This is a genomic window from Croceibacterium xixiisoli (genome assembly GCF_009827305.1).
In the GTDB taxonomy this organism is placed as follows: domain Bacteria; phylum Pseudomonadota; class Alphaproteobacteria; order Sphingomonadales; family Sphingomonadaceae; genus Croceibacterium_C; species Croceibacterium_C xixiisoli.
Map to the genome: position 1 here is coordinate 1,413,777 of NZ_WTYJ01000001.1, position 115,343 is coordinate 1,529,119.

A 115,343-nucleotide genomic window follows, 5' to 3' on the forward strand; every position below is an offset into this window, starting at 1 on the left:
GCACGGCCACGGTGGCGATGGTGGGCTGCAGCGCGGCCAGCGGGGCAATGGCTTGCGCGGTCGAATAATGGTGGGTCGCGGTGCGTTTGTCGCTGACCATATCGCCGGCGATCAACACCAGATCGGGCTTCAGCGCATTGACCTGTGCGACGATGGTTTCCAGCCGGGAAGGCGGCATGTCCGGCCCGGCAACATGGATATCGGCCAGCAAGGCGATGCGGATTGGCGCTTCACCGGGGGGCAGCAGCGGCAATTGCTGCCGCTGCACGATCGGCGGCGCCATGGTGTCGTGCCAGGCTTTGGCCAGCACCGCCACCGCGATCAGGACGATCAGCATGAGGATAAGCCTGATCCGGCGGGGAAGGGGATTGGCCGATCGCATGGGTATGTTGCGATCAGTTCGGGTCGCAGGCCTGCCCGTCATTGTCCAGCTTGGCGATCAGCTGATAGGTCTGCCCGTTCCAGCGGAAATAGGGAAAGCAGAGGCCCGGTAGCCCGGCCTCGATATCGGGATAATCGTCCTGCCCCCTGCTGGCGAGGAAGCTGACATAGCCCTGATTTCTGTACAGCGTGGCCCATGATCCATCGGTCCGCTGGCTCAGCACTATCGAGCTGGTGCCTGCGTGGCCGTTGCAGAAAATCCCTTCATCGCGCACCACGGCTTCGGGGCGCCCATCGCCGTTCAGATCCTGGTACAGTGCCACCAGCCCCTGCGAACCGCCCGTGTCGTCGTCGGTGCAGCGGGTCCATCGCCCATCCGCCAATCGCTCCATGCCGGCCGCCTGGAACAGGGCGGCACGGGTTGCGGCAGGCAGGGCCTTGGCCTCCGCCGTCTGGTCGATCATTCCGTCCACCATCCGTTCGCGCACCAGCGCAGGCGATGCGGCAGGCGACGTGACGGATTGGGCGCAAAGCGGCGCGGCCAGCATTGCCATGGCAATGGCGCAGCCGCCGGCCCGGAACGGCGGATCGATAAGGCGTGGCAAAGCGTGTCTTTCCCTGTTTGGTTCGGCCCGCAATCTGCGTCGAGGCGGCGCATTGGGCAAGCGGAGAGGCAAACCGGTCACCTGTCCGCATCAACGGCCTGCCTTGATACTTGGCACCGCGTCCGCGCGCTCTATAAGGGCCGCCATCCTGCCCCAACCGAAAGATTTTCGCCCTATGTCCTTGCCCCGCGTCAAGCGCGTCCTGCTCAAACTTTCCGGCGAAGTGCTCATGGGGGATCAGCAGTTCGGGATTGATCCGGCATTCGTGGCGGAACTGGCGAAGGAAGTTAAGGCAGCCAAGGATTCGGGGCTGGAAATCTGCCTCGTCATTGGCGGCGGCAATATTTTCCGTGGCATGGCCGGCGCGGCCCAGGGCATGGACCGGGCGCAGGCCGATTACATGGGTATGCTGGCAACGGTCATGAACGCGCTGGCGATGCAGAACGCGCTGGAACAGCTGGGTGTTCACACCCGCGTACAATCGGCCGTGCAGATGGATACGGTGTGCGAACCCGTGATCCGCCGCCGCGCGGAACGCCATCTGGAAAAAGGGCGCGTGGTGATTTTTGCCGCCGGTGTCGGCAGCCCCTATTTCACCACCGACAGCGGCGCCGCGCTGCGTGCGGCGGAAATGAAATGCGATGCCCTGCTCAAGGGCACCAGCGTGGATGGCGTCTACAACGCCGATCCGAAGAAGGATCCCACAGCCGTCCGGTTCGACAAGGTCAGTTACGACCGGGTTCTGGCTGACAACCTCAAGGTCATGGATGCCGCCGCTGTGGCGCTGTGCCGCGACAACGAGATCCCGATCGTGGTATTTTCGATCCGCGAAAAGGGCAATCTTGCCAAGGTGCTCGCCGGTGAAGGCGTTCAGACAATAGTGCAGAAGGAAGCCTGATCATGGCAAAATACGACAAGGCCGATATCGAACGGCGCATGAATGGCGCAGTGGAAAGCCTGAAGGGCGATCTGTCCGGCCTGCGCACCGGCCGCGCCAATGTGGCGCTGCTCGATCCGGTGGTGGTTGAGGTCTATGGCGCGATGATGCCGCTCAACCAGGTGGCCACGGTGTCCGCTCCCGAACCGCGCATGCTCAGCGTGCAGGTGTGGGACCGTTCCAATGTGATCCCCGTGGAAAAGGGTATTGCCCACGCCAATCTGGGCCTCAATCCGATGATCGACGGTCAGACCCTGCGCCTGCCCCTGCCGGATCTTACCCAGGAACGCCGCAAGGAATTGGCAAAGCTTGCCGGGCAATATGCGGAAAAGGCCAAGGTTGCGATCCGCAATGTGCGCCGCGATGGCATGGAAGCGCTCAAGGAAGACGAAAAGAAGAAGGAAATCTCCGAAGACGATCGCAAGCGGATGGAAGAAGACGTCCAGAAGCTGACCGATCGTTTCGTGGCTGAAACGGACAGTGTCACCGAAGCCAAGGAAAAGGAAATCCTCCAGCAGTGAACGATCAGGCGTGCTCCCCGGCAGCCAATGATGTCGGGGAGAAGAAGGGGCAGCGCGCAGTCAGCGCAACCGGTTCCCGGGCCACGGCTGCAGGGGGCAGCGGCCATGGCGCGCGCCATATTGCCGTCATCATGGATGGCAATGGCCGCTGGGCGAAGAAGCGCATGCTGCCGCGCATGCTCGGCCATCAGCGCGGGGTGGAGGCGGTTCGCCGGCTGATCCGCGCGCTGGAACCGATGGGGATCGACTGCATCACCCTTTACGCCTTCTCGTCGGAAAACTGGAAACGGCCGGAAGAGGAAATCTCCGATCTGATGGGGCTGATGCGTCGCTTCATCAAGGCGGATTTGCCCGAATTCATCGCCAATGATGTGCGCCTGCGAATCATCGGCGATTACAAGGCGCTGGAACCCGATCTGGTCGAGATGATCGACGATGCGCTGGTTCGCACCGCCAAGGGGCGCCGCACGGTCGCCGTGGCGCTGAACTACGGATCGCAGCAGGAAATCGCCCGCGCCGCCGCGCTGGCCGCTGCCGCAGGGCCGATTACCGCGGAAACGATCGCCGCCCATCTCGACACCGCCGATCTGCCGCCGCTCGATCTGCTGATCCGCACCAGCGGAGAGGTGCGCCTGTCCAATTTCCTGCTGTGGCAGGCCGCCTATGCGGAAATGTGGTTCACCGATGTGTTGTGGCCGGATTTTACGCCCGAACATCTGCAGCAGGCGCTGGACAGCTTTGCAAACAGGGATCGGCGCTATGGCGGACGGTAATATTCTGGCCGGCGGGCGCTCTGTCGATCTGGTGAAGCGCACGGTCACGGCCGCCATCATGCTGGCCGTGGCCGGCTCGGCCTATTGGATCGGCCGGCCGTGGTGGGCGGCCTTCGTGCTTGTGCTGTCGCTGGGCGTGCTGTGGGAATGGGCGCAATTGGTGTTCGCCTTCGCCCGGGGGCCGCTGTCGCGCGGCGGCTGGCTGGTGATTGGCTTCGCCTACATCGCCATTGCCGGGCAGACGCTGGCGATGGGCGGCCATGACGGTGTCGCCTCCACCCAGGTGCTGCTGATGATCCTGGGCGTGGTGGCAACCGATGTGGGCGCTTATTTCGCCGGCCGTTCCATCGGCGGGCCCAAGATTGCCCCCTCGATCAGCCCGTCCAAGACCTGGGCCGGGCTTGCCGGCGGCATGTGTGCGTCGGCGGCGGTGTTCGGCGGCTATGCCGCCTCCGCGATGGTCGGCGGGATCGACGGGCTGATCCTGGCCCGCTGGCTGGCCTTCGGCGCGGTGCTGGCGGTGGTCGCCCAGGCCGGGGATTTCTTCGAAAGCTGGATGAAGCGGCGCGCGGGGGTCAAGGATTCGGGCCGGCTGCTGCCCGGCCATGGCGGCCTGTATGATCGGCTCGATGGGCTGATGGCGGTTGCCTTCGTTGCCATGGTCGTCACCTGGGCTACCGGCGGCTACGGCCTGTGACGGTTCGCAGCATCACCATATTGGGCGCGACGGGATCGATCGGCGCCTCGACACTGGATCTGATCCGGCGCGACCGTTCCAGCTGGAAAGTCGTGGCGCTGACGGCCAATTGCCAGGCTGCCGAACTGGCCCGGCTGGCGCGCGAATTCGATGCCGAGATCGCTGTGGTTGCCGATGAAACCTGTCTGCCGGAACTGCGCGATGCGCTTGCGGGCGGGGGTACGGCGTGCGCAGGCGGGGGCCAGGCGCTGTGCGACGCAGCCGCGCGGCCTGTGGATATCACCGTGGCCGCGATCGTCGGCTGCGCCGGTCTGGCCCCGGTCATGGCCGCTGTCGAGCAGGGCGGGGCCATCGCGCTGGCCAACAAGGAAGCGCTGGTGTCAGCCGGGGATGTGCTGACCGCAGCGGTCGCTCAGCATGGCGCGACACTTTTGCCCACTGATTCAGAACACAATGCCATCTTCCAGTGCTTGGCCGGCAATGATCTCGCCGACGTTCGCTCGATCACGCTGACCGCCAGCGGTGGGCCGTTTCGCTGCTGGTCGACCGAACAATTGTCGCAGGCCACCCCGGCGCAGGCCGTCGCTCATCCCAATTGGAGCATGGGCGCCAAGATCAGCGTCGATTCGGCGACCATGATGAACAAGGGCCTTGAATTTATCGAGGCATATCATCTGTTTCCGGTCGGGCTGGACAAGCTCAAGATCGTGATCCACCCGCAGAGCGTGGTGCATTCCATGGTCGAATATCGCGATGGCTCGACGCTGGCGCAGCTTGGCCCGTCAGACATGCGCGTGCCCATCGCCTCCTGCCTGGCCTGGCCGCAGCGGATGGATACCCCACTGGCGCCGCTGGATTTGCCCGCAATTGGGCAACTGAGTTTCTTCGCCCCGGACGAGGATCGCTTCCCCGCCACCCGTCTGGCGCGCGAAGCCGTGGCCCAGGGCGGCTCTGCCCCGGCCGTGCTCAATGCCGCCAATGAAGTGGCGGTGGCGGCTTTTCTGGCCGGTCAGATCGCATTCACCCGCATTGCTGCAGTGGCCGAAGAAACCCTTCAGCGCGACCTGCCTCCGCAGCCGCGCTGCCTTGACGATGTGCTGATCGTCGATGCTGAGGCGCGGAAACGCGCCGCCTCTTTGATGGAGCCTGCCTGACGTGCTGGATTCGGTGCAATGGTGGATGTACCCGCTCGGCTTTCTGTTGCTGCTCGGCCCGCTGGTGACCCTGCATGAGCTGGGCCATTATCTGGTCGGTCGCTGGTTCGGGGTAAAGGCGGTGGCCTTCTCGGTCGGTTTCGGCCGGGAAATCGTCGGCTTCACCGACCGCCGCGGGACCCGCTGGAAGCTGTCTGCCCTGCCGCTCGGCGGTTATGTCCAGTTCGCCGGCGACATGAACCCGGCCAGCGAGCCGAGCGCCGAATGGCTGGCCCTGCCGCCCGAAGAACGGGCGCAAACCTTCCCGGCCAAACCCCTGTGGCAGAAGGCCCTGATCGTCGCTGCCGGGCCGATCACGAATTTCCTGATCGCGATCGCCATCCTGGCCGCTTTCAACGTCAGCTATGGCCGGGTGCTGGTCTCGCCGGAAATCAGCGCCGTTACCGAAGGCTCGGCGGCTGAGGCGGCCGGCATCCGCGCGGGCGATACGATCGTTTCGCTCGATGGGCGGGATGTCGCGGAATTCACCGATGTGCAGCAGCATGTGCTCACCAGCCCCGGATCGCGCATCGCGCTGGGTCTGGAACGGGACGGCGTTCGCCGCGTGGTGGACATGGTGGTGCCGAGCCAGGTGATGCGCGACCGGTTCGGCAATGAATCGCGGATCGGGCGGCTGGGCATCATGGCGGCCGGTTCGGAAATCGTGCCGGTCGGGCCGATCGAATCCGTTGGCCTGGCAGTCACTCAGACGGGCGACATCATGGTCATGATGGTCCGCAATATCAAACAGATCATCACCGGTATTCGCCCTGTTTCCGAACTGGGCGGGCCGATCAAGATGGCAAAGTTTTCCGGCGAACAGCTGACTTTGGGCTGGCCGCAATTCGTCTCCCTGGTGGCGATGGTTTCAATTAACTTGGCATTCATTAACCTCCTGCCAATTCCAGTCCTCGACGGTGGGCACCTGGCTTTCTACGCGGCCGAGGCAATTCGCCGGAAGCCTGCCAGCGCACGCAGTCAGGAATGGGCATTCCGCACCGGTCTGGCATTCGTGCTGGCATTGATGCTGTTTGTGACAATCAACGATATTGCCTCTCTGCCATGGTTCGGCGGGTAGGCCGGTTTAGCGCCGTTTTGCCCTGGCAAGCGGTAACAAGGATGACTGCTGCACAGCATTCCCGGCATGTTCGCTTGATCGCCTGCTCCGCATGGGGCAAGGGCGCCGCTTGCGTCGCGTTCGCTGATCGGTCTCACGGGGCATGGCCGATGGTTCGCAGCACGGGATATGCAGTGTCGTAATGGATGGATCGGACATGAGCGCCAGGGCCAAGACTATTGTAGCCTCGCATTACGCCGTAGCCCTGATGGGCTGCACCTTTCTGGCTGGCTTGCCAGGAACGGCGCTTGCCCAGAACGCGCCGGCCGCACCTGCGCCGGCAACGCCAGCACCTGCGACACCGGCACCACCCGTTATCGCCACGCCGGAATCGGGCGATGTCATCCGCACGATCGCCGTGGCGGGTGCCCAGCGGCTCGAACCCGAAACGATCGTCAGCTATATCCAGCTTCGTCCCGGGCAGACCTATACCGCTGCCGCCGCCGACCAGGCGCTGAAGGATCTGGCCGCAACCGAACTGTTTTCCGATTATCGCATCCGCAATGACGGCGGCAATGTGGTCATCGAAATCACCGAAAATCCGGTGATCAACCGCATCGTGCTGGAAGGCAACAAGCGGTTGAAGGATGACAAGATCCTGCCGGAAATCCAGTTGGCATCCCGCCAGATCTTCACCCGTTCCAAAGTGCGGGCGGACGTGGCCCGCATCATCGAACTCTACAAGCGGCAGGGCCGCTTTGCCGCCACGGTCGAACCGCAGATGGTCCAGCTGGATCAGAACCGCGTCGACGTGGTCTTCGTCATCACCGAAGGGCCCAAGTCGCGCGTTCGCGGGATCAACATCATCGGCAACGAAGCCTTCTCCGATGGCGATCTGCGCGACGAGATGGTGACGAAGGAAACCAGCCTTCTCAAGATCCTGAGCTCCGCCACCACCTACGATCCCGATCGCCTGGCCTTCGATCAGCAGAAGCTGCGGCAGTTCTATCTGATGAACGGCTATGCCGATTTCCGCGTGGTGTCGGCCGTGGCCGAACTCACCCCGGACAAGCGTGACTTCATCATCACCTATGTGGTGGAAGAAGGCGAACGCTACAAATTCGGCAAGGTTGAGGTCGACAGCCAGCTGCGCGATTTCGACAGCAGCCTGATGACCCGCACCCTGCCGATGCAGACCGGCAATTGGTACGACGCCAAGCTGGTGGAAGACACGGTGGAAGGGCTGGCCGAAAGCGCCGGCACGTTCGGCTACGCCTTCGCCGACGTCCGCCCGCAGTTCAAGCGCAACGCCGAAGATCTGACGATGGACGTGACCTTCGTCATCAACGAAGCGCCGCGCGTTTACGTCGAACAGATCAACGTCAACGGCAACACGCTGACGCAGGACAAGGTGGTTCGCCGCGAATTCCGCCTGTCGGAAGGCGACGCCTTCAACTCGCTGCAGGTCCGCCGCTCCACCGCGCGCATCAATTCGCTGGGCTATTTCCAGCAGAATTTCGAAATCGAACAGGAACAGGGCAGCGCGCCTGACCGCGTCATCCTCAACGCCAATGTGCAGGAACAGCCGACCGGCGAACTGTCGCTTTCGGCCGGCTTCTCCAGCTTGGAAAGCTTCATTTTCCAGGGCTCGATCCGTCAGCGCAACTTCCGCGGTCGCGGGCAGACGGCGGCGCTGTCGCTCAACTATTCGCGCTATTCGCGCGCGGCATCGGTCAGCTTCACCGAACCCTATGTGTTCGACAAGAACATCTCGGCCGGTGTCGATATCTACCGCCGTGATTACAACAACGGTTATTTCAACCGCGCGACGGCAACCTATGAACAGGCCACCACGGGCTTTTCCATCCGCGCCGGTGTGCCGCTGTCGGAATACATGACCCTGATCGGTCGCTATACCTTCAACTATGATCAGATCACGATCGACGAAGACCAGTTCTTCGCCGATTTCAACGGTACCGGCCAACGCTATTGCGAACCGCTGCTGGCAGGGCGCTATCTCTGCGATGCCATCGGTACCCGCACCAGTTCGATCCTCGGCACATCGCTGATCTATGAAACGCTCGACAACCGCATCCGCCCAACGCGCGGTGAACGCGTCGTGCTGGAGGCTGACTTCGCTGGCCTCGGTGGCAGCAACCGCTATCTGAAGGGGCGGGCCGAGGCATCCAAGTTCTTCAACGTCGGCAGCGGCTTCATCTTCTCCGCCAAGGCAGAAGGCGGCTATATCCATGGCCTGTCGGGCGATGTGCTGCTGACCGACCGCTTCTTCCTGGGGGAACCGCAGATTCGCGGCTTCGACATTCGCGGTGTCGGTCCGCGTGTGCTTCGTCGCACCTACACGACAGATGCGGATGGCAATCAGGTGCTCGCACCTTATGATCGCAACAACATCCAGGACGATGCCCTGGGCGGCAATGCCTATTACCTGGGCAAGCTGGAGCTTGAAATTCCGCTGGGATCCGGTGCGCGCGAAATGGGGCTGCGGCCGTCCATCTTCCTCGACGCCGGCGCCGTATTCGGCATCCGCAGGCCGGATACCCGCGCTTACCCCGATGGTGTGCAGGCCGACCCGCTGTTCGATTCCAACAACAATGCGCTCTACGTGGATACCAATGGCGTGCAGACCACCAACCCCACCTCGGTCAATGCAGCCGGCGAAACGGTCAACAATCCCCGCGCCTTCCGCTACAATCTTCAGCCGTTTGCCGAGGAATTCTACGGCGATTCCGCCATGCCGCGCGTCTCCATCGGTGTCGGCGTAAACTGGAACTCGCCCTTCGGCCCGTTCCGCATCGACGTTGCCTACCCCCTGCTCAAGCAGGAGGGCGATGATACCAAGACCTTCTCCTTCAACGTAGGGACACAATTCTGATGAAGCTTGCTTTTGCCAAGGCCGCGCTTGCTGCCACCGCCATTGCCGTTGCGTTCCCCGCTGCGGCGCAGGTCACCTCCATTGCCATTGCCGAACCTTCCATCGCCGTTGCCGGTTCGCAGGCGCTGCAGGCTGCCTATACGCAGATCGGCACCGCCAACCAGGCCGCCCGCACGCAGCTGGAACAGGTTCAACAGCAGCGCGCCACGCTGCTCCGTCAGTTCGATACGGACGGCAATGGCGAACTGAGCGAAGCCGAACAGACCGCTGCCCAGGCCAACACTGCCGTGCTGCAGCAGATCCAGGGCCTTGATCAGCAGATCCAGCAGATCCAGCAGCCGATCACCATGCAGCGCATCTATGCGATCGAACAGATCCTGATGCAGTACAATGCATCGCTGCAGCAGGTGATCAGCCAGAAGAATCTTCAGCTGATCCTGACGCCCAGCGCCGTGATCTATGCCGTCGATGCTGCCGATGTCACGCAGGACATCACCACTGCGCTGAACGCCAAGGTGCCTACGGTAAACACCACGGTTCCGGCCAATTGGCAGCCACAGCGCGCCGCCGTGCAGATGTATCAGGAAGTGCAGGAAGTGCTGGTCGCTGCGCAGCAGCAGGCCGCCGCACAGCAGCAGGCGGGCGGCGCAGCCGCACCGGCGGCTCCGGCCCAGCAGCCGGTCCAGGGTCGCTGAGTCGAAACGAAGGGGGCAGAGCATGAGCGAGAACGAAACCGTGCGCGAATATGATATCGTGCAGATCCTCAACGCTCTGCCGCATCGTTACCCGCTGCTCCTCGTCGATCGGGTCCGTAACCTGATCGTCGGGGAGAGCATTCATGCGGTGAAGGCTGTCAGCTTCAACGAACAGTTCTTCCAGGGTCATTTCCCCGGTCGTCCGGTCATGCCGGGCGTGCTGCAGATTGAAGCGCTGGCCCAGGCTGCGGCCATTCTGGCCATCGAAACGCTCGAACTCGCCGGCAGCAACAAGCTGGTCTATTTCATGAGCATCGATGGAACCAAGTTCCGCAGCCCGGTCGAACCCGGGTGCCTGCTCGATCTCAATGTCGGCTTCATCCAGAAACGCGCCCGCGTGTGCAAGTTCTGGGGCAAGGCCAGCGTTGACGGCAAGGTGACCTGCGAAACCGAATTCACCGCCATGATTGCTGATCCCCCCGCCTGAGGCTGAGCCTTGGGGGCAGGGCTTGCAATTTCCGCGTGACCCCGATAGGGGGCGCGCTTTCCCGATACTGCCCGGCCGGTCGGAACCGGCCTCATGCAAGAAGGACTATGCCATGAAGGCCGATACGCATCCCGATTACCACATGATCACCGTCAAGATGACGGATGGCACCGAATTCCAGACCCGTTCGACCTGGGGCAAGGAAGGCGACACGATGGCACTCGACATCGATCCCACCAGCCACCCGGCCTGGACCGGCGGCACGCAGCGTCTGCAGGACGGTGGCCGCGTTGCCCAGTTCAACAAGCGTTTCGGTGGCCTCTCGCTCAAGAACAGCAAGAAGTAACCAACGCCACACGGCACAAGGAAAAAGGCGGCCCGCAACGGCCGCCTTTTTCTTTGCCTGCTGTGTGCTGCTGCCGGTCAGTCGCGCTGCCTGGAGCGATTTCTAAGCAGGTGGAATCACCTGCTGACTCGGAAATCGCGGCAAACAAAAGAAAATAGAGCGGCGATCCGATCCAATCGGATCGAAAACCGCTCTATTCGGGCGCCGACTCATACCTCAGTCGGCCAGCAATGCCCGATTTGCCGTCATTGTCGCGCGGATGATGGGCGCCGTCGGCAACCGCCAGATCGGGGAAATCCTCATACAGCCGCACGCCGGTGATGCAGGCTGCGTTGACGGCGAACTGATCGGGCGTGGCGCGCCGCTGGTGGAAACAATGGATGCCGCAACGGCTGCAGAACCAGTGTTTCGCGGTCATGCTGTGGAACTGGTAACAGCGCAGCAGATCTTCCCCCTGCGTCACCGTCAGATGATCGCTGGGCAGGCCGATCATCACCGCACCCTTCATGCTGCAGATCGAACAATTGCAGCGGATGCCGGTCTGATCCTGCGGCAGGCGGATGGTGAAATGCACCCCGCCGCAATGGCAGGCACAGGCCCTTTCCTGCAATGGCGCCATCACCATCCCCACACCCGTTCGCGATACCATTTGGTGATCACATATTTCACGCCCTTGCGCACCTTCATCCCGTGATGGAGCGTGGCGGCGTTGAGGCTGCCGTCAGGACGGTGATTGTTCCAGCAGACCAGCTTTCCTGCGGCCGGCTGGAAAGTCTTGTCGATCACCTTGAACCGGGTTGCCCCGCCGGCTTCTACATCGTTGAGATAGACCATGAAGGTCCAGGTGCGGTTGCCGGCGACAGAACAATATTTGCTGAAATCCTGGCCATTGGGTTCGAAATAATCGGTATGCGCCTTGAACTCCTGCCCCACGGCATAGCGTTGTCCCTGCATCGGTTCGCCATGGGTGGGGTCGATCCCGTTGAGCGCGAACAGCCGCGCTTCCAGATCCATCACCAGCGGATTGGTGCCGTCCAGATCGCAGGTCTCGCTGGTGCGGAAATAATTGTCGCCATTCTCGTCCGCGATCGTGGAGGGGCGCCGCCCGGCCTCGATCAGATCGATCAGGCCAAGGCACAGATCGGCGGGCAGGAAATCCGGCACATCGAACAGTTCCAGCCTGGGGGAGGGGACACGCCGCACGCCGGTGGTTTGCAGCAGAAATTCGGCAGAGGTTTCACCCGGATTCGTCATGGATCGGGTGATAGCGGGGCCGATGCCCCGCGCAAGCATGTGCAGCGCAGCGTAATAATCTTGCATAATGCACAACCATCGGCAGATTTTGCTTCCCATAATGGCGATGCTGTGCAAGAGGCCGGCGCCCGCGCTGATGCCGCTTGACCGGCCAGCGCAACCGCCTAACAGCCGCGAGAGCGGTTGAGGTTATGGCGACTGTAGCTCAGTTGGTTAGAGCGCCGGTTTGTGGTACCGGAGGTCGCGGGTTCGAACCCCGTCAGTCGCCCCATTTCTCGCAGATGCCGCATCATCTTTTCGCCATATGGAGCGGGCAATGACGGCATTCTGGACCGAAGCGGATTTTGACGCGCATGAGCATGTCGAGCTTGTGCATGATCGTCGATCCGGTCTCACCGCCATCATCGCGCTGCATTCCACCCATCTCGGCCCGGGCGCGGGCGGCACGCGCTTCTGGCATTATGCCGATCCGGCTGGCGCCATGCGCGATGCCCTGCGGCTGAGTCGCGGGATGAGCTACAAGAACGCCATGGCCGGCCTGCCCATGGGCGGCGGCAAGGCGGTCGTGCTGCTCGATGCTCAGCGAACGAAGACCCCGGACATGCTGGCCGCCTTTGGGGATGCGATCGCTGGGCTCGGCGGGCGCTATGTCACGGCGGAGGATGTCGGCGCCAGCGTTGCCGACATGGTCGCCATCTCCCAACGCACGCCGCATGTCTGCGGCCTGCCGGTGGCGGGCGGGGCGGCCGGGGGCGATCCGGGACCGTTCACGGCCCATGGCATTTTCCTGGGGATCAAGGCGGCGGTCGCCCATCGGCTGGGCACCGATGATCTGCAGGGTGTGCGCGTGGCGGTGCAGGGCTGCGGCAGTGTCGGCGGCGGCGTGGCGCGGCTGCTGGCGGCCGCAGGCGCGGTGTTGACGCTGGCCGATATCGATCACGGCCGCGCGGCCTCGCTGGCGGCCGAAACCGGCGGCACGGCCGTGCCGGTCGATTCGATTATGGCGACCGAATGCGATGTGTTCAGCCCCAATGCGTTGGGGGCGATCCTGGATGAAACGGGAATCGCGCGGCTGGCCTGCGGCATTGTCGCCGGCGGGGCCAACAACCAGCTGGCCCGCGCCGAACATGGCGCGCTGCTGGCCGACCGGAACATCCTCTACGCGCCGGATTATGTCATCAACGCCGGTGGCATCATCAATGTCAGCCTGGAATATCTGTGCCGTCAGCGCGGCACGCAATGCACGGCGGATGAGGTGAATGCGCGCATCGGCCAGATCCCCGAACGGCTCCGTACCATTTGGCGCGAAAGCGAATCCGGCGGGTTGAGCGCCGATGTGGTGGCCGACCGGATGGCGCAGCAGCTGATCGGCCGGGGCTGAGACGGGTTCATTCCGGGCAGAGTCAACTTCACCGCTTTGCACAGCTGTATGAGTCCGCCCTTGCGGGGCGGTTCAGCACCTGTCAAAGCGGCGCCCGTAAAGCGAAAAAACGAACTATGCACGGTTACGCCAATCCCGCCCGTTTCCTCAGAATTGCCCGCTGGCTGACGCCGGTGCTGCTGCTGAGCGGCCTGCTGATCACAGCGGGCACGATGGTCTATGGGCTGTTTCTGGCTCCGGCCGAACGGCTGCAGGGGGAAACCGTCCGCATCCTCTTCATCCATGTCCCCACTGTCTGGCTGGGCATGGCAGGGTGGAGCACGATCGCCATCTCAAGCCTGATGGAACTGGTGTGGCGCCATCCGCTGGCGGCGCTGGCCGCGCGCGGCGCCGCGGTGCCCGGCGCGCTGTTCACGGCCCTGGGGCTGGCGACCGGATCGATCTGGGGCCGGCCGGCCTGGGGCACATGGTGGGTGTGGGATGGTCGGCTGACGTCCTTCCTGGTGCTGCTGTTCCTCTATCTCGGCTATATCGCCCTGGCCGGCGCGGTCAGCCGCGAAGGCGGATCGAGCCGGATTCCGGCGATCTTCGGCCTGGTTGGTGCGATCAATATCCCGATCATTCATTATTCGGTGCTGTGGTGGAACAGCCTGCACCAGCCGCCCAGCATCGGCATGGGCAATTCGTCCATGTCGCCGGAATTTCTCTGGGGGCTGGGTGCTGGTGTGCTGGGTTTCAGCCTGCTGTTCGGCGCCGTGGTGCTGATGCGCATGCGCGCGCTGTTGGCAGAAATTCAGGCAGAGGCACGTCTGCGGCGCAAGGCTCTGGAGGCCTGAGACATGCGTGAAGCGCTCAATCAGTGGAATTTCGTGATCGCCGCCTATGCGGTAACGATCATCGGCACGCTGGCGATGGTCGGCTGGAGCTGGCTTTCCATGCGCAGAGCCGAACGCCAGAGAGAAAAGGCGCGTGGCAGATGAGCGGTTCAGCTTTGACCGGAGGTCTCAAGCCCAAGCACCAGCGGTTGGTGCTAGCGGTGCTGGCGCTGGTGGCGATCATTGCCGCCGGCATTCTGGCGGCCTGGGCGCTGCGCAATCAGGCCAGCTATTTCTACGTCCCCAGCGAAATGCAGGCCAACCCGCCGGAATTCGGCCGCGCCGTGCGGCTGGGCGGCATGGTGGAGGCGGGTTCGCTGTCGACCGCTGCCGATGGCGTGACCTGGAACTTCGTCGTTGGTGATGGCGAAGCACGGGTGCCGGTGGTGTTCACCGGCATCGTACCCGATCTCTTCGTCGAAGGCTCCGGCGTCGTCGCCGAAGGATCTCTGCGGCAGGACGGCACTTTCGTGGCCGACAACCTGCTGGCCAAGCATGATGAGAATTACATGCCGCGCGAACTGGAAAACATGACACCGGATCAGGTGCGCCAGACGGTGGCGGAAACCACCGAATGATCGCAGAACTGGGTCTTGCCGCGCTGTGGCTTGCCGCCGCGCTTGCCGGTTTGCAGTTGTTCGCGGCAGTCATCGGCCTGATCGGCAAGGGCGACGACGCCGAAGGTGCCGGCATCGCCGGGCTGGTGCGCCCGGCGGCGATCGTCCAGGCATTGCTCTGCGCCTTGTCGTTCGGCGCCCTGCTGCTGCTGTTCGCGCGGACCGATCTGTCGGTGCTGCTGGTGGCGACCAATTCCCATTCGATGAAGCCGATGATCTTCAAGCTGGCGGCCACCTGGGGCAACCACGAAGGGTCGATGCTGCTGTGGGTCTCGGTCATGGCGCTTTCGGGCGGGTTGATTGCGCTGGTCGAACGGCGTCTGCCGGTCCGCACGATGATCGCCACCCTGGGCGCGCAGGCCTTCGTTGGCCTGGGGTTCTATGCCTTCCTGCTGTTTTCCTCCAATCCGTTTGCGCGACTGGCAGAGCCCGTGGCCGAAGGGCAGGGGCTCAACCCGCTGCTGCAGGATATCGGCCTCGCCTTCCATCCGCCGACGCTCTATTTCGGCTATGTCGGGCTCTCGGTCGCTTTCAGCTTTGCCGTCGGCGCGCTGCTGACGCGGCAGGTCACGCCGGAATTTGCCCGGGTTATGCGCCCCTGGGTGCTCGGCGCCTGGAGCTTCCTGACGATCGGCATCACCGCCGGCAGCTATTGGGCCTATTATGAATTAGGCTGGGGCGGCTGGTGGTTCTGGGATCCGGTCGAAAACGCCTCCCTGATGCCCTGGCTCGCCGCAACCGCATTGCTCCATTCGGCCAGCGTGCTGGCCGCGCGCGACGCACTGCGCGCCTGGACGATCATGCTGGGCGTGGTCGCCTTTTCCATGAGCATGATCGGCACCTTCCTGGTCCGTTCGGGCATTCTGACCAGCGTGCATGCCTTTGCCGTTGATCCCGAGCGTGGCAGCTTCATCCTGGCGCTGCTGACGATCTATATCGGCGGGGCGCTGGTGCTGTTCGCTTTGCGCGCCAACACCGTGGCAGAGGGGGAACGCTTTTCGATCCTCAGCCGCGAAGGAGCGCTGGTGGTCAACAATGTCGCGCTCTCGGCCATTCTGGGGATTGTGCTGCTTGGCACGCTCTATCCGCTGCTGACCGAAGCCTTCGACGTGCGGGTGTCGGTCGGGCCGCCCTATTTCAACCCGGTCGGCGCAATCTTCTTCCTGCCGATGATGCTGGTGCTGGCGGTGGGCCCGATGCTGCGCTGGCGCAATGACCGGCTCGAACGCATCCGCTGGTCCGCAATCGGGTTGCTGGCCTTGCCGGTGGCGCTGGCGATCGGCCTGGGGATTTCTCTCAAGATCGATCTGCTGCCGCTGCTGGGCATGGCCCTGTCGGCGTCGGTGGCGATCGGGAGCCTGATGCCGTTGCGCGGCCGCGCCTTGCGCCGGGTGCCGTTGGCGACCTGGGGCATGGTTATTGCCCATTTCGGGGTTGCCGTGGCGCTGTTCGGCATGTCGGCCGATACCGCTTTCCAGAAGGAACGGCTGGTCGCCGCGCGCGTGGGTGAAACCGTGCAGGATGGGCCGTGGTCGATCACCCTCAAATCGGTGGAACCGGTGGCGGGGCCGAACTGGACGGCGATCCGCGCCACTCTGCTGGCCAGCTATGATGGCGGTCCGGTACAGGAAAGCCATCCGCAGGCGCGCAGTTTCTGGGCGCCGCCGCAGGATACCAGCGAATCAGCCCTGCTGACCCGTTGGAACGGGCAGCTTTATACCGTGCTGGGTGGGGAGGCTGAGGGCGATCGCTGGCAGTTGCGGCTGTGGTGGAAACCCTTCGTCACCTGGGTCTGGTATGGCGGCGTGCTGATCGCACTCGGCGGCGCGCTGGCCCTGATCGGCCGCGTGTCGGGCGACCTCAAGCGTCGCCGGGCGCAGGCCCGCAACATTGAACGCCGCAGCGCCGGTGATCCGCTGATGGAGAACCCGGCATGAAACGTCTGCGGCTGGTGTTGTGGGGCGTGGTGGCGGTCGTCGCCTGCCTATTTGGCCTGTTCGCTTTCCAGCTGAGCCGACCGAAGGACGATGTCGTCGTCAGCGCCATGATCGGCAAGCCGATGCCGCAATTCGATCTCAAGCCTTCGGTCGCTGATCGCCCGGGTCTTTCCACCCGCGATCTGATGGATGGCAAGCCCAAGCTCGTGAATGTCTTCGCCAGCTGGTGCGTGCCCTGCGCGGCCGAAGCGGAACAGCTGGCCGCGCTGGAACAGAATGGCGCCGTCATCGTCGGGATCGCCATTCGCGATCGGCCGCAGGATGTGGCCGCATTCCTGCAGGCCTATGGCAATCCCTTCACCCGGATCGGGGCCGACGACATCAGCGAAGTGCAGCTCTCGATCGGGTCGTCTGGCGTACCGGAAACCTTCGTCGTCGATGGCAAAGGCATCATCCGCTATCAGCATATCGGCGACATCCGGGCCGAGAATATCCCGCAGCTGCTGCAGGAACTGCGGAAGGCGGAATCGTGATGCGCACCTTTCTGGCCCTGCTGCTGACGCTGCTTGCCGTGCCCGTGGTGGCGCAGGACATGCTGCCGCCGGCGCCCTATGCCTATCAGCAGCTGGATGATCCGGCGCTCGAAACGCAGGCGCAGAACCTGATGCTGACGCTGCGCTGTCTCAAGTGCCAGAGCCAGTCCATCGCCGATAGCGATGCCCCCATGGCCGGCGACATGCGCCATCAGGTCCGCACGCGGATCGCTGCCGGCGAAAATCCAGAGGCCATCCGCGCATGGATGGTCGAACGTTATGGCGCCTATGTCAGCTACAAGCCTGAAGTCAGCGCCAGCACCTGGCCGCTGTTCGTGATTCCCCTGGTGCTGATCGCGCTGGTGTTGTTCGTGCTGAGCCAGCGGCTGCGGAGGCGTGCATGATCTGGCTGCTGGTTATCGCTCTGGCGCTGGCGGCTTTTGCCGTTGCCTTCGTGCTGATGCGCGGCGCGCGCAGCCGCTGGCCGGTGTTCGGCGCGGCCCTGTCGATCGGGCTCGCCGGCTATGCGCTGCATGCCAGTCCGGATCTGTCCGGTGCGCCGGCCACGGGCCGCAAGCCAGAACCCGAATTCGCCTTTGCCTTGGTGGATGCCCGGCGGGAAATGATGGCCGATGGCATGCGCTCGCACAACAAATGGGTGTTGACCGCCGATGCCTTTGCCCGGCGTGGCCAGTTTGAAACGGCTGCCGGCATGCTGGGCAATGCGCTGGAAGAAAAACCCGATGATGCAGAGGCGATGCTGGCGCTGGCCAATGTGCTGGTCGAACATGCCGATGGCGCGCTGACCAAACCGGCTTTGCTCGCTTACCGGCGCGCTGCACGGCTCGATCCCAAGGGGCTGGCACCGGGATATTTCCTGGGGCTGGCCTTGATTCGGCAGGGGCAATTGGTCGAGGCACGGCAGATGTGGATCGATACGCTGGCCACGGCGCCGGCCGACGCTGCCGGGCGGGAAGCCATGGCCGAACGGCTCGGCCGGCTCGACGCCTTGCTGTTGCAGCAGATTCAGATGTCGCAACCGGCTGAAACCCCGGCGCAAGCTCAGCCGACGCCGTGATGCGGCGCATCAGATTGCAGTCCCTGTCGGGCGCTGCTAGTTGGCGCGCTCCGCGGCCTTGAGTCGCACTTGGGGCTGAACTCGCAATGAGCGCAGTTAATGGTAACCAGACGCCCTCTGCCAAGGTTAAACTGGCAGTAGGCGCGATTGGTATTGTGTTCGGCGATATCGGCACCAGCCCGCTCTACGCCTTTCGTGAAACATTCTACGGTCCGCACCAGCTGACCATTGATGACGCCCATATTCTGGGCGTCGTCAGCCTGATCTTCTGGTCGATGACGCTGGTCGTCTCGATCCAGTATGTCTCGCTGATCCTGCGCGCCGACAACAAGGGCGAGGGCGGAACGCTTGCGCTCGTGGCCATGATCGGCCGCCATATCGACAAATCGAACTATGGCTGGATCACGGTGCTGCTGGGCGTCTTCGCCACCGCCCTGTTCTATGGCGACAGCATGATCACGCCGGCCGTGTCCGTGCTGTCGGCGGTCGAAGGGCTGGTGGTGGTGGAACGCCGGCTGGCGCCGCTGGTCATCCCGATCGCGCTGGTGCTGCTGATCGGCCTGTTCATGATCCAGAAACGCGGCACCAATCGCATCGGCAAGCTGTTCGCGCCGGTCATGCTGACCTATTTCACCACGCTGGCGGTGCTCGGGATCATCCATATCATCCAGACACCGGGCATCCTGGCGGCACTCAACCCCTGGTACGCGATCAACTTCTTCGTGCTGGACAAGTGGCTGGCCTTCCTCGCGCTGGGTTCGGTCGTGCTGGCGGTGACCGGCTCGGAAGCGCTCTATGCCGACATGGGCCATTTCGGACGCGGGCCGATGCGCCTCTCCTGGTTCGCGTTTGTCATGCCCTGTCTGCTGCTCAACTATTTCGGCCAGGGCGCGATGATCATCGGGCTCGGCGATGCCGCCGCAGCAGAGGCGATCAAGAACCCGTTCTTCTTCCTGGCCCCGGAAGCGTTCCGTCTACCCTTGGTGCTGCTGGCCACGGCGGCCACGGTCATCGCCAGCCAGGCGGTGATTTCAGGCGCCTTTTCGATCACCCATCAGGCGATCCAACTGGGCTTCATTCCCCGCCTGTCGATCCTCCACACCAATCAGCAGCATCATGGCCAGATCTATATCCCGCTGGTCAATTGGGCGCTGCTGGTGGCGGTGATCCTGCTGGTGCTGTTCTTCAAGAATTCGTCCAACCTCGCCTCTGCTTATGGTATCGCGGTGACCGGGGCGATGCTGATCGACACCTGCCTGATGGCGGTGCTGTTCATGGCCGTGTGGAAGTGGAAATGGTGGCTCGCAGTGCCCGCCATCTCGGTGTTCTTCATCGTCGATGGCGCTTATTTCGCCGCCAATGCCGCCAAGATACCCGATGGTGGCTGGTTCCCGCTGCTGATCGGCGCGATTGCCTTCACCCTGCTGACCACCTGGGCACGCGGACGCCGCCTGATGCGCATGCGCATGCGGGAGGCGGAACTGCCGCTGGATATCTTCGCCAAATCGGCCCGCAACAGCACGGCGCGGGTGCCGGGCACGGCGATCTTCATGAACTCGGGTTCCTCGGGTACGCCCTCGGCGCTGCTGCACAACATCAAGCACAACAAGGTGCTGCATGATCGGGTGGTGGTGCTGACGGTCAAGATCGCCGACGTGCCCTATGTGGAGGAAGAAAACCGCGTCGTCGTCACATCGCTGGACGATGGTTTCTATCGCGTGGTGCTGAACTATGGCTTCATGCAGGAAACCGACGTGCCCGCCGCGCTCAAGACCATCGAGATGTGCGGCGGCCCGTTCGAAATGATGAAGACCAGCTTCTTCCTGTCACGCCAGACGCTGCTGACGGCGGAAAAGCCGGGCATGGCGATCTGGCGGGAAAAGCTGTTCGCCTGGATGATGCGCAATGCCGCAACGCCGATGGATTTCTTCCGCCTGCCGACCAATCGCGTGGTGGAACTGGGCAGCCAAGTGGAAATCTGATCCAGCCGTACACGGGCAACAAAAAGGGGGCGGAGCCAATGGCGCCGCCCCCTTTTTTGTGGTCCTGCCTCATTCGGTCGGCGGGTTCTCGATCACTTCCTTCTTGTCGCCGACATCCAGCCCGTGGCGCATCAGCATCGGCAATTGGGTGAAGGTGAACAGGAAGCTCAGCGGCAGGAACAGCCACAGCTTGGCGGCCAGCCAGTCTTCGAAGCTGAGCGCGTACATCAGCCCGGTGTTGAGCACGGCCAGGAACAGGAAGAACAGGCCCCAGTTGCGCGACAGCTTGAGCCAGCCTTCATCGCTCAGCCCCTCGAACGCGGCCTCCAGCAGGACCTTGAGCAGCGCCTTGCCCCGGGCAAAGCCGGCCAGCAGGGCCACGCCGAAACCGACATAGATCAGCGTCGGCTTCCACTGGATGAAGCGTTCATCCTGGAAATAGATGGTCAGCGCGCCGAAGCCGACGATCAGCACGGTCGACAGCCACAGCATCGGCGAAATCTTGCCCAGCCGCAGCTTGGATACGGCCAGCGCGATCAGCGATGCGACGATGAAGGCCCCGGTGCTGCGCACGACGGCGAAGATTTCGCCGGCCGCATCATCGCCGTCGGGCTTGTAATATCGATAGACGAGGAAGAACACGAGCAGCGGCCCGTAATCGACCGCCAGATTGACCCAGCCGGATTTCGGCTTCTTCTGTTCGGTTTCGCTCATCACGCCACTCCGGCAATGACCCGCGCGACCAGATCGGGGTCGAACGGGCGCAGATCGTCGATTTTCTCACCCACGCCGATGGCATGGATCGGCAGGCCATATTGTTCCGCCGCCGCCACCAGCACCCCGCCGCGCGCCGTGCCGTCCAGCTTGGTCATGATCAGGCCGGTAACGCCAGCCACTTCCTTGAACACTTCGATCTGGGACAGGGCATTCTGGCCATTGGTGGCATCCAGCACCAGCACCACATCATGCGGCGCTTCCGGATTCAATCGGCCCAGCACGCGGCGGATCTTCGCCAGCTCGTCCATCAGTTCGCGCTTGTTCTGCAACCGGCCGGCGGTGTCGACCACCAGCGCATCGATCCCGGTCTCCGTGGCGGTCTTCACCGCGTCGAACACGATGCTGGCAGGATCTCCCCCTTCCGGCCCGCGCGTGATCGGCACGCCCAGCCGCTCGGCCCAGACGGCCAGCTGGCCAATGGCGGCGGCGCGGAACGTATCGCCCGCGGCCAGCATCACCCCGTAATCATCTTCCTGAAACAGATGCGCCAGCTTGGCGATGGTGGTCGTCTTGCCGCTGCCGTTGACGCCGATCACCAGGATCACCTGCGGGCGCGGGAAGGCGGTCACTTCCAGGGGCTTTGCCACCGGGCGCAGGATCGCGGCGATTTCCTCTGCCACCGCTTCCTTCAGCTCCCGCTCGGTCAGGGTCAGGCCGAACCGCTTTTCGGCCAGCTTGGCGCGGATGCGGCTGGCCGCTGCCGGGCCCAGATCGGACAGGATCAGCGCATCTTCCACCCCGTCAAGCGTCGCATCATCCAGCTTCGCCGTGCCGACGACGCCGGTCAGATTGTCTGACAGGCGCTCGGAAGTTTTGCGGAAGCCGCCGAACAGCCGTTCGGTCCAGCTCGCATCGGTCATAACAGCAGGCCTTCTTGCAAAGAGGTGGGGGTAATGGTCATCAGCGTGCCGGGCACCGTGCCATCGGGCACGGCCACGCGGGCGAAATTGCCGGAATATCCGGTGCCGTCCTTCTCGCTCAGCACATCCAGCGGCGTTCCGATCAGGCTCTGCAGCCAGCGGTCGCGACGCCGCGCGGTCTCTTCGCGCAGTTCGGCCGCACGGGTGCGGATAACGGCCTTGTCCAGCTGCGGCATGCGCGCTGCCGGCGTCTTGGGGCGCGGCGAATAGGGGAAGATATGGCCATGCACCACATCCAGATCGCGGATGATCGTACGATTGGCCTCATGCATCTCGGCGGTCTCGGTCGGGAAGCCGGCGATCAGATCTGCACCGATGGCAATATCCGGCCGGCGGCGGCGCAGTCCTTTCACCAGTTGCACGGCGTCAGCCCGGCTGTGGCGGCGCTTCATCCGTTTGAGGATTAGATCATGCCCATGCTGCAGCGACAGATGCAGATGCGGCACCATGCGCGGTTCACTGGCCAGCAGCTCGAACAGCTGCGCATCGATCTCCACCCCGTCGAGCGATGACATCCGCAACCGGGTTAGTTGCGGGAAGCCGTCCAGGATCGCCTGCACCAGCACGCCCAGGCCCGGCGCATTGGGCAGGTCATGCCCCCAGCTGGTCACATCGACTCCGGTCAGCACCACTTCGGACGCACCCTGCGCCAGATGCCGCTCCACTTCGGCCAGCACCTGCGGCACGTTCAGCGACAGGCTCGGCCCGCGACCTTGCGGAATCACGCAGAAGGTGCAGGCGTGATCGCAACCGTTCTGAACCGCGACAAACGCACGCGTGCGCGCAGGCAGGGCGTGCTGATGCGCAGGCAGGGCGCGCTCCGGCGCGTTCCAGGCGCGCGGATCCAGCTTGCTTGTGTTGGGGATCAACCCGTCCACTTCCGGCATCGCCGCCAGCGCATCCCGCTCGATATCGGCCGCGCAACCGGTCACCAGCAGCCGCGCATCGGGCCGCCCACGCCGCGCCCGGCGGATCGCCTGCCGCGTCTGCCGCACCGCCTCCGCCGTAACCGCGCAGGAATTGATCACCACCACATCACTCTCGGCGGCAAGCAGGGCGCGGATCTGTTCGCTTTCGGCGATATTCAGCCGACAGCCGAGTGAGACCACATCCACCCCGCGCTCTGCGCTCATGCGTAGAGATCCCATTCGAATGTGCCCCGGAAACTCTCCGTCGCGGGGCCGGCCATGGTGATGCGCTTGTCATCGCCCCAGCCGATCGACAGATCCCCCCCGGGCAGCCGCACCGTCACCCGGCGATCGGTCAGCCCACGGCGCATCGCTGCGATCGCCGTTGCGCAGGCGCCGGTGCCGCAGGCGCGCGTCAGCCCCGCACCGCGTTCCCACACCCGCAGGCGAATTGTCTGGCGATTCTCGATGGTTGCGACGTTCACATTGATCCGTTCGGGGAACAGCGGATCATTCTCGATCAGCGGACCCAGCCGTTCCAGCTCCACCGCATCGGTATCCGGCACGAAGAAAATGACATGCGGATTGCCAACATTGACGGCCACCGGCGCTTCCAGCTCTTCCCAGCCGACCGGCAGGGACAGCGTATCCATCGCATAGGCCAGCGGGATCCGGTCCCATTCCAGATTGGGCTGGCCCATATCCACGGCAATACCGGCGTCTGACGGCTCGGTGGTCAGCACCCCGGCCACGGTCTCGATCCGTGCAGGTTGCCCATGCAGCAGGCCGATGGCGCGGGTGGCATTGCCGCAGGCTTCCACTTCGCTGCCGTCAGCATTGAAAATCCGCATACGAAAATCCGCCGCGTCAGACCCTGCCGGCTCCAGCAAGATCAGCTGATCGCACCCGATCCCCGTGCGCCGGTCCGCCAGCGCCGCACCAAATCGCGCTGAAACCGGCGGCAGGGCCCGTTCCCGCGCGTCGAGCACGATGAAATCATTGCCCAGCCCATGCATCTTGGTGAAGTCGGTACGCATGCTAGCCACCTAGGGGTCAAGCGCCCGCTCCGCAATGGGCGGGCCATGGTTGCGGGCGTTGCCTGTTCCAATCCCGGCCTCTAATTGTGGCGGGAGACAAGGGAGACCTGCAAATGGCTGGCCGGCTGTGGCTGATGAAAACCGAACCTGAGGCCTTTTCCTGGGATGATCTGGTGCGTGACGGCGAAACGCTGTGGGATGGCGTGCGCAATCACCGCGCCGCCAACAACATGCGCGCCATGGAACTGGGCGACCGAGTGTTCTTCTATCATTCCGTCATCGGGAAAGAGATTGTCGGCATCGCCGAAGTCAGCGCCGTGGGGCTGACCGATCCGAATGATCCGGAAGGCAAATGGACCGCCGTAAAGCTGAAGCCGGTGCGCAAGCTGAAGCGCCCGGTCACGCTGGCGCAGATCAAGGCGGTACCGGAACTGGCAGAGATGGAACTGGTGCGGCTTTCGCGCCTGTCCGTGGCCGAACTGACCCAAGCGGAATGGGATCGCGTCTGCAAAATGGCCGGAGAATAGGCGGGAACCGGCCTCATCCTTTGCCGTTAATCACCCGAAAGCCAGGCAATACAGCCGGTTCCTTAGCTGGAGAAGCACGATGGGTGAACTGAAGGACAAAGCCAAAGGTCTTGCCAATGAAGCAATCGGCAAGGTGAAGCAGCAGTCGGGCAATCCCGAAACCCGCGCCGATGGTGCCGCTCAGGAAGTCAAGGGCAAGGCCCAGCAGGTCGCAGGCAGCGTCAAGGGCGCGCTCGGCGATCGAGTGTGACCGTTTCCATCGGGTGCACATGTTCCCGATGTTGAAGTGAAGGGGCGGTCCGCAAGGGCCGCCCTTTTCGCATCCGCTCAGTGGCTGGCTGGGCGGTTGCGCAAACCGCTGATCGTGGCACCTGCCGCGCTCAATTGTTCGACCTCGATCACGCAATGCAGCAGCCGCACGCCCTTGCAGCTGAGCGCTTCGGTCAGTCCGCGTTGGAAATTGGCGGTGGTGTCGCAACGCACGGCCCAGGCGCCGTAACTCTGCGCCAATTGCACGAAATCGGGATTGTGGAGATCGGTTGCTGACACCCGCCCGGGGAAGCTGCGTTCCTGGTGCATGCGGATGGTGCCATAGCTGGCATTGTCGATCAGGATCACGATCAGATCAGCGCCCGATTGCATGGCGCTGGCCAGTTCCTGCGCATTCATCAGAAAATCGCCATCCCCGGCGACGGCCACGATCTGCCGTTCGGGGAAGCGCAGTGCTGCGGCGATCGCTGCTGGCAGGCCGTAGCCCATCGCGCCAGCGGTGGGGGCCAGTTGCGATGGAAAACCGGCATAGGGCCAGTATCGGTGCCACCAGCCGGAAAAATTGCCGGCGCCATTGCAGATCACCGCTTCGGGATCGAGCATCTGCCGCGCCAGGCCCAGGCATTCGGCCAGATCGAGCCGGTAACTGCCTGGCACGGGGGTCGACCATTCCAGCCATTCGCGATGGGCATCGGCGCCGGCGTCGAAAGGGATGATATCGCCTTCATCCCACAAGGCCGCGCTTTCGGAAAACTCGGCCGGATCGGCGCAGAGCGCCAGATTGGGCGCATAGACCCGGCCAAGCTCTTCCGGGTCGGGATGCACATGCACCAGCAATTGCCCCGGATGGTCCGGGGTGATCAGCGTATAACCATCGGTCGTCGCCTCCCCCAGCCGCGCGCCGACGACAAGCAGCAGATCGGCATCCTTGATCCGCTGGGCCAGGCGCGGGCTGGGGCCGTAGCCCAGATTGCCGGCATAGACTGGTGAGGCTGGCGATATTGCATCCTGCCGGCGGAAGGCTGTCGCGACCGGCAGGCCGATCCGTTCGGCAAATTGTGTGAACCACGCGCGGGCCCGGGCATTCCAGCCGGCCCCGCCGATGATGGCAACCGGCGCGGCGGCATCGCCGATCATCTCGATCAGCGTGGCCATGGCATCGGGGCAGGGCGCCTGCGCCGGGCGGGTGACGAAGGCACGCGGCGCGGCGGAACCGGCCGCATCATGCAGCATGTCTTCGGGCAGGGCGATCACCACCGGGCCCGGCCGGCCAGAGATGGCCGTGGCATAGGCGCGGGCGATATATTCGGGGATGCGCACCGCGTCGTCGATCCGCGCGGCCCATTTGCACAACGGGCCAAAGAAGGCCGCGAAATCGACCTCCTGAAAACCTTCCCGGTCACGCATGCCGCGACCGACATCGCCGACGAACAGGATCATCGGCTGCGAATCCTGCATCGCCACATGCACGCCGATGCTGGCATTGGTGGCGCCGGGCCCCCGGGTGACGAAACAGATGCCCGGCCTTCCGGTCATGGCCCCATCAGCGCAGGCCATGAAGGCGGCGCCGCCTTCCTGCCGGCAGGTGACCAGGTCGATATCCGGGCAGTCATGCAGCGCATCCAGCACCGGCAGGAAACTCTCCCCCGGCACGGTGAAAATCCGGTCGCATTCCTGTTCCAACAGGCAGTCGACCAGCAGGCGAGCGGCGTTCCGTTCGGTCATGCCGGGCAGGCTAAACCCTTCGGACGAAGGTCACAACCTGTCCCCTTCCAGCCCGCCTCACGTCCAATCCGTCCCGCCATCGGACAGTGAATTCGGGGCATCTGGAAAATGGTTACCAATTGGTTAACGGTCATGGCCATGCGCCGCTCACTCGTCCTCACCAACGAATCCGCCCGCCACCCCTTTCGGGCGTCTTTGCCGCAGCATGCGCTGGACGAACGGGAAGATGATGAGGTGGAACAGCGTGTGCCCTGGCGTATGCGGCTGGGTCTTACCGGGGAAGATATGCGCGGCTTCGCCAGCACCTATTGCGCCAGCCTGATCGCCGTCAGCGTGTTCATCGCCTGACGGAGAATGGCAGCGTCGCAGCGCCGCCATTCTCTCGTTCATTCTGCCGAGGCGGTGTGCGAACCCGGTGTTTCGGCCTTGTACAGCAACCAGCCGAGCCAGGCAGCGACCACGCACATGACGGCGCTCAGCAGCAATTGTTCGACCACCCGCACACCGATGGCGCTCAGCGCGCCGGCGATCAGCGACCCCAGCACCATGGCCCCGGAATTGACGATGTTGTTGGCCGCCACCGTGCGGGCCGCCTGTGACGGGGGGCATTTGGTGGTCAGAAAGGCGTACAGCGGCACCACGAACATGCCGCCCGAAATCGCGATCATCAGCAGGGTGAACAGCACCACCGGCGCCAGCGGTTCGGCGATGAAGGCGCCGACATCGAGCAATTGCGTGGTCGTGATGCTTTCGCCCCAGGCGCGGCAGACGAAATAGAATGCGCCGACAAACAGGCCCATCACCACCACCGAGACCGGGGAGTAGCGGGCCGATACCTCGCCCTTGAGCAGCGCGTTGATGGCCACGGAACCGATGGCCACCCCCACGGAGAAGATCACCAGGAACAGGCTGGCCACTTCCTTGCTGGCAATGAGGAAGTTCTTCACCAGCGGCGTGAACTGAACGAACAGCACCGTGCCGATTGCCCAGAAGAAGCTGATGGCCAGGATCGCCAGGAACACTTCGCGCCGATGCATGGTGTTTCTGACCAGCGCGACGGAGGAACGCAGCACATTGTAATCAATGGGCGTATCCTTTTCCAGCGGCGGAGCGGAGGGGACGGAGCGGCTGGTCAGATATCCAGCCACGGCGATGATGAACACCAGCGCGCCAGCCACTTCCACTTCGACGAAACCGGCCAGGATCGTGCCTGCCAGAATGGCGACATAGGTGCCTGCTTCGACCAGTCCGGTGCCGGACAGAACCTCTTCCCGCTTCAGATGCTGGGGCAGAATGGCGTATTTGATCGGACCGAAGAAAGTCGAGTGGATGCCCATGGCGAACAGCGCCAGCAACATCAGCGGGATCGCCATGGCTTCGGTCAGCATGTCCAGCCAGGCCATGGCCAGGCCGATACCGCCCACCATCATGATAAAGATTTCCGCCAGTTTCACCCGTCGGATGATCATCGCCTTGTCACGCATATCCGCCAACTGACCGGCGAAAGCTGACAGCAAAAAGAATGGGATAATGAACACGGCAGAGGCCAGCGCGCTGAATTTTCCCTCAGCTTCCGGCGAGTTGTACACATTGTACACCACGAACAGGACCATCGCGTTCTTGTACAGGTTATCATTGAACGCGTTGAACAGCTGAGTGGCAAACAGCGGCAGAAAGCGCCGCTGTTTCAGCAGATAGGTCGATGTAATCATGACGGAAGGATCATAGGGAAAACGGGCGCCTCTTGCCGAATGCGGGGGAGACATAGCCACACAGTCGTTAAGAACAAGCGGAAAGCGTGCAATTTCCCGCGCCCGTAAAGCGTCTCCACCTGCCTGTCGTTGTCCGTTTGTGACGAGGATGTGTCTTCAGGGGGCGGCGTAAGTCGGGTTCATCGCCTGCCAGCCATCCGGCCCTGCGTTGCCTTCCGGTACTGCGACGACATTGCCATAACCATCGGTGTAGCCAGTCGAACCGTGCGGCACGCGCGTTTGCACGCCGCCGCCATCCATGGTCGTGCCTTCATAAATGCTGTCGATGAAACGGCCGTGGCCCCTATCGATGCTTGCCTGCCCAGCCTCCCAGTTGCGGTTCATGGCAGCATAGGATTCCTGTCGCGCATTGTGCGCCGCCTGCCCGGCGGCACCCTGCGCCCGCAGATTGGCCATCCTGTTGGCGGCGTTCTGGTTCATCTGCGCGCGCCAGGCATCCATCTGCGCCATGCTTGCCTCCCCCGCCTGCATCACGGCGGCACTTTCGGAATAGGCAGTGAAGATTTGCTGCGCCAGACTGTCATAGGCATTGCAGGCCTGGCTGTCGCCCGAACGACAACCCTGATCCATTTGCGTCAGTTGCTGCTGATAACCGGGCATCTGCGGCAGGACCTGACAGGCCAGCTGATTGCCGCTCTGGCATTGTTGCTGCCGAATCTGCGTCAGGCCGGCCAGCGCCTGCTGGGCATCACCCTGTGATCGCGCGCCGGAAGGCGGGGCGCCGGCCTGCTGGCCGTTGGGCCGGTCGGGATCGCCATAGCCGGCCGGCATGGCCCCCGGCTGCATCGATGCCATATCCGCATCATCGGCTGAAAATTCTTCGGCATCGGCCAATGCAGCCAGCGTCAGGACTGACATCAGCGCCGCACCGCCCAGGCTGATCCCCAGCAGCAGCTTCTTGTCCATGGTCCCGCTTTTCATGATCGTTCCTTCATGCCTGCCCGCAAACCTGCGGAGCCTCAACCAGGGAAAGCGTACAGTGCGGGCAAAACTGATCAGATGGTTCGGGCGGGGCGCGAATTTATCCGCCCGAGGTGTTGATCCGCCCCACTGCAGGCGGAAAAGCGGTTCCCTCTGCCGCACCCGATGTTCTAGAACAGGCTTCGATGTGGACTCTCCCGAATATTCTGACGCTGTCGCGTATCGTCGCCCTGCCGATCCTGGCTGCGCTGTTGTGGTGGCCGGGCTGGCATTTCGGCTATGGCATGGCCTTCGCGCTTTATTGCGTCATGGGCATCACCGACTATTTCGATGGCATGCTGGCACGTTCGAGCGGCGCGGTGTCGCGGCTGGGCATCTTCCTTGATCCGATCGCAGACAAGATCATGGTGGCCACGGTCATCGTGATCCTGACGGCCAAGGGCGCGCTGACCGGTCCCTTCGTCGGGGATCTGCATGTGATAGCCGGGCTGATCATCCTGCTGCGCGAAATCGCCGTGTCGGGCCTGCGCGAATTTCTGGGCGGCCTGCAGGTTTCTGTGCCAGTCAGCAAGCTGGCGAAATGGAAAACCACCGCGCAGCTGGTTTCGCTCGGTTCGCTGATCCTGGGCGGCGCTCTGCCGGGCTGGGTGCTGCCGATCGGGGCGACCGATTTCAACGTACCCCACAATGTCGGCCTGATCTCACTGTGGACCGCAGCGGTGCTGACCTTGATTACAGGGTGGGATTACCTGCGCGTTGGCTTAAAACACATGGATTGATGCCCAGGGACAAGGGCGCAAGACCGAGAGGGAGATGATATGAGGATTTTGTTTGCAGCCGCCATGGCGGCGCTGATGTGTTCGACGGCGGTGCCCGCAGCGGCGCAGCTGAATGATCCCGTGGTGGCGCATCCGGATCCGGAATCGCTGTTCACCAGCCCCGATCCCAAACTGCACCGCAACAAGCAGGCCGCGCTCAACATCATAAAGGTGCTGCTCGAAGCCAATCAGTGGGATCGCGCGAGCGAGTTTCTGACCGACCGCTACATTCAGCACAATCCGCTGGCGGCATCAGGTCTGGACGCAGTGATCCATTATTTCACCCAGGTGGCCAAGGCCAAGCCGACCCCCGTGCTCGAACGGACGCAGCGCCCAATCGTCGCCGTGCAAGCAGAGGGGGATTTCGTCACCGTGCTGTTCGTTCAGACCCTGCCGGTGCCGGGCAAGCCCGACCAGACCTACACCACCACCTGGTTCGACACCTGGCGCTTTGTCGATGGCAAGGCGGATGAGCATTGGGATCCCGCCACGCTGCCGCAGCCCCGGCCGCAGGCAGCCGCTGCTGATACAGCAACAAGCCAGCTGGCGGATCGCGCGGCGATCGACCGGCTGATGTGGGATTATGTCCGTGCCGCCGATACGACCGATGCGGATCGCTATGCGAGCGTCTTCACCGAAGACGGGTCGTTCAACAGCATCAAGGGCCGCGAAGCGCTCCACAAGTTCATCGCCGATCTGGACGCCGATCAGGACAAGCGTCGCGCCGATGGCACGCTGACCGGCGACATGCGCCATTTCATGACCAATCAGAATGTCGAATTCGTGTCCCCGGATCATGCCCGCGTCCGCTATTACTGGCAGACGGTGTTCGGTGGCGCCGATCGCGCCAATCCGCCGCGAATGGCGGCGGCTGGCACCGGCGTGGACGATGTCGTGCGCGTGGGCGGCCGCTGGCTGATCCAGAGCCGCAATGTGGCCCCGACCAACGAGTAATTGATTGCGCTCTACATGGGGCAGGCGGATCGTCTGCCCCATGTGGATCGTCGCACCTCAGGTTGCGATTTCTTCTTCGACCACGGTGAGATCGATCATCTCGGCATTATAGCCATAACCGATCTCGATCCAGATCAGCCGGTCTTCGGCGTGGATCAGGAACTGTCGAAAACGATAGGGCGCCGGATCGTAAAGATCGCGAACGAAAGCCGGGGCATTCTCATCAATCATCTTGCGCCCGGCTTCGGGCATGCTGCCGTCGAACACGCGGTGGCCGCCCATGCTGGTGATCTGCTGTTCGATCCCGCGCAGGAACAGCAGTTCGTTCCATTCCCCGCCATCGGCAAAGATATCCGCATGCCAATAGGCGCCCGTGGCGACATGCAGTTCGCCTTTGGGGAAGACATATTTTTCCGCCAGGCTCAGCCGCTTTGCTCCCCCGTCGCGGAAGCCAGCGGGAATGGAGACATGGGGGAACTCTCCGATATCCTGCTCCGCGGGGGCAAAGGCCTGTGCGTCAAAGGCCGGAGTATTCGGATCTTGTGCGTGGACAAGCCCGACCGGCGCCACAGCCCCGGCAAACAGCATGCAGATAAAGGCGAGGCGACAGGTCGTGGGGAAGCGGCGCATCATCATCCAGTCCTTGTGATTGGCGGATGCTCTGGTGCTGTGCAGCTGCGACAAAACGATGACAACGCACGGATTCCCTTAATTTCACATGCTATTGAACGAATCAAATTACTATCATAACATTCGTTACTAAGGTCGGGCTTCACACGACACCGGCCGGCAATGGGTTTGGGGAGGCTTGATCCGGCACGATTTCCGGACAGGATTCGTGTTGCCTGATCACGCGTGGCCCCCAAATTTGGGGAGGGAGAACATGCGGCGGACTACACTGGGGAATGTTTCGGTTTCACGCACCGCCTGCGCCATCGCGCTGATCAATGCTCTGGCCTTTGCAACGCCTGCCTTTGCCCAATCGGCAGAGACAGAACCTGTCCAGCAACAGATCATCGTCACCGGATCGCGCATCGCCTCCGCCGCGCTGGACAGTCCCAATCCGGTCACCGTGGTGGGCGCGGAACAGATCCAGAGTCTGGGCCAGACCAATGTCGCCCAGGTGCTGCAGACCATTCCGCAGAACTCTGCCTTCGTGACCGATGACAATGTCGGGCTCGGCAATTTCAACGTCGGGGCGCAGCTGGCGAACCTGCGCGGGCTCAATCCCTTCTTCGGAACGCGCACCCTGACGCTGGTGGACAGCAAGCGCTTCGTTCCCTCCACCAATGGCGGGGCGGTCGATCTCAACCTGATCCCCTCCGTGCTCGTCGAACGGGTGGAGGTGGTTACCGGCGGGGCGTCGGCCATCTATGGCACTGACGCGATCGCCGGTGTGGTCAATGTCATCCTGAACAAGAAGATGCAGGGCCTGCGCGCGCAGCTGGATTATGGGGTCACGGAAGAAGGGGATGGGGAAGAATTCCACGGCGCGCTGGCGGCGGGCACGTCCTTTGCCGGCGGCGCGGGCAATATCGTGGTCGGCGGGGAATATTCGCAGAGCTTCGGCATCGGGATATGCTCGCAGGTGCGCGACTGGTGCAAATCCTCCTACGGCCAATTCACCAACACCGGCTTCGGCAGCAATGGCCAGCCCAACTTCATCATCGGGCCTAATGCGCTTGGCGCGGGCGCCTCGCAGACAGGCGTGTTTGCCCAGTTCCTCAATGCCCCGGGCGTGGCAAACATGCAGTTCAACGCCGCTGGCAACGCGCTGGTGCCGTTCGATCCGGGCGAATATGTGTCCACGCCCGATATTTCCTATTTCAACCGCCAGGGCGGCGATGGCGGCCCGGTCGGCCCCTATGATGCCACGCGCATGCGCCCGCCGGTCGAGCGTTTCGCCCTTTACGGCCATCTGGAATTCGAGGTTTCCCCTGCCTTTATCCCCTATATCGACATCTCTTACGGCGGACGCTCGTCCTCCAATGTGCAGGGATCGCAGGGTGCCAGCCTGGCGGTAATTTCGGCGGACAATGCCTTCCTCACCCCGGACACCCAGCAATTGTTGGCGGACAATGGCGGCATTGCCTTCTTCAACCGCAACACCAACAATATCGTCGATCAGGTGAATGCCACCAAGAACACCACCTTCCGCGTGGTCGCTGGGGCGGACGGCACCTTTGCCCCGCGCTGGAACTACGGGATCTATTATACCTACGGCCGCAATGATCAGAGCCAGCGGCTTTATGGCAACCAGGTCACCAGCTTCTTCGGCTGGGCGCTGGACGCGGTGATCGATCCGGAAACCAATCAGGCGGTCTGCCGCCAGGTGCTGCTCGGCAACCCAGCCGCCGCCGGGTGCCAGCCGCTCAACCTGTTCGGCAGCAACAATGCCAGCCAAGCCGCGATCGACTACGCCTATCGCACGCTGCCCGAAGAATTTCGCTTCGAACAGCAGGTGGTCGCTGCCAGCGTAACGGGCGATCTGTTTGACGGGATCGGGGCCGGGCCGGTCGGCGTGGCGCTGGGCGCGGAGTATCGCCACGAAAGCGGCGATGTCTCCCATCTCGGCCTACCCTATTACAACGACTTCCTGCTGACCTATGGTAATGATTTTTCTGGTAAATCCGACATCTATGAAATTTATGGCGAAGTCAGCGTGCCCCTGCTGCAGGACAGTGCGTTGGGCCGTTCGCTGGAAGTGGATGCCGCCGTGCGCCATAGCTGGAACACTAGCACATCGGGCGTCACCAATATCTCCCGCACGACGGAAGCGACGACCTATAAATTTTCGCTGCTCTATGATCCGATCGACGAGATCCGCCTGCGGGCCAGCCATTCGCGCGATATCCGTTCGCCCGGCTTCCGCGAACTCTATTATGGCCAGGTGTTGGGCGCGGGGAATCCCTTCGCTTCGGTCAACAATCCGTTCAACGGCGGCGCGCCCGATGCCGCGACGCTGGATTTTGGCGGTTCGGTGCTGCTGACCCCGGAAACGGCGGATACCTGGACGGCGGGAATTGTGCTGACACCATTCCCGCGGTTCCGGGCATCGGTGGATTGGTATCAGATCAAGATCAGGGACGCGATCGGCGCGATCGGCCAGCAGGTGATCGTCGACAGCTGCTTTGCCGAACAGCTGCTGTGCGATCGCATAGAGGCCAATGATGATTACACCGACATCACCTATATCGACAACAATCTGACCAATCTCAATGGCTTTACCTCTCGCGGGCTGGATGTGGAGCTGGCCTATTCGCTGCCGCTGGGCGGGGATAGCGTGATCGATCTGCGCACGCTGTTCAGCTATATCTACAATCTGAAGGTCGATGCCGGCGGGCGGGTGATCGACTATGCCGGGCAGAGCGGGCCGGTGGCATCCTTCGGCGATTTCAATACCACGCCGAAACTCACCGCGCAGGCCTTCCTCACTTATCGCAACGATGCTTTCACCGCGGTGCTCAGCGGTCGCTATGTGGGCAAGGGCCGCTACAACGCGACCTACATCGGCCCCGATGAGGAGGGGTATTCCCCGACCGCAATCAATTCGATCTCCGACAATTCGGTGGATGATCGCTTCTACACCGGGCTGGCGCTGACCTATCGCTTCGATCTGGACGACGGCACATCCAGCTTTGAACTGTTCGGCACGGTGAGCAATCTGCTCAATGTGTCCCCGCCGGTGGCGCCGGGCGGGAATGGCTACCCCACCAATCCGGTCTATTTCGACACCGCTGGCCGATCGTATCGCATGGGCGTGCGGGTGAAGATCTGATCCTGTTCAAGCAACAACGGTATAACATGGGGGAGGGGGTCACCGCAGGGTGGCCCCCTTTTTATGCGGTCCGGCTGGCTGGAAAACGCCCGACCTTAATCCTGCGGTACGCGCAATTCCTGGGCCAGCATGCGGAATTCATCCGAACGGGGGGAATTCTTGCGCCACACCAGCGCGATTTCACGGGTGGCATTCAGCGCCTTGAGCGGACGGGCGACGACCTGGGTATCGTTCAATATCCCGGCGTCCAGCGCCATTTGCGGCAGCATGGTGACGCCCAGCCCATTATCGACCATCTGCACCAGCGTATGCAGTGATGTGCCGATCATGGTGGCGGATGCGCGCAGTTCGGGGCGGTTGCAGGCCGCCAGCGCGTGTTCGCGCAGGCAATGGCCGTCTTCCAACAGCAACAGCCGGCCTTCATCAATCATCGAAGGCGGGATCATGTCCGGCGGATCGCGTGGTTCATCTTCCGGGAAGGCAACGAACAGCCGGTCATCAGCGATATGTTCGCTGTCCACCTCTCCGGTAGCGAAGGGCAGGGCCAGCAGCACGCAATCGGCGCGGCCATGGTGCAGCGATTCGATCGCGGCGCTGCTGGTTTCTTCCCGCAGAAACAGCTTCAGCGCCGGGCGCTCCCGCCGCAGCCGGGGCAGCATGCGTGGCAGCAGGAAGGGGGCGATAGTCGGGATGACGCTCATGCGCAATTCGCCGGCCAGGGGCTGCCCGGCGGCCTGCACCAGATCGGACAGTTCTTCCGCCTCGCGCAGCAGCCGGTGGGCCTTCGCCACCACGGCATTGCCCAGCGGGGTGAAACGCACCACCCGGCGGCTGCGTTCGACCAGCATCACGCCCAGCAGCGATTCGAGTTCCCGCAACCCGGCAGACAGTGTCGATTGCGAAACAAAGCACGCCTCCGCAGCACGGCCGAAATGGCCATGTTCATGCAGCGACACCAGATATTGCAGCTGCTTGATGGTGGGGAGATAGGTGCTCAACCGCTGTGGCTCATTCTTCCCCGGGTTTGCCGGTGCTGTCGCCAATGCTGTCGTCGGCGTCGTCCTCTGCGTCAAATCGGGGGAAATCATCCCCGTCATCGGCTTCGGGTAAGACCGCATCGCTGGGTGTCACCACTGCCGCCGGATCGATCCGGGTCATCTTCAGCCGGCCGTTCTCGACCGCGAAGCCCATCTTGCCTTCCACCAGCTCCAGCGCATCGCGACCGAAGGTTTCGAACCGCCAGCCTTCCAGCATCGGCAGCTTGCGCACACCGGCTGCCAGCATTTCCAGTTCTTCGGAGCGGGTCAGCAACCGTGCCGCCACATCGATTTCGCGCGACCGGATCTTTAGCAGCAGCTTCAGCAGATCGGCCACCAGCGCGCCTTCCTTACCCAAAGGCGCACCGCGCTTGGGCTTGTCGGGCATTTCATCGTCGGGCAGTTCGGTCGCATCGCGCAGCACGCGCATCAGCCGCTTGCCGATGTCATTGTCGCGCCAAGCCTGGCTCAGCCCGCGCACCTTGGCCAGATCTTCCTGCTTCTTGGGCGGGTGGCTGGCTAGATCAGCCAGGGTTTCATCCCGCATGATCCGCCCGCGCGGAATATCCTTCGATTGCGCTTCGCCTTCGCGCCAGGCGGCAATGGCCTTCAACCGGCCGAGCACCAGGGCATTGCGGCTGGGCGGGCGGATCTTGCGCCAGGCCAGATCGACATCATTGGCGTAATTGGCCGGATCGGCCAGCCGTTCCATCTCTGCATTCAGCCACACGCCGCGCCCGGTCTTGATCAGCCGCTTGAGGATGCGGGGGAAGATCGTTGCCAGATAGGTGACGTCGCCGATGGCATATTCGATCTGTCGGTCGGTCAGCGGGCGGCGGCTCCAGTCCGTGAAGCGCGCGCCCTTGTCGATCGTCTTGCCCAGCCAGCTTTCGACCAGATTGGCATAGCCGATCTGTTCGCTCTGGCTGATGGCCATCATGGCGATCTGGGTGTCGAAGATCGGGTGCGGGGTCTTTCCGGTCAGATTGTAGATGATTTCCACATCCTGCCCGCCGGCATGGAAGACCTTCAGCACGTCCTCATTCTCGGTCAGCAGATCCAGCAGCGGGGTCATGTCCAGCCCGGGCGCCAGCGGATCGATCGCGGCCGCTTCTTCCGCATTGCCGATCTGCACCAGGCACAGCAGCGGATAATAGGTGTTTTCCCGCATGAATTCCGTGTCCACGCAGACGAAATCGCTGCGGGCCATGCGATCACACAGATCGGCCAGTTCATCGGTGGTGGTAATGAGCGGGTGTATTTTCATCGTCGCTTTTCTATAGGGCACCGCAGTGAATGCCGGTCGGCTTGACAAGCGGATGCCCATCCCCTGTTAGCGCCAGCTTTCTAGCGCCATAGCCATGATTACGGAAAGAGTCAGGATGCACGCCTATCGTACCCACAATTGTGCCGCCCTCAGCGCTGAAAATGTCGGGGATACGGTCCGGCTTTCGGGCTGGGTGCATCGCAAGCGCGATCACGGCGGCGTCCTGTTCGTCGATCTGCGCGACCATTACGGCATCACCCAGATCGTGGCGGACAGCGATTCTCCCGCTCTGGCCGTGTTCGAAGGGCTGCGCGCGGAAAGCGTCGTCACCATCGATGGGGAAGTGAAGGCGCGCGCCGAAGGTACCGCCAACCCCAATCTGCCGACCGGTGCGATCGAGGTCTTCGCTCGCAGCGCACTGGTGCAGAGCCGCGCCGACGAACTGCCGCTGCCGGTGGCCGGGGAGCAGGAATATCCGGAAGATATCCGTCTCAAGTACCGCTTCCTCGATCTGCGCCGCGAAACGCTGCACGCCAATATCGTCAAGCGGACGAAGATCATTGCCGACATGCGCCAGCGCATGGGCGAACTCGGGTTTACCGAATATTCGACCCCGATCCTGACGGCGTCCAGCCCGGAAGGCGCGCGCGACTTCCTGGTGCCCAGCCGCATCCATCCCGGCAAGTTCTACGCCCTGCCGCAGGCGCCGCAGCAGTATAAGCAGCTGCTGATGGTGGCCGGCTTCGATCGCTATTTCCAGATCGCCCCCTGCTTCCGCGACGAAGATCCGCGTGCGGATCGTCTGCCGGGCGAATTCTACCAGCTCGACCTGGAAATGAGCTTCGTCACGCAGGAAGAGGTGTGGGAAACCATGGAGCCGGTGATCGCCGGCACCTTCGAAGCCTTCGCCGAAGGGCGCCGGGTGACCCCGTCGGGACAGTTCCCGCGCATCACCTATGCCGATTCGATCCTGAAATACGGCACGGACAAGCCCGATCTGCGCAACCCGTTGATCATCAGCGATGTGACCGCGCATTTCGAACAGTCCGGCTTCGGCATCTTCGAAAAGATCGTCGCTGGTGGCGGGCGCGTGCGGGTGATCCCGGCGCCGAACACGGCGGACAAGAGCCGCAAGTTCTTCGACGAAATGAACGGCTGGGCGCAGGGCGAAGGTTACACCGGCCTCGGCTATGTCACCCGCAAGGGCGGCGAATTCGGTGGCCCGATCGCCAAGAATCACGGCGCTGACCGGATGGCCGAACTCTATGCCGAACTCGGCCTTGGTGACGATGACGGGCTGTTCTTTGCCGCCGGCAAGGAATCGGTCGCAGCCAAGCTGGCCGGCGCTGCCCGTATCCGTGTGGGTGAACAGCTTGGCCTGATCGAGCAGGATTGCTTCGAATTCGCCTGGATCGTCGACTTCCCGTTCTACGAATATGACGAGGATGAAAAGCGCGTCGATTTCAGCCACAACCCCTTCTCGATGCCGCAGGGCGGGCTGGAGGCGTTGGAAACGCGCGATCCGCTGGAAATCAACGCCTATCAATATGATCTGGTCTGCAACGGCTATGAACTGGCTTCGGGCTCGATCCGCAACCACATGCCCGATGCGATGGTGAAGGCCTTCGAAATCGTCGGCCTGAGCAAGCAGGACGTGGAAGATCGCTTCGGCGGCCTTTACCGCGCCTTCCACTATGGCGCTCCGCCGCATGGCGGCATGGCGGCCGGGATCGACCGCATCGTGATGCTGCTGTGCGGCGCGGTCAATCTGCGTGAAATTACGCTGTTCCCGATGAACCAGCGCGCCGAAGACCTGCTGATGGGCGCGCCAAGCCTGGCAGAAAACAAGCAATTGCGCGAACTGAACATCCGCGTGACCGAACAGCCTTCCACAACGGCAGCAGCAGCGGTGCCGGTCGCGCCATCGGCTGGCTGATCATCTGCGATCAACTGATCTGCCTTTTCATGAAACGGCCGCAACGCAGGTTGCGGCCGTTTTTGTATCAGGGGGTTGCTACGAGTGTATAAAATGTTTGATAGGGCAACAGTTCAATAATGTAACGAATGAGAAAGTTGCCGATGGTACTGGCGGTAAGACAGGTTCACCCCCGTTTCTTCGGGGAGATCACCGGCGCGGATCTGATCGGTGAACCCGATGAAAACCTGCGCAATTTTGTCGAACAAGCGATGGCCGAACATGCGGTGTGCGTGGTTCGTCACAGCCCGATCAGCGATGAACAGCATCTGCGCTTTGCCCGGCTGTTCGGCCCGCTGGAACTGCCGCCCGGCTATGCAGAGCGCAAGGCGGCCAGCGTGCGCCCGCGGATTGCGCCCGAAATGTTCTTCGCCGGCAATATCGACGATGACAATCAGATCATCCCGCCAAAGCCGCCTTCGCAGGATATCGGGGCAGGCGCGCAGCGCTTCCACGCCGACAGTTCGTTTAACCCGCAACCGAGCAAATGGTCGATGCTGCGCGGGGTTGAATGTCCGCCGTCGGAAGTGGGCGGCGACACGCTGTTCGCCGATATGCGCGCCGCCTTCGACGATCTCCCGCCCGAGATGCAGCAGCGGCTGGAAGGACTGACCGGCATTCATGATTTCTGGAAGGGGCGCGAATATGCCGGCCTGACGGTCAGTGATTCCATGCGCACGCGTTTCCGCATGCCGCCGATGGAGCATCCGCTGGTCCGCACCATGGCCAACGGACGGAAAAGCCTGTTCGTGGGCGGCCATTGCACCGGGGTGAAGGGGATGAGCGAAGAAGAAGGCCATGAACTGGTCGAATGGCTTTATCGTCACACCACCTCTGACCAATATGTCCACCGCCATCAATGGGTCGAAGGCGACATCGTGATCTGGGAAAATCGCTGCGCCTTGCATGCTGCGACTCCGCTAAATACCAGCGAATATCGGCGTGACATGCGTCGCGCGACGGTGAATGAATCCGGTCGGGAAATGGATGCGTATCATGCTGCCGGCATCACCGGTGCCTCGCTGACGGATTGATCAGCATGGGCGCATTTTGTGACCATGATGCGATAGTGCGCCGGTTGGTATCGTTGCGCCGCCTCTTGCCACCGCGCAAACCTGTCATTAGGGGCGGGATGAGAGTTGAACGCCCCATTCTGAAAGGCATAGTTTCATGAGCGATACCGCCGAGCGCGTGAAAAAGATCGTCGTCGAGCACCTCGGGGTCGAGGAAGACAAGGTCACCCCCGACGCAAGCTTCATTGATGATCTGGGCGCCGACAGCCTCGACATCGTCGAGCTGGTCATGGCCTTCGAAGAAGAATTCGGGGTGGAAATCCCTGACGACGCCGCCGAAAAGATCAACACTGTCGGTGACGCCAACAAGTACATCGAAGAGCACAAGGGCTAAGGCCCCGCTTACCCCGCCGCCAAGGTCCCGCCAAAAGCGGACGGGGATGGAAGGCTCAGCCTGAACGGGCTGGGCCTTTCGTGGTTTCGGAGAGAGAAATTTATGCGCCGCGTAGTCGTAACCGGTCTGGGTCTCGTAACCCCGCTTGGCTCTGATGTGGAAACAGTCTGGGCAAATCTCATCGCTGGCGAAAGCGGCGCGACCGCAATCACGAAATTCGATGCCTCGGATCAGAAATGCCGCATTGCCTGTGAAGTGAAGCCCAAGGATCACCCCTGGGGCTTCGACGCGGACAAGCGCGTCGATCACAAGATTCAGCGGCAGGTCGATCCCTTCATCGTGTTCGGCATCGATGCCGCCGGCCAGGCGCTGGAAGATGCCGGGCTCACCGATATGGACGAAGCCACGCGGTTCCGCGCCGGCTGTTCGATCGGCGCGGGCATTGGCGGTCTGCCGGGCATAGAGGAACAGTCGATCGTGCTGCATGAACGCGGCCCGGGTCGCGTTTCCCCGCACTTTGTGCATGGCCGCCTGATCAATCTCATTTCCGGCCAGGTTTCGATCAAATATGGCCTGATGGGCCCGAACCATGCAGTGGTGACCGCCTGTTCGACCGGCGCCCATTCGATCGGTGACGCCGCCCGCATGATCCGCGATGATGACGCGGACATAATGCTGGCAGGCGGCGCAGAAAGCACGATCTGCCCGATCGGCATCGCCGGTTTTGCCCAGGCGCGCGCGCTGTCCACCAATTTCAACGATGAACCGACCCGTGGCAGCCGCCCCTATGACGTGGACCGCGATGGTTTCGTCATGGGCGAAGGCGCCGGCGTGGTGGTGCTGGAAGAATATGAGCACGCGAAGGCACGCGGTGCGAAGATCTATGCTGAAGTGATCGGCTATGGCCTGTCGGGCGATGCCTATCACGTCACGGCGCCGCATCCCGAAGGTTCGGGCGCCTATCGTTCCATGGAAATGGCCCTGCGCAAGGCCGGGCTGACCCCGGCAGACATCGATTATGTCAACGCGCACGGCACCTCCACCCCGATGGGTGACGAATTGGAACTGGGCGCGGTGCGTCGGCTGTTTGGCGATGCAATAGGCAATATTTCAATGAGCTCGACCAAATCCGCCACCGGCCATCTGCTGGGCGGCGCCGGGGCGATAGAAAGCATCTTCTGCATTCTGGCCATGCGCGACCAGATCGTGCCGCCGACGCTCAACCTCGACAATCCGTCGGAAGGTTGCGCCGGTGTCGATCTCGTCCCGCATGTCGCCAAGAAGCGCCAGGTGCGCGCGGTGCTGAACAACAGCTTCGGTTTTGGCGGCACCAATGCCAGCCTGGTGATGCGGCAGGTCGATTGACATGGCGCGGCGCGGCTGCCTTGTCGCGGCGCTTCTTATCGTGCTCGCCGCCCTGCTGGGCGGCGGGTACTTTCTTTATGGCTGGTATGGCGCCAGCGGCCAGGTGAAGGGCGAAAGCACCTTCATCGTGCGCAGCGGTTCCTCGCTCGCCAGCGTGGCGAAGCAACTGGAACAGGAAGGCCACATCGGCTCTGCCAGTGGTTTTTTGCTGCGCGCGAAGATCCTGGCCAGCAGCGATCCGATCAAGGCGGGGGAATTCCTGCTGCCGGCCGGGGCCAGCCCGGCGGCGATCCTGGACATGTTCCAGCATGGGGAGGTGGTGCGTCGCTTCATTACCATTCCCGAAGGCACGCCGTCGATCATCGTTCATGAAAAACTGATGGCCGAACCATTGCTGACCGGGTCGGTGCCGGTGCCGGCTGAAGGCACCGTGCTGCCCGACACCTATGATTTCGAGCGTGGAGAGCGGCGCAGCGCGGTGCTGGCGCGGATGGAAGCGGCGATGAACCGCACCGTGGCCGAGCTCTGGCCCAAGCGTGCGCCGGGTATTGCCGTCGACACCCCGCAAGAAGCGGTCACGCTGGCCTCAATCGTGGAAAAGGAGACCGGCAAGCCATCCGAGCGGCGGCAGGTCGCCGGGCTCTACAGCAACCGTATCCGGCAGGGGATGCTGCTGCAGGCCGATCCCACGATCATCTACCCCATCACCCGTGGCAAACCGCTGGGCCGGCGCATCCTGCAGTCGGAAATCTCTGCACTAAACGATTACAATACCTACACTCGTCTCGGCCTGCCCAAGGGACCGATAACCAATCCCGGGCGCGAATCGATTGCAGCGGTGTTGAACCCGGAAAAAACCACCGCGATCTATATGGTGGCCGATGGCAGCGGCGGTCATGCCTTCGCGACTACGCTGGCCGAACACAATGCCAATGTGGAAAAATGGTTTGCCCTGCGACGCCAGCGCGGAGAGATGTGAGCGGGAATAAACCCCTGATAGTTACGGCGCAGTTGCCGGCTGATCTGCAAAGATGGGCCACGCGGCTGCGGCAGCTTCACTATCCGCCGGAACGCAACTGGCTGGATGCTCATGTTACGCTGTTTCATGCTCTTCCCCCGGGATCGGAGGGGGAACTGCGCACCAGGCTGTCCCGCTTGGCCGCCATCACCCCGCCGCCACCGGCCAGCCTGACGGGAATCATGGATTTGGGGCAGGGCACGGCGTTGCGGCTTGATTCTCCCGCTATGCTGGATCTGCGCGATGACATCGCCGATTTCTGCCATGGCCTGCTGACGGCCCAGGATCAGGCCCGTCCCAGGCTGCATGTCACCATTCAGAACAAGGTTTCAAAACACACCGCAAGGGCGCTGCAAAGTGAACTTAATCAATCATTTGAGCTGATCGATTTTCGTTTTTCCGGGCTGGCGCTGCATGCTTATGATGGGGGTCCGTGGAACTTGTTGCAGGAATGGCGCTTTCGCGGTTGACCGATCGCAAACCCCATCCTAAACGCGCCGCCTTGCCAGAGTGCACAGCGCCCCTGAAACGGAGCCCTGACGATCTGGCCCGCATGTAAGCATGCATGTGGCGGAGTAGCTCAGCCGGTTAGAGCAGCGGAATCATAATCCGCGTGTCGGGGGTTCGAGTCCCTCCTCCGCTACCACTTTCGAGACATTTGCATTTAGCCAGCTGGTGCGGATTACAGCACTCTGTAAGCTGCGCTGGCGTTCGGCGCCTCATGGTAAAATCAGCTGCCGCCACTGACGATCTGAGCGCGCAGATGCAGCCGTCTGCCGCATCGCCGAGTGGCAGGAAGCGAATGATCATGTCAGCCTGTCTTTCCGTTTCAGTTGCTGGCTTGAGAGGGAAGTAGCGTTTTCGATCTGCGCCATTGCTGACATTGTCAGCGCTGAAGCCCGCATTGATCGCATTCATCCTTGCCAAGGCCAGCCTGCGCCATCAGCGTGATATCATGCTGATATGGAGACGACGTGGCCGATCATCCTGCTGAAACCGTTCCTGATGGCCGCACTGCGCTGGGGCGCAAGCGCAGGGCCGACACCCGCGTGCGCATTCTGGCGGCGGCGTTCGAGATTTTCGGAGACGAGAACGGGTTGTTTGCCCGGATCGAGGATGTGGCGGATATGGCCGGAGTCACCCGGGCGACGTTCTACAACCATTTCACCGGCATGGCCGAATTGCGGGAAGCGCTGACGCAGGGTGTCACGCATGATTTCCTGCTCTCGGTGACCCGCACGGTGGACCGCCTGCCGGATGCGCGCGAGCGATGCACGGCGGCGACGCGGTTCTATCTGCATCGGGCGCAGGAGGATGCGCGCTGGGGCTGGTCGATGGTCAATATCAGCGCCAGCGGGTTGATCTTCGGCGCGGAGACTTATCGGGCCGCAGAAGCGACCGTTCGCGAAGGGATTGAATGCGGCGCCTTGCCGATCCTGTCGCCTGAACTGGGGCGCGATATCCTGCTCGGGTCCGCGCTGGCGGCGGTGAATTCGATCCTGCGCGGGGAAGCGCCGAAGGATTATCCCGAAGCTGTCGCCGGCTACATTCTGTTTGCCTTGGGGGTGCCGTTCGAGGCAGCCAAAACCATAGCACATTTGCCCCTGCCGCCCTTGATCATGGACCCGATCTGAGCGGGCCAGTCCAATGTCATTTTACAAATTGGCAAGTTAAATCAGTACTATGGAGATGATGCTCCGGCTTTCGTGCGCATACCTCATTTGAATTTGACAAAACGTAAAACTCAAAATAATCTGTATTATACAAAGTGTAAAAAACACTGATGATACGGGAGAGATGGCATGGAACCCTTTCGGGGTGGACGTGTGCTTGCGGCCATGGCTGGCGTGGCCATGCTGGGCGCGGGTGGCATGACGGCGTTGTCGGCGGCGGCGCAGCAGACGGCGGAGCCGGTGCGGGAGCCGCAATTCATCTATGAGCGCACCTGCGGCTATTGCCACGGCCACAATGTCGGGCCGGTGATCCGGGGGCGAAAACTGCCGGCGGCAGTGATCAGCAGCTTCGTGCGCAGCGGCAACGGCGCGATGCCGGCCTTCAAGCCGACCGAAATCAGCGACGCTGAACTGTCCGGCCTGGCCCGCTGGATCAGCGAGTCTGCGGCCGATCCGAAGGAGCACGGGCAATGATCGGCGGTATTTCCAGGCGCGATATCCTGCGCAGCGGGGCGATCGGTTCGGCGGTGATCGGCGCGGCGGCGCTCAGTCCGCTGGCGCGGGCGCGGATGATGCCGGCCGAGATGGACCGCGATGTCTTTGCCGCGGCGGTGCAGGAATTGCGGGCCATCGTGGGGGAAAACTGGGTCTTTGCCGATGAGGCGAGCACCGTCAGCTATCGCAAGAGCTTCATTCCCGATCTGCGCGGCGAGCACATCCCTTCGGGCGCGGTGGCGCCGCGTACGGTGGAGGAGGTGCAGGCGATCCTGAAGGTGGCGAACCGCTACAAACTGCCACTGTGGCCGGTCTCCACCGGCAAGAACATGGGCTATGGCATGGCGACGCCGGCCTCATCGGGGCAGATGATCCTGGATCTCAAGCGGATGAACCGCATCCTGGATTTCGACGCCGAGCTGGGCACGATCCTGGTGGAACCGGGCGTCACCTATCAGGATATCCATGATTACATAGAGAAAAACAATCTGCCGTTCTGGCTGGATGTACCCACTGTCGGCCCGATCGTGTCCATGGTCGGCAACACGCTGGAACGCGGGGTGGGCTATACGCCCCATGGCGATCACTTTTTCATGCAGTGCGGGATGGAGGTGGTGCTGGCCGATGGATCGGTGCTGCGCACCGGCATGGGATCGGTCGAAAACGGCAATACCTGGCAGGCGTTCAAATGGGGGTACGGACCCTATCTGGATGGGATTTTTACCCAGTCGAACTTCGGCGTGGTGACCAAGATGGGCATGTGGCTGATGCCGCGCCCGCCGGCCTACAGGCCCTTCGTCGCCCGTTCTGCCGAGGTGGAGGACATCGCGAAGATCACCGACACCGTGCGCCCGTTCCGGATGAACAGTCTGATTCCAAACGGTGTTTTGATGATGGGTGCGCTGTATCAGCTGGCCATGTTCCGCCGTCGGGATGATTTTCTTGGCCAGGGTTTCGATGGCAAGGGGGCGATCCCGCAGGAGCTGATCAAGGCGGAGGCGAAGAAGAACGACCTCGGCATGTGGAACACCTATTTTGCGCTCTACGGCACGGACGAGACGATCGCCGCGACCGAGCCGATCCTGCGTTCCGCCTTCGAGGCGGCCGGAGCCGAGGTGCTGACCGAGCGGGAGATGAATGGCAACCCGTGGTTCGAGCATCACAAGACGCTGATGCGTGGGGGGATGACGCTGGAGGAAATCGGCCTGGTGCGCTGGTGGGGCCCGGCGGGCGGGGCGGTCGCCTTTGCGCCGGTGGCGCCGGCCAAGGGCAGTGAGACACGCGGGCAGACGGCGCTGGCCACTGAAATCATGAACAAATATGGTTTCGACTACGCCCCGGCCTATGCCGTGGGCGGGCGCGAATTGCACCACATCATCTTCCTGATGTTCGACAAGGGCGACGATGAAAACGCCGGCCGGGCCGAGCTGTGCATGAAGGAAATGATCACCCGTTTCGGAGAGCGGGGGTGGGCTGCCTATCGATCGAGCGTGTCGACCATGAACCTGGTGGCCGACCAGTATGGCGCCACGAACCGGGAGGTGAACGCCCGGCTGAAACAGGCACTGGACCCCAATCACATCATCGCCCCGGGCAAGCAGGGGATTGCCTGATGAGCGCTTTTCAGACCACGCCGCACCACGCCCTGCCTGCGCAGGAACGCGCCCTGCCTGCGCATGGCCTGCGCATTTGGGCGTCATGACCGCGCCGGCAGCCAGCGGCATCGACCTTTATGCCGATGCCGTGCTGGCCGATCCGTTTCCGACCTACAGAGCCCTGCGCGACATGGGTTCGGCTGTCCGGCTGGAGCAGGTTGACGCCTGCTTCATCGGTCGGTTCCGGGATGTGCGGGCGGCGCTGAATGATTGGAACAGCTTTTCCTCTGCCAGCGGGATCGGGCTGAACCCGGTGATCAATGATGCGTGGCAGGAGGCGCTGATCTGTCAGGACCCGCCGGTGCATACCGAACGGCGAAGGGTGATCACGGAAGTGTTGAGCCCGGTGGCGCTGAAGCCGCTGGCGGAGACGATCGGCCGGCGGGCCGAAGGGCTGGCCGACCGGATTGCCGAGATGGGCCATTTCGATGCGGTGACGGATTTTGCCCATGACCTGCCGATCGGGGTGGTGATGGATCTGATTGGCTGGCCGGAGGATGTGCGGCCGCGGTTGTTGCAACTGGCGGAAGGCAGCTGGAACGCCGCCGGGCCGGAGAATGCCCGCATGCGGGAGGGGTTGACCCAGCTGGGCGAGATGATGGCGCTGATCGCTGAGATTTATGACCATGACCGGGTGCTGCCGGGCGGGTTTGCCGCGCAGATGATCGGCCATGCCCATGCCGGCCATATCAGCCGCGAGACCGCGATCGGCATGCTGGCGGGATATATCGTGGCCGCGTTCGAAACCACGATCAGCGCCATGGCATCGGGCATCTGGCTGTTCGCGCAAAATCCGGCGCAGTGGCAGAAGCTGAAGGACAATCCGCAGCTGGCGATGCAGGCCGCCAATGAGATCGTGCGGGTGGAATCGCCATTGCAGAATTTCGCCCGCTTCTGCGCCCGCGATGTGGCGATGAGCGATGGCGTGATCATTCCGGGCGGCAGCCGGGTGATCGTGTCCTACGCCAGCGCCAATCGGGACGAGCGCCAGTTTGCCGATCCCGATGACTTCATCATCGACCGGAAGGAGAAGCAAAACCTGGGATTTGGCCATGGCCCGCACGGCTGCGCAGGGCAGGGGCTGGCGCGGATGGAGCTGACGGCTGTGTTCACCGCGCTGGCCGCCCGGATCGACCGGTTCGAGCTGACCGGAGAGCCGCAACGGGCGATCAACAATGTCTCTCGCGGATTTCGCAGCCTGCCCGCCCAGGCGGTGCCGGGCTGAAAAGAACAGGCATAACCTTGCCGGATAACGGTTTGTCTCTGTTGCGGGGCGGATCAGCCGTATGGTTTACTTATATTCAACCATCAGATCTTAGGGCAACCGAGATGCGGTCGATTTCGACGGCGTTGCGGGGAACACCGGGTGAGCGGATCTGATGGCAAGACATGCCCGGCCTGCGCCGAAGAGGTGAAGCTGGCGGCCAAGATCTGCCGTTTCTGCCGCTATGACTTCGAAACAGGGGCCGCCGATGGCGCGGCCAATGATAGTGGTGCGCCGGCTGCTCCATCAGTTGCTCCGGCCGATTCAACCCCGGTCGCTTCGACTGTTGCACAAGAACCGGCAACCGGGCGCAAACGCCATTCTACGCTGGCGCTGACCATTGCCATCTATGCGCTGCTGACCGGGTTGGGCATGGCGCTGGGCATCTTCGTGTTCGACCGCATGGCCGAACATCCCGAGCCGGTGGAAGAGACCGCCGCCGTGGTTGAGGAACAACCAGTGGTTGCGCAGGGAGCGCAGGCAGCGAAGGATGAAGCGATCCGCCAGTTCGAAAAGGCCATCGACACCTTTTATTCCGGCACGAATTCCGACGTGCAGACGCTGGCCGCCGAACCTGCCGCGCGGATCAGCGTGAACCTGGCGATGGAAATGTTCGGCCAGCCGGGCGGCGGGCTGGTGTTCCGCAATATGGAGCGACAGGAACGCGAAACGCTGGCGGTCTGGGCGGCGACCGCCCGTTCCGCCGGCACCGATGGCAAGGATCTGGTGGTCGGGGCGACAATGGATGGATCGCCCACGATCCGATCGGTGTGGAGCGGTGAGGCGCAGCAGAATGATCGCGTGATGCCGGCGATCCTGCTGGAGGCGGATCTGCCGCTGGTGAATGCCGTGGCCGGGCGCCGACAGACGGCCTGCCTGCGCCGGCTGTCGGTAATCGACCAGGAGTTCGGCATGGAGCGCGCGGTGAGCTATCTGCCCTGTGGACAGAGCGATCTGGCCATCGCGAAGGCGATGAAGTCAGCCGGCGTGATCGATATTCCGCCCGAATATGGCACCGCCATCCAGGCGGCCGATGGGCATTCCGCTGCCCCGAGCAGCATGGACGGGAATGCGGACCAGAATGTCGATTTCAGCGATATCACCAGCACGCCGGCACCCGCTGCACGATCTGTGACACGGCCCACCACTCGGCCTGCTGCTCCGGCGCTGCGCAATCGCAGCCAGCAGCCGACCGGGGTGATCGCGATGACCGATGCGGATGATGCCGGCCATGCCGCCGAAGCCGCAGCGACGGCCGCCCGGGCGGCCGCGCAGGTGCCGACCAAGGCGACGCGAGGCCATTCGGGGGCGGATGCGGCCACGGAAATGTAAGCTGCGACATGCCGACGTGCGGACGCACACAGGCCGGCGGCAGAAACCATCCGCATATCGCAAGCCATTGTGCTACACCGCATCTCCCCCTTGCCTGTGGACAGGGTTGCGATAGCGGCGGGGTTGATCTGAAACTGCCTGCGACGAGTCGGTCCCCTTCGTGAAATCCATTATTCCCAAGGCCATTGCGGATCAGTCCTGGCCGGCGATCATCACCCTGTTCCTGCTGGCGCTGGTCGGCGGCACGGCGCTGTTTTCCGTGGCCGGTGGATCGTTCACGCCCTGGGCGGCGACGCATGCCATGCGTTTCGTGCTGTTCATGGGCATGGCGATGGGCCTGTCCTACATCCCCGTGTCGTTGTTCCGGATCGGCATCATCCCGGCCGCACTGGGCAGTATCGCGCTGCTGGTTCTGGTGCTGGCGGTCGGCTTTGTCGGGGGCGGGGCGCGCAGCTGGCTCAATCTCGGCTTCATGCAATTGCAGCCTTCGGAACTGGTCAAGATCGCGCTGGTGGGGCTGCTGGCCCGCTATTTCGAGGTGCTGACGCCGAGCGAAACCTCCAAGGTGCGCGCACTGTGGCCGCCGCTGCTGATCACCAGCGTCCCCTTCCTGCTGATTGCCGCGCAGCCGGATCTGGGCACGGCCATGCTGCTGATGCTGACATCGGTAATCGTGTGCTTCCTGGCCGGGATGCCGCTGAAATGGTTCCTCGGCGCCGGGCTGGCCGGGGCGATTACCGTTCCGCTGGCCTACAACTTCCTGCTGCTGCCGCATCAGCAGTTGCGCCTGACGATCTTTCTCAATCCCGAAGAGGATCCGCTGGGCGGTGGTTACCATATCTCCCAATCCTCGATCGCGATCGGATCGGGTGGCATCATGGGCAAGGGCTATCTGAACGGCAGCCAGAGCCATCTGCATTATCTGCCCGAAACCCATACCGACTTCATCTTTCCGGCAATTGCAGAGGAATGGGGGCTGGCCGGCGGGCTGGTGATCATGCTGCTGTTCGGTGTGTTGTTGCGCTGGGGCATGAATGTGTCGCGCAATGCGGCCACGCGGTTCGAACAGCTGGTAGGCGCCGGGCTGACCTGCAGCCTGTTCCTCTATATCGCGATCAATCTGATGATGGTGATGGGCATGGCGCCGGTGGTGGGAATTCCGCTGCCGCTGGTGTCCTATGGCGGATCGGCCATGCTGTCCGCCATGCTCTCTGTCGGCGTGCTGATGAGCATCGATCGGGAAAACCGCAAATCGACCCGGCCTTTCCGGCGATTGTGATCGCAGGCAAGGGCCGGGCAGTCGGCATGGGCGGGGATCAGCCCTTCGCCTTCCTGCGCCGGGTCTCCCAGCCTTTTTTCGCGGCGGCGGAACGCTTGGCGTGGCTCTGGCTCGAACCGGATTTCTCCCCGCCTTTGCGCGCAGATTCATGATTGTCCGGTTTACCGCGACCCGAACCGGATTTGTTGCCGCCGCCGGATTCCTTGTTCACCGTGGCCCAGGCACGGCGTTCGGCTTCCTTGTGCCCTACGCCGCGATCCTCATAACCTTCTTCGATATGTTCGGCCTTGCGCTTTTGCTTGTCCGTATAGCTGGATTTGTCACCGCGCGGCATGATGCTGTCCTTCCGATCACATCCGTCCGGCTTCCCCAACGCGCGAGGGAGCATTCGGTTGTTCGTCCGGTCACATTTATGCTTCCCCATGCCCTGTTAAGATGATGTCTTTACAGCGTTCAGGCGGGAACGGTTGCCGGGCTGGTGCGTAAGGAAGAGTCAGGATTTTGGCTGAGGGAAATTCGATTGTGTCGGCTGAGGGGGTGCCCGCGGGGGCGGTGATGGGCGCCAGAGGGGAAATGGCGCGACGGATCGCAGAATTCGATTGGTCGGCAACCTCGCTGGGCCCGATGGATGCCTGGCCGCAAAGTCTGCGGACCATCATTGCCTTCATGACGAATTGCCCCGTCCCGTTGGTCATGCTGTGGGGCCCGGATGGCTATATGGTCTACAACGACGCCTATGCCATTTTTGCAGGGGACGCGCATCCGCGCCTGCTGGGCAGCAAGGTGCGCGAAGGCTGGCCCGAAGTGGCCGATTTCAACGATCATGTGATGCGCACGGGGCTGGCCGGCAAGACGCTGGCCTATCGCAATCATGTGCTCAGCCTCAACCGCACCGGCGTGTTCGAGGATGTCTGGCTCAATCTCGATTATTCGCCGGTGTTCGATGATGCGGGCCAGCCGGCCGGGGTGATCGCGGTGGTGGTGGAAATTACCGAGGCGGTGATGGCGGAACGCGCGCTGCGCGAAAGCGAGCGCCGGCTGCGTTTTCTCGATGATCTGGGCCGCACGGCCAGTACCATTGTCGATGCCGATGACATCCTGGCCATCACCACCCGCATGACGGGGGAGGAGATGGGCGTATCGATCTGCGCCTATGCCGATATGGACGAGGATCAGAACGGCTTCACCATCCGGGGCGACTGGGCGGCACCGGGCGCGCAGTCGATCGTGGGCCATTACGATCTGACCGATTTCGGCGAACTGGCCGTGAGCCGGCTGTCTGCCGGTCAGCCGCTGGTGGTCAAGGATATCGAGCGTGAATTGACGGCCGGGGCTGCCGCGACCTTTGTCGCCATCGGGGTGAGGGCGACCATCTGCATGCCGTTGGTCAAGGATGGCCGGCTGACCGCGCTGATGGCGGTTCATCATGCCCAGCCGCATGACTGGACCGATCAGGAACTGGCGCTGATCCGCGCCGTGACCGACCGCAGCTGGGCCCATGTCGAACGCGTTGGGGTGGAGGCGGAACTGCGCCGCGCGGCGGAGGAATTGCGCGAGCTGAACGAAACACTGGAAAGCCGCGTCAATGAAAGATCCGACGCGCTGTTGCGCAGCCAAATGCAGTTCCGGCTGCTGGTGCAGGGCGTTACCGATTACGCGATCTACATGCTCGATCCCGAAGGCCATGTGTCGAGCTGGAACGCCGGAGCGGAACGGATCAAGGGCTATGCGCCCGAAGAGATCATCGGGCGGCATTTTTCCACCTTCTATCGGCCGGCGGACCGGGACAATGGCGATCCGGCGCGGGCGCTGGAGGCGGCGCGCAAGGATGGCAGCTTCACCGCAGAAGGCTGGCGCATCCGCAAGGATGGCAGCGAATTCCGCGCCAGCGTGGTGATCGACACCATTCTGGACGAACAGGGCGATCTGATCGGTTTCACCAAGATCACCCGCGACGTGACCGAGCGCGAGGCGGCCCAGCGCGAGCTGGAAACCGCGCGCGAGGCCCTGTTCCAGTCACAGAAGCTGGAGGCGATCGGCCAGCTGACCGGCGGTGTGGCGCATGATTTCAACAATTTGCTGATGGCGATCAGCAGCAGCCTGGCGCTGTTGCGCAAGCGTATGCCCGATGATGATGCGCAGGCGGTGCGGCTGATCGAGAATTCCATGGCGGCGGCCGATCGCGGTGCCGCGCTGACCCAGCGGATGCTCGCCTTTGCCCGGCGGCAGGAATTGAAACCCGAACGGGTAGATGTCGCCTGGCTGGTGCGCGGGATGATCGAACTGATGCAGCGATCACTGGGGCCAAGCTGGGAAATCTCCACCCGTTTCCCGCCCGATCTGGCCGCGGTGTTCGCCGATCCCAACCAGCTGGAAATGGCGCTGCTCAATCTGGCGGTGAATGCGCGCGATGCCATGCCCGGCGGCGGCGATCTGCGGATCGAAGCCAGCCCGCGCAAGATCACCCGGGGGGAAGTGAAGGACCTGCCCGCCGGCGCCTATATCCGCTTGAGCGTGATCGATAATGGATCCGGCATGGATGCCGAAACGCTGGCGCGGGCGACCGAGCCGTTCTTCACCACCAAGGGGGTGGGCAAGGGGACCGGGCTGGGCCTGTCCATGATCGACGGTTTCGCCCGGCAGATGGGCGGCGTGCTGCAGCTGGAAAGCGTGGTGGGGACGGGCACATCGGCCCATCTGTGGCTGCCGCTGGCGCAGGAAAGCGCCGCCGCACCCGACCGCGCCCCGACCGCGGTCCCTCAGCCGGCGCGGGGCAACCGCCCGCTGACCGTGCTGGCGGTGGATGATGATGCGATCATCCTGATGAACACGGCGGCGATCATCGAAGACATGGGCCACCGCGTGTTCGAAGCCTCATCCGGGGCTGAGGCGCTGGAGATTTTCACCAGCCATCCAGATATCGATCTGGTGGTGACCGATCACGCCATGCCGGGCATGAAAGGCACCGAGCTGATCGCGGCGCTGGTGGAACAGCGGCCGGACGTGCCGATCATCCTGGCGACCGGCTATGGCGAAATCTTCGACAATCTGCCCCCGCGTGCGTTGCGGCTGGGCAAGCCGTTCAGCCAGGATGAGCTGGAAACGGCGGTGAGGAAGGTCTGCGCGACTTCGGTGTGATTTGTCCGGCCGGGGAAGCGCATTGGAGGAGCGGGCTTGCTGGCGAACCCAGGAGTTGATTTCATGTAACCTTCAGGTTACATAAGTAACCCTAGGGTTACCAGAGCGGCGATCCGATTGCATCAGATCGCCGCTCTATTTCCTTTTGTTTGCCGCAATTTCCGAGTCAGCCGGTGATTCCGCCTGCTTGGAAATTGCCAGAAGGAGTGGATCTATGCAGTCAGTCGTTGCCGAACAGGCGGAGCGCTTGTCGAAGCGGAGGGCGATCGCTGCCATTGTTCTGGGTACGGTTCTGGCAGCAACTCAGGCCCAGCGCATGGATGCGAGCGGCGCCGGGCCGATCGCCTGGATGATCACCGGGCTGGTCATCGCGATATTCCTGCTGTGGGCGAGCGGCCTGTTTCGCCACACATTCCTGCGTGGAATTCTGAATGATGAAGGCAGCGATGTCAGCAGGCGCCGTTCCTTGATGATTGGCTTCTGGAATATGCTGGCGACAGCCGTGGTTTGTTATATTCTGACCTATGTAAAGGATTACGGTCCGCGTGATGCGATCCAGATCATCATGACGGTCGGCATCAGTTCTGCTCTGATAAGCTTTGGCGTTGCCGAACGGGTTGCCTCACATCAATGACCGAGAGATTGCTGAACAGAATTCGAGAGGAGCGAGAGCGGATGGGCCTGACCCAAGCCGCTCTCGCACAAAAAGTCGGTGTGTCTCGCAAGACGATCAATACCATAGAGAACCTGGTCTTTTCACCGTCGGCCATCCTGGCGTTGAAAATTGCTCATCATCTCGACATTCGTTTTGATGATTTGTTCTGGATCAGTTGCCAGGACTAATGCTTGCAAATGTGGTCTGGGAGCGCGGACGCTTGTGCTCATCCGAGGGTGAGAGTGCCGCAGTTCAGCAAAACTCTCAAAGCGTTTGTTCCCTGTTTGTTTGCGTGATATCATCTGGCTCGGCAGAGCGGATGATCGATGGCGATACAGATTATGTCGTGGGTTCCGACGTTAACTGTCGATAGCGGGAGGTGGCAGGATGGTGGGCGGCGGATCATTTGTACAAACAGGTCTTGCGTTGGTGATCCTCGCTGCAGCGGCGCCGGCGGTTCCTGCGTCTCCCAGCCTGCTCGGCGTGGGCCTGGACGACCATGTTCCCGCTTTCAGCCCATCCGGCACGGTCGAACCGGTCTCATCCGTGGAAATGCTGCGAGTGAATAATGCCGATGGTAGCCGATCCACGCTGATCCGGGTTGGCGGCCGGGAAATCATGCATCCGCACCCCTATGTCACCGTCATGGCGCAGGCGGGAGATGGGGTTCTGCTCGAAGTCGCGGATGCGGGGAATTCCTGCAATGCGCGGGGCTTTGTTTTTCTGGCGATATCCGGTGAAGACTTGCGGTTCTCGGATCAGTTTGGCGAATGTGCGACATTTGTACGTGCGGAAACCACGGGCAACACCATGATAGCCACCCTGCGGGCAATGCAGGGCGGCGCCGGATATCTTGCCTACTCCTATAATGGCTCGCGCGTCACCCTGCGGCGGATCGGACTGCTTCCTTCGGCCGTCCCTTTCGGCAACGCTGACGGCTGGATCGGCGGGGACTTGTTTGATTATCTGACCGCTGCCGAAAATCACGTTATGCTCAAGCGAATGATGGGGCTGGAAAATCTGGAAGACGCACGCTTTTCTGCTGCGATTGCCAGTGATTTTCGGATCGATGGCGACTGGGTTGTGGCAAGTGGATGTCGTGCTCATTCCTGCCCCGGCAGCAAGGTCGCAGTCGCGATCAACCGGCGGACCGGCCGGCCGGTGATCGCGCTGCTTGGCGACAAGGGGCGGCAGATTTGGGGAAAAGAGAGTGAGGAATATTTTGCTGAATTCAGTTTCAATTGAATTTTTTCCGTGCTTATATGAATATACTTTATCTCAATTTTCTGTTTCTCCATTCTTGTAAAATTCTTCTTTTTTCTTCGTCTTTAAGGGTTGGGTCCATGTTGAACGTTTCTGGAATAACCCACGGTCCCGATGCCTTAGCCAAACTTGGACGCCCCAGAGACCATAAGCGCTCTGCCGATGTGTGCGATATCCCTTCTCGTTGCGAAGCATCTAGGAATATTCTATAATATATTATTTCATCCAATCTCTGAAGATTTTCTATAATATAGTTTTTAGTTTCCGTGGGGAGTTGTTCAAACCAGTCATCTCTATGGTTCCGTAATATTCGATTAACATTCCCGGAGCCATGGTTAAAGTCTGCCCACATTTTTGCAAGATCGCCATTGTGCCTATTTCGGAATGCCAAAAGCAGTTCGGATCCGACCCTATTCATCTCTGAAGGATTGTTGATCTGGTTGGTAGGGGTGGCCCCATATCCAGGATTTCTTGCGGTTTCAGGTAAAACTTGCATGGCGAAGCGAGCGCCGCTTCGTTCATTTATGTTTCGATTGCCATTTTCCTTGTAATCTCGATTCTCACTTTCTGTATGACGAGTTGCGAGTATTAGATCTTGATCTGTCGGTATAATTATTGAACTGTTTCTGTAATCTGTTTGGGAAATTCTCATTAATATCGAGCTAATAGTTCTTGATTCATTTTCGGAAATCGAATCTTGCTGAGCTACGGGGATTTTGAAAGGGTCAGGCAGAGCTTGGGTTCGGTTCATTTCCTCGTTGGATTGTTGTAGTCGATTGGTGTTTTGATTAAGGTAACTATATAAACCATGGCCGGTGAGATATGATTTAAAGTTTGCATCTAATATTGTGCCAGATTTTGGAGTTTTTTTGTTTGTTGGATGGATTGGGTTCTCTTCCATCCGCGCTCGGTTTTCGTCACGAAGCTGATCCAACGCAGCGAGGGCCGGTGGCGAGAGTTGGGCGCGGATACTCTCCGGCACCTCGCCATCCTGTACATAGAGCGCACGGTCGAAATCGACCTGTTCGGCCCAGCGTTCGAAGGCCTTGCGTCCGGCCTCATGCTTGTCGCTCAGCGCGGCCTGCGCGACGCTGTGGTGCTTGCGGGCCTGGGCCAGGGCGTTCTGCCGCTGGGCTTCGCTCAGATCGGGGCGGGCCTTGATGTGGCGGATCGTGCCGGCCAGATCGAAAGCGGTGTCGGTATCGCCAGCTTCGATGGCGCCGGCAGCGATCGCCTCATCCACCACACGGGCACTTTCCGCCAGTTCGCGCGGGCCGCGCAGGGTCGCTTCGGTCAGGGCGATATCGCGTGCGGCCATCTCGTCGCGGTTGGCCTCGAAATAGGCGCCGGCCAGATCGATATCGCCACCATCGTCCAGCACCGCACGCACCATGCGCGTGTGCATGTCCGACAGGGTCCGGGCGTTCTCCTCGCCAAAGCGGGCCTCGTCCCATTCCTCGGCTTCGGCCAGCCGGGCATTGGCCTCGATCACCTGGCGCCGGGCCTGCGCCATGGCGGCGGGATCGGCATGGGCGGCAAGGGCGCCTTCGATGGCCAGATCACGTTCGCCCCGGGCGGCTTCCCCGCCCATCTGCCGCAGGCCCCGGCGCGAATGGGCGGCGACCAGATCCAGCGCCTGCGCCAGCGGCCCGGCGCTGAGATTTTCGAGCATGGTTCGCATGCGCGGATTACTGGCCTGATCGAGCGCGGCGCTTTCCAGCGCCAGAATGCGGGCCTTGGCCTCCGCCCCCGCATCGGCGGCGGCCTTGCCGCTCAGCCCGGCGAAGTCGCGCGTCAGGCTGCCGATGTCTCGCTGCAGCCCCAGCGCCAGATCGCGGGCATAGGCATCGTCACGGCGCAGTTCCTCATCCTGACGGGCGCCATGATCCTGCAGCGCCTGCGCCAGCCGGGGCAGGCCGGCGGCGATCCCGCCAGCGATGCCGAAACTGTTGTCGGTGGGTCGCAGACGGGCGGGGGTGGTTTCGACCGGACCGGCCTGATGCGGTTGATATTGCGGAACGCGCGGCATGGAGGGGCATCCTCTTCCAGAGAAGGGCGGCCCGATGCGCGTGCCGCCATGCGGCTGTGGTGGAGGGTTTTGCCGCGGGTTGAATCGCGGGGGGGGGCTGTCAGGGTTCTATCCGGATTGTTCTGTCAGGCGTGTAGCTGGGTCAGGCCTGGTCGCAGCGCGGTGGGTCGGACCTGCCCTTGCCATTCTCCGACAACCGGCGTTCCAATATTCCAAATCCCGTCATGCCGGACTTGATCCGGCATCCATCCTTCGCCCCGCATGGAGGTTGCAATCCCAGGTGTGGCAGGGGCACGCAGGAACGCCTCCCCAGCGAGCCCCCGCCAGACCCGAGGCGGTGGCTGCATGGATGCCGGATCAAGTCCGGCATGACGAGGAGTGAAATCGTTGCCGTTCTTCGAGGGGGCGGGTGTAAGCGGAAAGGGCTTACCCCCAGATCACCGCGCCTGCGATGATCATGCATCCGATCAGCACCGCACCGGACATCTTCAGACTGGCTGCCCTGATCGCGGCGGTCGTGTCCGCAGCAGGTGCCGGCTCCTGTTCCAGGCGGCGCACGGCGGCGCGGATCAGGCGGGGGGCGTCGTCGCCCACGCGGCCCAGTTCCCAGGCCAGCGATTGCAGCAGCGGTTGCCAATACGCCGGGTCGAGCCGGGCGGCAATCAGGCGGCGGCTGGATCGGCGCATGGCTTCGGACAGGTCGAAACCGGGCACGATGCCGTTCATCACGCCGTCGACTGTGATGAGCGCCTTGAACACCAGCAGCAGATCGGGCGGCATGGTCATGCCTTCTTCCCGCATCAGCTGCATGAAATCCGCCACCATCGCACTCAGCACCAGGGTGCCCTGGCCATGGCGGGCGATCAAACGGTCGGCGGAGGCCTGCACCTGCGCCTTGGGCACGCCGCTGCCGGCCGACCATTGCATCAACGTATCGGTCAGCAGGGCGGGATCGCGCCGGGTCAGCGACTGGATGAAGGCGATGAATTCTTCCTGCCGACGCGGCGAGACATGGCCGATCATCCCCAGATCCAGCAGCGCCACGCCATTGCCGGGCAGACACAACAGATTGCCGGGGTGCGGATCGGCGTGGAACCGGCCGTTGATCAGCACCATTTCCAGCATGGCATCGGCGCTGACTGCGGCGATTTCTGCCGGATCGATGCCGGCGGCGTGCAGGACAGCGGGGTCACGCGGGGGGATGCCGGCGATGAATCCCATCACCAGCAGGGTTTCCGAACTCAGCGCCCAATGGATTTCCGGCACGACCACGCGCGGTTGCAGGGCGAAATCATCGCGGAGCCGGTCCGCGTTGCGGCCTTCGCCGGTGAAATCCAGTTCTTCCAGCACGGCGCTGGCCAATTGCCGCAGCAGCGCCTGCGGGGCAAAGCGGCGCGCCTCCGCACTGGCGCGCTCAATCAGGCCGGCCAGCTGCGCGATCAGCCGCAGATCCGCCTCCATCTGCGGGCGGATGCCGGGGCGGCGGATTTTCAGCACCACATCCTGCCCGCCATGCAGCGTGGCGCGATGGACCTGGGCCATCGATGCGGCGGCCAGCGGCTGCGGATCGAAATGGGCAAAGGCATCCTCTACGCTTTGCCCCAGCGCCTGTTCCACCTGCGGGCGCAGCATGTCGAAGGGAAGGGTGGGGGCGCTGCTCTGCAGATGTTCGAGTTCGGCAATCCATTCGGGCGGCAGGAGATCGCTGCGCGTGGCCAGGATCTGGCCCAGTTTTACAAAGGTCGGGCCCAGTTCCTCCAGCGCCAGCCGCGTGCGGTGGGGCAGGCTGCGGGGATCGTCATCCTGATCATCGGCACGCGGTTGCAGCCCGACGCGCGCCAGCAGCAGGCCCAGGCCGAACCGGGTGGCGATGGCCAGGATTTCCCGGAAACGGGCCTGATCCCGCTTTGCAATCACCAGCCTGTCGATCATCATTCCCGCCGCAACCATGCCTGATGGTCATGCAACGCGCCTGCCGGCCTTTGGGATCCAATTGACCTTTGGCCGTATCGGCGGCACCTGTGCTGCACTTGCGAAGAGGTTGGGTTTGCGAATCGTCGTCCTGGATGACAGCCGCGCACGGGCGACGGTTTTGGAAGAAGGGCTGCGCGATGCCGGCTATGACGACATCCATGTCGTCGTGCCGACTGGTCCCTTCGTGGCGCAGCTGGAACGCATGGGCCCCGATGTGGTGTTGATGGATCTGGGCAATCCCAGCCGCGACACGCTGGAAGAAATGCTGACCGTCAGCCGCGCTCTGGCCAAGCCGATCGCGATGTTCGTCGACCAGTCGGATGACAGCATGATCGGTGCGGCGATCGATGCGGGGGTTTCCGCCTATGTCGTGGACGGGTTGCGGCGCGAACGGGTGAAGCCGATCATCGAGCTGGCCATCCGTCGGTTCAACGCCTTTTCCCGGATGCAGGCGGAACGCGACGAGGCCGTGCTGCAGCTGGCCGAGCGCAAGCTGATCGATCGGGCCAAGGCGATCTTGATGAACCAGCGCGGCCTGTCCGAACAGGATGCCTATGCCCTGATGCGATCGGGCGCGATGAACCAGGGCAAGAAGATCGTCGAGATCGCGCAGGCGCTGATAACGGCCAGCGAATTGCTGGGAGGGGGATCATGACCACCACGCTGCGTATCGCCTTCCTCCAGCTGACCGATGCCGCGGTGCTGGTGGCCGCGCAGGAACGCGGCTTTGCCGAGGCAGAGGGCATCACGCTCGATCTGGTGCGGACCACCAATTGGGCAACGCTGCGCGATCAGCTGGTCTATGGCCAGGTGCAGGCCGCGCATATGCTGGCGCCGCTGGCGGTGGCGGTGACGCTGGGGCTGAACCAGGGGCAGGCAAACCTCGCCACCCCCTACAAGCTGAGCGTCAATGGCAATATGCTGGTGATGGCCAGCGCCTTTGCCGAGGCGATGGACCCGGATGTGACCCGGCGGCTGGCCGATCCGCTGGGGGCGGCGCATGATTTTGCCGGGGCCATCGGGCTGTGGCGGCGCAAGCCGGTGATCGGCATCGTGCACCGTTTTTCCAGCCATGCGCTGATGCTGCGTTACTGGCTGGCCAGCGCCGGGGTCGATCCGGATCGCGATGTCGATCTGCGGGTGCTGCCGCCCTCGCTGACGCTGGAGAAACTGCGGGCGGGCGAGGTGGACGGTTTCATCGCCGGCGAGCCCTGGGGAAGCGCGGCCGTCGATGCCGGGCTGGCCGAAGCGGTCGCGGTGGGGGAACGCATCTGGCAGCGCGGCGTGGAAAAGGTGCTGACTTTCCGCGAAGACTGGATGGATGCGCATCCCGATATCGTCGATGCCTTCCTGCGCGCGACGGCCCGCGCGGCGGCCTGGTGCGACGATCCGGCCAATCATGAGGAACTGGCCCGGCTGCTCTCTGTGCAGCAATATGTCGGCCATCCGCCCGAACGCATCCGCCGGGCCCTGTCGGGCCAGATCATCGCGCGGGCCGGGCTGGCGCCGATCGACAACCCCGATTTCATGCTGTTCGCGCGCGAAGCGACCGCCTTCCCGTGGCGGAGCCAGGCGCTGTGGATCTACACCCAGCTCGTGCGCTGGGGGATGATCACCCATACGCCGGACAATGCCGCGCGGGCGGGCGGGGTGTTCCGCCCCGATGTGTTCCGCCGCGCGCTGCAGGGCAGTGACGTGCCGATGCCGGGGGCGAGCATGAAGCTGGAAGGCGCGCTGGCTGCGCCGCTGCCGGTCGGTTCGCGCCAGGGCGGGCTGACGCTGGGACCGGACCGGTTTTTCGATGGGCAGGTGTTCGATCCTGACCGGATGGAGGAGTTCCTGGCGGGGTTGCGCCGCTAGGCTGCGATCCTCTGTCGGCCGCCACCCCGGAGAGCCGTATCACGACGCGGGCAGCGGTATCCGTACCGGCAAATCCCCCTGCATCGGCGCCGGCTGATCGAATGGAATGCCGAACAATTGATGCGTGAGCATCAGCAGAGCGATCGTGGCCGGGGCCAAGGCCAGCGTCATCTTGCGCTCCAGTTCCTCAAGGCTGGCATCGGGTGAGACGGTCCGCAGCCGGTCCATGATGGCAGAGGCGGTGATCGCCACCCCGCATTGGTCCAGCGCATTCTGCAGCTGCGCATATCCGGCATCGGCCTTCCCGCGCTCTGCCGCAGTGATGGTCAGGCCGCGCAAGCGATGTGCCGCGCATTGCGACACGCCCATGGCCATCTGATCCGCCCCGATCGCCATCACATCTTCAATGTCCGCCGCCATCTGCGCCATCTCAGCCTCGGCGGGCTGCGCGGCCAGCGGCGCGGCGATTGCCAGCGCGCCGCCTGCCGCCACCATGGCCCATACACTGTTCCTGAAACCCATCTTGCCCCCACTGCCCGCAACCGTGCGGCATTCTGCTGTGGTCAGCTATGGGGAGGCAAGCGGCAGTTTTGCTTGAGCGGGATCAAACTGTGTCGATTTCAGCTATCAGCCGGCTCCGTACTCACTCGGCGCAAACACCCTCATCCACCAATTGCTGGCGGAACCGCCGGCCTTGCTCGCGGATCCAGGCATCGGCGCTGGCGCGGCCATCGCTACGGAACCGGCGGCCATATTCGGTTTCCAGCGCCCGACGCTCTCCGGCGGGCAGGGCATCGGCCGAACAGCCGCTCGCGTCGCGCTGCTGCCGGCGGGGCGGATCGCCCATCCGCATGCGGTTCTGATGATCCTGCACCCTCACCGATTGCTGATGCTGCAGATGGCGATCCAGCACATTCATATCCTGGGCCACGGCGGGGCCCGGGATCAGCATAAGCCCGGTGGCCAGCGCGCTGCCGGTCATGGCGATTTTCAGGCGATCAATCACGGCTCTCTCCTGCCTTGGTATTGGCGACCTGTCACACAACGCCATGCGGGTCCTGTCGCTCCCGTGAACCTGCGCCGACGCACGACGGGGGGAGCTTGCGGCGGGCAGACGGCGTGCTCGGCGCCGGCCTCTCGCATTGCCGCTGGCCGAATCCGCTGATACGTCCCCGGCATGATCCGCCATATTTTGCCCACGCTGTCACTCCTGACCCTGTCGCTTGCTTCGCCTGTTCAGGCGCAGGCCGAACTCACCGGCAAAGCCGCGATCGATCACGCGGTGGGCAACACCATGGTGACCCGGCTGGTCGATGAAACGGTCGGCGCGCAGGAGGGCAGGCTGCTGCTGCGCCCCGATGGCACGGCAGTATGGGTCAATATCGAGCCCGGCGCGCAGGCCGTTACCATCCGCTGGCAGGTCGACGATCAGGGGCAATTGTGCATGTCCGGCTTTCCCGCAGATACGGTGGAGGATTCCTGCGCGGGGATCAGCATCACGGGAGACAAGGTGGTGATGCATGACGGGGATTCCGATTCAGCAGGCATTCTGGACATTACGCTGGTGCCCGGCAATCCCGGCAATCTGTGAGCCGTTACTCGTCAAAGCAGCTGAGCGAGGCGCACGGATTGATGCCATGCGCCAGGCCGAGCGTTTCACAATTCACTTGAGCCCACCTGCGAATCGCCATATGCTGCAACGCGAAAGGGCAAGGTTGTCCTTCGATATATAGCCGAGCTGATCCACTGGCGGATCGGGTAGGCACTGATGATGGCAAAGCCGCCATCCAGACCGCAGGGTTCAACGCCCTGCAGTCCGGATGGCGGCTTTTTTGTTTTTCTGGCGGAGACGCGACGATGGAACTTCAAGGCGGCGGCGGTCCTGAGTTGGACCTTGCGGAAGACCTCACCCTGGCGGCCGATGACCGGCGGGAGCATCTGGTGGTGGTCGGCAATGGCATGGCCGGCTGCCGCGCGGTGGAGGAACTGCTGGCGCGGGATGGGGCGCGGTATCGGGTCACGATCTTCGGTGCCGAACCGCATGTGAACTACAACCGCATCATGCTGTCGCCCGTGCTGGCGGGTGAGAAGGCATTTGACGACATCATCATCAACGATCGGGCCTGGTATGCCGACAATGGCATCGATCTGATCGTCGATGATCCGGTGATGGCGATCGACCGCGCGGCGAAGATCGTGACATCAAAGGCCGGGCGGGTCGTCGGCTATGACCGGCTGCTGATCGCCACCGGATCGGACCCCTTCATCATTCCGGTGCCGGGCAAGGATCTGCCGGGCGTGATCAGTTTCCGTGACATGAAGGATGTCGATGCGATGCTGGCCGCGGCGGAGGCGGGCAAGGCGGATGGCGGCGGCCATGCGGTGGTGATCGGCGGTGGGCTGCTCGGGCTGGAGGCCGCCCATGGGCTGACGCTGCGGGGCATGAAGGTTACCGTCATCCATCTGATGCCGACGCTGATGGAACGGCAGTTGGACGAAGCAGCCGGCTGGTTGCTGAAGACCGCGCTGGAAGGGCGCGGGCAGACCATTCTGACCGGGGCCGATACAGCTGAAATCTATGGGGAGGGCAAGGTCGAGGGCGTCCGTTTGAAGGATGGCCGCGATATCCCCGCCAGCCTGGTGGTGATGGCGGTCGGCATTCGCCCCTCCGTGGCGCTGGCGCGGGAGGCCGGGCTGGATGTCGGGCGCGGGATCAAGGTGGATGACCACATGGTCACCAGCGATCCGCATGTGCTGGCGGTCGGCGAATGCGTCGAACATGATGGCAATGTCTATGGCCTGGTCGCGCCGCTGTGGGACATGTGCCGCAGCCTGGCCGACGGGCTGACCGATCGGCACAGCGGCTATCGCGGATCGGTTACCTCCACCAAGCTGAAGGTTGCCGGGCTGGATGTGTTTTCCGCCGGCGATTTTTCCGGTGGCGATGGGTGCGAGGATATCGTGCTGCGCGATGCGGCGCGCGGGGTGTACAAGCGGGTGGTGGTAAAGGAGGGGCGCATTATCGGCGCCGTCCTTTATGGCGATACCGGCGACGGCGGGTGGTATTTCGACCTGCTGAAGCGCGAAGAAGATGTCAGCGACATCCGCGATTTCCTGATCTTCGGTCAGTCCTACGCCTCCGGAGGGGGGCAGGCGGACCCTAAGGCGGCCGTTGCGGCGCTCTCGGACGATGCCGAGATCTGCGGCTGCAACGGCGTCAGCAAGGGTCAGGTTGTCGCCTCCATCCAGGGCGGGGCCTGCACGCTGGATGCGCTGCGGGCCGGCTGCAAGGCATCGGCAAGCTGCGGGTCCTGCACCGGGCTGGTGGAAACCCTGCTCGCCATCACCCTGGGCGATGAATATTCGGGCGAACGCGCCACCCGCACCATGTGCAAATGCACGAGCTTCGGCCATGACGATGTCCGGCGGGAAATCGTGGCCCAGGGGATGAAATCCATCCCGGAGGTGATGCACCGGCTGCACTGGTCCACCCCCGATGGCTGTGCCAGCTGCCGCCCCGCGCTCAACTATTACCTGCTGTGCTCCTGGCCGGGCGAATATCAGGATGATCAGCGCAGCCGCTTCGTCAATGAAAGGCTGCACGCCAACATCCAGAAGGACGGCACATATTCGGTGGTACCGCGCATGTGGGGCGGGCTGACCAACCCGCGCGAATTGCGCGCGATCGCCGATGTGGTCGAAAAATACGATGCCCCCATGGTCAAGGTAACCGGCGGCCAGCGGCTGGATATCTTCGGCATCAAGAAGGAAGACCTGCCCGCCGTTTGGGCCGATCTGAATGCGGCCGGCATGGTATCTGGCCATGCCTACGGCAAATCGCTGCGCACGGTGAAGACCTGCGTGGGATCGGAATGGTGCCGCTTCGGCACGCAGGATTCCACCGGGTTGGGGGTGAAGGCCGAACGGATGAGCTGGGGGTCATGGATGCCCCACAAGTTCAAGATCGCGGTATCGGGATGCCCGCGCAATTGTGCGGAAGCGACGATCAAGGACTTCGGCATCGTCTGCGTCGATTCCGGCTATGAACTGCATGTTGGCGGCAATGGCGGCATCCATGTCCGCGTCACCGATCTGTTGTGCAAAGTCGCGACCGAGCGCGAAGCGCTCGATTACTGCGGCGCCTTCATCCAGCTCTATCGTGAAGAGGCGCGTTATCTGGAACGCACCGCGCCATGGATTGACCGGGTCGGCGTCGATTACGTCAAGCAGCGCGTGGTTGAGGATCAGGTGGGGCGCGAAGCCCTGCTGCGTCGGTTCCTCTATTCCCAGAGCTTCAGCCAGGATGATCCCTGGGCCGAACGCGTCGCCGGCGCCCATGCAGAACTGCACCAGCATATTGCCGAAGTCCGGCCGATGGAGATTGCGTGATGATTGGTAACTGGCTGGACATCGGACCTGTCGATCAGATCACCCCGGGCAATGCGCGCACCCTGCCGGTGATGGGTGGGGAAGAGATTGCGATCTTCCGCACGCTGGGTGGGGAATTCCACGCGCTGGTGAACAAATGCCCGCACAAGCATGGTCCGCTTTCCCAGGGGATCGTCCATGGCGGGGTGGTCACCTGCCCGCTGCACAATTGGAACATCTCCCTGAAAACCGGGGAGGCGCTGGGCGAGGACAAGGGATGCGTGCCGGTCATTCCGCTGAAGGTGGATGCCGGGCGGATCTTCCTGTTGCGTTCAGCGGTGATGGGGCAAATGGCTGCGTGACGGATGACGACGCCTTGCCGGCCTTTCTAGGCCCCATCCGCACCACCTGCGCCTATTGCGGGGTGGGCTGCGGGATCACCGCCACGCCCACCGGCGGACGTTCGGTCATGATTGCCGGTGACGCGGATCATCCCGCCAATCGCGGGCGGCTGTGTTCCAAGGGCACCCATCTGGGGGAAACCGTGGATCTCACCGGGCGGCTGCTGCATCCGATGATCGGGCAGAAGCGAGCGAACTGGGGCCGGGCGCTCAATCTGGTGGCGCGGCGGTTCCGCGAAACCATCGAGCGGCATGGGCCGGACAGCGTGGCCTTCTATGTGTCCGGGCAATTGCTGACCGAAGATTATTATATCGCCAACAAGCTGATGAAGGGCTTCATCGGTTCGGCCAATATCGACACCAATTCGCGCCTCTGCATGTCCAGCGCGGTGGCCGGGCACAATCGCGCCTTTGGCGAAGATATCGTGCCGGCCAGCTATGACGATCTCGATGTGGCCGATCTGATCGTGCTGGTCGGATCGAACACCGCCTGGTGCCATCCGATCGTGTACCAGCGGATCCAGGCGGCCCGGGCCAAGCGCGGGACGCGGCTGGTGGTGATCGATCCGCGCCGCACGGAAAGCTGCGAAGGCGCCGATATCCATCTGCCGATCCGCCCGGGCAGCGATGTTGCGCTGATGAAGGGGCTGCTCGCCTGGTGTGACGAGGCCGGGGTGACCGATCCCGATTTTTTGGCCCGGCATGTGCAGGCGCCCGATGGGTTCTGGGACGATGCGCGCAGCGGCCATGATCTGTGGAGCACGGCGCGCGCCTGCGATGTGCCGCCGGCTTTGCTGCAACAGTTTTTCGAACTGTTTGCCCGTACCCCGCGCACGATGACCCTGTTCAGCCAGGGCATCAACCAGTCGATCCGGGGCACGGATCAGGTCAATTCCATCATCAATGTCCATCTGGCCACCGGCCGCATCGGCCAGCCGGGCGCGGCGCCCTTTTCCATCACCGGCCAGCCCAATGCCATGGGCGGGCGCGAGGTTGGCGGACTGGCATCGACGCTGGCCGCGCATATGGATTTTGCGCCCGAGAATGTCGCGCGCGTTCGCCGGTTCTGGGGCGCGCCTTTTACCGCGACGAAGCCGGGGCTGAAGGCGGTCGATCTGTTTCGCTCCATCGCCGAAGGGCGGGTGAAGGCGCTGTGGGTCATGGCCACCAATCCTGCCGTGTCGCTGCCCGATGCGGCGCGCGTGCGCGAAGCGCTGGCCGCCTGTCCGTTTGTGGTGGTGTCCGATGTCATCGCGAATACCGATACCAGCGCCCATGCGCATGTCCGCCTGCCGGCCGCCGCCTGGGGCGAGAAGGACGGCACGGTCACCAATTCGGATCGCACCATCAGCCGGCAGCGCCCGTTCATGGCCTTGCCGGGCGACGCCAGGCCGGACTGGTGGATTATGGCTGAAGTCGCCGCGCGGATGGGCTGGCGGTCCGATTTTTCCTATCGCCATCCAGCCGAAATCTGGCGCGAACATGCGCGGCTGACGGCCTATCAGAATGATGGCCAGCGGCTGTTGAACCTGCATGACTATGCCAGCATCGGCAATGAAGCCTATGATAACATGCAGCCTTTCCGCTGGGGCGATCGGCCCTTTGCCGATGGGCGGTTTTCCACCCCCGATGGCCGGGCGCGGCTGGTGCAGGTCGATCAGATGGAGCTGCAGGCGCCGCTGAAGGACTGGCCGTTGACGCTCAACACCGGGCGATACCGCGATCACTGGCACACCATGACTCGGACAGGCCTGTCGCCCAAGCTCGCGCGCCATCGCGAAGAACCGCTGGTGGAGGTGCATCCGCAGGATGCCGCCGCACTGGGGCTGGCGCAGGGCGATCTGGCGCGTGTGGCCACCGCGCAAGGGGACAGCCTGTTCCGCGTGCGGCTGGAAGAAGGGCAGCGGGTGGGGGAGATCTTCACCCCGATCCACTGGACCGATCAGCTTTCGACCGGCGGACGCACCGGATTGCTGCCGCGTCCGCTGGTCGATCCGCATTCGGGCCAGCCGGGTTTCAAATCGACACCGGCCCGGCTGCAGAAAATCGCCACCGAATGGAAAGGCTTCCTGATCCTGCGCGGCGAACATCCGGCCCAGCCGCGCTGCCTGTGGGCCACGCGCGTCGCGGTGCCTGGCGGCGCGCTGTATGAAGTGGCCGGCAATGGCGACCCGGCGCGGCTGGAGGAATGTCTGCCGGCCGGTGACCGGGTCGAGGCGGTGGATCTGACGCGCGGCACCCGCCGGGTGGCGATCATCCGCGACGGGCGGCTGGCGGCAGTGTTGATCGTGACGCGCAGCGGCATCCTGCCATCGCGCGACTGGCTGATCGGGCAGTTGCAGGCGCAGCATGTCGGCGCCAGCGTGCTGGCCGCGCGCGGACCGGGCCGGCAGCAGGACAAGGGCGCCACCATCTGCGTCTGTTTCGATATCGGCCTCAACCAGATCATTGCCGCGATCCGCGATCAGGATCTGATCAGCGTTCCCGCCATTGGCGAGGCGCTGGGGGCAGGGACCAATTGCGGGTCCTGCCGCCCGGCAATCGCCAGCATTCTTGCCCAGACCACGCAGGAGCTTGTCCATGCTGCAGAATGAACTGATCGCCGCCGGGGAAGTCTGGCTGGTGGGGGCGGGGCCGGGCGATCCCGACCTGCTGACGCGCAAGGCCGAACGGCTGATGGCCGCCGCCGATGTGGTGTTTTACGATGCGCTGGTCAGCCATGGCATTCTGGCGCTGATCCCCGAAGGAACCGAGCGTGTCAGCGTGGGCAAGCGATCCGGCCGCCACAGCAAGGCGCAGGAAAGTATCAATGATCTGCTGTTGGCCGCTGCGCGCGCCGGCCGGCGGGTGGTGCGGCTGAAGGGCGGCGATCCGTCGATCTTCGGCCGTTCGGCGGAAGAGATGGAGCATCTGGCCAAAGCTGGCATCGCCACACGGATTTGCCCCGGCATCACCACCGCCAGCGCGGCGGCGGCCAGCGGTCATGCCTCGCTCACCCTGCGCGGGGTGGCGCGCGGGCTGACGCTGGTCACCGCCCATCTCAAGGCGGGCGAGCCGTTGCAGCTGGATTGGGAAGCGCTGGCCAGCCCGGGCAGCACGCTGGGCATTTACATGGGCCGCGCCGCCGCCGGGGAAATCAGCCGATCGCTGATCGCCGCCGGGCGCCATCCCGATACGCCGGTGATGGTCGCGGTGAATGTGTCCCTGCCGACCGAGCGGCTGATCCGGGGCAAATTGTCGGCGCTGTCGTTCCTGACCGCTGCCATCAGCGATGATGATCCCACGCTGCTGCTGATCGGGGAAGCGACAGCCGGGGTGCCCGAAGCCAGCGGGCGGCTGCAGTCGGCAGTCATATCGGATTTGATATCTGTAACAGGCGAATAATCCGAAAAATCCTGCTCACACCATTGCAAGTAGCGGCAATGCGCCCGAAGATCCGGCAGATATTTTTCTGACGGAGCCCCAGATGACCAGCGCGCGTATTTCCGATCCCAGCCTGCTGTCCAAAGTGATGGCTGCCGATGCCGCCGCGTCGCTGATCACCCCTGGCACGACCGTGGGGATGAGCGGCTTCACCGGTTCCGGCTATCCCAAGGCGGTGCCGATGGCGCTGGCAGCGCAGATCGAGGATGCGCATGCGGCAGGGGATGATTTCCGCATCCGCGTCTGGTCCGGCGCCTCCACCGGGCCCGAGCTTGATGGCGCGCTGGCGAAGGCGAAGGGCATCGAATTCCGCCTGCCCTACAATTCCGACCCCATCGCCCGCGAACAGATCAACAATGGCGAGATGAAGTATTTCGACATGCATCTGAGCCAGGTGGCACCGATGGCCTGGCAGGGATTTCTCGGTCCGCTGGACACGGCGCTGATCGAGGTCAGCGCCATTCTACCGGGTGGGGAACTGGTGCCGTCTTCCTCCGTCGGCAACAACAAGACCTGGCTCGACCGGGCGGACAAGATCATCCTGGAGGTCAACCACTGGCAGCATGAAGCGCTGCGCGGGATGCACGATATCTATTACGGCACGGCCCTGCCGCCGGCGCGGGTGCCGATCCCGCTGGTCCGCCCGGATGATCGTATCGGCCAGACGACGCTGCGCTGCGATCCGGCGAAGATCGTCGCGATCGTGGAAACCCATGCGCCGGACCGCAATCTGCCGTTCAAGCCGGCCGATGACAGCGCGCTGCGCATCGCTGGCCATCTGCTGGAATTCTTCGGGCACGAGGTGGCGAAGGGGCGGCTGCCGGCACAATTGCTGCCGCTGCAATCGGGTGTGGGCAATATCGCCAACGCCGTGCTGACCGGGCTGGAGGACAGCCCGTTCGAACAGCTGACCGCCTATACCGAAGTGCTGCAGGATGGCATGCTGGACCTGCTGAAGGCGGACAAGCTCCGCATGGCATCGGCCACGGCATTTTCCCTGAGCCCCGAGGCGGCGGAAGAGCTGAACCGCGATATGGAACTGTATCGCCAGCGGATCATCCTGCGTCCGCAGGAAATCAGCAATCACCCCGAACTGGTGCGCCGGCTGGGCTGCATCGCCATGAACGGCATGATCGAGGCGGATATCTATGGCGCGGTCAATTCCACCCATGTGATGGGATCGCGCATCCAGAACGGCATCGGCGGATCGGGCGATTTTGCCCGCAATGCCTATATCTCCATCTTCATGGCGCCCTCGACCGCGAAGAACGGCGCGATTTCCACCATTGTGCCGCAGGCCAGCCATGTTGATCACATCAATCAGGATGTGCAGGTGATCGTGACCGAACAGGGCCTGGCCGACCTGCGTGGGCTGGCCCCGCGCGAACGGGCGCAGCTGATCATCAACAATTGCGCCCATCCGGATTTCCGCCCGATGCTGCAGGATTATTATGACCGGGCCAGTCGCGATTCCTATGGCAAGCATTCGCCTTCGCTGCTGACGGAGGCGCTTTCCTGGCACCAGCGCTTCGTCCAAACCGGCAGCATGCGGAGGTAATTTGCGCTTCGCTTGCAATGATCCCCTCAGCACCGCACAAGCCGGGGCTGAGGAGGAGGGCGCGTGAAACATTTACCCTGGATAGTGCTGGCACTGATCGGCTTCGTCTGCCTGACCGTTCTGGCAACGGTGCGTGGTGAACAGATCAATGCGCTGTGGATCGTGGTGGCGGCGGTCAGCACCTTCCTGGTCGCCTATCGCTATTACGCGCTCTTCATTTCCACACGGGTGATGCGGCTCGATCCGCTACGCGCTACCCCGGCGCATTATCGCGGCGACGGGCTCGACTATGTGCCGACCGACCGGCGCGTGCTGTTCGGCCATCATTTCGCGGCAATTGCGGGGGCCGGGCCGCTGGTCGGGCCGGTGCTGGCGGCGCAGATGGGTTATCTGCCCGGCACGCTGTGGATCATCGGCGGCGTGGTCCTGGCCGGCGCGGTGCAGGATTTCATGGTCCTGTTCATTTCCATGCGCCGCGACGGCAAGTCTCTCGGCGAACTCGTCCGCACGGAAATGGGCCCGCTGGCGGGCACGATCGCCCTGGCCGGCGCCTTTATGATCATGGTCATCATCCTGGCGGTGCTGGCGCTGATCGTGGTGCGCGCGCTGGCGGAAAGCCCCTGGGGCATGTTCACCGTAGCCGCCACCGTGCCGCTGGCGCTGTTCATGGGGGTCTATACCCGCTGGATCAGGCCGGGCCGCATCGGGGAGGTGTCGTTGCTCGGCTTTGTCGGGCTGATCTTCGCGATATTCTTCGGCCAGACCGTGGCCGCTTCGCCCGTCTGGGGCCCGATCTTCACCTTCACGCCGCAGGCGCTGTGCTGGATCCTGATCGGCTATGGCGCGGTCGCCTCCGTTCTGCCGGTGTGGCTGCTGCTGGCGCCGCGCGATTATCTGTCCACCTTCCTCAAGATCGGGGCCATCGCCGCGCTCGCCATCGGCATCGTCATCATGGCGCCGCCGCTGCAGATGCCGGCGCTGACCCAGTTCATCGACGGCGGCGGGCCGGTCTGGTCGGGATCGCTGTTCCCGTTCCTCTTCATTACCATCGCCTGCGGGGCGGTGTCCGGCTTTCACGCGCTGATTTCCAGCGGCACCACGCCTAAGCTGATCGCCAGCGAAACCGATGCACCGATGATCGGCTATGGCGCGATGCTGATGGAAGCCTTCGTCGCTATCATGGCCATGGTCGGTGCCTCGATCCTGGATCCCGGAATTTACTTCGCCATGAACAGCCCGGTGGCGATCACCGGCGGCGACCCCGTAAGCGCGGCAGCCGCCGTGACGGCGATGGGCTTCCCGGTTTCGGCTGATACGCTGGTGCAGACGGCCAGGGATGTGGGCGAAGCCAGCGTGGTATCGCGCACCGGTGGCGCCCCGACGCTGGCGGTGGCGATGGCGGAAATCTTCAGCCATGTGCTGGGCGGCCCGGCGATGAAAGCGTTCTGGTATCACTTTGCCATTCTGTTCGAGGCGCTGTTCATCCTGACCGCCGTGGACGCCGGCACCCGAGCCGGGCGGTTCATGCTGCAGGATCTGATCGGCCTGGCCATTCCATCCTTCCGCGAAAACAACACGCTGATGCCTGGGCTGGTGGCGACGGGGCTCTGCGTCGCGGCCTGGGGCTTCTTCCTCTATCAGGGGGTCAATGATCCGCTGGGCGGGGTGAACACGCTGTGGCCGGTGTTCGGCATTTCCAATCAGATGCTCGCCGCCGTGGCGCTGATGCTGGCGACGGTGGTGCTGTTCCGCATGAAGCAGCAGCGTTACGCCTGGGTCACGGTGGTCCCGACCGTATGGTTGCTGATCTGCACGCTGACGGCCGGTACGCTGAAGCTGTTTTCCAGCGATCCGGCGGTCGGTTTCCTGGCCCATGCGCGGAAATTCGCCGATGCCGCCGCGCGCGATGAAGTGCTGGCCCCGGCCAAATCCATGGCGGAGATGAATGCGATCATCTTCAACGACCGGATCGACGCGGCGCTGTGCGGGCTGTTCCTGGCGGTGGTGGTGTCGCTGATGGTCTTCACCGTGCGCACTTGCATCGCCGCGCTGCGCGATCCCGAGCCGAGCATTCGCGAAGCCCCGGCGCGGGAAATGCAGGCCTATATGGAGCCGGCCGAATGAGCCGCCTGCTCGAGCTCTTGCGCGAATGTGCGCGACTGATGGTCGGGCAACCGTCTTACGAGGCCTATTGCCGGCATATGGCGCGCCATCACCCCGATGCGGAAGTGATGGATCGCACGGCGTTCTTCCGCAACCGGGAACAGGCCCGCTATGGCGGGGCGGGCGGGGGCAAGTGCTGCTGAGCGGGTTTCACGGCTGGTAAGGATTTGCCGGCTAAGGCAGGCTGGTCTCCATCTGCCGATCCGAAGGGATGCGCCCCGTGTTCAATATCGATCGCTGCAAGCCGCTGGTCGTCTTCGCTCTGCCGCTGCTCGCCTGCGTGGCCAGCCCGACCAATCTGTCCGGCGCGGTCGATGGGCGCGTGGTCCGCATGGTGCAGCCCCGGCTGGAGGCGGAACCGGTGCTGGGGCCCGATGCCGATACGGCAGTGACGGCGGGCCCCCAGGCCGCGACGCTGAACAGCGATTACCCGTTCTACATGCCGATGCAGCAACTGCGCCGCCCGGCCATGGTGCTGACGGTCAAGTGCGAGGCATCGCAGGCGGCGGGCAAGGAAGTCTATGGCGGGCGCGATGGCGCGGCCTATTACGGCCGGGCCGAGGGCGGGATAGAGATCGTCTATGATGCGCAGGATCGGGCGGGCCGGCCTTGCGTCTATCCCTTCGCCCCGGCCATGCCCCAGACGGCGGGCAATCTGGACGGCACGCAATATATCATCCGGTCTTCCATCCCAGGCCAGCGGGCGGTGTTCCGCACCAGCGACCAATGGGCGACGATCAATCTGCGGATGTTCGAACTGGGCCGCCAGCGCGTGCATTTCGAAATGCGCGACATCGAGATCGATTTTCCCGGCGCGGTGCAGGCGCGCGGTGCGCTGCATTTGGAAGTGGTTGGTTCGGTGGCGCCGGGGCTGTTCACCGCCGTGGTGCGCCGGTCCAAGATCTTCGGCGGCAAGAATGGCATCTTCGTGCCTGGCGGGCAGACGATGCTCTATATCGAAGACAGCGATATTGCTGGCAATGTCGGTGGCAATGTCGACCAGGAACACAGCACCTATATCAACGGCACGCTGGTATCGCATTTTCGCAATTCGGTGTGGCGCGGGCAACTGGCATGGAAGAACATCGCCAGCGGGCACCAGTTGAAGGACAAGGCCTATCTGCGGATCTATGAGGATCTGATCGTGTCCAACCAGCCGAGCGGAGAAACCGCATCGGCGATGCCGCTGGTCGATATTTCCGCCTTCGGTTTCACTTGGTCCAACAATCTGCAATTGCGTCGGTTCGAACCGGCGCAGGCACCGCGGGATTCGCTGGTCGATCTGCGGACCGAGATTTTGTATGGTCAGCCAGACCTTTACCCGTGGGATGTAATGGTCAATCGCGGCTGGCAGATGCCGGCCGATCCACTGACGGCGCTGGATCAGGTCTATCTGTCGGTGTTTATGAACACCCAGGTCGAAAGTTTCCGCGATGAGCCTTATGTCTTTGCGCTGCGGCCTCAGGGAACCAATCTGGTTGCGGGGAGCAACACGGTGGAAGGCAATGAGCGCACCACCAGGGCGCAGCAGCGGCTGGTTTCGATCGCCTTCAACACCAGCGGCCATGTGCGCCAGGCCTATTCCCGCGAAGGCTGGACCTACTCCAATCCGCAACTGCCGCCAGGCGCCATGTGGATCAAGGATCGCGATGCTTTCATCCGTCACGCGCTGGGTCTGATCGGCCGCTGAGCTGGTTGCCGGTTTCGAGGTTGACCTGCTCGCGTCGGCAGGCCCTACGCCAGCAATAATTCATAACATTAATGTATTTGGCAAACCCGGCCCGTTTCGCACATGCAGCACACTGAGCAAGCATGCGGGTTCCCGGCATGGCAGGCTCGTCCCCGATGTGGGCGATGCCGCCGGTCGTGAACCGGAACCGACATAGAGGAAGAACCGTGGCCTCCAGTTCAAATATATTCTCCAGCTGGCGAGCGGATTTGCCAGCCTCGATCGTGGTGGCGCTCGTCGCGCTGCCGCTGTGCCTTGGCGTGGCGCTGGCATCCGGTGCACCGCTGTTTTCCGGCCTGATCGCCGGTTGTGTCGGCGGCATTGTCGTCGGCTTCCTGTCCAAATCACCGCTGTCGGTGGCGGGTCCGGCGGCCGGCCTGACCGTGATCGTCTTCGCGGCGATCGAGCAACTGCCCAGCTTCGAAGCCTTCCTGCTGGCGACCTTTCTTGCCGGCGTGATCCAGATCGCCTTCTTCTTCACCCGATCGGGCGTGCTGGCTGAATTCGTGCCATCTTCGGTGGTCACGGGCATGCTTGCGGCGATCGGTCTGATTCTGATCCTGAAGCAGATCCCCCACGCGATCGGCTATGATGGCGATTACGAAGGCGATTTCCGCTTCCTGCAGGCAGACGGGCTGAACACGCTGACCGCGATCGGGCACACGATTGCCAACAGCGTGCTGTGGGGTGCCGTGATCATTGGCCTCGGCAGCCTGGCATTCCTGTTCTGGTGGGACAAGGTGAAGCCGACCGAAGGTCCGCTGCGCTTCGTTCCCGGGCCGCTGGTGGTCGTGGTGCTGGGCGTGATCGTCAACTGGCTGTTCGGCCTGGTTGCGCCGTCGCTGCAGCTGACCCAGACCCATCTGGTGCAGGTGCCGATCAGCGGATCGCTGACCGAATTCGTCGGCCTGTTCTCCACCCCGGATTTCAGCCAGATTTCCAACAGCGCCGTCTGGACAATCGCCATCACCCTGGCGATCGTTGCCAGCCTAGAATCGCTGCTGAGCGTGAAGGCCGTGGACGAAATCGATCCGCAACGCCGCACCACCCCCAAGAACTGGGAAATGCTGGCCCAGGGTGGCGGCAATATGGTGTCCGGCCTGATCGGCGGTCTGCCGGTTACCTCGGTGATCGTGCGCTCTTCGGCTAACGTGGAAGCCCGCGCCGAAAGCAAGCTGTCGACCATCCTGCATGGTACCTGGCTGCTGCTGAGCGTGCTGCTGATCCCGGTGATCCTCAACCTGATCCCGCTGTCGGCTCTGGCCGCCGTGCTGATCGCCACCGGTTACAAGCTGACCAAGCCGGAACTCTACACCAAGCGGTGGAAGCAGGGTTACACCCAGTTCGTACCCTTCGTGGTAACGGTTGGCGCGATCCTGTTCACCGATCTGCTGGTCGGCATCGTCATCGGTCTGGTCGTCGGCTTCGTGTTCGTCATCGCGCGGAATTTCCGCACCGCGATCACCTATGCCTGCGATGTGGATGGCGACTGCCTGATCCGTGCGCGCCGCAATCTGTACTTCATTCACAAGTACGAACTGCAGCAGAAGCTGGACCAGGTGCCTGACAATGCGCATCTGCTGATCGATCTGTCGTCGACCAGCTATGTCGATCTCGACAACATCGATGTCATCAACGCCTTCATCAAGGGCGCCCCCTTCCGCAATATCTCGGTCCTGGTGCGTGGCGATGTCGCCGAACGCACGGCGCCGCTGATCAATGCCCCAACCGAACAGGTGGTTTACGCATGAGGGAATCCAAGCAACTGCTGCTCGCCAACAAGGCCTGGGCTGCCGAACTGACGGATGAGAACAAGGATTTCTTCCGTCGCCAGATCGCCGGGCAGCGCCCGAAGTTCCTCTGGATCGGCTGTTCGGACAGCCGCGTGGCGCCTGAGCAGATGACCCAGGCCGCCCCGGGCGCGCTGTTCCTGCACCGGAACATCGCCAATCTGGTCAATCCGGGCGATCTCAACCTGATGTCGGTGCTGCAATTTGCGGTCGACGTGCTGGAAGTGTCGAACATCGTCGTGTGCGGTCACCACAGCTGCGGCGGTATTCGCGCCGCGCTGACCGGTGGCACCACCGGCGCAGTGGATGATTGGCTGGATGGGGCACGCCAGGTGCTGCACAACCATGCCGACGAAATCCATTCGCAGCCCAATGAGGAAGCCCAGGTCAACCGGCTGGTGGAAATCAACGTCTGCGATCAGCTGGTGAAGCTGGCCGGCACCGAAACCGTGCAGAAGGCCTTTGCCGCGGAAAAGAACCTGACCCTGCACGGCTGGGTCTATGACATTCGCGATGGCCTGCTCAAGCCGCTGCAGAAGATCAACCGCACCACCGATCTCAGCCAGATCGACCGGCCCGAGCGCGTGCTGCTGTCGACCGCTGAACTGGAAGCGGAAGTAATCTGACCTGACCGGCTGACGAGTTGGAGAGGGTGACGGGCCGGGGCGGAAAACCGCTTCCGGCCCGTCGCATATCTAGCCGTACCAGCGGCAGAAATCATTGCCGGTCGCCTGATCCAGCATCTCCCGGCAGGCGCCATGGTGCAGATTGTTGCTGGCGATCAGCCCGAATTGCGGATCGGGCATCTGATCCATCGGCACCAACGCGATCGGACAGGCCACGGGCAGCAATTGCGATCCCGATCCCGCCTGCAGCGTGGTCAGCAGGCCGAACATCCGCCTTTCCCGCGTGCCGCGACCCAGCATGATCATCCGGTACTGGCCTTCCTCGCTCGTCACCAGATAGGTGTGGCCGGAAAGATTGGGCATGGAGACATAGCCGGCCTGGGTGAAGGCGCTGTCGGCCCGGTCGTGTTCGGTGAAGCGTAGATGGCCGGCATCATCGTCCCACAGGATCAGGGTGCGATAGGCATAGATCGCCTCGGGATCGCTGAAGGCCGGGCGCAGCGTCAGATATTCGCCCTCGATCCAGCGGACTGCCGGGCGGCTGTAGGAACCCATGTGTTCGGGCGCCAGCGCCGCCTCTGCCGGTGGGGCGGTTTCAGCATGGCGCAGCGGCGTGCCCAGCACATCTTCGATCCGCACCAGCGTGGCGAGGGTGAAGGGGCGGCTGCCGGACAGCGCCTTTTCCAAAGTGGACAGGCTGATCCGCGCCATATCGGCCAGCGCCTGACGCGAAATGCGGCGCCGGGCCAGCTCTTCACGCAGGCGGGCGGCGATGGCTTCGTGCTCGGTGCCGGTCGGTTCTGTGGTGCTGTTCATGCTCTCTCCCCGGACAATTCCGCACATTTGCGTACATTCTGTCAAGCTGCGTGCCGGAAACCGCCGCTTTCCGCCGCGCTTGGCCGGGGATGGCGGCAAGTGGCGGGCATGTCGCGTGGCTGTCCGGCATGGTGCATGTCTAGTCAGCAGGCTCCCGAACCGAAGGAGCCTGATCATGTTGCCGACCCCCAACCGCCGCCGCATCTCTGCCAACGCCGCCGCCCGCGAACATCGTCGCCGGCTCGGCATCGGCACCATGGCGCTGATGGCCGTGGTGATGAGCTGCCTGGTATCGACCCAGCTGCGCGCGCAGGATGGCGCCGATCCCGCTGCCGGCGGCGCGCTGATGCTGCAGGGCAAGGAAGGGGCGGCCATGCCCGCCGTGCGGCTGGGCACCGATATGGACGTGACCGTGACCGGGCAGATTCTGCGCGTGCGCGTGACCCAGGCCTTCCGCAACACCAGCAATGAATGGATGGAGGCAACCTATCTTTATCCGCTGCCCGATGATGGCGCGGTCGATACGCTCAACATGGTGGTCGGCCAGCGGGTGATCGTCGGCAAGATCGCGGAGCGGGAAGAGGCGCGCCAGATTTATGATCAAGCACGATCCGAAGGGCGTAAGGCTGGGCTGGTGGAATCGAGCCGGCCCAATCTGTTCCGCAATTCGGTCGCCAATATCGGCCCGGGTGAAACCGTGCTGGTCTCCATAGAATATCAGGCGCCGGTGCGGCAGCTGGCCGGCGAATTCGCCCTGCGCCTGCCGCTGGTGGTCGGCCCGCGCTATGTGCCGCCGCATACGCTGACCGATGGCGCGGCGCGGGCCGATGCGGCGCAGGTCACGGCACCGCTGGCGAGCCCGGCGCTCGGCAATTCGCTGAACCCGGTGTCGATCACCGTGCATCTGGCGCCGGGCTTCGTGCCGGCCAACATCATCAGCCCCTATCACCGGATTTCGGTCGCCGATGCGGGGGCGCAGGCGCGCACCATCACGCTGGCCGCAGGGGAGGAACCGGCGGATCGCGATTTCGAACTGCGCTGGCGTTCGGCCAGTGCCGACCCGACGCTGGGCCTGTTTCGCCAGACCCTCGGCGGGCAGGATTATGTGATGGCTGCGATCACCCCGCAGGCAGAGGTTGAAGCTGGCAAGCTGCCCCCGCGCGAGATGATTTTCGTGATCGACAACAGCGGATCGATGAGCGGCGGATCGATGGAGGCGGCCAAAGAGAGCCTGCTGCATGCGCTGACCACGCTGCGTCCGGAAGACCGGTTCAACATCATCCGTTTCGACGATACGCTGACCGCGCTGTTCGATCATGCGACTCTGGCCAGCGCGGAACAGGTCGCGCTCGCGCGGCGCTTTACCGAAGATTTGAAGGCCACGGGTGGCACCGAAATGCTGCCGGCCCTGCGCACGGCGCTGACGGACGACCGGCCGACCGACAAGGCGCTGCGGCAGGTGATTTTCCTGACCGATGGCGATCTGTCGAACGAGAAGGAGATGATGGCAGAGATTGCGGCCAATGGCGGGCGCAGCAGCGTGTTCATGATCGGCATCGGATCGGCGCCGAACAACTTCCTGATGCGCCGCATGGCGGAGGCAGGGCGTGGCACATACACCAATATCGGCACCGGTGACGAAGTGATGGCCAAGATGACCGCGCTGCTCGAACGGCTGAAGGCGCCGGCCATGCGCGACATCAGCGTGAGGGTGGAGGGGACTTCGCTCGAACTCGCGCCCCGGGTTCTGCCTACGCTTTATGCCGGGGAACCGCTGGTGCTGCTGGGGCCGGGTGACGGGCTGGAAGGGCGGCTGGTCGTCAGCGGCACGATCGGCGATCGGCGCTGGAGCCAGACGGTCGAGTTGAAAGACGCGGCGGACAGTCCATCCGTGGCGCGGCTCTGGGCCAATCGCCGGGTCGCCGATGTCGAGGCGCAGCGCTGGTCGCAGGAGATTTCGGAGGATGAAGCCGATGGCGCCGTTCGCGAACTGGGGTTGGGTTTCCACATCGTCACCAGCCAGACCAGCCTGGTCGCGGTGGATGAAACACCCAGCCGCCCGCAAGGCGCGCGGCTGACGCAGGAAGAATTGCCACTGCTGCTGCCGAGCGGGTGGAATTTCGATGCGCTGTTTGGTGGTGATGCCGCGCAAACGGTGAACCGCGCAGCTCCGCCCGAACAGATGCAGGAACTTGATCTGCCGCAGACCGGCACAGGTTTTGTCGGAACGATCTTGCGCGGGCTGGCGCTGCTGCTGGCCGGGATTGCCGGGCTGCTGACCTGGCGTCGTCGCGGCACCCGTGTCGAAGGGGAAGCAGCATGATCCGGATCGCAGGATATTTCGGAGGAGGTCGCGCCATCGGGCGCGGCCTTTTCCTGCTCGCTTGCCTCGGCGGCTGCGCCGCCGGGCTGGGCATGATCGCGCAGGGTGCGGCGGTGCCGGTCACCGCGCATGTGGCGCAGCAGGGATTGGAACAGCAGTTCGAACAGCAACGCGCTGTCTTCAACCGGGCAGCGAAGCCGGTGCTGTCAGCACCGGCCGGAACTAGCAACCGCGCGGCAGCCGTGTCCGCCCCGGCGCTGAATGTCCGCCAGACGTCGGTTCCGGTCACCCTGCCGGCGCAGGGGCCGATTGCGCGACTCACGGTGGAGCGGCTGGGGATCAGCGAGATCATTCTGGGTGCAGCGGCCGATATGGAGGGCCAATTGCGGCGTGCGCCGGTGTTGATTAGCCGCAGCAGCGGGACACAGCCGGTCTCCGTCATGGCGGCGCATCGTGACACGCACTTCCTGTTCATCCGGGATTTGCAGCCGGATGATGTGGTCCGGATCGAATGGGTGACCGGCCAGGAAGAGCAATATCGCATCACCGGATTTGCAACGCTGCGCTGGGATGAATTCGCCTATCCCCTTGATCCGGATCGACCTTTGCTGGCGCTCAGCACCTGCTATCCGTTTGGCGGCACCGAATATGGCGGGCCCTGGCGCCGGGTGGCTTGGGCGGAAAAGATCTCCCAGCCGATACTTTCGTGAATATGGGTTATTCGATTCTGATATTAGGCAAAGCCCCGAACCCGTCGCTATCGCGAGGCAATCGCAATAATGTAGCAAAACGTCGCGATTTGTCGTAGGGGACACAACATGAGGTTTGATGTGACGGGGGCGCAGGGGGCGTCATCCTGTTGTGCAGTCTGGTTTGCAAGCTGTGTGATGCCGCCGGGTTGATCGCGGCCGACCGGGGAGCCGGTCAGGCGTGCGTAAGGCTACGCCGCCAGCAGTTTTCGCTGCCGCCAATCGCCTGACGCGATGGCCGGCGGTGACCAGCCAGCAAGAGAAAAATACCCCTGCCGCGCGGGATACCGCCTGGTGGGCTGGAGCTTTGTTATGCGTGTAAACAGCAATTCTTCCCGTGCCTTGATGCTTTGCGGTGCCATGATTCTCGCGCCCGCCATTGCCCATGCCGAAGTCGCCGCAACCAGCGAAGCGGCAAGCGCCGTGGAAGATGATACAAACAGGGAAGGCAGCACGATCATCGTCACCGCCGCTGCCACCGGCGTGGATATTCGCGATGCCCCCGCATCGGTCAGCGTCATCACCCGTGAAGAGATCGAACGTCAGCCGGTGCAGAGCCTGGGCGAACTGCTCGGCCGTTTGCCGGGTGTAACCGGCGGCATCAGCCCGACCGGCGCCATGTCCAAGATCACCATTCGCGGCCTGTCGGACAATTACACCCTGATGCTGGTCAATGGCCGCCGCATCGGCAATTCACGCGACATCGCCTATCGCCCCGATCTGGGCCGGCAGAACCTCAACTGGATTTCGCCCGACATGATCGAGCGGATCGAGGTCGTGCGTGGCCCGATGTCGTCGATCTATGGTTCGGACGCCATGGGCGGGGTGATCAACATCATCACCCGGAAGATCGCCCCCAATTGGCGCGGCTCGGCCAATGCCAGCTATACGCTGCAGGAGCAGGCCGATCGGGGCGATTCCTACCAGGTCGGCGGCAATGTCACCGGCCCGATCACCGACAGCATCGGCCTGACGCTGGGCGGCACCTATGCCCGCACCGATCCGGATGAGGTGATCCTGGCCGGCAACAATGGCGCAGCCGGTGTCTCCAGCACCAATCTGACCGGCGGGCTGAACTGGCGCCCGGCAGAGGGGCATGATGTTTCTGCCGAAGTCACCTATGGCCTGGAAGACCCGATCGCACCGACGACCCGGGCGGCCAATGGCAATGCGCAGAGCGCATTTGGTTCGAATACGGAGCGGCTCGGCCTGCGGCTGGGTCATGAAGGGGATTGGGGTTTCGCCAGTTCGCGGCTCGACATCTATCACAATTCCTATGTGAACACCGATCAGGCCGATTCAGGCGGCACGGCGGAATTCAAGGAATTCATCATCGATGGCCTCATCAATTTCGAGGCCAATCTGCTGGTCGCGCACAAGCTGGCCGTGGGTGGGCAGTATCGCGAAGAAGAGCTGACCAACACCGACACCATCGGCACCATTCCGATCGATTATGATGGCAATGTCGTCGATGGCGCCACATTGACCGGGCACACGGCGGCACTGTTCATTGAGGACCAGATCGGACTGGTCAAGGAACTGCATCTGACTTTGGGCGGTCGTCTGGACAGCCATCATCGCTATGGCGAAAACTTCAGCCCTCGTGCCTATCTGGTCTGGCATCCGATCGAGCAGGTGACACTGCGTGGCGGCATTTCGCGCGGCTTCCGCGCCCCGTCGCTGAAGGAAAACAGCGCCGGTGCCGCCACCCAATCGGGCGGCAATGGCTGCAGGTCGCTCGTCGGCCTGGGCTACACCACCGGTGGTTGCTACATGGCGGGCAATCCTGATCTCGATCCGGAAGAAAGCACCAATTACGAAGTGGGTGCCCAGTGGGATTCCGATCTGCTCCAGCTCGGAGCAACCTATTTCTACACCGACTTCAAGAACAAGATCGAATACGCTCCGCTCGGCTTCTTCGAAGGGCGCTGGTGGACGCAGATGCGCAATGTCCAGCGTGCCCGCACACAAGGGTTGGAACTGACCGGTCAGCTGCGTCCGGCCGAAACCATCACCGTTCGCGCCAACGCCACATGGATGATGGAAGCCAAGAACCTTGATACGGGCGCCAACCTGATCACAGCCCCGGAATGGTCGGTGTTCGGATCGATCGACTGGCAGCCGACCGAGCGGCTCGGTCTGTTCTTCTCCGGTCAGTATACGGGCAAGCAATTGGGTGGCGGAACCACGCTGACCAATGCCAACACCATCTTCGATCTGAACGCAGCCTATGATGTGACTGATTTTCTGACCCTGCGCGCGGGCGTGATGAATGTGTTCGCCGAACAGATCACCGGCACCGGGGGCTCTGGTTACTATTCGCCAGGCCGCCGCTTCTTCGCGGGGGTGACCACCCGATTCTGAGTTGAGCCGAGATCCGGTTGCCTGACGTTGTTCCGTCCGCAACCGGTTGACGCAACTGACCCGGGGCGCTCCGACCTGCGTCCCGGGTCTTTCTTGTCTGAAGACAGGAAGTTTCGGACATCGCGCCGGAACGGCGCGCGTCAGCCCAGCAGCAGCGTGCTCAGACAGACCAGAATGGCAATGCCGACTGCGCTGGCAGCGACGGGAACCCAGCGGCCGGTGCTGCGGGCAAGTGCTTCGTAAGCGCGCAATTGCGCCTGATAGGCAGGATTGCTGGTGAGGGCCGTGAATTCGACGAAACTCACCTCTCTCAACAAATCATCCAACTCGCCGAATTCATCGGGGGTCAGCGCATCGGATCGGCTCAACAGGGCGCGCGCGCGTTCGCTGGCGCGTTCATGGGATCGGGGGGAAAGGGTGATCCCGGTCGGCGTGCTGGCCATGGTCTTGCATCCTCCCGTCACCCCGGCGCATGATCGCGCGGCCCGATCCCATTATGGAGTCGTTCATCTGACAATTCTGCACAGATGTGCTATCAACTCAACTCAAATAATAGAGATTGGCTGTTTGTCAGGTCAGTGCAGCTTGAGCTGCGGTCTGACGATCTGGTTGACTCTGCCGACCAGCAGCAGCGCCATGCCCCTGGCCCAGCCGTGGATGGCAATCAGATGCATGCGGTAGAGCGATGTATAGACAAACCGCGCCAGCCGCCCTTCGATCGCCATGCGTCCACCGACCAGATTGCCCATCAGGCTGCCAACCGTGGAAAACCGGCTCAGGGACACCAGCGATCCGTGGTCCTGATATATAAATGGTTTCAAAGTTTTGCTGCGCATAATTAGGCCCAGGTTGCGGAACACTGCGCTGGCCATCTGATGCGCGGCCTGGGCACGGGGCGGGACCGGACGTTCCAGCCCTGATCGGGTATGGGAACAGCAATCGCCCATGGCGAAGATCCGCAAGTCGCGGGTAGTCTGCAGTGTGTTGCTGACGATCAGCTGGTTGTTGGCATTGGTTTCGAGGCCCAGCCGGGCCAGCATCGGCGCCGCCTTTACCCCGGCGGCCCAGACCAGCAGATCTGCCTCGATCCGTTCGCCATCTTCGCAGATGATCGCGTGCGGCACCGCCTCTTTCACGCGAGTATCGGCGCGCACATCCACCCCCAGCGCGCGCAATTCACCCTCTGCTGCAGCGGCCAGCCGGGCGGGGAGGGCGGGCAGGATGCGCGGCCCCGCTTCGACCAGGCTGACTTTCAGCCGGCTTTCATCGAACACCTCCAGCCCGAAGTGCCGCAGCGCCCCGGCTGAATTGAACAGTTCTGCCGCGAGTTCCACCCCGGTCGCGCCGCCGCCGACGATCGCCACCCGGACATGCTCGTCGGCATGCCGGTCCAGGCTCATCGCCCGCGACACGCGCAGGCAGTGGTTGAGCAGCAGGTTGCGGAACCGGTCGGCCCCCGCCCGATCATCCAGGAACAGGCAGTTTTCCTTAACTCCCGGGGTGCCGAAATCATTGGTGACCGATCCGATCGCCAGCACCAGATAATCGTAACGGATGCGATGCCGGCCGATCAGCTCGGTCCCGTCATCATCCAGCAGCGGGGCCAGCACCACCTCCCGGTTTGACCGATCAACCCCCTCCAGCGTGCCGAGGAAAAAACGATAGCCCCAGCGGTGGCAATGGCTCCGATATCCGACCTCGTCCAGATTGGCGTCCAGCGCGCCGGCCGCCACCTCATGCAGCAAGGGTTTCCAGATATGCGTTCGGTTGCGTTCGATCAGGATGATGTCGTGGTGCTTGCGGCCATATTTCGCGCCAAGCCTGCGCACGAGTTCCAACCCACCGGCGCCGCCGCCTACTACGACGATCTGGATCTTGCGGGTCTTTAACGGGGTATCTGTGCCCATCGCCGAATTCCTCGCCATCATCTCCCGCCAACTTCGCCTGTTTTCAGGCTGCGCGGCCGCCGGTCAGGCGCGCCGAAGTCGGCTTGGCAACTCTATCAAACAATTGGAAAATTCCCGCAGTAATTTATGGTCGATCGCATTCTGAAACAGAATTGTTCCGGGCTGCCTACTCCTGTGCCAACTGCTTGCCAGGGCCCAAGGCGCGTGGCAGAATTCCGGCATGACGGATATTTCGACAACCGGGGTGTTTGTTTGTCTGGCGGCGTCCGCGCTGCTCGCCAGGTTCCTGCGGCACGGCAGCTTCGCATTGCGGTTGCTGCCCTTGCTCCCGATTGTGCCCGCCATTGTCTTCGGTTTCAACAAGGTCGAGGCGCCGATGCCGGCATGGCTGAATGCTACGATCGGCATCATCGCCCTGCTGGTCATCGGGGTAGATGGGGCGCTTCGTTTCAAAGGCTCTCACCCTGCAAGGGGGTGAACGATGCGGGCAACACAGCAGTTCTGGTAACGGAGAGTTCGGTTGCCCCGCTCAAGCGAACGGGTCCGCCATATCGATCTCGATGCTCGGCCGGCTCTGGCGCACGCGGCTGCCCGGGGCGACCGAATGGGTCAGCCAGACATTGCCGCCGATCACCGATCCGCGGCCGATGGTGATCCGGCCCAGGATGGTGGCGCCGGAATAGATCGTCACGTGATCCTCGATGATCGGGTGGCGCGGCTCATCCTTGACGATGTTGCCGTCATCATCGGTGCTGAAGCTGCGCGCGCCCAGCGTGACCGCCTGGTAGATCCGCACATTGTTGCCGATGATCGCGGTCTGGCCGATCACCACGCCGGTGCCGTGATCGATGAAGAAGCTTTCGCCGATATGGGCGCCGGGGTGGATGTCGATCCCGGTGCGCGAATGGGCCACCTCGGCGATGATCCGCGCCACAAGCGGTGCACCCAGCAGATAGAGCGTATGGGCAATCCGGTGATGGATCACTGCCGTGACGCAGGGGTAGCACAGCAACACCTCATCCACGCTGCGCGCCGCCGGATCGCCCGAATAAGCCGCCTCGATATCGGTATCGATCAGTCGGCGAATTTCCGGCAGGCTGCTGGCGAGCCCGGCCATGATGCGGCGCGTTTCCGTGTCGATATCCGTCGTAGCGCCATCTGCCTGGCAGCGTTGGTTATAGGCCATTTCCATGCGAATCTGGCAGCTGAGCAGCGGCAGCGCCGTTTCCAGCGAGGCGATGACGAAGGCATCTTCATTGTCCGGCGTGATTTCCGCCGGGCCCAGGCGCAGCGGAAACAGCGCCGAACTCAGCGAATCCAGCACCCGCACGATCGCGTGGCGAGAGGGGAAGCCGTGCTGGCCATATTCGATATGGCGGTCCTGCCCGTCACGCCATTGCTGCCGCGCCTGGCGCAGCTGGTTGGCAATCTCCACCACATCGGCATTGGCCGGGCAGCTGGGGGCAATCTCGTCTGCGGGGTGGGGAAAGGCCATGGTCTGCAACTGCCGGGTAAGGGGCCGGGTGGGGCAGGGCCGACGCCTGATTGCCGTCACCACGGGAGAACCGTGTTTTGCCAATGATATCCTGACGTTGACGTCCCGGATAGCTGCTGCTGCAGAGCCGGGGAATTCCGGCCCGAAGCGGGCACCGCTCCTAGCGCGGCGCATTCCGGCGTCAACAGGATTTTGCTTTTACCAAAGCCCTGCGTGGCAAGCATTTCTATATTCTCTATTAAAACGGTTGAGAAATGGCTGCGCCTCCTGCATGGGCGTTGATCATGACGGCATCAGGCAAATTCGGCAGTTTGGATTCCACAGGCAATCAGGGTGAACTGCCCGTGGCCATCATTGGCGCTGGGTTCAGCGGCACATTGCTGGCGATCAATCTGCTGCGCCACGGGGTGAAGGTGGTGCTGATCGAGAGGGATGGCGCCAATCTGGCCAAGGGGCTGGCCTTTGGCACCCGCCAGCCCGAACATCTGCTGAATGTGCGCGCCGTGAACATGAGCGCTCTGCCCGACGATGCCAGCCATTTCCTACGCTGGATGGGCTTTTCCGGCAGCGATCTGGAAAACCGCTTCGTTCCCCGGCTGGCCTATGGTCATTATCTGCGCGAATTGCTGATCGAAACGCTGGCTGCAGCCCCAGGTCGGGCTGATGTGCTGACGGCAGAGGTGGTGGCCGCGCATTTCGATGAGGATCGGGCCAGGCTGACCCTGTCCGATGGCGATGAAGTACCCTGCCGTGCAGTGGTGCTGGCACTGGGCAATTTTCCGCCCGATCCGCATCCGGTGCTGGCCGGATTGTCGGAACCAACCTGGTTTGCCGATCCCTGGACACCCGGCGTGCTGGATGATCTCGATACGCTGGATCACATCTTGCTGGTGGGTACGGGGCTGACCGCGATCGATATTGCGGTGTCGCTTGATCGGGCTGGTTTTCAGGGACGGATCACCGCCCTGTCCCGTCGGGGCCTGCGTCCGCGCAGCCATGCGGAAACCGGCCCGACAGTGGCGCCGGTGTCGCGCCCACAAGCTGATGGTACCGTCTTGCTTCGTCAGATCCGGCAACGCGCCGCGCAGATCGGCTGGCGCGGGGCGATCGACGAACTGCGCCCGCATACGCAGCACATCTGGCGCCGCCATGACGCGGCCGCGCAGGCGAGTTTCCTGCGGCATTGCCGGCCTTTCTGGGATGTGCACCGCCACCGGCTTGCCCCGCAGGTGGCGGACCGCGTGGCGGCGATGGAAAAACAGGGCCGGTTGCGGGTTCTGGCCGGCAATCTGCTGTCGGCAGAGCCGGCTGGCCATGTCGTGCGGATCGGCTGGCGGCCGCGCGGCAGCGACGACATTTCGCGCATGGCGGTGGACCGGATCATCGGTTGCACCGGGCCTTCTGGCGATCTGGCCCGAAGCCCGGACGCGCTGTTGCAGGGTCTGCTGGCGACAGGTGCCATCCGCCCGGACGTGCATCGGCTGGGGCTCGACGTCGATCATGTCGGCCGGGTGAAGCGGGCCGATGGCACCGGGCATGACCGGCTGTTCGCGGTGGGGCCGATCACCAAGGGGGAGGCGTGGGAAATGATCGCCGTCCCCGATATCCGCCGCCAGGTCTGGAGCCTCGCCCGTCAACTCGCCAATGCGCATTGGGTCGGGGGCGAGGGTCTCTAATTCAGGAACAGGATCGCCCCGCACACCGCCAGCCCGACGATGATATTGGTCGGCACGCCAATGCGGACGAAATCGGCGAAGCTGTATTCCCCCGCGCGATAGACCAGCGCGTTGGTCTGGTAACCGATCGGCGTGGCGAAGCAGGCCGATGCGCCGATCATCACCGCAATCACCAAGGGGCGCGGATCGATGCCCAGATCCAGCGCCAGCTGGATCACCACCGGCGTCACGATGGCGGCAACCGCATTGTTGCTGAGCAATTCAGACAGCAACAGGGTGATGAAATAGACCAGGAACACCAGCATGGCTGGCGATGCACTGGTCAGCAGCGGGGTGAGCCAGGATACCATCAGCTGCACGCTGCCCGCCTGTTCCAGTCCGGTGCCCACGGCCAGCATCGCGATGATCAGGATCAGCACATCGCCGTCGATCGATCCCCAGGCCTCTTCCGCATCGATGCAGCGTGTGGCCAGGATCACGCCGATGGCGATGATCGCGGCCATGGCGATCGGCATGATGTTCAGCGCCGCCAGCGTCACCGTGGCCGCCAGCGCACCCACTGCGATCGGCGCCTTCTTGCGCCGCAGCGCGCGGGTGGCCGTGACGCCGACCCCGAGCAAATGCGGATTGTCGCGCAACTGGTCGATCTCTCTGCGTTCGCCCGACACCAGCAGGCTGTCAGCTGCGCGCATGCGGGTGCCCGCCAAATCCGGCCCGGCCAGATGATTGTGTCGCGACACGCCCAGCACCCGCACCCGCAGCCGATGAACAAACGGAATATCGGCCAGTCTCTGCCCGATCGAGGGGTGGGAGGGGGCGATCATGGTTTCCACCACATCGCCCGCGCTGGCGGGTGGGGCAGAGGATCCGGCCATGCCGATATCGAAATCGCGCCCGGTCCGCAGGGTCATCAGTTCGACGGCGCTGGCGCGCACCACCAGCCGGTCGCCCGGACGCAGATGGCGTTCGTCCAGCCCGTGGCGCAGCACATCACTGCCGCGCTTGAGGCCGAGCAGCTTCACATTGCGCTTGAACAGCGGCAGGGTGGTCGGCGTTTTTCCGATCAGCGAACTGTCTGCCCGCACCGCGAGTTCGCTCAGAAAATCAGGAATCTGCGATGATGAGCCATCGCCCTTGATCGGGTCTTTCGGCAGCAATCGCACCAGCAACAGCATGGCGACGATGCCGGCGATAACCCCGGCGAAGCCATAGGGCGTGATCTCGAAAATGCCGAATGGCGCGAGACCCGCATCGCGCGCGATCCCGTCAACGATCAGATTGGTGGAGGTGCCGATCAGCGACAGACAGCCCCCCAGCACGGCCAGCACCGACATCGGCATGAGCAGACGTTTGGCCGGAATGCCGGTAACCTCCGCGAGGCGTATCATGATCGGGATCATGATGATGACGACCGGCGTGTTGTTGAGGAAGGGCGAAGCCACCAGCATGCCGGCGAAGACTTCGACCAGGGTCAGCCGCGGGTGGCGTTCGGCCCGCGCGACGATGACATTGATGATCGCCTCGATCGCGCCGGTGCGCACCAAGGCGCCGGACAGCACCAGCATCGCCCCCACGGTAATCGGCGCGCTGTTGGAAAAGGCGGCGGCAAGGCCGGACGAATCGAGCAGGCCGGTGACGAGAAAGGCGCAGGCGCCAAACAGGGAGACCACGGCCACGGGATAGCGTTCACGCAGGAAGGCCACGAACATGGCGGCCAATATCAGAAGCCCGATAATGGCACTGTGTGCGTCGATGAAACGCTCTATGGTGGTCCACATGGCGACCGGTGAAGCACTTACCGGCCATACCGCGCAAGGGGCAGCGCGAATTCAATAGAGGTTGTGCTTGTAATCCTGATCCAGCCCGCGCCGCATCAGCCCGGGGACGGAGAGCAGCCCGCGCGCCAGTGAAGCCTGCAATCCGCGTTCCTTGCTCAGCTTCACATGGTCGGTGAAGATCTTGGCCGGTTCGATGCCGGGCGCGCGCTCACCCGCAGGCCACAGCGGCGCCCGCTGCAGCGCCTGGCTGGTGTAAAGGCGGATGTCCGTGTCGCGCAATTGTGTCACCAGCGCCGGAATCTTGCCGGCGACCATGAAGGCTTCGCGCAGCGCCGGATCGGTCACCATCCGGGCATTGCCGCTGATTGAGGCCACCTGCGGCGATCCGGGAATGATCAGCAGCAGTGCCGCGCGCGGCTGGGTCAGCATGTTGCGGAAACTGTCCGCCCGGCGGTTGCCCGGCCGTTCGGCGAAGCGCGCCTCCCCTTCGGCGATTTTCAGCAGCGTGCCGGCCGGGTCGCCCTTGGGGCTGACATCGGCATGGCCGCGTTCATTGATGGTCGCCAGCGCCAGGAAACGCACGCTCTCGGCAAATTCCGCCGGGGCAGTTGGCGTTGGTGTGGTGACGGGCTGCGCCTTCCAGAATTCGGACCGGATCAGCGCCTTGGCGCAGTGGAGGAAGCATTCCTCCACTGTTATCCGCACCATTCCGGCTTCGACCGTTGCGACCCGACCGTTCACGCGCAGCGTTTCGCCCCAGCCGGGCGAGAGGAACAGTCCGCCAAACCCGCAGCCCGGCACCGCCAGTTCCGCATCGTCCAGCGCATGGAGCGGGATCGACAACTGGCCCGGCGTCGGCGCGGTCACGAAACCGCATCGGCCGCCGGCCAAGGTTATCCCGATGCTGGCCGGCGCATCATGCTGGGCGCTGGCACCAAATCCGGCGATCAGGAGCGTGGAGGAGGCGATCCAGATGTGTGCCCATCGATCGAGGTGATCGATCACCTTCAGATCGAGGGCGCCAGGTGCCTTGCCGATGCAGGATTCCAGCGCCTGGATGTCGGCGATCTGCTGGTCTGCGATCATGGCACGGCCTGATTTGCCGGAGCGGGCTTGCGCGAATAGGCCCACCAGCCGATCGTCACCCCGATGGCGAACAGCGACAGGTCGACGATCCAGGCGATCGGATCGCTGCCGGGTAGTGCAAAGGCATGGAATAGGGCGGTCGCGATCAGCAGCACAGCCGACAGCCATTGGAAGCCGCGCCCGATCTGCGCCGCGCTGGCAGGCAGGGCAGCCGAACAGAGCGAGACCACGGTGATGGCGCCCCATAAACCGATCAGCACGCTGACGGGCGTTTCCGCACCGCCGACAACACCTGCCAGCGCGGCGGCGGCCAGGGCGGCGGGCTGGCCCCAGACGGTGCCGGCCCAAAGCTTTTCCCAGCCCGGCGCGGCATTGCGCTTGTCACGGCGGCGGGCCAGCCAGATCGTCACCCCGCTTGATGCCAGATAGGTCAGCCCCAGGCCGAGCAGCGCATAGGCGATCTTGATGATGCCGCCGCCGAACCAGCCGAAATGCAATTTGCCGAGCGAGGCCAGAATGGCTTCACCCAGATTGTTGTCGGCCGAACGGGCATCGTAATACAGCGTGCCATCGCGGCGGAAGGCGAAGGAATCGGTGTTGCCGAGCCGGCCATTGTCCTGTTCCACCTGGAACAGCGCCGCGCCGCCCATCTCTCCGGGATGTTCCAGCTGCACCAGGGTGATCCGGCCATCGGGGGCGATGGTTTGCAATTGGGCGAACATCGGGACCAGATCGATCGTCGGCGCCGGGCGCGGATCGTCGATCGGTTCGGCGGGCAGGAACAGTTCATAGACCTTGCCCACATCACCCTGAAACAAGGCCATGCCCAGCACGCCGACGATCAGCGTCGTCAGCCCCAGCAGGGCGCCGCTCAGCGAAACCAGCACATGGAACGGCAGCGCCCAGACGCCCAGCCGGTTGTGCAGATCCGCTTCCTGCAAGCGGCGCGATCCACCGATCCGCAGATGGAAGGCATCGCGGAAGATGCGCGGATGGGCCAGAATGCCGGAAATCAGCGAGGACAGCAGCGCCACGCCGGTCAACCCGACCAGGAACACGCCCCAGGTCTGTGGCAGATGCAGATTGATATGCAGCCGGGTGATGAACAGCGTCCAGGGCGATTGGCCGCTTTCGACCAGATTGCCCTGCGCATTGGCGATCCATCCGCGATAGCCATCTTCCCCTTCGACATGGGCGGACAGAAACGGCAGCGCCGGGGTGGGCATCTGGATATAGCCATGCTCGGCAGGCGCGCCATTGCGCGCAATCGCACTGGCCAGAGCCTGTTGCACGGCGTTGGGGGAGGGCGTGGCCTGCTGCGGTGCGGCCGGATGTTCCCAGCGTTCGAATTCCTGCGCGAACACGGCCACGGTGCCGGTCAGGCAGACGAGATAGATGGCCGCGGCAAAGGCAAGGCCAAGGGCGCTGTGCCCCTTCAGCACGGCGCGAACGAAATCGGCCGGTACCCGTGACAGCAGGGGCTTGCGGGCCGGTTTCTTCACCGGTTTGGGCGTCGTGCTGGCCATCAACCGAAACCCTTCAGAATGGCGAGGCCAAAGCCGGCGAGAGCGGTGCCGCCCAGAACGGCTGTGGCGCGGATGATGCGGTTGTCGGCCAGGGTCCAGGCCATGGCGCCGCCCCAGACGACGGGCACGATCAAGCCGCCGATCAGCAGCCGGGTCTGCGGTTCTCCCGGCACCCAGACGGCATAGCAGATGCCCACGGCCATGGCGGCGATCATCCCGATCGGCCCGGCCAGCGACCAGCGCAATATGCTGCGCCAGCGCGTGGTCGGGCGGTCGAGCGGTTCGGGTGCCAGGCTGTCGTCACCCCCGGACTTGCCTTCGCGGCGGGCTCGGGCAGTCTTGATCGTCACCCCGCTCGCCACCACCGCCAGCCCGGCCACGGAGGCGAGCGTGACGGCAATGAAGGGCCCACGCGCTGGCCCGAGCCACCAGGCGGGCAGGGCGATGGTGGCGATCAGCACCAGCCATCCGCCCCAGCGCCATCCGCCGCCTTCGTCCCCGCGCGCGCGCCAGGCGCGGCGCAGCATCCAGGCGGCGAGGGCGCCCCCGCCGATGATCGGCGGGGCGGCAAGCAGCGGTGCGATCACCATTTCAGTTCGACTGAGGCGCCGATGACGCGCGGATTGCCCAGCACCGCCTGGTTTGCGCCGGTGTAGGTGTACTGGATGTATTTCTCGTCGAACAGATTGCTGGCGAAGATTGCCGCACCCCAGTGATCGGCATCATAGGACAGCCGCACATTGACGAGCGTACGCGCGCCCAGCCGGGCATCTTCCTGCGGAATGCTGGTGTCGCCGAACACGGCGGTGCGATGGCTGGCGTTCACATTCAGCGTCAGCCTGTCGACCAGTTCGGCGTTGAAGCCGCCCGACAGCGTCCAGTGCGGGGCATAGGGGAATTCCAGGCCCGACAGATTGGTGAAGCTGCCCAGCGTCACCTCGAATTCGTCGAACTGGGTGCGCGTATGGCCGACGGCGGCATACACATCGAACCGGTCCGACGCGCGATAGGCCGTTTCCAGTTCAAAGCCATAAAGGTGGGATTTGCCGGCGTTGACGGTGTGGGAATCGAAGACATTCAGCCCGAAATTCACCAGCGCCTGCTGATTGGTCCAGTCGACATAGAAGGCATTGGCATTCACCGTCAGCGCGCCGCCCAGCCAGGCTGATCGCAGCGACAATTCATAGTTCCAGGTAAATTCCGGATCATAGGCGAAGGTCTGTGACCGGGCGATATTGGTGCTCGACCCGCCGGATCGATAGCCACGCTGCACGGTAAAGGCGGTTTTCAGATCCGGGGTCCAGGCCATTTCCACGCCGATCTTGGGCAGGAATGCTTCGAATGTCTGGTTGATCGCCGCCGAAGCGCCGCTGGCGTCGGCCACGATGGCCGCGACGCCGGCATTGATGCCCATGATCGCATAATACAGCGCTTGGCCCTCGGGCGCGAAGGCGGCCGGATCGGGATAGGTGCCGGCGAAGGTCGTGATCTGTTCCAGCCCGAGGCGGTTGGTTTCCCGGTCATAGCGGAACCCAGCCAGCACAGAGAGCTGATCGGTCAGGGCCAGCCGCCCGTCACCGAACAGGGCGATGGTTTCCACCTTGCCCTGCGCATCCGATGCATAATTGACCGGGATTTCCGGCAGCGCCGCGTAATAGAGATTGGCTATGTAGCTGGCTGTCCCGGCATCGAGGCCATTGTTCTGCAGCAGGCCGGTGATGGTCGACACCGGCGTTGGCACATCGACCAGGCTGATCGTGCGGTTTTCCTGATCGCGCTTGTAATAGAAGGCACCGATCAGGCCGGTCAGCCGATCGCTTTCATAATTCAGCCGCAGTTCCTGCGACCATGTGCGGAAGTGATTGAACTGCTCATAGGCGCCGTCAGATGCCGCCGTCGTGTCATTGTCGTAGCGATTGTGTTCGCGCACATCGTTGAAAGTGGTGAGCGTGTTGAGCGAAAATCCGTTGCCGATGTCGTAGCGCAGGTCGAGCGTGGCGAGATCGGTGTTGGAATCGCTGTCATTCGGGTCGTTGGAATGGTTCAGCCGGTTCGCGAAGAAATCGGGCTGATCTGTATCGACATAGCTGAACTGATAGCCGCCATAGCGATCGAAATTGGTATAGCCGATCCGCGCCTCGAACCCCGGCAGGGCGGAGGGCGTCCATTTCAGCTTGGCCCGGATATTGGTCGATTCCGTCGGGTTTTCGTTCGTGTTGCGCGTGGGGTTCCAGATGAACCCGTCGGATTGGCGCCAGTCGACGGATACGCGGAAGGCCAGTTCATCCTTGATGATCGGGCCGCCCATGGCAGCCGACAATTGCACTTCATCGATGTCGGAATACATCGCGCGCGCCCGGGCGTCCCAATCATTGCCGGGTTCGGTTGTGTGGATCAGCACCGCACCGGCGAGCGAGTTCAGCCCCTGCAGCGTCGATTGCGGACCACGCAGGATTTCCACCTGCGACACATCCCACATATCGGTGGGCGCCGCCTGCAGCAGGTTGGCGGGCAGGGCTGCTCCATCCACGAACACTGTCGCGAGCGCCGCATCGCCGCCACCGCTGATGCCGCGATTGGCCACGCCGCGAATAGTAAAACCGGCCGTGCCATAGGTTTCGCTGACATTGGCTGTCCGCATATAGACGTCCTGCAGAGTCTGGATATTTTCGGTCTCGATCCGTCGTGGCGTGATCACCACCACCGATGCCGTCGTATCCTGCAATGATCGCTGGCTCTTTTCCCCAGCACGATGATCTGATTGTCTTCGACCTTCGGGGCGGTGGCCTGATCTGCCTGCTGATCGTCCTGAACTGTCTGTGCCTGGGCCTGGGCTGCCTGGGCCCAGACCATCGCTGCTGCTGCACTCGCCGTTGTGAGCAAAATCCTGCGCATATTATCCCCCTGAAACGCTGGGCGGCGCCGGTATATTTGCGAGTATTGCGAGTCAATAGCAATATCTTGTTACATTGCGGCCGCTGTTCCACTTCCGAACAGGGCGCGCACGGCCAAAGCTGCCGTTTTGTGACCACAGTCGGTCGGAATCATGTCCACGCGCGGGATCATCTTGCCGTCTGTGTCGGTTGGATTATGTGGGGCGCGCGTCGGCGGTTGCTTTGGAAACGAAGCGTACGCCATCATCACGGTGGTCCTCGTTGGCACGAGGGCGCCAGACACTTATCGAGCGGAGTTATCATGTCGACAGTCCTGGTTATCGGTGCGGGCGGCGTCAGTTCGGTCGCAGTGCACAAGATGGCGATGAACGCCGGCATCTTCACGGACATCCATCTCGCCAGCCGGACCAAGGCCAAGTGCGATGCCATTGCCGCCAGCGTCAAGGAACGCACCGGCGTTGACGTGAAGACCTATGAAATCGACGCGGAAGAAGTCCCCGCGATGGTCAAGCTGATCGACAAGGTGCAGCCTTCGCTGGTGGTCAATCTGGCGCTGCCGTATCAGGATCTGCCGATCATGGACGCCTGCCTGGAAGCCGGCGTCGATTATCTCGATACCGCCAATTACGAACCCAAGGATCAGGCCAAGTTCGAATACAGCTGGCAGTGGGCCTATCATGACCGCTTCAAGGAAGCCGGCATCATGGCGCTGCTGGGCAGCGGGTTCGACCCGGGCGTTACCAGCGTCTTCACCATGTGGCTGAAGAAGCACAAGCTGAAGACCATCCGCACGCTGGACATTCTCGATTGCAATGGCGGCGATCACGGCCAGGCCTTCGCCACCAATTTCAACCCGGAAATCAATATCCGCGAAGTCACCGCGCCGGCGCGGCACTGGGAAAATGGCGAATTCGTCGAAACCCCGGCCATGGCGAAGAAGGTGCAGTTCGATTTCGAGGCCGTTGGCCCGAAGAACATGTACATGATGTATCACGAGGAACTGGAAAGCCTGGCCAAGTTCGTGCCCGAACTGGAACGCGCGCGCTTCTGGATGACTTTCGGTGATGAATATATCAAGCATCTGACCGTGCTGCAGAATGTCGGCATGACCGGGATCGAGCCGGTCCGTTTCCAGGGCAAGGACATCATCCCGCTGCAGTTCCTGGCCGCCGTGCTGCCCAAGCCCGAAACGCTGGGCCCCACGACCACCGGCAAGACCAATATCGGCTGCATCGCCACCGGCGAAGCGCTTGATGGTTCAGGTGAAAAGACGTTCTACATCAAGAATATCTGCGACCACGAAGACGCCTTTGCCGAAACCGGCAACCAGGCCGTCAGCTACACCACAGGCGTTCCGGCCATGATCGGCAGCGCCATGGTGGTGCAGGGTCTGTGGAAGGGGCAGGGCGTGTTCAATATCGAAGAACTCGATCCCGATCCCTTCATGGACATGCTCAACGCCCATGGTCTGCCCTGGACCGTGGAAGAGCTGGCCGCACCGGTCGACTTCTGAGTGCAGCCTGATGGCCCGACCGTGATCGAGGCGGTTGAAGGCAATATCGTCACGCTGGCCGGCTCCGGAGATTCCGGGGCCGGCTTCGATGCGATCGTCAATGCCGCCAATTCCTCTTTGTTGGGCGGGGGCGGCGTCGATGGGGCGATCCACCGTGCGGCCGGCCCGGATCTGGTGCATGAATGCCGCCTGTTGGGTGGCTGCAAAACGGGGCAGGCCAAGGCAACCCGTGGCCATCGCCTGCCGGTCCGCCACATCATCCATACCGTCGGGCCGGTCTGGCGCGGCGGTGATGCGGGGGAGGCTGAACAACTCGCCGATTGTTACCGCAATGCGCTGGCCTGCGCGCAGCAGCTGGGCGTGCGGACGATCGCTATTCCCGCCATATCCACCGGCATCTTCGGCTATCCGACCGATCAGGCGGCACGCGTGGCCGTGGCGACCGTTGCCGATGTCGTCCGCCGCAACCCGGATGCTTTCGACCTTATCGCTCTGGTGTGCTTCGGCGCCGGGGCGTTTGATATCTACCGCCAAGCAATCGAGGAAATCGACTGATGGAAACCCGCGCCGGTGATCCGGGGGCCTTCGCCCATTTCGACCTGACCCGTGTCGATAGCCCCGCCTTCGTCGTGGATGCAGCCAGGCTGCGCGACAATCTGCGCGTGCTGGCCGATGTGCGCGATCAGGCCGGCATCAAGCTGCTGTCGGCGCTGAAAGCCTTCAGCATGTGGTCGGTCGCGCCGATCATCGGCGAATATCTCGATGGCGTCTGCACCTCCGGCCTGTGGGAAGCGCGACTGGCCTCGGAACATTACGACGGCGAAATCGCCACCTATTGCGCCGCCTACAAGCCTGAAGATCTGGACGAGATCTGCCGCCTGTCGGACCATGTGATCTTCAATTCTCCGGCCCAGATCGAACGCGCCTCTCTGATCCTGGAGGCGGCCCGGCTGCGCGGAGAAAGCTTCGACATCGGGCTGCGGATCAATCCGCTCAATCCCGAAGGCGAAGTGCCGCGCTATGATCCCAGCGCGCCGGGTTCGCGGCTCGGCTTCCCGATCGACCAGCTGACCGAAGATCATCTGGCGATGGTTGACGGGATCCATTTCCACAATCTGTGCGAACAGGATCTCGAACCGCTGAAACGCACCTGGGACAAGCTGTTCGACTATCTCGAACCCTTCTTCGGGCAGATCAAATGGCTCAATTTCGGGGGCGGCCATCACATTACCCGCGCGGATTACCAGCGGGAAGAACTGATCGAATTCCTCAAGGATGTGAAGGACGATACCGGGGCGGAAATCTATCTGGAACCGGGTGAGGCCGTGGCGCTGGATGCCGGCATTCTGGTCGGCACGGTGCTGGATACGCATTGGAACGGCATGCCGGTGGCCATCACCGATGTGTCGGCGACCTGCCACATGCCCGATGTGATAGAGGCACCCTATCGCCCTGCGATGCTAGGGGAAGAGGATGCAGGGGTGGGTGAACCGGTCCGGCTGGGGGGACCTTCCTGTCTGGCGGGCGATGTGATCGGCGATTACCGCCTGCCGGTGCCTTGCCAGCCCGGCGCGCGTTTCGCCTTTCTGGATCAGGCGCATTATTCGATGGTGAAGACCACTACCTTCAACGGCGTGCCGCTGCCATCGATCTGGCTGTGGGATTCCGAAACCGATCAGCTCGAACTGATCCGGCGTTTTTCCTACGAAGATTTCCGCAACCGGCTGTCTTGATGCACGGTTCGTCAGGTGGGGGGAATCACGCTGTCTCGATTCCCCCACCGATTATCCCGATGATTCGTGACAATGCGTGTCATAATATAACGAAATCAGCAATTTATGGCGTCACTCAACCGTCATAAAAATTTCATTTGCGATTAAGGTCTTTGGCCCTATATCCCCCTTCCGCAGCCCCAAGGGGACTTCCTAACCGCAAGGCTGCCTCGTTCAAACTTACCGTTTGGGGGTCCCTTGAGTTGCACACTTTTCTTGATGCACGGTCTGTAGTTCGTCACCTCTCGCCTGACGAACCGGTAATTCTCAACCGCCCGCACGCAGCGGCGCGCGCTGCCCGCTTCTTTTCGGAGAAGTTCCCGGGCAAGGCGATGTACGCTGTGAAGGCCAATCCTTCGCCTGAACTCCTGCAAATCCTGTGGGATAATGGCGTGACGCATTTTGACGTCGCTTCGATCACCGAAGTGCGCCTGGTGCGTGGTCTGCTGCCCGATGCGACCCTTTGCTTCATGCACCCGGTCAAGCCGCAGGCAGCCGTGGCAGAGGCCTATCACCAGCATGGCGTGCGCGCCTTCAGCCTCGACACGATCGAGGAACTGGAAAAGATCGTCGAAGCCACCAGCACTGCTGATGGCGAGGCGGCGCAGGATCTGGATCTGCTGGTGCGCATGCGCGTGTCGTCCGAATTTTCGGAACTGTCGTTGGCAAGCAAGTTCGGCGTGGATCTGGCCGATGCGGCCCCGCTGCTGCAGGCCACCCGTCAGCATTGCGACGCGCTGGGCATCTGCTTCCACGTCGGCAGCCAGGCGATGACGCCGTTTGCCTATGTGCAGGCCTTGGAACGCGTGCGTGCGGCGATTGTCGAAGCGGCGGTGACCGTGGACATCATCGACGTTGGTGGTGGTTTCCCCAGCTCGTACCCGGGCATGGAGCCGCCGCCGCTCGAAGATTACTTCGCGCTGATCCACCGCCATTTCGAAGCCCTGCCGATTTCCTATTCGGCAGAGCTGTGGGCGGAACCGGGCCGCGCGCTGTGCGCCGAATATTCGAGCCTGATCGTGAAGGTGGAAAAGCGTCGCGGTGATGAGCTGTACATCAACGATGGGGCCTATGGCGCTCTCTATGATGCGGCTCATGTCGAATGGCGTTTCCCGGTCCGTTCGCTCGGTGATGACCGTACGCCGCAGACCACGGAATTTTCGTTCTATGGTCCGACCTGCGACGATGCCGATTTCATGAAGGGGCCGTTCACCCTGCCGGCCGACATGGCCGCTGGCGGCTATATCGAAATCGGCATGCTGGGTGCTTACGGCACCGCAATGAAGACCCGCTTCAACGGCTTTGGTCATGGCGAAGCCGTGGTGGTGGAGGACGAGCCGATGGCCAGTCTCTATCGCGGCGACCGCGCCGACCCGCGCAAGAGCGACAATGTTGTAAGCCTGCGCTGATACCAAGGCTTCAGGACTGACATTCATGATCCGCCCCGGCCTGCGCCGGGGCGGATTTTTTTTTGTGGCGGCTCTGAGGATGATCGCGGGCGGGGCGCTTGACAGCGCTTGACGACGGGCAAGAGAATCAATTATCAGGATGAACAGTTCATTTAATAAACGATAAATGGCCGCGGCCCACGATCGCGGATGAGGAGGAATACATGTCGTCCGTAAACCGCTGGCTCGCGGCCAGTCTGGTCGTTCTCGCGGGCGTTGCCCTGCAGGCCCCGCTCGCGGCGCAGGAAGACCTCACGGTGCTGCCGGCCATCCCCAATGATTATGCGCCAAAGAAAACGGACTGGGGGGAACCCGATTTCCGTGGCCGCTGGCCGATCGATCATCTCAACGGATTGCCGCTGCAGCGTACGCCCGAACAGGGCAACCGCGCCTTTCTGACCGAACAAGAGCTGGCCGAACGGCAGGCGCGCATCGATCAGCTGGCCGGACGCTATGCGGCTGAGGATTCGCAGGACAAGATCGGCCAGGGGCACTGGGTGGAAATGGGTGTCGGCAGCCGGCGCACCTCTCTGCTGGTGACCCCTGCCAACGGCCGGCTCCCCGAAATGACGGAAGAGGGCAAGCGCCTCTCCGCGCAGATGCGGTCGAGCTGGCGCAATGGCCAGGATTTCGACTGGGTGACCGATTTCGACAGCTGGGACCGCTGCATCACGCGCGGCCTGCCCGCTTCGATGATGCCGATGATGTACAACAACGGCCTGCGCATTTTCCAATCACCCGGACTGGTGGCGATCCAGATGGAAATGATCCACGAAACCCGCATCATTCCCACCGATGGCCGGGCCGCGATCCCCGTGCAGATCCGCAACTGGCTGGGCGAAAGCCGGGGCCATTGGGAAGATGCCAACACGCTGGTGGTGGAAACGATCAATTTCCGTCCCGGCGCCTCAGCCACCAATATCGTGACCTCAGGCTCCCCGCCGTCGAACGATTCTCCGATCAGCGAACAGGCGAAACTGATCGAGCGGTTTCACATGACCGGCCCAGACACGATCACCTATGAAAGCCATTACGAAGATCCGACCATCTTCACCGCCCCTTGGGGCGCGCGCCTCGAATGGCAGCGCAATGATGAGTATGAATTCTTCGAATATGCCTGCCACGAAGGCAATGTGCAGCTGCGCAACTACATCACCGCTTCGCGCGCCGAACGCGCAGGCAAGACGCCTGAGGCGCAATAACGCCTCAATCCAGACACGAAATCCATGAGGGAGGGCCTGGGGCTTGCCGGCATATGCGCCGGCAGCCTCAGGCTTTCGTGCTTCAGGGTTCGGGGCATGCAGGCGGGCCGCTGTCCCGCCTGATCATAGCATCACAAGCGGGCTCAGGCGGCCTGCTTCAGTTGCAGTTCCAGCCGGTCCCAGATTTCCAGCAGCGCTTCGGTCAGCTCTGCCATCATCGCTTCGGTATGGGCGGGGCCGGGGGTGAAGCGCAGCCGTTCCGTGCCGCGCGGCACGGTCGGGAAATTGATCGGCTGCACATAGACGCCGTATTCGGCCAGCAGGATGTCGCTGATCTTCTTGGCGCGCACCGGATCGCCCACCATCAGCGGCACGATGTGGGTGGTGGTGTCCATCACCGGCAGGCCGGCATCGCGGAATTTCTGCTTCAGCATGGCAGCGGCGGCCTGCTGCGCATCGCGTTCTGCGCTGGAAGATTTCAGATGCTTCACGCTCGCCAGCACGCCCGCGACCAGCACGGGGGACAGGGAGGTGGTGAAGATGAAGCCCGGCGCATAGCTGCGGATCACATCAATGATCTTGGAATCGGCGGTGATATATCCGCCCATCACGCCGAACGCCTTGCCCAGCGTCCCTTCGATGATGTCGATCCGGTGCGCGGCTTCGTCGCGTTCCGAAATGCCGCCGCCACGCGCGCCATACATGCCCACGGCATGCACTTCGTCGATATAGGTCAGGGCATTGTACTTGTCGGCCAGGTCGCAGATCGCATGGATCGGGGCGACATCGCCATCCATGGAATAGACGCTTTCGAAAGCGATCAGCTTGGGCACATTGGGGTCTTCGGCGGCCAGCAGTTCTTCCAGATGGGCCACGTCATTGTGCCGCCAGATGCGCTTTTCCGCGCCAGAATTGCGGATGCCGGCGATCATGCTGGCATGGTTCAGCTCGTCGGAAAAGATCACGCAATTGGGCAGGATCTTGGCCAGCGTGGACAGAGTCGCATCGTTGGAAACATAGCCGCTGGTGAACAGCAGCGCGCCCTGCTTGCCGTGCAGATCGGCCAACTCGTTTTCCAGCTCGATGTGGAAATGGGTGTTGCCGCCGATATTGCGCGTGCCGCCCGAACCGGCCCCCACGTCATGCAGCGCGCCTTCCATGGCGGCGATGACGGCGGGATGCTGGCCCATCGCCAGGTAATCGTTCGAACACCACACTGTGATCGGCTTGGGCCCATTGTGGCCGTGGAAACAGCGCGCGTTGGGGTAGGCACCCTTGTTACGCAGAATGTCGATAAACACGCGATACCGGCCTTCCGAATGGAGCCGGTCAATTGCCTGGTCGAAGATCTGATCGTAGTTCAGCGGACTTGTCCATGCAGCACCGCGAATATGCGCGGCTTGATGAGTCCCGCGCGACTTAGGCGATGATCCTTCAGGTTTAAAGCACTCAGTTTGCGAGGGATTCGCAACTAAAACAGTTCTATCCGATTGAGACCAAATTGCCGCAGTGCGGGTTGCAGTGCAACAATATCGTCGGCGCCGCCGGTAAACAGCGCCAGGTCGGTATTTTCCCGTCGGAATGGCTGATCTTTGGTCAGAAACGCGATGCGCCGGGCAATACCTTGCGCCCCGTGGACGAAGCGCACATCGGGCCCCATCGCGGTCTGCAGCTCGGCCTCCACCAGCGGGAAATGGGTACAGGCCAGCACCACCGTATCGATTGCATCCCCATCCGGCTGATCGCGCAACCCGGCGGCAGCGCGCGCAAACACCTGCGGATCGACATCCTCTCCGCGCAGCCGGGCTTCGGCGGCAGAAACCAGTTCCGGCGCAGCAAAGCGGATCAACCGCTTGTCCGCCGCAAATTCCGCCTCCAGCCGGTCGACATAGGCCTGGCGAATGGTGGCCGCCGTGCCGAGCAGCCCGATGGTGCCGCTGCGGGTGACGGCGGCGGCGGGCTTGATCGCGGGCACGGTGCCGACGATCGGAATGCGCAGCACATCGCGCACCATGCCCAGCGCAATGGTGGAGGCTGTGTTGCAGGCAATGGTGGCCAGGCGCGGCCGAAACCGTTCGGACAGGCGGCCGAGCAATCCGGCCACCCGCGCGGCGATTTCCGCCTCGGTCTTCTGGCCATAGGGAAGGCCGGCTGTGTCGGCGGCATAGATCACCGGCGCATCGGGCAGCAGAGCGCGCAGCGCGGCCAGCACGGTCAGCCCGCCGACCCCGGAATCGAACAACAGGATGGGCGCCGATGGATCGGGATTGCGATCAAAATCTGCGCCGGACAAATTCATTATCGTTCTCAGCCCGAACTTGTGGAAAGCCTGTATATCTTTACAGCGCGGCCTAACGACAAGCGCGGCTTTGAGCAATGGAGCGGGGTGGAAATGGAATGGGTGAAGGCCTTTGCGCTCGGCTATCTGCTCGGCTCGATCCCCTTCGGCCTGCTGCTCTCGCTGGCGGCCGGGCAGGGCGATATCCGCAAGATCGGATCGGGCAATATCGGCGCCACCAATGTGCTGCGCACCGGCAACAAGGGGCTGGCCGCGGCCACGCTGCTGCTCGATCTGGGCAAGGGGCTGCTGCCCGTGCTGCTGGCCTGGCGATGGTTTCCTGACTACGTGCCGATCACGGCCTTCGCAGCGGTCATCGGCCATTGCTTCCCCGTCTGGCTGCGGTTCAAGGGCGGCAAGGGCGTGGCGACCAATGCCGGCGTCAGCTTCGGCCTCGCCTGGCCGATCGGGCTTGCCTATGCCTTGGTCTGGCTGGGCCTGCTCGGCGTGGTGCGGATCAGCTCGCTCGCGGGCATGAGCGCGGTCATCGCCTCCGCCATCGCGGCGGCGCTGCTGGGCTATATGCAGTTCGTGCCGGTGCTGGCGGGCATTGCCGTGCTGGTGATCTGGCTTCACCGCGCCAATGTGAAGCGGCTGCTCAACGGCACCGAACCACGCATTGGATCGCGCAAATGACGAAGTCCGGGCAGGTGCTTTCGCAGGATGAAGCCTTCGCCCGGATCCGTCTGATCAGATCGCCCAATATAGGCCCGGTCAGCTATCGCCAGTTGCTCAACCGTTTCGGCACCGCGCGCGCCGCGCTGGCGGCTTTGCCCGATCTCGCGGCTCAGGGCGGCAAGCGACGCTACAGCCTGGCCCCTGCCGACCGGATAGAGCGTGAAGTGGGCGCCGTGCGGGCCGCCGGCGCGCGCTATCTGTTTCAGGATTCGTCTGATTATCCTGCCCTGCTGGCACAGCTCGATTCCGCCCCGCCGGTGCTGACCTGTCGCGGCAATCTCGCGCTGGCCTCGCAGCCCTGCGTGGCGATCGTGGGCGCGCGCAACGCTTCCGCCGCTGCGGTGCGGCTGGCGCGCGATTTCGCTGCCGGCTTGGCCGAACAGGGCTATACCGTCGTTTCCGGGCTGGCGCGCGGGATCGATGGCGCGGCCCATGCCGCCGCCCTGTCCTCCACCATCGGCGTCATCGCCAGCGGCATCGACATCGCCTATCCGCCGCAACACTCCGATCTGCAGGAACGGATCGCGCGGGAAGCCTTGCTGCTGGCCGAACAGCCGCCGGGCACCGAGCCGCGCGGCAGCCATTTTCCCAGCCGCAACCGCATCATCGCCGGGCTCTCGCTCGGCACGCTGGTGGTGGAGGCCGCCCCGCGCAGCGGATCGCTGATCACCGCGCGGCTGGCCGGGGAAGCCGGGCGGGAAGTGATGGCCATCCCCGGCAGCCCGCTCGAACCGCGCAGCCGCGGGTGCAATCAACTGATCCGCGAAGGCGCGGTACTGGTACAGGATGTGGACGATGTGGTGGAACTGCTGTCCGGCTTTGACGGCACGCCCCGGATCGTCCTGCGCCCGGCCGAACGGCGAAGCACAACGTCGGATCTGTTCGCCCCGGCACCCACCGAGGCACCCATTGAAGAAGGCGACGACAGCAGAGATATTCTCTCCCTTCTGACCCAGGCGCCGATCAGCGTGGATGAACTGGTTCGCCAGAGCGGGGCGGGTGCCGGCGCGGTGCAGATGGCGTTGCTGGAACTGGAAATCGCGGGCCGATTGGTCCGCCATGCCGGCGGGCGGGTAAGTTTACAGGCGTAAAATTTGGTTCTTTTTGGAACCTTTTGTCACCAAATGGATTGCAACGCCCTGATATCGATTCACACTAGCATATGTGATCACAAAGGGAGGACGGGGTAATGGCTACCAATCCAAGACCGGAAGTCACGGTCGGAACACTGATTTCCGGCGCCGTGGATATTACAAAGCAGAATCTGGGCATCGTTCTGCCGGCTGTCGGCGGTCTGGCCGTGCTGGCCACCATCGGGCAATATCTGACCATCAATGGCTCGCTGGCACTGGGCGGGTTGGTGCAGCTTGGGGTGCTGATCGCAGCCGTCATCGTCGGTTATATCGTGCTCGAAACCATGCTGAAGCAGGCCGGGCTGATGGCTTACAGCGGTCCGCGCCGGTTCCTGCCCTTCCTCGGCCTGTCGATCGTCGTTGGCGTGGGGGTGATCCTCGGCATGATCCTGCTGATCGTGCCGGGCGTCTATCTTGCGGTGCGCTGGTCGCTGGCCCAGCCGCGGCTGGTCGGGCGCGGCGACGGCGTGTTCGACGCGATCAAGGCTAGCTGGAAACTGACCGACGGTTATGCCATGCGGATTTTCCTCTGCATCCTGGCCCTGGGTCTGGTCGTGGTGGTCATCGCGATCATCGCCGGCCTGCTTGGCCCCACCAACATCATCGGCATCCTGATCGGCCAGCTGGCCAATTACGCGCTGACCATGGTCATGCTCGGCCTGTCCGTCACCCTGCTGGGTGAGATCGACCCACTGGGCCGCAAGCTTTCCGAAGTTTTCGAATAAGGCTGGGCTTTCACATAAGCTCGGGCTTTTCGAACAGACGATGTGATAAATTGCGGGTGCCCGCTTGACGAAGTGGCCGTGTGATCTCCACCCTCACACGCGTACACACGTAAGGGCACCCGCACCGAACATGCAGCTTGTCATTGTTGAATCGCCGGCCAAGGCGAAGACTATCGAGAAATACCTGGGCAAGGACTATCGCGTCCTGGCGTCCTATGGCCACATCCGCGACCTGCCGCCCAAGGATGGCAGCGTACGGCCGGACGAAGCCTTCGCGATGGACTGGGAAGTCTATGCCGACAAGCGGAACAAGGATCAGGTCAAGGCGATCGTCGATGCCGCCAAGACGGCAGACCGTCTGATCCTGGCCACCGACCCTGATCGCGAAGGGGAAGCGATCAGCTGGCATGTTCGGGAACTGCTGAAGAACCGCAAGGCTCTGCCCAAGGATGTGGAGCGGGTTACCTTCAACGCCATCACCAAACAGGCGGTGACCGATGCGATGAAGGCGCCGCGCGCGCTCGATACCGATCTGATCGACGCCTATCTGGCGCGCCGCGCGCTGGATTATCTGTTCGGTTTCACCCTCTCCCCCGTACTGTGGCGCAAGCTGCCGGGCGCGAAGAGCGCGGGCCGCGTGCAATCGGTCGCGCTGCGGCTGATCGTCGAACGCGAACGCGAAATCGAATCCTTCCGCGCCCAGGAATATTGGTCCGTCGTCGCCAAGCTGGTGCAGGATGGCACAGCCTTTGATGCGCGGCTGGTTACATTCGATGGCAAGAAGCTGGACAAGCTGGCTCTGGGGGACAAGGGCGCCGCCGATACAGCCAAGGCTGCGGTGGAAGCATCACGCTTCACCGTAGAAGAGGTCGAAACCAAGCCGCTCAAGCGCAATCCCGCCCCGCCATTCACCACTTCCACCCTGCAGCAGGAAGCCGCGCGCAAGCTGGGCTTTTCCGCCAGCCACACCATGCGCTGCGCACAGAACCTCTACGAAGCGGGCGCGATCACCTATATGCGTACCGATGGCGTGCAGATGGATGGCAGCGCCATCAGCGCCTGCCGCAAGGCCATTACCGAACGCTTCGACGGGCATTTCCTGCCGGAAAAGCCGCGCCATTACACCACCAAGGCCAAGAATGCGCAGGAAGCGCATGAAGCGATCCGGCCGACCGATTTCACCCGCGATCACGCCGGTTCGGGGGATGAGGCGCGGCTGTATGATCTGATCTTCAAGCGAGCCATGGCCAGCCAGATGGCCGCCGCCAGCCTGGAACGCACCACGGTGACCCTGCGCGATCCGACCGGGCGGCATGAATTGCGCGCCACCGGCCAGGTGGTCAAATTCTCTGGCTTCCTTGCTGTCTATGAAGAAGGCCGCGACCAGAAGGATGATGACGAGGCGGAGGGCCTGCTGCCGCTGATCCGCAAGGGTGATTCCCCGCACAAGCAGGGGGTGGATGCGACCCAGCACTTCACCCAGCCGCCGCCGCGCTTTGCCGAGGCCAGCCTGGTCAAGCGGATGGAGGAACTGGGTATCGGGCGCCCGTCCACCTATGCCTCCACCATTCAGACGCTGCGCGATCGCGGCTATGTCCGGATGGAGAAAAACCGTTTCTTTGCCGAGGATTCGGGCCGATTGCTGACCGCCTTCCTCGAACGGTTCTTCGAACGCTATGTCGCGTTCGATTTCACCGCCGGCATGGAAGACGAGTTGGACGATGTCTCGGGCGGGCGCGCCGAGTGGAAGGCTTTGCTCGAAGCGTTCTGGCGCGATTTCAAGCCCAAGAGCGACGAGGTGATGGAACGCCAGCCTTCGGAAGTGACCGAGGCGCTGGACGAATTCCTCGATGCCTATCTCTTCCCGGCCAATGCCGATGGCACCGATCCGCGCCTGTGCCCCAAATGCGGGAAGGGGCGGCTGGCGCTGCGGGGCGGGCGGTTCGGGGCCTTCATCGGCTGTTCGGCCTATCCCGAATGCACCTTCCGCCGGAAATTCGGCCAACCGGGTGACGATGGCGCGGGTGACGATGTTTCCATGGGCATCGATCCGGCCACCGGGTTGGAGGTGGAACGCAAGGTCGGCCGGTTCGGGCCCTATATCCAGCTGGGTGAGGGCAAGGATGCCAAGCGGGCATCGATCCCCAAGGATCTGCCCGAATTCGATCTGGAATGGGCGCTCAAGCTGCTGAGCCTGCCACGCGAGGTCGGCACCCATCCAGAAAGCGGCGCCATGATCACCGCCAGCATCGGCCGCTATGGCCCCTATCTGGCGCATGACGGCAAATATGCGAAGCTGTCCTCCACCCGCGACGTCTTCGAAACCGGGATGAATGCGGCGGTGACGCTGCTGGCCGATGCCGCCAATCGCAAGGGCGGCGGCGCGCGGGCCAAGGCGGAACCGATCAAGACGCTGGGCGCGCACCCGACCAGCGGCGGCGAAATGCGCGTGCTGCCGGGCCGGTTCGGGCCCTATGTTACCGATGGCACCACCAATGCGACGATCCCCAAGGATATCGAACCGGCCGATCTGACCGAACAGCAGGCGATCGAACTGATCGACGCCCGCGTGGCCAAGGGCCCATCGACCAAGAAAAAGGCTGCGCGCAAGCCGGCCGCGAAGAAGGCGCCCGCAAAGAAAGCCGCCGCAGCCAAGGCCGATGGCGACAAGCCTGCCGCGAAGAAGCCAGCGGCCAAAAAACCGGCGGCGAAGAAAACCGCCGCCAAAAAGCCGGCTGCGGCGAAGAAAACCGCAGAAACCGCGGATTGAGGCCGCTCGCATGATGGATTTCCCGAAGGCTGGACACGCTCCAACCTTCGGGACCGTCCTGCCGATCCCTTGATCTTCCCTGCGCGCAGGGGCACATGGCGAGCCGTGTTGCAGGAGCGAGCAGACGGGCCGTCCGTGGTGGATGGGCCAATCGTGACCAAGCCGTCGCCACAGGAAAGCGCCGTCGCCGATCCCGATGGTCTGCCCCTGCCGCGTCGCTGGTGGGCGATCATGGCCGTCAGTTTCGGCACCGCCGTGCTGGTGATCGACGGGCAGATCGCCAATGTCGCCCTGCCGACCATCGCCCGCGATCTGGGCGTTTCCAATGGTGTCATCACCAGCGTGGTGACCGTTTACCAGCTGGTGCTGGTCATGGTGCTGCTGCCCTTTTCCAGCCTGGGTGACCGGGTCGGCCATCGCCGGCTCTATCAATATGGCCAGCTGCTGTTTCTGGTGGCATCGGCCCTGTGTCTGTTCGCCAGCACTTTCTGGTTCCTGATGGCCCTGCGCGCACTGCAGGCGCTGGGGGCGGGAATGGCGCTCAGCGTGTCGGCGGCCATGGTCCGCCAGATCTACCCCGCGAACAAGCTGGGCACCGGCATGGGCGTCAACAGCGTCATCGTCGCTTCATCAGGCGCCATTGCGCCGACGCTGGGCGGCTATATCGTCAGCCATCTGGACTGGCAGTGGGTCTTCGTCGCCCCGGTTCCCTTCGCGCTGCTGTCGCTGCTGCTCGGGCGCGCCTTGCCCGAACCGGTGCGGCGCGATGTGCCGGCCCAATGGATCAGCGGCGGCTGGAGCGCGCTGAGCATGCTGCTGCTGATCGGCGGCGCGCAGCTGGCCACGCATGAGAATTTCCCGATCGGCGCGGCGCTGATGGTGGCGGGCGTGATTTCCATCACTTTGCTGGTGCGGCGCGAAAAGGGGCGGGAAGCCCCGGTGGTGCCGGTCGACCTGCTGGCCAGGCCGGTGCTGGGCCTGTCGGCGCTGGCCGCGATCGCCTGCTTCACGGCGTCTGGCGCACTGATGCTCTCGCTGCCCTTCCGGCTCGAATCGCTCGGTTTCCGGCCCGATCAGGCCGGCCTGCTGCTGCTGCCGTTCCCGCTGACCATGCTGGTGGTCGCGCCGCTGTCCGGCTGGCTGTCGGACAGGATCGCCGCGACCAAGCTGGGCGTCACCGGCATGATGATCGCCATCGCCGGGCTGGTGCTGCTGGCAACCATGCCCGCGCAACCGGCCGAACTCGGCATTGCCTGGCGCCTGAGCCTGACGGCAGTCGGTTTCGGCCTGTTCTTCGCCCCCAATTCCCGCCTGCTGATCGGCCGCGCCCCGCGCGAACGGGCGGCGGCGGCGGGCGGCCTGCTCTCGACCTCGCGCCTTCTGGGGCAGACGGTGGCGGCGGTCGTGGTCGGTATCCTGCTCGCCGGCGGGCTGGGCACGGGCAATACCCCGCTGATCATCTCCTGCGCCTTGGCCGTGGTCGCCGCTCTGTGCAGCCTGGCACGCTTCCGTTCGATGAAGCAGGATCAGGCGGCATTGGCGCAGGATTGATCCTCCTCGGCCCGCCGCAATTCAGTCCTCATCATGACTGGCAGGCGAACGGCTTTACTCCCCACCGCGGCCGGCGAATGGCGGTCCGAACAGGGGCGGGGGCCGACTATATGGCGATTGCGGGTTTGCTGGCAGCCAGCGTGATTGTGTTGCCCGCGCTGGATGACAGCACGGCGATGCGGCGGATCATGGAACGCTATCCGCAAGAGGCAGCCAGTAGCGGCGTTTCGGGGCCATCGATGTCGAATATGTCGTAACGCCATAAGGCCGGGTGCAGGAATGCACCGTTCGGCAGGTGTCCGGTTACAGCGGTTTTGGCGCCGTCGTCTGCCATGCGATCAACCTGGTCGTCGGCGCCGACGGGCACCTCCAGCAATGCCAGGCAGTCAGCAGCCAGGCTCCGTCAGCCTTGACGCAGGTGGCCTGCGGCATGGTGGGGGGCTGGAACAGGATGGTCGAGGATGGTGCCGGTCAACCCGCGCCCCATGTCACGCGACTGCATGATCGCTTTCGCGAGGAAGAACCTGCCGTTTTCGATTGATACTATCAAGCTGTTATAACGTATCATTGATTCCCGGACGGCAGACGGGTAGGGCGCGCCCATGCCTTCAGATCAGATCGCCAACGCGACCACCGCCGGGGCGGTCAAATCCCGCATCCTGTCTATCGACGCCCTGCGCGGGCTGGTGATCCTGCTGATGCTGGTCGATCACACGCGCGAATTCTTCTATCTCCACGCGCAGGTCAGCGATCCGATGGATGTATCGACCACGGCACCCGCGCTGTTCTTTTCCCGCCTTGCCGCGCATCTTTGCGCGCCGGTGTTCGTGGCTCTGACCGGGCTGGCCGCCTGGCTCTATGCCGCGCCACGGGGCGGAGCGGGGGCGGCCTCTTCTTTCCTGGTCCGGCGCGGGCTTTTCCTGATCATGCTGGAATGGACCGTGGTGAACTTCGCCTGGAATTTCGATCTCTTGCCGCCGATGATCTTCCTGCAGGTCATCTGGGTCATCGGTCTGTCAATGCTGGCGCTGGCGGCGCTGGTGCATCTGCCGCGCAAGCTGCTGATCGCGGTCGGCTTGGTGATCGTGCTCGGGCACAATCTGCTCGATCCCGTGCATGTCGCTCCCGGCGATCCCGGCCATGTCCTGTGGGCGGTGCTGCATGATCGCGGCGTGATCGATCTGCCCTTCGGCGGGCAGGCGCGAACATCCTATCCGCTGTTGCCCTGGATCGGCGTGATCGCGCTGGGCTATGCCGTGGGTCCGTGGTTTGCGAAGGGCGCGGATGCCGCAGGGCGCCACCGGGCGCTGGTGGTCACCGGACTGGGCGCGTTGACCCTGTTCCTGCTGCTTCGGACCATCAACCTCTATGGCGAACCGACCCCCTGGGTTGCAGGCGAAACCGGGCTGCAGACGCTGATGAGCTTCCTCAATGTCACCAAATATCCGCCATCAGCCGATTTCCTGTTGCTGACGCTGGGATGCGGCGCGCTGTTGCTGCGCGGGCTGGAGGGATTGCCCGGGCGGTTGCCCGCGCTGCTTTCCGTTTTCGGATCGGCGCCGCTGTTCTTCTACATCCTCCACCTCTATTTGCTGCACGCGCTCAACCGGCTTTGGGGACTGGCCACTGGCGCGACCGAACTGGTCAGCCTGCCCAATGTCGCGGCCATCTGGCTGATGGCCGCGCTGGTTGCCATCCCCTGCTGGTTCGCCTGTCGCCGCTTTGCCGCAGCCAAGCACACCAGCAGCGCCTGGTGGATGAAATATCTGTGAGGCTCCAAATTACCGATTTTCCGCTCAGACCATCTTTAAAATCGCGCTACCTTTCCCGATCATGAAAAAGAACATCATGATCGATTGCGAAGCTTCGGGCCCATGTCCGCAGTTCGGCAGCCTGATCAGCTTTGGTGCGGTGGTGATTGAACCATCGCTGGATCGCCAATACCGCTCCCCGTGCATCCGCCCCGATTGCGATGCTTTCGATCCTGCTGCCTATGCCGCCATCGGCATGAGCCGGGCAGATCACCTCGGCAATGTGCAGTGCAACCTTGCCGATGCCATTGCCAGTTTTGCCGGCTGGGTCGCAAATTTGGACGCAGACCGGGTGGTCTTCTGGTCGGACAACCCTGCCTTTGACTGGCAGTGGATCAACCATGGCTTTGCCACAGCCGGGATAGCCAATCCCTTCGGTCATTCGGCCCGCCGGTTGGGCGATCTCTATGCCGGACTGGAACGCAAGCCGGCCAATACGCAAGGGTGGAAGAAATACCGACAGACCCCGCATGATCACGATCCGCTCAACGATGCGCTCGGCAATGCCGAAGCCATGCTGGCGATATTGGGCAAACATGGAATGGCAGGCTGGACGGAATAGTTTATTCCTGCACATTCAGGCCTGAGAGAACGGGCCAGCGGGGAGAATGCATGTCCGCCAATATCGCAGAACTCGAACGCCGCCGCGCCGCTGCCAGGCTGGGGGGCGGGCAGGCGCGGATCGATGCGCAGCATGCCAAGGGCAAGCTGACCGCGCGGGAGCGGATCGATGTGCTGCTCGATGACGGGTCGTTCGAAGGCTATGACATGTTCGTCGAACACAATTGCACCGATTTCGGCATGGCGGAAAAAACCATTCCGGGGGATGGGGTGGTCACCGGCAGCGGCACGATCAACGGGCGGCTGGTGTTCGTCTTCAGCCAGGATTTCACCGTTTTCGGCGGCAGCCTGTCCGAACGCCATGCGCAGAAAATCTGCAAGATCATGGATATGGCCATGAAGGTCGGCGCCCCCGTCATCGGCCTGAACGACAGCGGCGGCGCCCGCATTCAGGAAGGGGTCGCCAGCCTGGCCGGCTATGCCGAGGTGTTCCAGCGCAATGTGCTGGCCAGCGGCGTGGTGCCGCAACTCAGCCTGATCATGGGGCCTTGCGCGGGCGGGGCGGTCTATTCCCCGGCGATGACCGACTTCATATTCATGGTGAAGGATTCCTCCTACATGTTCGTCACCGGGCCCGAAGTGGTCCGGACCGTCACCAACGAAATCGTCACCCAGGAGGAACTGGGCGGGGCGGTCACCCACACCACGCGCACGGGTGTCGCCGATCTGGCGCTGGACAATGATGTGGAGGCGCTGCTGGCGGCGCGTGAGTTCATCAGCTTCCTGCCGGCCAGTAACCGCGCCGATGCGCCCGAACTGCCCTGCGATGATCCGTGGGATCGGGCCGAACCCAGCCTTGATACGCTGATACCGGCCAGTGCCAACCAGCCCTATGACATGCACGAACTGGTGCGCAAGGTGTTGGACGAAGGCGATTTCTTCGAAATCCAGCCGGCCCATGGCGGCAATATTCTCTGTGGCTTCGGCCGGGTGGAGGGGCGCACGGTGGGCGTGGTCGCCAATCAGCCGATGGTGCTGGCCGGGGTGCTGGATATCAACGCCAGCCGCAAGGCAGCGCGCTTCGTGCGTTTCTGCGACGCCTTCGGCATTCCGATCCTGACCTTTGTCGATGTGCCGGGCTTCCTGCCGGGCACGGCGCAGGAACATGGCGGCATCATCAAGCATGGTGCCAAGCTGCTGTTCGCCTATGCCGAAGCCACCGTGCCCAAGATCACCGTGATCACGCGCAAGGCCTATGGCGGCGCCTATGACGTGATGGCCTCAAAACATCTGCGCGGGGATTTCAACTACGCCTGGCCCACCGCGGAAATCGCTGTGATGGGGGCCAAGGGCGCGGTGGAGATCATCTTTCGCGGGCTGTCGCCCGAAGCGATCGCCGAAAAGACCCGCGAGTATGAAGACCGCTTCGCCAATCCCTTCATCGCGGCCCAGCGCGGCTACATCGATGAGGTGATCATGCCCCATGCCACCCGCCGGCGGATCGCGCTCGGTCTGCGCATGCTACGCGGCAAGGCACTGGAAAACCCCTGGAAAAAGCACGACAATCTGCCGCTGTAGCAGCAGCTATCCCCGCGCTGACCGCATCTGCGGGGGTTGGGGCGGTATTGTGTACAACTGGTCCAGCGGGATTCCCGTCTCAGGCTGACAGGCAGGCTGGCCCAGTTGCGTCACGGTCAGTTGCGGCAGGCCACACAGTTCCGCAGCCTCAATGACCGAAGGCAGCGGATCATCCGCCCGCAATTCACCAACCACCAGCGGCAGAGCAATGGATGTGTCGCGCTGCGCCAGCCCCAGAATGGCTTCTGCCCTGACA

105 protein-coding genes and 2 tRNA genes (2 of these 107 cut by a window edge) are annotated in these 115,343 nt (G+C 63.1%); 76 read left to right on the forward strand and 31 right to left on the reverse strand.

Annotation, left to right across the window (positions count from 1 at the left end):
• Together GRI97_RS06780 and GRI97_RS06785 are read right to left on the reverse strand one after the other, a co-directional pair.
• Positions 1–337: the 5' portion of a metallophosphoesterase gene (locus GRI97_RS06780; RefSeq protein WP_235917630.1), read on the reverse strand. The gene continues 470 nt to the left of window position 1, outside the view; 337 of the gene's 807 nt are visible here — the first part of the coding sequence; its start codon is at positions 335–337; the stop codon falls past the left edge of the window.
• Between the two features lie 58 nt (positions 338–395).
• A complete protein-coding gene (locus tag GRI97_RS06785; RefSeq protein ID WP_161390299.1) occupies positions 396–986 on the reverse strand; it encodes a hypothetical protein in 591 nt (196 codons plus the stop codon).
• A 175-nt stretch (positions 987–1,161) separates the two neighbouring features.
• Here GRI97_RS06785 and pyrH point away from each other — a divergent pair, with 175 nt between their 5' ends.
• From pyrH to rpmE, 10 genes are all read left to right on the forward strand, one after another.
• Entirely contained in the window at positions 1,162–1,884 is a 723-nt protein-coding gene (pyrH, locus tag GRI97_RS06790; RefSeq protein WP_161390300.1) for a UMP kinase, read from the forward strand.
• A gap of 2 nt (positions 1,885–1,886) precedes the next feature.
• A complete protein-coding gene (gene frr, locus GRI97_RS06795) occupies positions 1,887–2,444 on the forward strand; it encodes a ribosome recycling factor (RefSeq protein WP_161390301.1) in 558 nt (185 codons plus the stop codon).
• Between the two features lie 131 nt (positions 2,445–2,575).
• Entirely contained in the window at positions 2,576–3,217 is a 642-nt protein-coding gene (gene uppS, locus GRI97_RS06800; protein ID WP_161390859.1) for a polyprenyl diphosphate synthase, read from the forward strand.
• Positions 3,204–3,914: a phosphatidate cytidylyltransferase gene (locus GRI97_RS06805; protein ID WP_161390302.1), complete on the forward strand. Its 711-nt coding sequence runs from the start codon at positions 3,204–3,206 to the stop codon at positions 3,912–3,914. The genes uppS and GRI97_RS06805 overlap by 14 nt, the downstream gene beginning before the upstream one ends.
• Positions 3,911–5,068: a 1-deoxy-D-xylulose-5-phosphate reductoisomerase gene (dxr, locus tag GRI97_RS06810; protein WP_161390303.1), complete on the forward strand. Its 1,158-nt coding sequence runs from the start codon at positions 3,911–3,913 to the stop codon at positions 5,066–5,068. Before GRI97_RS06805 ends, dxr begins: the two co-directional genes overlap by 4 nt.
• Before the next feature lies 1 nt (position 5,069).
• Entirely contained in the window at positions 5,070–6,185 is a 1,116-nt protein-coding gene (rseP, locus tag GRI97_RS06815) for an RIP metalloprotease RseP (protein WP_328598509.1), read from the forward strand.
• Between the two features lie 196 nt (positions 6,186–6,381).
• Positions 6,382–9,057 carry an outer membrane protein assembly factor BamA gene (gene bamA / locus GRI97_RS06820; protein ID WP_161390304.1) on the forward strand — a complete coding sequence of 892 codons (2,676 nt, stop codon included), beginning with the start codon at positions 6,382–6,384 and terminating at the stop codon, positions 9,055–9,057.
• Positions 9,057–9,752 (forward strand): OmpH family outer membrane protein, encoded by a 696-nt coding sequence (locus GRI97_RS06825; RefSeq protein ID WP_161390305.1) that lies wholly within the window; start codon positions 9,057–9,059, stop codon positions 9,750–9,752. Before bamA ends, GRI97_RS06825 begins: the two co-directional genes overlap by 1 nt.
• A gap of 22 nt (positions 9,753–9,774) precedes the next feature.
• Positions 9,775–10,239 (forward strand): 3-hydroxyacyl-ACP dehydratase FabZ, encoded by a 465-nt coding sequence (gene fabZ, locus GRI97_RS06830; RefSeq protein WP_161390306.1) that lies wholly within the window; start codon positions 9,775–9,777, stop codon positions 10,237–10,239.
• A 112-nt stretch (positions 10,240–10,351) separates the two neighbouring features.
• A complete protein-coding gene (rpmE, locus tag GRI97_RS06835; RefSeq protein WP_161390307.1) occupies positions 10,352–10,585 on the forward strand; it encodes a 50S ribosomal protein L31 in 234 nt (77 codons plus the stop codon).
• Between the two features lie 193 nt (positions 10,586–10,778).
• Here the strand turns inward: rpmE and GRI97_RS06840 are convergent, their stop codons facing one another.
• Together GRI97_RS06840 and GRI97_RS06845 are read right to left on the reverse strand one after the other, a co-directional pair.
• Positions 10,779–11,204 (reverse strand): GFA family protein, encoded by a 426-nt coding sequence (locus GRI97_RS06840; RefSeq protein WP_161390308.1) that lies wholly within the window; start codon positions 11,202–11,204, stop codon positions 10,779–10,781.
• The gene (locus GRI97_RS06845; protein WP_161390309.1) at positions 11,204–11,839 is read right to left on the reverse strand and encodes a prolyl hydroxylase family protein; all 636 of its coding nucleotides are present in this window, start codon (positions 11,837–11,839) and stop codon (positions 11,204–11,206) included. The genes GRI97_RS06840 and GRI97_RS06845 overlap by 1 nt, the downstream gene beginning before the upstream one ends.
• A gap of 194 nt (positions 11,840–12,033) precedes the next feature.
• Here GRI97_RS06845 and GRI97_RS06850 point away from each other — a divergent pair.
• The 10 genes from GRI97_RS06850 (at position 12,034) to GRI97_RS06890 (ending at position 20,242) form a co-directional block, all read left to right on the forward strand.
• Positions 12,034–12,110 (forward strand) — tRNA-His (locus GRI97_RS06850).
• Between the two features lie 45 nt (positions 12,111–12,155).
• Positions 12,156–13,220, forward strand: coding sequence for a Leu/Phe/Val dehydrogenase (locus GRI97_RS06855; protein WP_161390310.1), 1,065 nt, complete (start codon positions 12,156–12,158; stop codon positions 13,218–13,220).
• Between the two features lie 116 nt (positions 13,221–13,336).
• A complete protein-coding gene (ccmC, locus tag GRI97_RS06860) occupies positions 13,337–14,056 on the forward strand; it encodes a heme ABC transporter permease CcmC (RefSeq protein WP_161390311.1) in 720 nt (239 codons plus the stop codon).
• Between the two features lie 3 nt (positions 14,057–14,059).
• Entirely contained in the window at positions 14,060–14,200 is a 141-nt protein-coding gene (locus GRI97_RS18370) for a hypothetical protein (protein ID WP_202392598.1), read from the forward strand.
• A complete protein-coding gene (gene ccmE, locus GRI97_RS06865; RefSeq protein ID WP_161390312.1) occupies positions 14,197–14,673 on the forward strand; it encodes a cytochrome c maturation protein CcmE in 477 nt (158 codons plus the stop codon). Before GRI97_RS18370 ends, ccmE begins: the two co-directional genes overlap by 4 nt.
• Positions 14,670–16,649, forward strand: a complete 1,980-nt coding sequence (locus GRI97_RS06870) for a heme lyase CcmF/NrfE family subunit (protein ID WP_161390313.1) — start codon at positions 14,670–14,672, stop codon at positions 16,647–16,649. Before ccmE ends, GRI97_RS06870 begins: the two co-directional genes overlap by 4 nt.
• Positions 16,646–17,182: a redoxin family protein gene (locus tag GRI97_RS06875; RefSeq protein ID WP_161390314.1), complete on the forward strand. Its 537-nt coding sequence runs from the start codon at positions 16,646–16,648 to the stop codon at positions 17,180–17,182. Before GRI97_RS06870 ends, GRI97_RS06875 begins: the two co-directional genes overlap by 4 nt.
• Positions 17,182–17,586 (forward strand): cytochrome c-type biogenesis protein, encoded by a 405-nt coding sequence (locus GRI97_RS06880; protein ID WP_161390315.1) that lies wholly within the window; start codon positions 17,182–17,184, stop codon positions 17,584–17,586. The genes GRI97_RS06875 and GRI97_RS06880 overlap by 1 nt, the downstream gene beginning before the upstream one ends.
• Entirely contained in the window at positions 17,583–18,260 is a 678-nt protein-coding gene (locus GRI97_RS06885; RefSeq protein WP_161390316.1) for a tetratricopeptide repeat protein, read from the forward strand. Before GRI97_RS06880 ends, GRI97_RS06885 begins: the two co-directional genes overlap by 4 nt.
• An 86-nt stretch (positions 18,261–18,346) precedes the next feature.
• Positions 18,347–20,242 carry a potassium transporter Kup gene (locus GRI97_RS06890; protein WP_161390317.1) on the forward strand — a complete coding sequence of 632 codons (1,896 nt, stop codon included), beginning with the start codon at positions 18,347–18,349 and terminating at the stop codon, positions 20,240–20,242.
• Between the two features lie 69 nt (positions 20,243–20,311).
• Here GRI97_RS06890 and GRI97_RS06895 read toward each other — a convergent pair whose 3' ends face one another.
• From GRI97_RS06895 to dapF, 4 genes are read right to left on the reverse strand one after another with little or no spacing between them, the layout of a single operon-like run.
• Positions 20,312–20,956, reverse strand: a complete 645-nt coding sequence (locus tag GRI97_RS06895; RefSeq protein WP_161390318.1) for an inner membrane-spanning protein YciB — start codon at positions 20,954–20,956, stop codon at positions 20,312–20,314.
• Entirely contained in the window at positions 20,956–21,879 is a 924-nt protein-coding gene (gene ftsY, locus GRI97_RS06900; protein WP_161390319.1) for a signal recognition particle-docking protein FtsY, read from the reverse strand. The genes GRI97_RS06895 and ftsY overlap by 1 nt, the downstream gene beginning before the upstream one ends.
• The gene (locus GRI97_RS06905) at positions 21,876–23,072 is read right to left on the reverse strand and encodes a MiaB/RimO family radical SAM methylthiotransferase (RefSeq protein ID WP_161390320.1); all 1,197 of its coding nucleotides are present in this window, start codon (positions 23,070–23,072) and stop codon (positions 21,876–21,878) included. The genes ftsY and GRI97_RS06905 overlap by 4 nt, the downstream gene beginning before the upstream one ends.
• A complete protein-coding gene (dapF, locus tag GRI97_RS06910; RefSeq protein WP_161390321.1) occupies positions 23,069–23,884 on the reverse strand; it encodes a diaminopimelate epimerase in 816 nt (271 codons plus the stop codon). The genes GRI97_RS06905 and dapF overlap by 4 nt, the downstream gene beginning before the upstream one ends.
• 113 nt (positions 23,885–23,997) lie before the next feature.
• On the opposite strand from dapF, the gene GRI97_RS06915 reads away from it, so the two are divergent.
• Both GRI97_RS06915 and GRI97_RS06920 read left to right on the forward strand, forming a co-directional pair.
• Positions 23,998–24,411, forward strand: a complete 414-nt coding sequence (locus GRI97_RS06915; protein WP_161390322.1) for an EVE domain-containing protein — start codon at positions 23,998–24,000, stop codon at positions 24,409–24,411.
• Positions 24,412–24,490: 79 nt separating this feature from the next.
• A complete protein-coding gene (locus GRI97_RS06920) occupies positions 24,491–24,661 on the forward strand; it encodes a CsbD family protein (protein WP_161390323.1) in 171 nt (56 codons plus the stop codon).
• A 77-nt stretch (positions 24,662–24,738) separates the two neighbouring features.
• Here the strand turns inward: GRI97_RS06920 and GRI97_RS06925 are convergent, their stop codons facing one another.
• Positions 24,739–26,406, reverse strand: a complete 1,668-nt coding sequence (locus tag GRI97_RS06925) for a thiamine pyrophosphate-binding protein (protein ID WP_161390324.1) — start codon at positions 26,404–26,406, stop codon at positions 24,739–24,741.
• A 138-nt stretch (positions 26,407–26,544) separates the two neighbouring features.
• Here GRI97_RS06925 and GRI97_RS06930 point away from each other — a divergent pair, with 138 nt between their 5' ends.
• Complete coding sequence (locus GRI97_RS06930) at positions 26,545–26,754, forward strand: hypothetical protein (RefSeq protein ID WP_161390325.1); 210 nt, start codon at positions 26,545–26,547, stop codon at positions 26,752–26,754.
• Positions 26,755–26,792: 38 nt separating this feature from the next.
• Here the strand turns inward: GRI97_RS06930 and GRI97_RS06935 are convergent, their stop codons facing one another.
• A complete protein-coding gene (locus GRI97_RS06935; RefSeq protein WP_161390326.1) occupies positions 26,793–28,118 on the reverse strand; it encodes an MFS transporter in 1,326 nt (441 codons plus the stop codon).
• Positions 28,119–28,274: 156 nt separating this feature from the next.
• Positions 28,275–29,099, reverse strand: a complete 825-nt coding sequence (locus tag GRI97_RS06940; RefSeq protein WP_161390327.1) for a hypothetical protein — start codon at positions 29,097–29,099, stop codon at positions 28,275–28,277.
• A gap of 185 nt (positions 29,100–29,284) precedes the next feature.
• Here GRI97_RS06940 and pgsA point away from each other — a divergent pair, with 185 nt between their 5' ends.
• Positions 29,285–29,878, forward strand: a complete 594-nt coding sequence (gene pgsA, locus GRI97_RS06945; protein WP_161390328.1) for a CDP-diacylglycerol--glycerol-3-phosphate 3-phosphatidyltransferase — start codon at positions 29,285–29,287, stop codon at positions 29,876–29,878.
• Between the two features lie 39 nt (positions 29,879–29,917).
• On the forward strand, positions 29,918–30,871 hold the full coding sequence (locus GRI97_RS06950) for a nuclear transport factor 2 family protein (protein WP_161390329.1): 954 nt from the start codon (positions 29,918–29,920) through the stop codon (positions 30,869–30,871).
• Positions 30,872–30,928: 57 nt separating this feature from the next.
• Here the strand turns inward: GRI97_RS06950 and GRI97_RS06955 are convergent, their stop codons facing one another.
• Positions 30,929–31,504: a hypothetical protein gene (locus GRI97_RS06955; protein ID WP_161390330.1), complete on the reverse strand. Its 576-nt coding sequence runs from the start codon at positions 31,502–31,504 to the stop codon at positions 30,929–30,931.
• A 250-nt stretch (positions 31,505–31,754) separates the two neighbouring features.
• Between GRI97_RS06955 and GRI97_RS06960 the strand changes: the two genes are divergently transcribed.
• Positions 31,755–34,649: a TonB-dependent receptor domain-containing protein gene (locus tag GRI97_RS06960; protein ID WP_161390331.1), complete on the forward strand. Its 2,895-nt coding sequence runs from the start codon at positions 31,755–31,757 to the stop codon at positions 34,647–34,649.
• 95 nt (positions 34,650–34,744) lie between these two features.
• Here GRI97_RS06960 and GRI97_RS06965 read toward each other — a convergent pair whose 3' ends face one another.
• Positions 34,745–35,647, reverse strand: coding sequence for a hydrogen peroxide-inducible genes activator (locus GRI97_RS06965; protein WP_161390332.1), 903 nt, complete (start codon positions 35,645–35,647; stop codon positions 34,745–34,747).
• A gap of 10 nt (positions 35,648–35,657) precedes the next feature.
• Complete coding sequence (rnd, locus tag GRI97_RS06970; protein WP_161390333.1) at positions 35,658–36,953, reverse strand: ribonuclease D; 1,296 nt, start codon at positions 36,951–36,953, stop codon at positions 35,658–35,660.
• 115 nt (positions 36,954–37,068) lie between these two features.
• Between rnd and aspS the strand changes: the two genes are divergently transcribed.
• The 13 genes from aspS to rodA all read left to right on the forward strand — a co-directional run bounded on the left by aspS (position 37,069) and on the right by rodA (position 50,416).
• Entirely contained in the window at positions 37,069–38,889 is a 1,821-nt protein-coding gene (gene aspS / locus GRI97_RS06975) for an aspartate--tRNA ligase (RefSeq protein ID WP_161390334.1), read from the forward strand.
• Between the two features lie 128 nt (positions 38,890–39,017).
• Positions 39,018–39,962, forward strand: a complete 945-nt coding sequence (locus tag GRI97_RS06980) for a TauD/TfdA dioxygenase family protein (protein WP_161390335.1) — start codon at positions 39,018–39,020, stop codon at positions 39,960–39,962.
• Positions 39,963–40,098: 136 nt separating this feature from the next.
• Positions 40,099–40,335, forward strand: a complete 237-nt coding sequence (locus GRI97_RS06985) for an acyl carrier protein (protein WP_161390336.1) — start codon at positions 40,099–40,101, stop codon at positions 40,333–40,335.
• A gap of 102 nt (positions 40,336–40,437) precedes the next feature.
• Positions 40,438–41,700, forward strand: coding sequence for a beta-ketoacyl-ACP synthase II (fabF, locus tag GRI97_RS06990; protein ID WP_161390337.1), 1,263 nt, complete (start codon positions 40,438–40,440; stop codon positions 41,698–41,700).
• A 1-nt stretch (position 41,701) separates the two neighbouring features.
• Positions 41,702–42,679 (forward strand): endolytic transglycosylase MltG, encoded by a 978-nt coding sequence (gene mltG / locus GRI97_RS06995; RefSeq protein WP_161390338.1) that lies wholly within the window; start codon positions 41,702–41,704, stop codon positions 42,677–42,679.
• A complete protein-coding gene (locus tag GRI97_RS07000) occupies positions 42,643–43,188 on the forward strand; it encodes a 2'-5' RNA ligase family protein (protein ID WP_161390339.1) in 546 nt (181 codons plus the stop codon). Before mltG ends, GRI97_RS07000 begins: the two co-directional genes overlap by 37 nt.
• 99 nt (positions 43,189–43,287) lie before the next feature.
• A tRNA-Met gene (locus tag GRI97_RS07005) sits at positions 43,288–43,364 on the forward strand.
• A gap of 328 nt (positions 43,365–43,692) precedes the next feature.
• A complete protein-coding gene (locus tag GRI97_RS07010) occupies positions 43,693–44,352 on the forward strand; it encodes a TetR/AcrR family transcriptional regulator (RefSeq protein WP_161390340.1) in 660 nt (219 codons plus the stop codon).
• A gap of 168 nt (positions 44,353–44,520) precedes the next feature.
• Positions 44,521–44,865, forward strand: coding sequence for a c-type cytochrome (locus tag GRI97_RS07015; protein WP_235917631.1), 345 nt, complete (start codon positions 44,521–44,523; stop codon positions 44,863–44,865).
• Entirely contained in the window at positions 44,862–46,499 is a 1,638-nt protein-coding gene (locus tag GRI97_RS07020) for an FAD-binding oxidoreductase (protein WP_161390341.1), read from the forward strand. The genes GRI97_RS07015 and GRI97_RS07020 overlap by 4 nt, the downstream gene beginning before the upstream one ends.
• A gap of 85 nt (positions 46,500–46,584) precedes the next feature.
• Complete coding sequence (locus GRI97_RS07025; RefSeq protein ID WP_161390342.1) at positions 46,585–47,766, forward strand: cytochrome P450; 1,182 nt, start codon at positions 46,585–46,587, stop codon at positions 47,764–47,766.
• Positions 47,767–47,907: 141 nt separating this feature from the next.
• Complete coding sequence (locus tag GRI97_RS07030) at positions 47,908–49,137, forward strand: zinc ribbon domain-containing protein (RefSeq protein ID WP_202392599.1); 1,230 nt, start codon at positions 47,908–47,910, stop codon at positions 49,135–49,137.
• Positions 49,138–49,297: 160 nt separating this feature from the next.
• Positions 49,298–50,416: a rod shape-determining protein RodA gene (gene rodA / locus GRI97_RS07035; RefSeq protein WP_161390343.1), complete on the forward strand. Its 1,119-nt coding sequence runs from the start codon at positions 49,298–49,300 to the stop codon at positions 50,414–50,416.
• Between the two features lie 37 nt (positions 50,417–50,453).
• Here rodA and GRI97_RS07040 read toward each other — a convergent pair whose 3' ends face one another.
• The gene (locus GRI97_RS07040; RefSeq protein WP_161390344.1) at positions 50,454–50,750 is read right to left on the reverse strand and encodes a plasmid stabilization protein; all 297 of its coding nucleotides are present in this window, start codon (positions 50,748–50,750) and stop codon (positions 50,454–50,456) included.
• A gap of 221 nt (positions 50,751–50,971) precedes the next feature.
• Between GRI97_RS07040 and GRI97_RS07045 the strand changes: the two genes are divergently transcribed.
• The 4 genes from GRI97_RS07045 to GRI97_RS07060 all read left to right on the forward strand — a co-directional run bounded on the left by GRI97_RS07045 (position 50,972) and on the right by GRI97_RS07060 (position 55,454).
• On the forward strand, positions 50,972–53,554 hold the full coding sequence (locus GRI97_RS07045) for a GAF domain-containing hybrid sensor histidine kinase/response regulator (protein WP_161390345.1): 2,583 nt from the start codon (positions 50,972–50,974) through the stop codon (positions 53,552–53,554).
• A 187-nt stretch (positions 53,555–53,741) separates the two neighbouring features.
• A complete protein-coding gene (locus GRI97_RS07050) occupies positions 53,742–54,188 on the forward strand; it encodes a hypothetical protein (RefSeq protein WP_161390346.1) in 447 nt (148 codons plus the stop codon).
• Positions 54,185–54,397: a helix-turn-helix transcriptional regulator gene (locus GRI97_RS07055; protein WP_161390347.1), complete on the forward strand. Its 213-nt coding sequence runs from the start codon at positions 54,185–54,187 to the stop codon at positions 54,395–54,397. Before GRI97_RS07050 ends, GRI97_RS07055 begins: the two co-directional genes overlap by 4 nt.
• 199 nt (positions 54,398–54,596) lie before the next feature.
• On the forward strand, positions 54,597–55,454 hold the full coding sequence (locus GRI97_RS07060) for a hypothetical protein (RefSeq protein ID WP_161390348.1): 858 nt from the start codon (positions 54,597–54,599) through the stop codon (positions 55,452–55,454).
• Between the two features lie 28 nt (positions 55,455–55,482).
• Here GRI97_RS07060 and GRI97_RS07065 read toward each other — a convergent pair whose 3' ends face one another.
• Together GRI97_RS07065 and GRI97_RS07070 are read right to left on the reverse strand one after the other, a co-directional pair.
• A complete protein-coding gene (locus tag GRI97_RS07065; protein WP_161390349.1) occupies positions 55,483–57,501 on the reverse strand; it encodes a lytic transglycosylase domain-containing protein in 2,019 nt (672 codons plus the stop codon).
• A gap of 426 nt (positions 57,502–57,927) precedes the next feature.
• Positions 57,928–59,433 (reverse strand): ABC1 kinase family protein, encoded by a 1,506-nt coding sequence (locus tag GRI97_RS07070; RefSeq protein WP_161390863.1) that lies wholly within the window; start codon positions 59,431–59,433, stop codon positions 57,928–57,930.
• Positions 59,434–59,548: 115 nt separating this feature from the next.
• Between GRI97_RS07070 and GRI97_RS07075 the strand changes: the two genes are divergently transcribed.
• Together GRI97_RS07075 and GRI97_RS07080 are read left to right on the forward strand one after the other, a co-directional pair.
• Positions 59,549–60,130, forward strand: a complete 582-nt coding sequence (locus GRI97_RS07075; protein WP_161390350.1) for an ANTAR domain-containing response regulator — start codon at positions 59,549–59,551, stop codon at positions 60,128–60,130.
• On the forward strand, positions 60,127–61,335 hold the full coding sequence (locus GRI97_RS07080; RefSeq protein WP_161390351.1) for a CmpA/NrtA family ABC transporter substrate-binding protein: 1,209 nt from the start codon (positions 60,127–60,129) through the stop codon (positions 61,333–61,335). The genes GRI97_RS07075 and GRI97_RS07080 overlap by 4 nt, the downstream gene beginning before the upstream one ends.
• Before the next feature lie 39 nt (positions 61,336–61,374).
• Here GRI97_RS07080 and GRI97_RS07085 read toward each other — a convergent pair whose 3' ends face one another.
• On the reverse strand, positions 61,375–61,857 hold the full coding sequence (locus GRI97_RS07085) for a hypothetical protein (RefSeq protein WP_161390352.1): 483 nt from the start codon (positions 61,855–61,857) through the stop codon (positions 61,375–61,377).
• A gap of 121 nt (positions 61,858–61,978) precedes the next feature.
• A complete protein-coding gene (locus GRI97_RS07090) occupies positions 61,979–62,341 on the reverse strand; it encodes a hypothetical protein (protein WP_161390353.1) in 363 nt (120 codons plus the stop codon).
• A 171-nt stretch (positions 62,342–62,512) separates the two neighbouring features.
• On the opposite strand from GRI97_RS07090, the gene GRI97_RS07095 reads away from it, so the two are divergent.
• From GRI97_RS07095 to GRI97_RS07145, 11 genes are all read left to right on the forward strand, one after another.
• Positions 62,513–62,926 (forward strand): hypothetical protein, encoded by a 414-nt coding sequence (locus tag GRI97_RS07095; protein WP_161390354.1) that lies wholly within the window; start codon positions 62,513–62,515, stop codon positions 62,924–62,926.
• Between the two features lie 266 nt (positions 62,927–63,192).
• Positions 63,193–65,724, forward strand: a complete 2,532-nt coding sequence (gene nirB / locus GRI97_RS07100) for a nitrite reductase large subunit NirB (protein ID WP_161390355.1) — start codon at positions 63,193–63,195, stop codon at positions 65,722–65,724.
• The gene (gene nirD, locus GRI97_RS07105; RefSeq protein WP_161390864.1) at positions 65,724–66,065 is read left to right on the forward strand and encodes a nitrite reductase small subunit NirD; all 342 of its coding nucleotides are present in this window, start codon (positions 65,724–65,726) and stop codon (positions 66,063–66,065) included. The genes nirB and nirD overlap by 1 nt, the downstream gene beginning before the upstream one ends.
• On the forward strand, positions 66,062–68,698 hold the full coding sequence (locus GRI97_RS07110) for a molybdopterin-dependent oxidoreductase (RefSeq protein ID WP_328598510.1): 2,637 nt from the start codon (positions 66,062–66,064) through the stop codon (positions 68,696–68,698). The genes nirD and GRI97_RS07110 overlap by 4 nt, the downstream gene beginning before the upstream one ends.
• Positions 68,685–69,488: a uroporphyrinogen-III C-methyltransferase gene (gene cobA / locus GRI97_RS07115; protein WP_161390357.1), complete on the forward strand. Its 804-nt coding sequence runs from the start codon at positions 68,685–68,687 to the stop codon at positions 69,486–69,488. Before GRI97_RS07110 ends, cobA begins: the two co-directional genes overlap by 14 nt.
• 82 nt (positions 69,489–69,570) lie before the next feature.
• The gene (locus tag GRI97_RS07120) at positions 69,571–71,085 is read left to right on the forward strand and encodes an acetyl-CoA hydrolase/transferase family protein (RefSeq protein WP_161390358.1); all 1,515 of its coding nucleotides are present in this window, start codon (positions 69,571–69,573) and stop codon (positions 71,083–71,085) included.
• A 63-nt stretch (positions 71,086–71,148) separates the two neighbouring features.
• A complete protein-coding gene (locus GRI97_RS07125) occupies positions 71,149–73,209 on the forward strand; it encodes a carbon starvation CstA family protein (RefSeq protein ID WP_161390359.1) in 2,061 nt (686 codons plus the stop codon).
• Positions 73,206–73,391, forward strand: a complete 186-nt coding sequence (locus tag GRI97_RS07130) for a YbdD/YjiX family protein (protein ID WP_161390360.1) — start codon at positions 73,206–73,208, stop codon at positions 73,389–73,391. Before GRI97_RS07125 ends, GRI97_RS07130 begins: the two co-directional genes overlap by 4 nt.
• A 77-nt stretch (positions 73,392–73,468) precedes the next feature.
• Entirely contained in the window at positions 73,469–74,938 is a 1,470-nt protein-coding gene (locus GRI97_RS07135) for a hypothetical protein (RefSeq protein ID WP_161390361.1), read from the forward strand.
• Positions 74,939–75,144: 206 nt separating this feature from the next.
• Positions 75,145–76,728 (forward strand): SulP family inorganic anion transporter, encoded by a 1,584-nt coding sequence (locus tag GRI97_RS07140; protein ID WP_328598511.1) that lies wholly within the window; start codon positions 75,145–75,147, stop codon positions 76,726–76,728.
• On the forward strand, positions 76,725–77,393 hold the full coding sequence (locus GRI97_RS07145) for a carbonic anhydrase (RefSeq protein WP_161390362.1): 669 nt from the start codon (positions 76,725–76,727) through the stop codon (positions 77,391–77,393). The genes GRI97_RS07140 and GRI97_RS07145 overlap by 4 nt, the downstream gene beginning before the upstream one ends.
• Positions 77,394–77,462: 69 nt before the next feature.
• Here the strand turns inward: GRI97_RS07145 and GRI97_RS07150 are convergent, their stop codons facing one another.
• Positions 77,463–78,209: a helix-turn-helix domain-containing protein gene (locus GRI97_RS07150; protein WP_235917633.1), complete on the reverse strand. Its 747-nt coding sequence runs from the start codon at positions 78,207–78,209 to the stop codon at positions 77,463–77,465.
• Positions 78,210–78,384: 175 nt separating this feature from the next.
• Between GRI97_RS07150 and GRI97_RS07155 the strand changes: the two genes are divergently transcribed.
• The 3 genes from GRI97_RS07155 (at position 78,385) to GRI97_RS07165 (ending at position 83,645) form a co-directional block, all read left to right on the forward strand.
• Positions 78,385–80,532, forward strand: coding sequence for a marine proteobacterial sortase target protein (locus GRI97_RS07155; protein WP_235917634.1), 2,148 nt, complete (start codon positions 78,385–78,387; stop codon positions 80,530–80,532).
• Positions 80,529–81,242 (forward strand): class D sortase, encoded by a 714-nt coding sequence (locus GRI97_RS07160; protein ID WP_161390364.1) that lies wholly within the window; start codon positions 80,529–80,531, stop codon positions 81,240–81,242. Before GRI97_RS07155 ends, GRI97_RS07160 begins: the two co-directional genes overlap by 4 nt.
• A 399-nt stretch (positions 81,243–81,641) precedes the next feature.
• Positions 81,642–83,645 (forward strand): TonB-dependent receptor domain-containing protein, encoded by a 2,004-nt coding sequence (locus GRI97_RS07165; RefSeq protein ID WP_202392600.1) that lies wholly within the window; start codon positions 81,642–81,644, stop codon positions 83,643–83,645.
• A 140-nt stretch (positions 83,646–83,785) separates the two neighbouring features.
• Here the strand turns inward: GRI97_RS07165 and GRI97_RS07170 are convergent, their stop codons facing one another.
• Positions 83,786–84,088, reverse strand: a complete 303-nt coding sequence (locus GRI97_RS07170; RefSeq protein WP_161390366.1) for a hypothetical protein — start codon at positions 84,086–84,088, stop codon at positions 83,786–83,788.
• 132 nt (positions 84,089–84,220) lie between these two features.
• Positions 84,221–85,552 (reverse strand): NAD(P)/FAD-dependent oxidoreductase, encoded by a 1,332-nt coding sequence (locus GRI97_RS07175; protein ID WP_161390367.1) that lies wholly within the window; start codon positions 85,550–85,552, stop codon positions 84,221–84,223.
• Positions 85,553–85,772: 220 nt separating this feature from the next.
• Here GRI97_RS07175 and GRI97_RS07180 point away from each other — a divergent pair, with 220 nt between their 5' ends.
• Positions 85,773–86,030, forward strand: a complete 258-nt coding sequence (locus GRI97_RS07180; protein ID WP_161390368.1) for a hypothetical protein — start codon at positions 85,773–85,775, stop codon at positions 86,028–86,030.
• A gap of 51 nt (positions 86,031–86,081) precedes the next feature.
• Here GRI97_RS07180 and epsC read toward each other — a convergent pair whose 3' ends face one another.
• Entirely contained in the window at positions 86,082–87,047 is a 966-nt protein-coding gene (gene epsC, locus GRI97_RS07185; RefSeq protein WP_161390369.1) for a serine O-acetyltransferase EpsC, read from the reverse strand.
• Between the two features lie 284 nt (positions 87,048–87,331).
• Here epsC and GRI97_RS07190 point away from each other — a divergent pair, with 284 nt between their 5' ends.
• Positions 87,332–88,723, forward strand: a complete 1,392-nt coding sequence (locus GRI97_RS07190) for an FAD/NAD(P)-binding protein (RefSeq protein ID WP_161390370.1) — start codon at positions 87,332–87,334, stop codon at positions 88,721–88,723.
• On the opposite strand, the gene GRI97_RS07195 is transcribed toward GRI97_RS07190, so the two are convergent.
• The 5 genes from GRI97_RS07195 to GRI97_RS07215 all read right to left on the reverse strand — a co-directional run bounded on the left by GRI97_RS07195 (position 88,720) and on the right by GRI97_RS07215 (position 95,838).
• Positions 88,720–90,432, reverse strand: a complete 1,713-nt coding sequence (locus GRI97_RS07195) for an SLC13 family permease (RefSeq protein ID WP_235917635.1) — start codon at positions 90,430–90,432, stop codon at positions 88,720–88,722. The genes GRI97_RS07190 and GRI97_RS07195 overlap by 4 nt on opposite strands.
• Positions 90,433–90,552: 120 nt before the next feature.
• On the reverse strand, positions 90,553–91,587 hold the full coding sequence (locus GRI97_RS07200; protein WP_161390372.1) for a pyridoxamine 5'-phosphate oxidase family protein: 1,035 nt from the start codon (positions 91,585–91,587) through the stop codon (positions 90,553–90,555).
• Positions 91,584–93,113 carry a PepSY-associated TM helix domain-containing protein gene (locus GRI97_RS07205; RefSeq protein WP_161390373.1) on the reverse strand — a complete coding sequence of 510 codons (1,530 nt, stop codon included), beginning with the start codon at positions 93,111–93,113 and terminating at the stop codon, positions 91,584–91,586. Before GRI97_RS07205 ends, GRI97_RS07200 begins: the two co-directional genes overlap by 4 nt.
• A complete protein-coding gene (locus GRI97_RS07210) occupies positions 93,113–93,703 on the reverse strand; it encodes a hypothetical protein (protein ID WP_161390374.1) in 591 nt (196 codons plus the stop codon). Before GRI97_RS07210 ends, GRI97_RS07205 begins: the two co-directional genes overlap by 1 nt.
• Positions 93,697–95,838: a TonB-dependent receptor gene (locus GRI97_RS07215; RefSeq protein ID WP_235917636.1), complete on the reverse strand. Its 2,142-nt coding sequence runs from the start codon at positions 95,836–95,838 to the stop codon at positions 93,697–93,699. The genes GRI97_RS07210 and GRI97_RS07215 overlap by 7 nt, the downstream gene beginning before the upstream one ends.
• Positions 95,839–96,308: 470 nt before the next feature.
• Between GRI97_RS07215 and GRI97_RS07220 the strand changes: the two genes are divergently transcribed.
• From GRI97_RS07220 to GRI97_RS07240, 5 genes are all read left to right on the forward strand, one after another.
• A complete protein-coding gene (locus GRI97_RS07220; RefSeq protein ID WP_161390375.1) occupies positions 96,309–97,520 on the forward strand; it encodes a saccharopine dehydrogenase family protein in 1,212 nt (403 codons plus the stop codon).
• A 21-nt stretch (positions 97,521–97,541) separates the two neighbouring features.
• Entirely contained in the window at positions 97,542–98,075 is a 534-nt protein-coding gene (locus GRI97_RS07225) for an O-acetyl-ADP-ribose deacetylase (RefSeq protein WP_377019020.1), read from the forward strand.
• Positions 98,075–99,253, forward strand: a complete 1,179-nt coding sequence (locus tag GRI97_RS07230; protein WP_161390377.1) for a carboxynorspermidine decarboxylase — start codon at positions 98,075–98,077, stop codon at positions 99,251–99,253. Before GRI97_RS07225 ends, GRI97_RS07230 begins: the two co-directional genes overlap by 1 nt.
• Before the next feature lie 242 nt (positions 99,254–99,495).
• Positions 99,496–100,701: a type III PLP-dependent enzyme gene (locus GRI97_RS07235; RefSeq protein ID WP_161390378.1), complete on the forward strand. Its 1,206-nt coding sequence runs from the start codon at positions 99,496–99,498 to the stop codon at positions 100,699–100,701.
• Positions 100,702–100,904: 203 nt separating this feature from the next.
• Positions 100,905–101,942 carry a hypothetical protein gene (locus GRI97_RS07240; RefSeq protein WP_161390379.1) on the forward strand — a complete coding sequence of 346 codons (1,038 nt, stop codon included), beginning with the start codon at positions 100,905–100,907 and terminating at the stop codon, positions 101,940–101,942.
• 143 nt (positions 101,943–102,085) lie between these two features.
• On the opposite strand, the gene hemA is transcribed toward GRI97_RS07240, so the two are convergent.
• Positions 102,086–103,306: a 5-aminolevulinate synthase gene (hemA, locus tag GRI97_RS07245; RefSeq protein WP_161390868.1), complete on the reverse strand. Its 1,221-nt coding sequence runs from the start codon at positions 103,304–103,306 to the stop codon at positions 102,086–102,088.
• A 107-nt stretch (positions 103,307–103,413) separates the two neighbouring features.
• Positions 103,414–104,241, reverse strand: coding sequence for a glutamate racemase (gene murI / locus GRI97_RS07250; RefSeq protein WP_161390380.1), 828 nt, complete (start codon positions 104,239–104,241; stop codon positions 103,414–103,416).
• Positions 104,242–104,334: 93 nt separating this feature from the next.
• Here murI and plsY point away from each other — a divergent pair, with 93 nt between their 5' ends.
• From plsY to GRI97_RS07300, 10 genes are all read left to right on the forward strand, one after another.
• On the forward strand, positions 104,335–104,916 hold the full coding sequence (plsY, locus tag GRI97_RS07255; protein ID WP_161390869.1) for a glycerol-3-phosphate 1-O-acyltransferase PlsY: 582 nt from the start codon (positions 104,335–104,337) through the stop codon (positions 104,914–104,916).
• Positions 104,913–106,049, forward strand: coding sequence for a DNA-processing protein DprA (gene dprA, locus GRI97_RS07260; RefSeq protein WP_161390381.1), 1,137 nt, complete (start codon positions 104,913–104,915; stop codon positions 106,047–106,049). Before plsY ends, dprA begins: the two co-directional genes overlap by 4 nt.
• A 152-nt stretch (positions 106,050–106,201) precedes the next feature.
• Positions 106,202–106,816 carry a glycerophosphoryl diester phosphodiesterase membrane domain-containing protein gene (locus GRI97_RS18870; RefSeq protein ID WP_161390382.1) on the forward strand — a complete coding sequence of 205 codons (615 nt, stop codon included), beginning with the start codon at positions 106,202–106,204 and terminating at the stop codon, positions 106,814–106,816.
• Between the two features lie 130 nt (positions 106,817–106,946).
• Complete coding sequence (topA, locus tag GRI97_RS07270) at positions 106,947–109,586, forward strand: type I DNA topoisomerase (RefSeq protein ID WP_161390383.1); 2,640 nt, start codon at positions 106,947–106,949, stop codon at positions 109,584–109,586.
• Between the two features lie 105 nt (positions 109,587–109,691).
• Positions 109,692–111,137, forward strand: a complete 1,446-nt coding sequence (locus GRI97_RS07275; RefSeq protein ID WP_328598512.1) for an MFS transporter — start codon at positions 109,692–109,694, stop codon at positions 111,135–111,137.
• Positions 111,138–111,214: 77 nt separating this feature from the next.
• Positions 111,215–111,394, forward strand: coding sequence for a hypothetical protein (locus GRI97_RS07280; RefSeq protein WP_161390384.1), 180 nt, complete (start codon positions 111,215–111,217; stop codon positions 111,392–111,394).
• Positions 111,395–111,432: 38 nt separating this feature from the next.
• Positions 111,433–111,678 (forward strand): hypothetical protein, encoded by a 246-nt coding sequence (locus tag GRI97_RS07285; RefSeq protein WP_161390385.1) that lies wholly within the window; start codon positions 111,433–111,435, stop codon positions 111,676–111,678.
• Positions 111,679–111,739: 61 nt separating this feature from the next.
• A complete protein-coding gene (locus tag GRI97_RS07290) occupies positions 111,740–112,909 on the forward strand; it encodes a DUF1624 domain-containing protein (protein WP_161390386.1) in 1,170 nt (389 codons plus the stop codon).
• Between the two features lie 61 nt (positions 112,910–112,970).
• On the forward strand, positions 112,971–113,510 hold the full coding sequence (locus GRI97_RS07295) for a 3'-5' exoribonuclease domain-containing protein (RefSeq protein ID WP_161390387.1): 540 nt from the start codon (positions 112,971–112,973) through the stop codon (positions 113,508–113,510).
• A 50-nt stretch (positions 113,511–113,560) separates the two neighbouring features.
• Positions 113,561–115,087: an acyl-CoA carboxylase subunit beta gene (locus GRI97_RS07300; protein ID WP_161390388.1), complete on the forward strand. Its 1,527-nt coding sequence runs from the start codon at positions 113,561–113,563 to the stop codon at positions 115,085–115,087.
• Between the two features lie 6 nt (positions 115,088–115,093).
• Here GRI97_RS07300 and GRI97_RS07305 read toward each other — a convergent pair whose 3' ends face one another.
• Positions 115,094–115,343, reverse strand: partial view of a HEAT repeat domain-containing protein gene (locus GRI97_RS07305; RefSeq protein WP_161390389.1) — the 3' portion only. Its footprint extends 233 nt past the window's final position; the window shows 250 of its 483 coding nt (coding positions 234–483); its start codon lies beyond the right edge, outside the window; it ends in the stop codon at positions 115,094–115,096.

Excerpts from the sequence above, each read along its gene's own strand:
- pyrH (WP_161390300.1), top strand. The coding sequence starts at position 1,162 with ATGTCCTTGCCCCGCGTCAAGCGCGTCCTGCTCAAACTTTCCGGCGAA.
- frr (WP_161390301.1), top strand. The coding sequence starts at position 1,887 with ATGGCAAAATACGACAAGGCCGATATCGAACGGCGCATGAATGGCGCA.
- uppS (WP_161390859.1), top strand. The coding sequence starts at position 2,576 with ATGGATGGCAATGGCCGCTGGGCGAAGAAGCGCATGCTGCCGCGCATG.
- GRI97_RS06805 (WP_161390302.1), top strand. The coding sequence starts at position 3,204 with ATGGCGGACGGTAATATTCTGGCCGGCGGGCGCTCTGTCGATCTGGTG.
- bamA (WP_161390304.1), top strand. The coding sequence starts at position 6,382 with ATGAGCGCCAGGGCCAAGACTATTGTAGCCTCGCATTACGCCGTAGCC.
- GRI97_RS06825 (WP_161390305.1), top strand. The coding sequence starts at position 9,057 with ATGAAGCTTGCTTTTGCCAAGGCCGCGCTTGCTGCCACCGCCATTGCC.
- fabZ (WP_161390306.1), top strand. The coding sequence starts at position 9,775 with ATGAGCGAGAACGAAACCGTGCGCGAATATGATATCGTGCAGATCCTC.
- rpmE (WP_161390307.1), top strand. The coding sequence starts at position 10,352 with ATGAAGGCCGATACGCATCCCGATTACCACATGATCACCGTCAAGATG.
- GRI97_RS06840 (WP_161390308.1), bottom strand. The coding sequence starts at position 11,204 with ATGGCGCCATTGCAGGAAAGGGCCTGTGCCTGCCATTGCGGCGGGGTG.
- GRI97_RS06845 (WP_161390309.1), bottom strand. The coding sequence starts at position 11,839 with ATGACGAATCCGGGTGAAACCTCTGCCGAATTTCTGCTGCAAACCACC.
- GRI97_RS06855 (WP_161390310.1), top strand. The coding sequence starts at position 12,156 with ATGACGGCATTCTGGACCGAAGCGGATTTTGACGCGCATGAGCATGTC.
- ccmC (WP_161390311.1), top strand. The coding sequence starts at position 13,337 with ATGCACGGTTACGCCAATCCCGCCCGTTTCCTCAGAATTGCCCGCTGG.
- GRI97_RS18370 (WP_202392598.1), top strand. The coding sequence starts at position 14,060 with ATGCGTGAAGCGCTCAATCAGTGGAATTTCGTGATCGCCGCCTATGCG.
- ccmE (WP_161390312.1), top strand. The coding sequence starts at position 14,197 with ATGAGCGGTTCAGCTTTGACCGGAGGTCTCAAGCCCAAGCACCAGCGG.
- GRI97_RS06870 (WP_161390313.1), top strand. The coding sequence starts at position 14,670 with ATGATCGCAGAACTGGGTCTTGCCGCGCTGTGGCTTGCCGCCGCGCTT.
- GRI97_RS06875 (WP_161390314.1), top strand. The coding sequence starts at position 16,646 with ATGAAACGTCTGCGGCTGGTGTTGTGGGGCGTGGTGGCGGTCGTCGCC.
- GRI97_RS06880 (WP_161390315.1), top strand. The coding sequence starts at position 17,182 with ATGCGCACCTTTCTGGCCCTGCTGCTGACGCTGCTTGCCGTGCCCGTG.
- GRI97_RS06885 (WP_161390316.1), top strand. The coding sequence starts at position 17,583 with ATGATCTGGCTGCTGGTTATCGCTCTGGCGCTGGCGGCTTTTGCCGTT.
- GRI97_RS06890 (WP_161390317.1), top strand. The coding sequence starts at position 18,347 with ATGAGCGCAGTTAATGGTAACCAGACGCCCTCTGCCAAGGTTAAACTG.
- GRI97_RS06895 (WP_161390318.1), bottom strand. The coding sequence starts at position 20,956 with ATGAGCGAAACCGAACAGAAGAAGCCGAAATCCGGCTGGGTCAATCTG.
- ftsY (WP_161390319.1), bottom strand. The coding sequence starts at position 21,879 with ATGACCGATGCGAGCTGGACCGAACGGCTGTTCGGCGGCTTCCGCAAA.
- GRI97_RS06905 (WP_161390320.1), bottom strand. The coding sequence starts at position 23,072 with ATGAGCGCAGAGCGCGGGGTGGATGTGGTCTCACTCGGCTGTCGGCTG.
- dapF (WP_161390321.1), bottom strand. The coding sequence starts at position 23,884 with ATGCGTACCGACTTCACCAAGATGCATGGGCTGGGCAATGATTTCATC.
- GRI97_RS06915 (WP_161390322.1), top strand. The coding sequence starts at position 23,998 with ATGGCTGGCCGGCTGTGGCTGATGAAAACCGAACCTGAGGCCTTTTCC.
- GRI97_RS06920 (WP_161390323.1), top strand. The coding sequence starts at position 24,491 with ATGGGTGAACTGAAGGACAAAGCCAAAGGTCTTGCCAATGAAGCAATC.
- GRI97_RS06925 (WP_161390324.1), bottom strand. The coding sequence starts at position 26,406 with ATGACCGAACGGAACGCCGCTCGCCTGCTGGTCGACTGCCTGTTGGAA.
- GRI97_RS06930 (WP_161390325.1), top strand. The coding sequence starts at position 26,545 with ATGCGCCGCTCACTCGTCCTCACCAACGAATCCGCCCGCCACCCCTTT.
- GRI97_RS06935 (WP_161390326.1), bottom strand. The coding sequence starts at position 28,118 with ATGATTACATCGACCTATCTGCTGAAACAGCGGCGCTTTCTGCCGCTG.
- GRI97_RS06940 (WP_161390327.1), bottom strand. The coding sequence starts at position 29,099 with ATGAAAAGCGGGACCATGGACAAGAAGCTGCTGCTGGGGATCAGCCTG.
- pgsA (WP_161390328.1), top strand. The coding sequence starts at position 29,285 with ATGTGGACTCTCCCGAATATTCTGACGCTGTCGCGTATCGTCGCCCTG.
- GRI97_RS06950 (WP_161390329.1), top strand. The coding sequence starts at position 29,918 with ATGAGGATTTTGTTTGCAGCCGCCATGGCGGCGCTGATGTGTTCGACG.
- GRI97_RS06955 (WP_161390330.1), bottom strand. The coding sequence starts at position 31,504 with ATGATGCGCCGCTTCCCCACGACCTGTCGCCTCGCCTTTATCTGCATG.
- GRI97_RS06960 (WP_161390331.1), top strand. The coding sequence starts at position 31,755 with ATGCGGCGGACTACACTGGGGAATGTTTCGGTTTCACGCACCGCCTGC.
- rnd (WP_161390333.1), bottom strand. The coding sequence starts at position 36,953 with ATGAAAATACACCCGCTCATTACCACCACCGATGAACTGGCCGATCTG.
- aspS (WP_161390334.1), top strand. The coding sequence starts at position 37,069 with ATGCACGCCTATCGTACCCACAATTGTGCCGCCCTCAGCGCTGAAAAT.
- GRI97_RS06980 (WP_161390335.1), top strand. The coding sequence starts at position 39,018 with ATGAGAAAGTTGCCGATGGTACTGGCGGTAAGACAGGTTCACCCCCGT.
- GRI97_RS06985 (WP_161390336.1), top strand. The coding sequence starts at position 40,099 with ATGAGCGATACCGCCGAGCGCGTGAAAAAGATCGTCGTCGAGCACCTC.
- fabF (WP_161390337.1), top strand. The coding sequence starts at position 40,438 with ATGCGCCGCGTAGTCGTAACCGGTCTGGGTCTCGTAACCCCGCTTGGC.
- mltG (WP_161390338.1), top strand. The coding sequence starts at position 41,702 with ATGGCGCGGCGCGGCTGCCTTGTCGCGGCGCTTCTTATCGTGCTCGCC.
- GRI97_RS07000 (WP_161390339.1), top strand. The coding sequence starts at position 42,643 with ATGGTTTGCCCTGCGACGCCAGCGCGGAGAGATGTGAGCGGGAATAAA.
- GRI97_RS07015 (WP_235917631.1), top strand. The coding sequence starts at position 44,521 with ATGGAACCCTTTCGGGGTGGACGTGTGCTTGCGGCCATGGCTGGCGTG.
- GRI97_RS07020 (WP_161390341.1), top strand. The coding sequence starts at position 44,862 with ATGATCGGCGGTATTTCCAGGCGCGATATCCTGCGCAGCGGGGCGATC.
- GRI97_RS07025 (WP_161390342.1), top strand. The coding sequence starts at position 46,585 with ATGACCGCGCCGGCAGCCAGCGGCATCGACCTTTATGCCGATGCCGTG.
- GRI97_RS07040 (WP_161390344.1), bottom strand. The coding sequence starts at position 50,750 with ATGCCGCGCGGTGACAAATCCAGCTATACGGACAAGCAAAAGCGCAAG.
- GRI97_RS07045 (WP_161390345.1), top strand. The coding sequence starts at position 50,972 with ATGGGCGCCAGAGGGGAAATGGCGCGACGGATCGCAGAATTCGATTGG.
- GRI97_RS07055 (WP_161390347.1), top strand. The coding sequence starts at position 54,185 with ATGACCGAGAGATTGCTGAACAGAATTCGAGAGGAGCGAGAGCGGATG.
- GRI97_RS07060 (WP_161390348.1), top strand. The coding sequence starts at position 54,597 with ATGGTGGGCGGCGGATCATTTGTACAAACAGGTCTTGCGTTGGTGATC.
- GRI97_RS07065 (WP_161390349.1), bottom strand. The coding sequence starts at position 57,501 with ATGCCGCGCGTTCCGCAATATCAACCGCATCAGGCCGGTCCGGTCGAA.
- GRI97_RS07070 (WP_161390863.1), bottom strand. The coding sequence starts at position 59,433 with ATGATCGACAGGCTGGTGATTGCAAAGCGGGATCAGGCCCGTTTCCGG.
- GRI97_RS07080 (WP_161390351.1), top strand. The coding sequence starts at position 60,127 with ATGACCACCACGCTGCGTATCGCCTTCCTCCAGCTGACCGATGCCGCG.
- GRI97_RS07085 (WP_161390352.1), bottom strand. The coding sequence starts at position 61,857 with ATGGGTTTCAGGAACAGTGTATGGGCCATGGTGGCGGCAGGCGGCGCG.
- GRI97_RS07095 (WP_161390354.1), top strand. The coding sequence starts at position 62,513 with ATGATCCGCCATATTTTGCCCACGCTGTCACTCCTGACCCTGTCGCTT.
- nirB (WP_161390355.1), top strand. The coding sequence starts at position 63,193 with ATGGAACTTCAAGGCGGCGGCGGTCCTGAGTTGGACCTTGCGGAAGAC.
- nirD (WP_161390864.1), top strand. The coding sequence starts at position 65,724 with ATGATTGGTAACTGGCTGGACATCGGACCTGTCGATCAGATCACCCCG.
- cobA (WP_161390357.1), top strand. The coding sequence starts at position 68,685 with ATGCTGCAGAATGAACTGATCGCCGCCGGGGAAGTCTGGCTGGTGGGG.
- GRI97_RS07120 (WP_161390358.1), top strand. The coding sequence starts at position 69,571 with ATGACCAGCGCGCGTATTTCCGATCCCAGCCTGCTGTCCAAAGTGATG.
- GRI97_RS07130 (WP_161390360.1), top strand. The coding sequence starts at position 73,206 with ATGAGCCGCCTGCTCGAGCTCTTGCGCGAATGTGCGCGACTGATGGTC.
- GRI97_RS07145 (WP_161390362.1), top strand. The coding sequence starts at position 76,725 with ATGAGGGAATCCAAGCAACTGCTGCTCGCCAACAAGGCCTGGGCTGCC.
- GRI97_RS07150 (WP_235917633.1), bottom strand. The coding sequence starts at position 78,209 with ATGAACAGCACCACAGAACCGACCGGCACCGAGCACGAAGCCATCGCC.
- GRI97_RS07155 (WP_235917634.1), top strand. The coding sequence starts at position 78,385 with ATGTTGCCGACCCCCAACCGCCGCCGCATCTCTGCCAACGCCGCCGCC.
- GRI97_RS07160 (WP_161390364.1), top strand. The coding sequence starts at position 80,529 with ATGATCCGGATCGCAGGATATTTCGGAGGAGGTCGCGCCATCGGGCGC.
- GRI97_RS07165 (WP_202392600.1), top strand. The coding sequence starts at position 81,642 with ATGATTCTCGCGCCCGCCATTGCCCATGCCGAAGTCGCCGCAACCAGC.
- GRI97_RS07170 (WP_161390366.1), bottom strand. The coding sequence starts at position 84,088 with ATGGCCAGCACGCCGACCGGGATCACCCTTTCCCCCCGATCCCATGAA.
- GRI97_RS07175 (WP_161390367.1), bottom strand. The coding sequence starts at position 85,552 with ATGGGCACAGATACCCCGTTAAAGACCCGCAAGATCCAGATCGTCGTA.
- GRI97_RS07180 (WP_161390368.1), top strand. The coding sequence starts at position 85,773 with ATGACGGATATTTCGACAACCGGGGTGTTTGTTTGTCTGGCGGCGTCC.
- epsC (WP_161390369.1), bottom strand. The coding sequence starts at position 87,047 with ATGGCCTTTCCCCACCCCGCAGACGAGATTGCCCCCAGCTGCCCGGCC.
- GRI97_RS07190 (WP_161390370.1), top strand. The coding sequence starts at position 87,332 with ATGACGGCATCAGGCAAATTCGGCAGTTTGGATTCCACAGGCAATCAG.
- GRI97_RS07195 (WP_235917635.1), bottom strand. The coding sequence starts at position 90,432 with ATGTTCGTGGCCTTCCTGCGTGAACGCTATCCCGTGGCCGTGGTCTCC.
- GRI97_RS07200 (WP_161390372.1), bottom strand. The coding sequence starts at position 91,587 with ATGATCGCAGACCAGCAGATCGCCGACATCCAGGCGCTGGAATCCTGC.
- GRI97_RS07205 (WP_161390373.1), bottom strand. The coding sequence starts at position 93,113 with ATGGCCAGCACGACGCCCAAACCGGTGAAGAAACCGGCCCGCAAGCCC.
- GRI97_RS07210 (WP_161390374.1), bottom strand. The coding sequence starts at position 93,703 with ATGGTGATCGCACCGCTGCTTGCCGCCCCGCCGATCATCGGCGGGGGC.
- GRI97_RS07220 (WP_161390375.1), top strand. The coding sequence starts at position 96,309 with ATGTCGACAGTCCTGGTTATCGGTGCGGGCGGCGTCAGTTCGGTCGCA.
- GRI97_RS07230 (WP_161390377.1), top strand. The coding sequence starts at position 98,075 with ATGGAAACCCGCGCCGGTGATCCGGGGGCCTTCGCCCATTTCGACCTG.
- GRI97_RS07240 (WP_161390379.1), top strand. The coding sequence starts at position 100,905 with ATGTCGTCCGTAAACCGCTGGCTCGCGGCCAGTCTGGTCGTTCTCGCG.
- murI (WP_161390380.1), bottom strand. The coding sequence starts at position 104,241 with ATGAATTTGTCCGGCGCAGATTTTGATCGCAATCCCGATCCATCGGCG.
- plsY (WP_161390869.1), top strand. The coding sequence starts at position 104,335 with ATGGAATGGGTGAAGGCCTTTGCGCTCGGCTATCTGCTCGGCTCGATC.
- dprA (WP_161390381.1), top strand. The coding sequence starts at position 104,913 with ATGACGAAGTCCGGGCAGGTGCTTTCGCAGGATGAAGCCTTCGCCCGG.
- topA (WP_161390383.1), top strand. The coding sequence starts at position 106,947 with ATGCAGCTTGTCATTGTTGAATCGCCGGCCAAGGCGAAGACTATCGAG.
- GRI97_RS07280 (WP_161390384.1), top strand. The coding sequence starts at position 111,215 with ATGGCGGTCCGAACAGGGGCGGGGGCCGACTATATGGCGATTGCGGGT.
- GRI97_RS07290 (WP_161390386.1), top strand. The coding sequence starts at position 111,740 with ATGCCTTCAGATCAGATCGCCAACGCGACCACCGCCGGGGCGGTCAAA.
- GRI97_RS07295 (WP_161390387.1), top strand. The coding sequence starts at position 112,971 with ATGAAAAAGAACATCATGATCGATTGCGAAGCTTCGGGCCCATGTCCG.
- GRI97_RS07300 (WP_161390388.1), top strand. The coding sequence starts at position 113,561 with ATGTCCGCCAATATCGCAGAACTCGAACGCCGCCGCGCCGCTGCCAGG.